Genomic DNA, 83,925 nt, shown 5'->3' on the forward strand with positions numbered 1-83,925 from the left:
CGGCTCCCCGACCTGGCCGACGCGATCGGCGCCCTCACCGAGGCCGCCCGGGCGGGCACCACGACGCCTGCGGACCTGGCTGGCGGGACGATCACGATCACGAACATCGGCGTGCTCGGCGTCGACACCGGCACGCCGATCCTGGTGCCCGGTCAGGCGGCGATCCTGGCCATGGGCGCGGTTCGTCGGCAGCCCTGGGAGTTCCAGGACGCGATCGCGCTGCGGCACGTCATGACGCTGAGCGTCTCGTTCGACCACCGCCTCGTCGACGGCGCCGAGGCGGCCCACTTCCTCACGGACGTCGGCGCGATCCTCGCCCGGCCCGGATCGGTGCTGAGCATGGTCTGAGCGCGGCTACCCGAGCGCGGCCAGCGCCATCTCCTGCAGGAGCGTCCGGGTCCTGGTCGCGCTCACCGATCGCACGCTGTGCGGTGTCGAGTTGAGCAGCCCGAACGTGGCCTGCGCGCGCAGCCGGAGCTCGGCGCGCTCGGTCGACGGGCTGAGCCGGCTGAGCACGTCGACCCAGAGGTCGATGTAGCGACGCTGCAGGTCCCGGACCGACTCGCGGTCCTGCGGGGCGAGCGCGGCCAGGTCGCGGTCCTGCACGCGGATGACGTCGGGCTCGCGCAGGGCGAAGTCGACGTGGAACCGGACGAGGTCGCGCAGGGCCGACGCGTCGTCGTCGGCAGCCTCGACCACGGACCGCCCGCCGACGAGCAGACCCTCGCTGACGCCGACGAGGAGGGCGGCGAGCACGGCCTGCTTGCTGGCGAAGTGCCGGTACACCGCGGGGCCGCTGATCCCGACCGACGATCCGAGGTCCTCGAGGGAGACGCCGTCGAAGCCGCGGGTCGCGAACAGGTGCGCGGCCGACGAGAGGAGGGCGGTGCGGCGCTCGGCCTTGGCGCGACCGCGGGCGGTCGGGACGTCCAGCGTCATGACCCTCCTTCGTGGACAACGGCGTGCGAGAACTGTAGCCTGATTTCAGTTAGTGACCCCTAACTGAGTTGTTCTCCAGCCACCCCTTGGAGATTGCGTCGATGGAGATGCTCAGCACGACGGCCGACCCGAGCTCGGACGGCTACCGGACGAACGACGCGTCCCAGCGCGCCCTCGTCGCGGAGCTGCACGACCGGCTCCGGACTGCCGCCCTCGGCGGCCCCGAACGCTCGCGCGAGCGGCACGTCGCTCGCGGCAAGCTGCTGCCGCGGGAGCGCATCGACGTGCTTCTCGACGAGGGCAGCCCGTTCCTCGAGGTCGCGCCGCTGGCCGCCGACGGTCTCTACGACGGCGAGGCGCCGGGCGCCGGAGTCATCGCCGGCATCGGCCTGGTGCACGGCCGGCACGTCATGGTCCTGTCCAACGACGCGACCGTGAAGGGCGGGACCTACTACCCGCTCACGGTGAAGAAGCACCTGCGGGCGCAGGAGATCGCGCTCGAGAACCGGTTGCCCTGCATCTACCTCGTCGACTCGGGCGGCGCGTTCCTGCCCCGGCAGGACGAGGTCTTCCCCGACCGCGATCACTTCGGCCGCATCTTCTTCAACCAGGCGCGGATGTCCGCCGACGGGATCCCGCAGGTCGCGTGCGTGATGGGCTCCTGCACGGCCGGCGGTGCGTACGTGCCGGCGATGAGCGACGAGACGGTCATCGTGCGTGACCAGGGCACGATCTTCCTGGGTGGTCCGCCGCTGGTGAAGGCGGCGACCGGCGAGGTGGTCACCGCGGAGGACCTCGGCGGCGGCGAGCTGCACGCACGCAGGTCGGGGGTCACGGACCACCTGGCGGAGAACGACGCGCACGCGCTGCAGATCGTCCGGGACATCGTCGCGACCCTGCCCGCGCCCCGGAGCACCGCGTGGGAGATCGAGCCGAGCCGCCCCCCCAAGGTCGACGAGGGCCAGCTGTACGGCGTGGTCCCGACCGACCTGCAGACGCCCTACGACGTGCGCGAGGTCATCGCGCGGCTCGTCGACGGCAGCGAGCTGCACGAGTTCAAGCGCGAGTACGGGACCACCCTGGTGACCGGGTTCGCGCGCCTGCACGGGCACCCCGTGGGCATCGTCGCGAACAACGGGATCCTGTTCAGCGAGTCCGCGCTCAAGGGCGCGCACTTCATCGAGCTGTGCGACCAGCGGGGCATCCCGCTGGTGTTCCTGCAGAACGTGAACGGCTTCATGGTCGGCCGGGACTACGAGGCCGGTGGCATCGCGAAGCACGGCGCCAAGATGGTGACCGCCGTCGCGACCACCCGCGTGCCCAAGCTGACCGTGGTGATCGGCGGCTCGTTCGGGGCGGGCAACTACTCGATGTGCGGGCGGGCCTACTCGCCGCGGTTCCTCTGGATGTGGCCGGCGAGCCGGATCTCGGTCATGGGCGGACCGCAGGCGGCGTCGGTGCTCGCGACGGTCCGCCGCGACCAGCTCGGCGAGTCCTGGTCGGCCGAGGACGAGGAGGCCTTCAAGGCTCCGCTGCGCGAGCAGTACGAGACGCAGGGGAGCCCGTACTACGCGACCGCGCGCCTGTGGGACGACGGGATCATCGACCCGGCCGACACCCGCCGGCTCCTCGGCATGGCCCTCGACGTCTGCGCAGGCGTCCCGCTGGCCGAGCCCCGCCTCGGCCTGTTCCGGATGTGACCGCCATGTTCCGGACCGTGCTCGTGGCCAACCGCGGGGAGATCGCCTGCCGGGTCATCGCGACCCTGCACCGGCTCGGGATCCGCGCCGTCGCCGTGTTCACCGCAGCGGACCACGGTGCGCTGCACGTCGCTCGGGCCGATGACGCCGTGCGGATCGAGAGCTACCTGTCCATCGACGCCGTGGTGCAGGCGGCCCTCCGGACGGGTGCCGAGGCCATCCACCCCGGGTACGGCTTCCTCTCGGAGAACGCGGACCTGGCGCGCGCGTGCGAGTCGGCCGGGCTCGTCTTCGTCGGCCCCGGGGTCAAGGCCCTGGAGGTCATGGGCGACAAGATCCGCGCCAAGGAGCACGTCGCGGCCGCGGGGGTCCCCGTGATCCCGGGTGTGGCGCTCACAGGCGTCGCCGACGAGGACGCCGCGGAGCGGGTCGGGTACCCGTTGCTGGTGAAGCCGTCGGCCGGCGGGGGCGGCAAGGGCATGTCCGTCGTCTCGGACGCGACCGGGCTGGCCGCCGGGCTGGCGAGCTCCCGGCGCGTGGCCGCCGCGGCGTTCGGCGACGACACCCTGCTGCTCGAGCGCCTGGTGCGGACCCCGCGGCACATCGAGGTCCAGCTCCTCGCCGACGACTTCGAGCACGTCATCCACCTCGGCGAGCGCGAGTGCTCCCTGCAGCGTCGGCACCAGAAGGTGATCGAGGAGGCGCCGTCGCCCCTGCTCGACGCGTCGACGAGAGCGCGCATCGGTGCGGCGGCGTGCGAGGTCGCCCGCAGCGTCGGCTACGTGGGCGCCGGGACCGTCGAGTTCCTGGTGTCCGACGAGGCGCCGACGGAGTTCTTCTTCATGGAGATGAACACGCGGCTGCAGGTGGAGCACCCCGTCACCGAGCTGGTCACGGGTCTCGACCTGGTCGAGTGGCAGCTGCGGATCGCGGCCGGGGAGCGGCTGGGTCTGGACCAGGACGACGTGGTCCTGACGGGGCACGCGGTCGAGGCGCGCGTCTACGCGGAGGACCCTGCGCACGAGTTCCTGCCGTCCGCCGGGACCGTGCTCCTGCTCGACGAGCCGATGGGCGAGGGCGTCCGGGTCGACAGCTCCCTGGTCGAGGGGCTCGTGATCGGGTCCGCGTACGACCCGATGCTGGCCAAGGTGATCGCCTGGGCGCCGTCGCGCGACGAGGCGATCGCACGGCTCGACGGGGCGCTCTCGCGGACCACCGTGCTGGGCGTCCGCACGAACATCGCGTTCCTGCGCGCCGTCCTGGCCGACGACGACGTGCGTGCCGGTCGGCTCGACACCGGTCTGCTCGGGCGGCTGATCCCCGGGCTGGAACCGCCGAGGCCCTCGGTGGCCGCCTACGCCGCGGCCGTGTCGTCGCGACGGGGCGCGAGCCCGGACGCGTGGCGCTCCGACGGCTGGCGCCTGGGCGATCCGCGCCCGGTCCGGTACGACGTCGGCGGCGTCGAGGTGTCGGTGCTCGGCGACGCGGTCACCGTCGGCGACGAGCCGCCGGCCGTCCTCGTCGGACCCGGGGCGGTCGAGATCGACGGCGTCGTGCAGCGCGTGCGCCTCGCGTCCGACGGACCCGTGACCTGGGTGGGCGAGGGCGGCTCGGCGTTCGAGCTCCGCGTCCGGAGCCGTCTCGAGCGCCTCGCCGACGACCTCGCCGTGCGCACCCGAGGTCCGCGGACGGTGGACCCGGAGGTCCGTTCCCCGATGCCCGGAACCGTCGTCTCGATCGACGTGGCGACCGGCGACGACGTGGTCGTCGGCCAGGTCCTGCTGACGATCGAGGCCATGAAGATGGAGCACCGGATCATCGCGCCGTGCGACGGCGTCGTCACGCTCTCGGTCCGACCGACCGAGCAGGTGGCCCTCGACAGAGTGGTCGCCACCATCACGGCAGTGCCCGACAACGACCCCCACGAAGGGACCGGGAATGAGCTACGGACTGACTCCTGAGCAGCAGCGACTGAGCGACGAGGTGCGCGACTTCGCCGACACGGTCGTCGCGCCCGCGGCCTACAAGTACGACACGCTGCGGGAGCTGCCCTACGACATCATCGGCCAGATGGGCGAGATGGGTCTGTTCGGCCTGCCCTTCCCCAAGGAGTACGGCGGCCAGGGCCGGGACTACGTCGACCTCTGCCTGGCGGTCGAACAGCTCGCGCGCGTCGACCAGTCCATCGCGGTGACGCTCGAGGCGGGTGTCGGGCTCGGGGCGATGCCCGTGTTCCGCAGCGGGACCGAGGCGCAGAAGCAGGAGTGGCTGCCGATGCTGGCGCAGGGGACCGCGCTCGCGGCCTTCGGGCTGACGGAGGCCGACGCGGGCTCGGACGCGGCGGGGACGAAGACGACGGCGGTCCTCGACGGCGACGACTGGGTCATCAACGGCACCAAGCAGTTCATCACCAACTCCGGCACCAAGATCACGCGGCTGGTGACGATCACGGCGGTGACGGGGGAGAGCATCCGTCCGGACGGCTCGGTGAAGAAGGAGCTCACGGCGATCCTCGTCCCCAGCGGCACGCCCGGCTTCACCGTCCTGCCCGCCTACGACAAGGTCGGCTGGCACACGTCCGACACCCACCCGCTGCGCTTCGAGGACGTCCGCGTGCCGGCGGCGAACCTGCTGGGCGAGCGCGGCCGCGGCTTCGCGTCGTTCATCCAGACCCTCGACGAGGGCCGGGTCGCGTTCGCCGCGCTGTGCACGGGCGCCGCGCAGGGCTGTCTCGACGAGGCGATGCGCTACGCCAAGAGCCGCAACGTGTTCGGCCACGCCATCGGCGAGAACCAGCACATCGCGTTCACGATCGCCCGGATGGAGGCCCGAGTGCACGCCGCGCGCCTGGCCTGGTACGACGCCGCGAACCGGCTCGTCGCGGGCCGGTCGTTCAAGCTCGAGGCGAGCCTGGCCAAGATGATCGGCAGCGAGGCCGCGATGGACAACGCCCGCGATGCGACCCAGATCTTCGGCGGCAACGGCGTCATGAACGAGAACCCCGTGGCGCGGCACTACCGCGACTCGAAGATCCTCGAGATCGGCGAGGGGACGACGGAGGTGCAGCTCATGGTGATCGCGCGCGAGCTGGGGTTCGCCGGGGCGGGCTCGTCGCGATGATCCGGGACGTCGAGCAGCGCGGGCTCTACTACGAGGAGCTCGAGCTGGACACCCGGTACGTGCACCGGCCCGGGCGCACCATGACCGAGGCCGACAACGTCCTGTTCAGCACGCTGACGATGAACGGCCAGGCGCTGCACCTCGACGCCCACTGGGCCGCCGGCCAACCCTTCGGGCAGCGGCTCGTCAACTCGATGATGACGCTGGCCGTCCTCGTGGGCAGCTCGGTCGACCAGCTCACGCAGGGCACGATCGTCGCGAACCTCGGCTTCACCGACGTCCGCTTCCCGCACCCGCTGTTCCACGGGGACACGCTGTACTCGTCGACGGTGGTCCTGGACAAGCGGCTCTCGTCCTCCCGGCCGGGGCAGGGCGTGGTGACCCTGGAGCACACCGGCCGCAACCAGGACGACGTCGTCGTCGCGACCGCCACCCGCACGGTCCTGTTCTGGTGCCACCCGTGACCGGCTTCGCGATGGGTCCGGCCCTGCTCTTCTGCCCCGCCGACCGGCCCGAGCGCTACGAGAAGGCCGCCGCCCGGGCTGACGCAGTGATCCTCGACCTCGAGGACGCGGTGTCGCCCGACGCCAAGGCGTCGGCCCGGCTCAGCCTCGCAGACGTCCCCCTGGACCCGGCCCGCACGATCGTGCGGCTCAACCCCGGCGACGACGACCTCGCCGAGGACCTCCGCGCGCTGGCGGTGACCCCGTACCGGACGGTCATGCTGGCCAAGACCTCGACGGCGTCCGACGTGCTGCCGCTGGCCCGCTACGACGTGATCGCCCTGATCGAGACGGCGGCCGGCGTGGTCAACGTCGCGTCGATCGCCGCCTGGCCGAACGTCGTCGGCCTGATGTGGGGCGCGGAGGACCTTGTCGCGTCCCTCGGGGGCACGTCGAGCCGGGGTCCGTCCGGGTCGTACCGCGACGTCGCCGTGCATGCCCGGTCCGCCGTCCTGCTGGCCGCGGGCGCGTTCGGCAAGGCCGCGATCGACGCGGTCCACCTGGACATCGGCGACGACGACGGCCTCGCCGCCGAGGCCGCCGACGCCGCAGCCAGTGGGTTCGTCGCGACCGCCTGCATCCACCCGTCGCAGGTCCCCGTGGTCCGCGCGGCCTACCGCCCGTCCGACGACGAGGTCCGCTGGGCGCACGACGTGCTCGCGGCCGCGGTCGGGCAGCACGGCGCGTTCCGGTGGGACGGCAAGCTCGTCGACGGCCCGATCCTCAAGCACGCGGAGCACGTGCTGGCGCGGGCCGCGAGCGTCGACCGGCCGCGCTGACCCGCGCGGAGCGACGCGCACCCGCACGCTGCCTTGACGGCCCCGGGTCGGCCTCCTAGGGTTTCGCGCACCAGCGAGCTGGTCAGTTGTTCAACTCGCGGCCCGAACCTCCCCAGGAGCGCAATGATGCGTGCCTCATGACGGCGATCCCCGAGAGCCCGGTCCTCGACGGGGCGACGACGCCGACCACCCGCGTCAGCGCGCGCTGGATCGTGGCGTTCTCCCTGGCCGTCGTGGGAGTCGCCGCCGGATGGTTCGGCCCGATCCAGATCCTGCTCCCGGCCCAGGCGGCCCGGCTCGAGGATCTCGGCCTCGGCAGCAAGGAGGCGATCCTGGCGGTCGTGACCGCGAGCGGCGCGATCGCGTCGATGATCGCGAACCCGCTGTGGGGTGGGATCTCCGACCGCACCCGCTCACGCTGGGGACGCCGGCGGCCGACGATCGTCGTCGGCACGGCCATCGGCGTCGTCGGACTGGTGATCCTCGGCACGGGCGACACGCTCCCGGTGATGATCGGGGGCTGGGTCGCGATCCAGATCGGGCTCAACGGACCGTTCGCCGCGCTCGCCGCGACCATCGCCGACCGGGTTCCGCCGGACCAGCGAGGTCTCGTCGGCGCGCTGTTCGGCATCGGCCAGACCGTCGGTGTCGTGCTCGGCACGGCGATCGCCGTCGTCGCCGGGGAGGGCAGCCTCGGCTACTACGCGGTCGCGGTCGCGGTCCCGGCACTCGTCGTCGCCTTCCTCCTCGTCCACCGCGAACCGTCGACGCGCACGAGCGACGCCCCCACGGCGCAGCCCGAGGCCCAGACCTTCTGGCGTGGCCTGCGCCCCACAGGGGTGTTCGTCTGGGCGTGGACGATCCGGTTCCTGCTCAACTTCGCGAACGCCCTCGTGCTCCTGTACGTGTACTTCTACATCTCGGACGAGGTCGGCGAGAGCGACCCCGGCAGCTGGGTGCTCGTCATCACGCTCGTGGTCGTGCTGGTCGCCGCAGTCACCGCCGGCGTCGGCGGCACGGTCTCGGACCGCTGGGGCCGGCGGGTGCCGTTCATCGTCGCCTCCACCGTCGTCGTCGCCGTCGGTTCGGTGCTGATGGCCTTCTTCCCGACGCTTCCGGTGGTGCTGGGGGCTGCCGCTCTCGTCGGGCTCGGCTGGGGCCTCTACATCAGCGTCGACCTCGCGGTTCTCACAGCGGGCATGCCGAGCGGCGAGACCCATGGCGCGATGCTCGGTATCGGCAACATCGCGAGCGCCCTGCCGCAGGCGCTCGCACCGGTGGTCGCTGCCCCGGTCGTGCTGCACCTCGGTGGCTACACCGGTCTGTATCTCGTCGCCTCGGTGGTGTGCGTCGCCGCACTGCTGTGCGTGCCGGGGCTCCGCGGCATCCGATGACCCTCGACGACAGGACCCGCATGACCCGCCACCCGATCCTGCCAGCCGGCTTCCGCTTCGGGGTCGCCACCGCCGCGACCCAGATCGAGGGGGCTGCCGACGAGGACGGCAAGGGCCCCAGCATCTGGGACACCTTCGCCGCCCGACCCGGGACGATCGTCGACGGCGACACCCCGGCGGTGGCGACCGACCACTACCACCGCTACATCGAGGACGTCGGGCACGTCGCCGACCTCGGAGTCCACGACTACCGGTTCTCGATCGCCTGGCCGCGCATCGTTCCCGGCGGCACCGGGGCGCCCAACGCGAAGGGCCTCGACTTCTACGACCGGCTCGTCGACGTCCTCCTCGCGCGCGGCGTGCGGCCGGTGCCCACGTTGTTCCACTGGGACCTGCCGCAGCCGTTGCAGGACGAGGGCGGCTGGATGTCCCGGAACACCGCCCACGCCTTCGCGGACTACGTGGACGTCGTCGTCGCCCGGCTCGGCGATCGGGTGGCGGACTGGTTCACGCTCAACGAGATGAGCGTGCACACGCTGTACGGGCACGGGCTCACCGACCACGCGCCGGGTCTCGGCCTCGGCCTCGGCGCGCTCCCGGCCGCGCACCATCAGCTGCTCGGTCACGGGCTCGCGGTGCAGCGCCTGCGGGCGGCGGGAGCGCAGCACGTCGGGGTGGTGAACCAGCACTTCCCGGTCCTGCCCGCGTCCGCCGACCCCGTCGACCTGGCGGCCGCCGAGGCGTTCTCGGTCCTCACCAGCTGGACGTTCGCGGATCCCATCCTGCGCGGGCAGTACCCCGCCGACGAGATCATGGGCGGGATCCTGCTCGGCACCGGCATGTCCGAGCAGCAGCTCGGGGAGGACCTGGCGGTGATCTCGGCGCCGCTGGACGTGTACGGCGTCAACTACTACGAGCCCACCATGATCGAGGCCCCGCGCGCGGGGCGGGACTACGCGGGCGTGCTCGAGGTCGACATCCCCGAGGGTCTGCCGTTCGCGCCCGTGCCGATCCCGGACGTCGAACGGACCGACTTCGGCTGGTCGATCGTGCCGTCAGGGCTCACCGACATCCTCCGCACGCTGCACGAGCGCTACCCCGACCTGCCGCCCGTGATCGTCACCGAGTCGGGTGCGTCGTTCCACGACGTCCGGACCGGTGACGGCGCGGTGCACGACGAGCGCCGGATCGCCTTCCTCGACGCCCACCTGCGCGCCGTCGGCGACGCGATCGCCGCCGGCGTGGACGTGCGCGGCTACTACGTGTGGTCGGCGCTCGACAACTTCGAGTGGGCGGCGGGCTACCGGGAGCGCTTCGGCCTCGTTCACGTCGACTTCGACACGCTCGAGCGGACCCGCAAGGACTCGTGGCACTGGTACCGCGGGGTGATCGCGGCGCAGGCGGAGCGGGGATGACCCGCCGCTGACGACGTGCACGGCATGGCGTCGCGACCGCTGGTGCGGGATCCTCGACACGGCAGGAACGCCGCCGAGAGGGGACCGCGATGGAGACCCAGGAAGAGCACGCGGGGAACGACGGGACGCTGCGCGTGCCGACCGTCTACCGCTTCGGGAGCGTCCAGGACCTCGTCGACGGGTGGCAGACGCACGTCGCGGTGCAGTGGCGGATCCACGAGGAGTCGGCGCGCAGCCTGCAGACGTTGCACTACTGGATCGGCGGGACGGCGGCGGTGTTCGCGTCTCTGGCAGGCAGCTCGGCCCTCGTCGCCTGGCAGAGCGACGCGACGAACGTCGGCCTGACGATCGCCACGGCGTTCATCGCCGCCGCCGCGGCCGTGCTGACCGGCATCGCGACGTTCCTCGACCTCGGGGGTCGCGCGGAGCGGCACCGGGCGGCGGCCGCCGAGTACAAGGGCATGCTGCGCCAGCTCGAGGCCGCTCCCGTTCTGCCGGGCGGGCTCTACAGCACGACGAGCACGGAGGTCGAGAGCGCGGTGGTCGAGCTGGAGCAGCGGCTGTCCCGGGTCGACTCCGAGGCGCCGATCCCGCCGTGGGGCCGGGCGAGGTCGGTGCTGAGGCGCGGCAAGGCCAGGCGCACGCAGGTCGAGTTCGGCGGGGTCGACGACCTCAGCGCGCGCCTGCACCCGTGAGACGTCAGCCCAGGTGCTCGGCCCGGAACGTGACGTCGGTGAGCCGTGACACGACGGTCAGCCTCCGACCACGACCGTGTAGCCGCCGACGAGAGTCCCCTCCCGGTCGAGGAGGGCGAACCGGAGCGTGTGCAGCGCGACGGCTGGCCCGCCGAGCCGCTTGGCCATCCCGGCGCCCGTCAGCTCGCCCAGGTCGAGCGCCTTTGCGACGCCTTGGGGGAGCGCCTCGTCCATCGGGGCGTCGGTGACGACCCCGAGCTGCTCCCAGCTGTCGCGGCCGAGTCGGTCGAGGAGCCTGCGCGTGGCGCCGGGCCGCTCGAACGGGTGGGTCTCCTTGCCCTCGGGGGAGATCCCCGCCGCCCTCGCCAGCCGCTCGGACGACACGACCACCGACCGCCCCTCCTCGGAGAAGGCGGTCAGCAGGTGCACGGCGGTGCTCATCCGGACGCCCGCGCGGATCTCGTCGAGCTCGGGCACCACGAGCTTGCGGGGTCGCCGGTCGCCCTTGACCGTGTGCCCGGCGCCGACGGCCTCGAGCATCCCTCGGGCGTTCGGACCCGCGTGCGTCAGCTCCAGCACGAACCCGTCGGGGACCTGCCGGCCGAGCAGCGCGAACATCGGCGCGATCGGAGCCGCTCCGGCGAGCACCTCCAGGTTGCGCTGCCCGACGTGCCGGTCGAGGTTCGAGAGCAGCAGCCCGCCCGCAGGGTCGAGCGGGCAGGAGACCTCCGCGAGCAGGCAGTGGTGGCCGATGTCCGCCGGGTCCGGCTTCCAGTGCTGGTCCAGCTCGACGACGGCGACGCAGCCGGGCCGCGTCCGGTCGGCCAGCTCTGTCCAGGCGCCTCCGATGATGTTCTGCTGGTAGTACGGGTCGTCCTGGTTGCCCGTCCCGAAGAACCCGGGGTTGATCGCCCAGGCCTTCACGTGGACGCCGACCGCCGGCACTAGCCCGAGGTTCCACAGCCGGACGAAGACCCGGTAGGCGCGGCCGGCCGTCGGCGACGCGACGAGGCGCGACGGGTCGAACGGGCCCGACCAGCTCGCGTCGATGAGCAGGATGTCGGGGGACTCCCAGCAGGGCACCGGCGGCCAGGTCGGCCGCTTGGCGCGGTCGCCCGAGGCGAGGGCCCGGATCAGCAGGTAGGGGTAGACGTCCTCGCGGTGCGGACGCTTCTCCTTGCCCAGCTCGCCGATGAGCCCGCGCAGGACGTGGATGCGGTCCGGGTCGGGCTGCCACTTCGGGTCGGGGTCGGGCAGCGGCGGCCGCTTGGGGTCGGTGCCGACGGGGTCGGGCGGGTCCGTGCCGCGCTGGACGCGGTCCTCCTCCGGCGTGATCGGCGGGTGCTCCGGGTCGGGACCCAGCTCGTCGTCCATCAGTGGTCACCGTGCTGTTCGTAGAGCAGGCGCTTCCAGTCGGTCCCGAAGACGAGATCGTGCCCCTGGGGTCGCGTGGCGTCGCACGCGCCGTCACCGAACGGGTCGGGCGGGGGGACGGGCCCGGTCAGGTAGTGCGCGCGCAGGTCGACGCGCGGGTCGTACCGGCGCACACCGAGGTGGTTGCCCGCCGCGTCCACGGGATCCGGGTTGTCGCCGACGGAGAAGAACTGCGGCGGCGTGCAGGCCTGCGCGTAGCGGAAGTTGGTGCCGAAGCCGGGCAGGAACGGAGGCACGCACTCCCAGGTGCCGCGGACGCCCGGGGTCGCGGGGTTCCGGCCGAGGTTGTGCCGGTCCCAGTCCCAGCAGTGCCAGGCGTAGCCGCGGTCGCTGTCGAGGTTGAAGTCGGGCACGCGGAGCTCGGCCAGCGCACGGTCGCGCGACATCCGCCCCACCAGGTACAGCGAGTAGTCCACGGGCCCGCCGAGGTGCTGGTCGGCGGGCAGGTGCAGGTCCAGCGCCGCCGACGTCTCGTCCGGGGTGGAGGCCTTCTCGAGGGCAGCGCGAGCGGTGTCGTCACCGGCGGGCCCGGGCAGCAGGACCGTGGACTGGTCGCCGACGACGTACGGGCCGACGTGCACCGCCGCGCCCTCCTGCGGCACCCCGTCGCCCGCGAGGTTCTTCAACGGGTACCGCCACGGGGCCACCCACTCGCTCGGCTTGAGCTCGTCGGGGCCGTCGCCCTCGTAGACCAGGTCGTGGGTCAGGCCGAGCGCGGAGACGAGGTCGGGCGTGGAGATGGCCGACGGGAGGTCGCGGACGATGTTGCGCGGGTAGGCGGGGTCGAGCGCGTGCTGCGACGTGTTCGTCAGGCGCCCGGACGGCTCGTCGACGACGAGGGCCGTCGCCCCGATCCCCATCGGGTTGTCCAGAAGGTTGGAGATGGAGAACATCCCGGAGGTCCCGAGCGTGGTGAGGCCGAGGTCGACCTCCTCCGGCTTCGGCATCAGGAAGCCCGACATGACCAGCGCCCTGCGGGAGAGCATGTAGAGGTTCCAGGCCGGCACGACGACGGTCCAATAGATGACCTCACGCGCGGGGAACGTGGTGATGTCCACGATGAGCCCCGGCAGCACCGTGACCAGCCAGACCACGACCTCCGCCAGGTAGACCGCCCATGCGAACAGCGCGAGGAGCAGGTCGAGGAGCGTGAAGGAGTCGTCGTCGTCGACGTCCGCGCCGCGCGCCGGGTCGTCGTCGATGCCACTCCCGCCGCCGCCGGGCGGGGTCGGGAACGAGTGGTCGGTGAACACCGTCGGCGGCTGCGGCTTGCGCGGGGAGAGGCCCTCGCGGCCGGTCATCTTCAGGTACGCGTAGACGATCGACCACATCTCGTCCATCGCGTCGGTGTTCGGCCGGCCGTCGGGATCGCCGGCCCCGTCCGTCGCCGACCAGGCCGGGTCCTGCGTGAGGATCTTCGGCCCGTCGGGGTGCACTGCGGCCATCGCGTCGAGCAGCGCGTCGGTCAGGTGCTCGGGCAGGCCGCCGGAGTCGAGATCGAAGAAGTGCGCGCGATCGGCCGCCGGCGTCGGACCGTCGGAGTCGTCGTAGGCGGGGAAGCCCGTGAAGTAGTCGTAGGCGGGTGCGTCGTCGCGACCGTTGTAGGGCGCGTCGTCGCGGTGCCGGAAGGCGATCCGGAAGTGCAGCGCACTGGTCCCGTACTCGGCATACAGGGGCCCCGGGTTCCGGGCGTCGTAGTTCTGCGCGTCCATGTGGTTCTCGACCAGGTGGTGGCGCTGCCAGTGGTCGCGGTACGGGCCGCCGGCCTTGGCGTTGGTGAACGGGTGGCCGGTGACGTCGGTGGCGCAGTGGCTCATCCACCCGACCGCGAAGGCGACGCGCGCCTCGGCGTCCTGTCGCTCGTCGTCGGTGGTCGCGGCGTCGAGCGCGGCCGTGGCCTGCTGGAACAGGACGAACGGGAACTGGTAGGTGCGACGGTAGTGGAAGACGTCCGACCAGTAGAAGGCGTCGTTGCCGAACCCCTGCGGGACGCCGGAGGTGAGGACCCCGAACCAGTCGCCCATCTCGGCGAGCAGACCCTTGAAGGCGTTCACGATCGCGCCGGTGAGCTCGTCGAGGATCTGCGCGAGCTGGGTGGACAGCCCGCCGGTGAGCTGCGACGCGAGCTGCGAGGAGTTGGTGCTGATCGGGCCGATCCACTTCTCCCAGCGGCTGACGAACGTCGCGTCGATCTCCTCCCAGACGTCCAGCGCCCAGCGGACGACCTGTCGGATCACCACCCCGATGCCGTTCTTGAAGTCGGGCAGGAGGTAGAAGAGGTCGGGGCCGAGGGCGCCCACGGCGAGGTAGTTGCGCCAGGTGTGGCAGATTTCGCCCACCTGCGTGGCCTGCGCCGGCGTCATGCCCGAGCCCGACGGGACGGTCCCCGCCCGCAGCTGCTTGGCGGTCTCGGCGGCGGACTCCATGTGCACGTACCAGCCCGGCATGACAGTCCGTTCTGTCGGCGAGGTCCCGCTGGGTGGCGCGGCGCGTGTGCGCGGCCGGGCGAAGGGTCGGCTGCACGCGAGCGCGGGGCCGACCGGGACGAGTGGCGGTGCTCGCATCCTCGTCGCACCCGCGTCGTGTCCACAAGGGGCCGGCGACCCCGGCGACCGCTCAGCGAGGTTCGCGCAGCCCGCTGGCCCGCCGGACCGGGCGGTCGACGGCGGCGCGGATCGCGGACTGGGTGCCGACGACGCGGACGTGCTCGCGGGCGCGGGTGACCGCCGTGTACAGCAGCTCGCGGGTGAGCAGCGGCGACGACTCCGGGGGCAGCAGGAGCGTGACGCGGGCGAACTGGCTGCCCTGGCCGCGGTGGACGGTCATCGCGTGGACGGGCCGGACCGTCGGCAGCTGGTGCGGGCGGACCAGGCGCGGGTTGTCGGGGTCGCCGAACGCCACCGCGACGCCGGAACCGTCGGCGACGACGACGCCCGTGTCGCCGTTGTAGAGGCCGACCGACCGGTTGTTCTCGGTGACCAGGAGCGGGCGGCCCAGCGGCCACGCGCCGGTGCTGGGGACGCCGGTCGCGGCTGCGACCCAGGCCTCGGCGGTCTCGGCCCAGTGCGCGACGCCGAACGGCCCCTCGCGGTGCGCCAGCAGGAGGCGGTGGGCGCCGAGCGCGCGCAGGGCGGTTGCTGCGTCCCCGGCGCGGGCCGCGTCGGTCAGGGCCACGCCGGTCGTCTCGATGTCGGCGCGCAGGGCTGCGACGTCCGCAGGCGACAGCCGCTCGTCGGCCGGCTCCACGAGCGAGCGGTGCTCGTCGCCGGACCGCAGCAGGGCGAGCGTCTCGTCGGCGTCACCCGTGCGGATCGCCTCGGCGAGATCGGCCAGGGCGGTGCCGTACCGGTGGGCGTGCGTCAGCCGGACGACGCCGCGGGGGAGGGCGGCGACGAGGTCGCCCAGGACCGCGCCGGCCTCGACGCTCGCCAGCTGGTCGGGGTCGCCGACGAGGACGAGCCGCGCGGACGGACGCAGGGCGTCGGTCAGCCGCGCCATCAGGGGCAGCGAGACCATCGACGACTCGTCGACGATCACGACGTCGTGCGGCAGGCGGTGCTGCTGGTCGTGCAGGAAGCGGGTGGTCGAGTCCCGGCGGCGGCCGAGCAGGCGGTGGATCGTCATCGCCTGCAGGTCGCCGACGGCTGCGCGGTCCGTCGCCTCGAGGCGGGCGACCTCCGCGTGGACCGACTCCTGCAGGCGGGCGGCGGCCTTGCCCGTGGGGGCAGCGAGGGCGACGCGCAGCCCGGGTCCGGCGGCGGACTGGAGCGCCGCGACCAGGCGGGCGACGGTCGTGGTCTTGCCCGTGCCCGGGCCGCCGGTCAGGACGGTGAGGCGCGAGGTAGCCGCCGTCTCCAGGGCCGCGCGCTGGGCGGCGTCGGCAGGCAGCGGGAAGAGGCGCGCGACGGCGCCCGCCAGGGCCGCGGCGTCGGCCGGGGCCGGGCCGGCATCAGCGACGGCTCGGCGGACCGTCTGCTCGTCGCGCCAGTAGCGGTCGAGGTAGACGCGGCCGTCGACCCAGCGCAGCGGGCGGTCCGCCGGTCCGTCCGGTCCGTCGGCGACCAGAGGGCTGCGCCGCAGCGCCGCGTTCCACTCGTCGAGCGAGACCTGGGCGACGTCCGAGAGGACCACGCAGACCGAGCCGGCCCGCAGCGCGGCGACTGCGAGCGCAGCGGCGAGCAGGACGCGCTCGTCGGTCTCGCCGCCGATCGCGCCGAGCCGCCGTGCCACGTGCACGTCGGCCGACTCCAGCGTCCCGGCCGCCACGTAGGGGGCGAACGTCGCGGGCGCGCGCCACGGGACGGTCGGCGCGACGGTGTCGTCGGACCTCACGGTCACGGTCATGAGCGACCACCGGCGAGGAGGTCCGAGAGGGCCACGACGAGCGCAGCGGGTGGCCGCCAGGACACGACGCCGAACGGCACGCCGTCGGGGGCGACCGGGGTGGTCGGGCCGGCCATGCCGCGCAGGAAGAGGTACAGGCCGCCGCCGAGGTGGACGGCCGGGTCGTAGGACGGAACGCGCCAGCGCAGGTAGCGGTGCAGGGCCGCGGAGTAGAGCAGGAGCTGCAGCGGGTAGTGGGCGTCCATCATCGCGGCGAGGGTTGCCTCGGGGCGGTAGTGCCACAGGGACAGGGGCTCGTCGAACGCGCCCAGGCGGTTGGTCTTGTAGTCGACGACGAGGTAGCGATGGCCTCCCGACTCCGACGGCACCCGCAGGACCGCGTCGATCGATCCCGTGAGGTACCCGCGCAAGGGCGCTGCGGCGAGCGACTCGTCGAACCGGTCGGCGTACGCGGCGAACGGGTCGTCCGCCGGCAGGTGCGCCCGCAGCAGGCCCGCGACGTCGCGGATCGTGCGTGCCGACGAGGGGCCGCGGACGTCCCCGCCGGCCAGCGGCAGCTCGAAGTCGAGCTCGGCGAGGCGGTCGCGGGGGTGCAGGTCGGCGAGGGTGAGGTTCCCGGCCAGCGGGCCCAACGGGGTGCGCAGCGCGGGAAGGAGCGCCTCGGCGAGGTCCGTGGCCCCGTCCGCGCGCAGGGTCAGCTCCGCGGCGAGGTCCGGGGCGGAGGTGTCGACGAGCTCGAGCACCCGGTGCGTGAGCGTGCCGAAGAGCGTTCCGGCCGGGAGGTCGGCCATCGGGGACGCGATCGCGCGCAGCCCCGCCTCGACCGACGGGTCGTACGCGGCGTCGGGGGTCGCGACGACCACGTCCGGCTCGTCCTCGACGCCAGGCACCTCGGGCTCCGACCCCACCCGCTTCGCGTCGTGCGCGGCGGCGGTGAGCGCGGAGTAGGAGGTGCGGCGCCACACCACGTCGGGGCGCCGCCCGAGCACGGCCGCGTGCAGCTCGTCGGCCGAGGAGGCCGGGGGCGACCACGGCACCAGCGCGGTCGCCGAGGTGACCACGTCGAGCGTGAACGCGGTACCGGCCCGGGTGCGCAGGACCGCGGTCGTCTTGGCGTCGGTGGTCGTCTTCACGAGCTCGTCGGGGTTGCCGTTGGCGTCGCGACCGCCCAGCAGGAGCCGGCTGAGCGGGGCGCGGACCGAGTTCCGCGAGGGCGCCCACCACGCGACGACCTGGCTCGTGGCACGGGTCAGGGCGACGTACGCGAGGCGCAGGCCCTCGCCGGCGTCGGCCGCGGCACCGGCCCGCGCGGCCTCGTCGTACCCCGGGCTGCCCTTGCCGCCCACGTGCAGGAAGCGGTGGTCGTCGCGGTCGTAGCCGATCGTCGCCGGCGTCTCGGGGACCCACTGGTCCCACAGGTAGGGCACGAGGACGACCGGGAACTGCAGGCCCTTGCTCGCGTGGATGGTGATGACCTGGACCGCCGCGGCGTCGGTCTCGAGCCGTCGGCTGCGCTCCTCGGTGTAGTCGGTGCCCGCCTCGTCGACCCGGCCGCGCAGCCACTCGAGGAGCGCGGCGGGCCCGAGCCCGTCCTGGGTGGCGGCGACGTGCAGGGCCTCCCCGACGTGGCGGACGTCGGTGAGCCGGCGCTCGCCGTCAGGCACCTGCACGAGCCGCTCCCGCAGGCCCGCGGCCGCGGTCGCCTCGAGCAGCGAGGCGACCCCGTGGTCGTCGAGCACGCGCGACCACGACCGCAGCCGGGCGCTGAGCTGGTCGCGTTCCTCGTCGGACGCCGAGGCGAGCTGCGTCGCGGTCCAGCCGACGAAGGGCGTCAGTGCCGCCGCGGACACGAACCCGGGGACGCCCGGGCGGGCGAGCGCCGAGAGCAGGATCAGCCAGTCGCGGGCGGACGGGGTGTCGAAGACGCTGGACAGCATCGAGATGACGGCGGGAACGCCCACGGCCGTGAGCGCGCGCTGCACCGCGACGGCGTGGGCGTTGACGCGGGTGAGCACGGCGATGTCGCCCGGCCGGACGGGGCGCCAGCCGTCTCCGTCGGCCAGCTGTTCGTCGCGCAGGGTGCTCAGGACCTGCGCGGCGACGTCGGCGTGCACGAAGTCGCGAACGCGCGCGACCGGCGGGGTCTTCGCGTCGTCGGGTGCCTTGAGGGCTTCGCGGGTCACCTGCCGGATGCGGACGGCCGGTCCACCGCTCAGTCGCCGGCCCGTGCGGGCGGGCTCGATCGGCCGCACCGTGATCCGCGGGTCGCCGAGCGCGGTGCCCGACAGGATCGGGGCGAGCCCGTCGAGCACAGCGGGGTCGGCGCGCCAGTTGCGGTGCAGCGTCTGGGTGGACGCATCCGCGCGGGCGCGCAGGTAGGTGTGCACGTCGGCGCCGCGGAACCGGTAGATCGCCTGCTTCGGGTCGCCGATCAGGACGAGCGTGCGGTGCGTGTGGAACGCCGTCCGCAGGATGTCCCACTGCACGGGGTCGGTGTCCTGGAACTCGTCGACCATGACGACGCGGTACCGGGACCGGACCCGTGCGGCGGCGACCGGGCTGTCCGTCACCGCGTCCCTCAGCAGGACCAGCAGGTCGTCGTAGTCGAGCACGTGCTGTGCGCGCTTGCGGCGCAGGAGCTCGGTGCGGGCGGCGGTGGCCAGGCCGAAGGCATCCCGCGCCCGCGACCCGGCGGCGGCGTCGACCGGTTCCAGCACGGCGGCCGAGTCGCTGATCGCCTCGTGGGCGATCTGCCGGGCGTCCGCGACGGTCAGCGTCGGCTCGGCCGTGTCCTTGTACTTGCGCAGGTAGAGATCGTCGACGACCTCCGCCTCCAGGTCGGCGATGTCCGGGACCAGCCGCGCGTCGGGCTCGACGTCGCCGATCGTGCCCAACGACGCCAGCATCTGCTGGCAGAAGCCGTGCGTCGTCGTGATCGTCGCGGCGTCGAACTCGGCCAGCGCGACGGTGAGGCGTGCGGCACGCTCCTCACGCTCGGTCTCGGCGAGCAGCGCGACGACCGGGTCGCCCGCCGGCAGCTCGCCCGTGCGCAGGGCCCGCTCGACCTCGACGAGCCGGTCGCGCACGCGCTCACGCAGCTCCGAGGTGGCCATCCGGCTGAACGTCACCAGGAGCAGCTCCGGCAGCCGGGCCGCACCCTCCGCGACGTACCGCGCCGCGAGCGAGGCGATCGTCGTCGTCTTGCCCGTGCCGGCGCTGGCCTCCAGCACGACGGTGCCCTGCGGGAGCGGGCCGCAGACGTCGAAGGGGTCGAGCTCGCTCATGCGAACGCCACCTCCTCGTGCCTGATGAGGTCCGACCAGAGCGCCACGGAGAGCGCGCCGAGCTCGCTCGCCGGGAGCCGGTCGAAGGTGAAGGGGTCGCCGAACGCGAGCAGGAGGTAGGGGTCCACGGACTCGAACCCGCCGCGCCCGGCGGCCGCGTCCGCGGCGACCCCGAGCTCGGTGCGCGCGGCCTCGAGCGCGTCGGGCTCGTCGCCTCCGCCCACCCGGTGGTGCGCGTAGGCGTAGCTGGTGCCCAGCGGCAGCGGCAGCGGCGTGCACAGGGCCTGGTCGCGCAGGTCGACGAGCCCGGCGAGCATCGCGAGGGCGGCGTCGGGCGCGGGCGCAGCGAGCATCGCGACCCGCGACCGCAGGCCGACGCCCCGGCCGATCGTCGCGGCCGTGAACGTGCGGTCCGGGAACGCCGCGGTCAGCGCGAGCAGCTGGACCCACGCCCGCAGCCGGTGCTTGGGCGCCAGGCGCGAGAACACCGTGCGGACCAGCACGTCGCCGCGCAGCCCGTTGACCGTGCCCGTGACCACCCGCCCGTCCGGCAGGGGGACCGTGACGTCGACGCTGGTCGCGGCCTCGACCAGGTACCGCTGCGAGGCCGCGAGCAGAGGCTCGACCTGCGCCTGGATCGCCTGCAACGCCGAGCCGCCGAGGGTGGCGGGGGGCATGTGCCCGCGACGACGCTCCGCGGCGGCGGCGTCCGCCAGCGGCACTCCGGCGAGCACGGCCTGCAGCAGCCGGTCGCCGATCGGCCAGCGCTCCAGTCCGCCGAGCTCAAGGGGGAGGCGGTCGTCGAGCTGGGAGTCGTCGCCCGGCAGGCTGGCGCCGAGCCGGCCCCGGACGAAGGCGCGGACCGGGTGCTCGAGCGTCGAGGCGAGGGTGTCGAGGTCGATCACGTCGTCGGCCGGCGGCGCGAGCGGCGTCGGGACGAAGGGCTGCACCGAGGCGTGGGTCGCGCGGTGCGCGCGGGCGGCGGCGAGATCGAGCACGTCGAAGCTGAACGCGTCGGGCCGACCGAGCGCCCCGGTGACGAAGTTGCGCTCGTCGACCGTCTGCAGCGGGTGCCGGACGATCCGTGCCCGGGCGTCGCCGTCGACTGCGGCATCGAGGGCGTCCAGCAGCTCGCCGACGGGGACGGCCGGGGGTCGCGGCGCGCCCGTGCGCTCGTCGGCACCCGAGTACACGACGACCAGGTGCTCCTGGGCGCTCGTGACGGCGTCGAGAAAGAGCTGGCGGTCCTCCTGCCGGACGTCGCGCTCACCGATCAAGGGATCGCGCGCCAGGATGTCGTCGCCGTCGCGACCCGACCCGCGGGGGAACGCCCCGTCGTCCATGCCGAGCAGCGCGACCACGCGGTGCGGCACGGCCCGCATCGGGGCCAGCGAGCAGACCGTGAGCGCGCCGGTGCGGAAGCCGGACCGGGTCGGCCGACCGACGAGCTGCGGCTCGAGCAGGGCGACGACGTCGGGCAGCCGGAGCACGGACTCGCCCGCGACGGCACGCGCCTGCGCGAGCGCCCGGGCGGCTTCCGCCTGCTGCCAGCGGTCGGTCGGTGCGACGTCGGTGAGCAGGGTGACCGCGTCGTCGAGCGCGTCGAACCAGTGCCCCGCCGGGTGGGCACCTGCCAGGAGCGCCAGTGTCCCGGTGAGCCGGTCGAGCATCTCGGCGAGGCGTCCGACGAGGTCCACGTCGGTCGAGCCGACGTCGTCGACGGGCAGGACCGTGCCGACGAACCGCTGGTCCTCCTCGGCCATCGCGACCCCGAGCAGGAGCCGGTCGAGGGCGGTGGACCACGTGCCCTGCGGGAGCGAGCCGAGCTGGTAGCGCTCGCGGCGGGCGAGGTCCTCTCCCCAGCGGACGCCCGACTCGACGGCCCACGTGCGGATGCGGTCGAGCGCCTCGTCGTCGAACCCGAACCGGCGGCGCACGGGTGCCTGGCCCGCGAGGTCGACCACCGCCGAGGCGCCGACCCGCGAGTCCGCGAGCTCGAGCAGGGTGGCCACGACCGCGAGCACCGGGTTCGCCCGCGCGGGCGCACGGTCGGCGATCCGGACGCGCAGGGTGCGTCCCGGGTGCTCGGGGGAGTCGTCGTCGGTGCCCGCGGCCGGCCCGAACGCCGCCTCGACGAGGGGGGCGAACGCCTCGACGTCGGGGCACATGACGATGACGTCGCGCGGCTCGAGCGTCGGGTCGTCGGCGAGCAGTCCGACGACGATCTCGCGGAGCACCTCGACCTGGCGCGACCGGCCGTGGCAGGCGTGCACCTGGACCGAGGCGTCCGCCGGGACCCGTGGCCCGTCCGTCCGGTCGTCGGCGATCCGCCGCTTCAGCGCACCCAGGGCGGTGCCGGGCTTCGGGGCGGACGGGAGCACCGTGACCTGGGGCCGCAGGGCCGACACGCGCGTCGCGAGCTCGACGGCGTCGCCGGCCATCGACGCGAGCATCGGGTGGTGCGCGGGCGTCCGCAGCGACGACCGGCGCGGACCCGCGGGACCCAGCAGGTCCCAGAGCGCGAGCGACGGCTGCGGCAGCCAGAGGTGGACCTCGCGGTGCACGGCGAGAGCGTCCAGCACGCGCAGATGGCCGTCGGGCAGCGCGGTGGCGCCGAACACCGACAACCGCGCCGGTAGGTCGACGCTCGACGCGTCGTCGCGCAGCCGCTCCACCACCTCGTCGAGGCGCTCGGCGGGAGCCGGGACACCGACGGCGTCCCGCACGAGTCGCCAGACCTGGGCCTGCCAGGTCAGGTCGTCGGGCAGCGCCTCGCCGAGGCCGTCCTCGTCGCCACCCAGGGCCCAGGCGCGCAGCATGGCCGGGCGCTGCGCGTCGTACGAGCCGAACAGCCGGGCCAGCCGGTGCGCGAGCCGGAACCGGCGGCTGCGCCGGACCTCGTCGGAGCTGTCGCCGAGGTAGCGCCGGACGGTCGCCAGCCAGGCCTCGTCGAGGTGCGCGTCGAGCGTGCCGAGGACGAGCCACGGCAACCGCTCGGGACCCCACGGGTCGGCTTCCGGCGCGCCGGACAGGGCCTGTGCGACCAGCCGCGTCGGCGACGGGAAGAGCACGTTCGCGCAGATGCCGTCGCCCGACCCGGTGCCGAGCCGGTGCGAGAGCCGCTGCGCGACCCACCGCTCGACACCCCGCGTCGGCACGGCGACGACGTCCGGGACGAACGGGTCGGCCGGTGCGTCGGCGAGGATCCCGGCGAGGGCGTCGACCAGCACGTCCGTGCGCTCGGCCACGTGCACCCGCAGACCCGTCACGTCCGGCACTCTAGCCACGCCGTCCGACACGCGAACGGCTCTCTCCCCAGGTCAGGAGGAGATGCGCTCGCGGGCCAGCGTGACCAGCTTGCCGATGTTCACCGTCCAGCCGACGCCGAACACGCGCGGGTTGATGAACCCCGCGTCCGGGTTCCACATCCGCTGCTTGACGCGCTCGAGCGTCGGGAAGCGCAGGTCGTACGGCACGAACCCGACGATGGTCCCGTTCCACGTCCGCTCCTCGGGCGGGGTGCGCAGCTCCTTGACCACGGCGGTCACCGTCAGCGCGAACGCGACCAGCTTCCAGAAGCGGCGGAAGTTCTGGCTCCGACGGGCGCGCTCTTCGGGCGTGGGCATCTCGACTCCTTGGTCCGCGGTGGCTCTGGTCCTCCCGACACCCTGCCTCAGTTCCGTCGACGAGGGAACCGCCTGCCTCAGGACCGGATGAACTCCAGCAGGTCGGCGTTGATCGTGGCGGCCTGCGTGGTCGGCATCCCGTGCGGGAAGCCCGCGTACGTCTTGAGCGTCCCGTTCTGCAGGAGGGCCGCGGACAGCGGGCCGGAGTCCTCGTAGGGCACGATCTGGTCGTCGTCGCCGTGCATGACGAGCGTCGGCACCGTGATCTTCTTCAGGTCCTCGGTGAAGTCCGTCTGCGAGAAGGCGACGATGCCGTCGTAGTGCGCCTTGGCGCCGCCCATCATCCCCTGGCGCCACCAGTTCGCGATGATCGCCTCGACCGGCTCGACGCCGTCGCGGTTGAAGCCGTAGAACGGCCCGGACGGCAGGTCGCGGTAGAAGGCCGAGCGGTTCGTGGCCACCTGCTCCTGGAGCCCGTCGAAGACCTCCTTGGGCAGGCCGCCGGGGTTCGACTCGGTCTTGACCATGATCGGCGGGACGGCGCTGATGAGCGCGGCCTTGGCGACGCGGCTCTCCCCGTGGCGGGCGATGTAGTGCACCACCTCACCGCCGCCGGTCGAGTGGCCGACGTGCACGGCGTCGTGCAGGTCGAGGTGCTCGGTGACGGCGGCCAGGTCGTCGGCGTAGTGGTCCATGTCGTGGCCGTCGGCGGACTGGGTGGACCGGCCGTGGCCGCGCCGGTCGTGGGCGACGACGCGGTAGCCGTTGGCGAGGAAGAACATGAGCTGGGCGTCCCAGTCGTCGCTCGACAGCGGCCAGCCGTGGCTGAACACGATCGGCTGCCCCGAGCCCCAGTCCTTGTAGAAGATCTCGATGCCGTCGGTGGTGGTGATGGTTCCCATGACTGTGCTCCCAACAGGTCGGTCCCTCGACACTATGGTCGGACCGGACGCCTCGCGACCTATCCTGGCGACCGGTCGGTGAACGCTGGACGAAGGGACGACGAGTGACCGCGCAGCCCGTGCTCACGCCGCTGACCAGCAACGCGATCTTCCTCGTGCTCAGCGTGCTGCCCGGCGGCGAGGCCCAGGTCCGTGACGCGCTGACCGAGGTCACCGGGCTGCAGCGTGCGGTCGGTTTCCGCGACCCCGCCGCGGGGCTCGCGGTCGTCACCGGAATCGGCTCCAAGGCGTGGGACCGGCTCTTCGCCGGCAGTCCACGGCCCGCGGGCCTGCATCCCTTCCAGGAGGTCCACGGCGACAAGCACCGTGCCGTGGCGAGCCCGGGTGACCTCATGTTCCATATCCGGGCCACGCGCATGGACTTCTGCTTCGAGCTCGCGACGCACCTCGTCGACCGGCTGCGCGGTGCCGCCGTCGTCGTCGACGAGGTCCACGGCTTCAAGTACTTCGACGAGCGCGACCTGCTCGGGTTCGTCGACGGGACCGAGAACCCCGTGGGTGCTGCGGCGCTGGCGGCCGTCACGGTCGGTTCCGAGGACCCAGGGTTCGAGGACTCCAGCTACGTCATCGTCCAGAAGTACGTGCACGACCTCGACACGTGGAACGCCTTGCCGGTCGAGGTGCAGGAGCACGTGATCGGGAGGACCAAGCTCGCGGACATCGAGCTTCCCGACGACATCAAGCCGACCAACTCGCACGTCGCCCTCACGGTGATCGAGGAGCCCGACGGCACCGAGCGCAAGATCGTGCGCGACAACATGCCGTTCGGCCGGGTGGGCGAGGGGGAGTTCGGCACCTACTTCATCGGGTACGCGAACCACCCCGACGTGATCGAGCTGATGCTCACCAACATGTTCGTCGGCAAGCCGCCGGGCAACTACGACCGCATCCTCGACTTCTCGACCGCGGTCACCGGAAATCTGTTCTTCGTCCCCACGGTTGAGTTCCTCGACGACGGTCCGTCCTCGACGTCCGAGATCGCCCAGGACGAAGCAGCACCACCCACCGACTCCTCGCTGGGGATCGGCAGCCTGAGAAGGAGCGACCCCTGATGAACAACCTGCACCGCGAGCTGGCGCCGATCTCGGACGCGGCCTGGGAGGACCTCGAGGCCGAGGCCCGTCGCACGTTCACGCGGCACGTGGCCGGCCGGCGCGTCGTCGATGTCGTCGGACCCACGGGGGAGTCGCTCGCCGCGGTCGGCACGGGCAAGGTCTCGCCGGTGGCGCCGCCCGCCGACGGGGTCCGCGCGCAGGTGCGCCTGGCCCAGCCCCTCGTCGAGCTGCGCGTGCCCTTCACGGTCGACCGCCAGTCCGTCGACGACGTGGAGCGAGGCCGCAAGGACCCCGACTGGCAGCCCGTCAAGGACGCGGCCAAGCAGATCGCCTTCGCCGAGGACCGCGCGATCTTCGAGGGCTTCGCCGCCGCGGGCATCGAGGGCGTGCGCGCGGGCATCTCGAACGAGCCGGTCGCTCTGCCCACCGAGATCCGCGACTACCCGACTGCCGTCACCCAGGCGCTGACCGAGCTCCGGCTCGCCGGCGTCGACGGACCGATCGCCCTGCTGCTGTCCGCCGACCTGTACACGGCCGTCACCGAGACCTCCGACCACGGCTACCCGATCCGCGAGCACCTCGCCCGCGTCGTCGACGACATCATCTGGGCGCCCGCGATCGACGGCGCGTTCCTGCTGTCCACCCGCGGCGGCGACTACGAGCTGCACCTCGGGCAGGACCTGTCGATCGGCTACCTGTCGCACGACGCGGCGAGCGTCCAGCTCTACTTCCAGGAGTCGCTGACGTTCATCGTGCAGACGAGCGAGGCGGGCGTCGCCCTCACGCAGTAGTGGACGGCCCCAGGGCCAACGGCAGGATCACCGAGTCGATCATCCGGACGATGAAGTCGTCGTCGACCTTCAGCCCGGCGACCATCTTGCGGTAGGAGATCATCGCGGGTGCGACCGCGGACACGATGTCGAGGTCGATGTCGTCGCGCAGCTCGCCGCGCTCCTGGGCCCGGTCGAGGAGCGCGCGCATGAGGGCGACGCGGGTCCTGACGAACTGCTCGTGGAAGACGCTCGCGACCTCGGGGTTCTCGCGGACCGCCGACATCAGGCCGGACATGAGCTCGGTGGTGTCGTCGCTCGGGCGACCGAAGCGGACGGCCATGAGGTCGCCGCGCAGCGTGCCGGTGTCGGGGATGTCGTCGATCGTCACCATGAAGCCGCGTGCGCAGACGACGGCCTCGACCGTGAGCTGCACCTTGGACGGCCAGCGGCGGTAGACCGTGGCCTTGCCGGTGCCCGCGCGCTCGGCGACGGCGTCCATCGTCATGCCGTCGAACCCCTCCTCGGCGAGGAGCTGGCGCGCGGCCTCGAGGATCGCGTCGTCCTTGGACTCGTCGCGTCGTCGGCCCGGCTTGCGCGCCACCGTCGTCGTCTCCACCAGGCCCCTTCCGTCGAGCGCTGCGCCCAAGAACTACATGACAGATGTAACGATACCCGGGGGTTCCGGAACTGGCGAGTTCTGTAATAGAGTCGGTTGCACCGACCACGACGTCTTCCAGGAGCAGAGCCATGTCCACCCCACTCGTAGAGACCAAGCACCGCTGGTGGGTCCTTGCCACCGTGGCGCTCGCACAGCTCATGGTCGTGCTCGACGCGACCATCGTGAACATCGCGATGCCCTCCGCCCAGGCGGACCTCGGGTTCAGCGACAACGACCGCCAGTGGGTGGTCACGGCGTACGCCCTCGCGTTCGGCAGCCTGCTGCTGCTCGGCGGGCGGCTCGCGGACATGTTCGGCCGTCGCCGCATGTTCCTCATCGGCCTCGTCGGCTTCGCGGTCGCGTCGGCCCTCGGCGGTGCGGCGCAGAGCTTCGAGATGCTTGTCGGGGCCCGCGCCCTGCAGGGTGCGTTCGCAGCGGTCCTCGCGCCGGCCGCCCTCTCCGTCCTGACGACGACGTTCACCGAGGCCAAGGAGCGCGCCCGCGCGTTCGGCGTCTTCGGCGCGATCGCCGGCATGGGCGGCGCCATCGGCCTGATGCTCGGCGGGTTCCTCACCGAGAACTTCAACTGGCGCTGGAACCTCTACGTCAACGTGATCATCGCCGTGATCGCGTTCGTCGCCGGCAGCGTGCTGCTGTCCAAGACCGTCGTGCGGCACCACAACCAGCTCGACCTGTCGAGCATCCTGCTCGCGTCCAGCGGTCTGTTCCTGCTGGTCTTCGGCTTCTCGCAGGCCGAGCCCAAGGGCTGGTCCTCGCCCGAGGTCTGGGGCTCACTGGCGGCCAGCGTCGTCCTGCTGGTCGGCTTCGTGATCCGTCAGCGCACGTCCGAGTTCCCGCTCCTGCCGCTCTCGATCGTGCAGGACCGCGATCGCGGGGCGTCGTTCCTCGCGATCCTCGTCGCCGGTTCGGGCATGTTCGGCGTCTTCCTGTTCCTGACGTACTACCTGCAGCTCACGCTCGGGTACTCGCCCGTCCAGACCGGCACGGCGTTCCTGCCGATGATCGTGTTCATCGTCATCACCGCGCAGGTCCAGAACAACATCCTGGTGCCGCGGTTCGGCCCGAAGGTCGTCGTGCCGGTCGGCATGGCGCTCGGCGCGGGCGCGATGCTCGTGTTCACCACGCTCGAGGCGGGCAGCCCCTACTGGCACGTGCTGGTCGGCCTGGTCCTCATGGGCATCGGGATGGGCTCGATCATGCCGCCGTCGTTCCAGGCCGCCACCCTCGGCGTCCCGCGGTCGTCCGCCGGTGCCGCCTCGGCCATGGTCTCGACGAGCCAGCAGGTCGGTGGTGCCATCGGCACGGCCGTCCTGAACACGATCGCCGCGACCGCCGCGGCGGCCTACATCGCCGACAACCAGCCGGCCGGCCCCGAGGTCGTCGCGGCCGGTGCGATCCACTCGTTCTCGGTGGCGTACACCTGGTCCGCGGGGATCTTCCTGTTCGGGGCGATCCTGACCGCGAGCCTGTTCCGCACCCGGGGCGACCGGGCGGCCCGCCTCGCTGCCTCGGAAGCAGCCGCGGCACCGGCCGCACCCGCCGCACCTGCCGACGAGGCGCCTGTGCTCGCGCACTGAGCCCGTCACCACAGAGCGCCCTCGACCGGCTGGACCGGTCGGGGGCGCTCTGTCGTGCATCCGGGTGGGGCCAGACCGGGCCCCCGCACCTGCTGCGACGCGTCGTGGCCGCGGACCAGCGCGACTTGCTGCACGCTCGCTCGCGGCCGCGTCATGCCAACGCTCACGCCGGGGCGAGCAGCTCGACGAGGCGGGCGAGGACGGGTGGCCACGTGTCGTCGGCGCCGTCGTCGCCCTCGAGCTCGTCGATCTCCAGGCGCACGGTGCACCCCTCGTCGCCCGGCGTGACGATCCAGGTGAGGTAGACCGGCGGGTCGTCGGCGGCGCCCTGGAGCACGTACGACAGCCGTTGCCCGGGGCGGCAGCAGAGCACCTGGCCGCGCAGCGCGTGACCGAGCGGGTGGGCGGCGTGGATGGTGGCCTGCTCGGTCCACGACGAGACCAGCGTCAGCCCGTAGAGGTACTGCGGCGTCTGCTCCGGGTCGGTCAGGGCCAACCAGACCCGCGCCGCGCCGGCAGGCGTGCAGCACTCGTACGCGCGGCTGACGAGCTCGTCCATCCCGGCGCCTCTCTTCGGTGAGCGACCTGCCCAGGATCTCCCACGGCGCATGCAACCGGCGGGGTGAACTTCCGTGGCGGACCAGCAAGGACCTTGTGCCCTGGTCGCGCCCAGTCCCCACCGAGCACCCTCGAGACGTGCGTCCTGCGGGTCACGAGCGTTCGACGGTCACGGTGGCGGATCGGTTTCCGCTGCCGGGCCGATGGGCGCTCGGGCTCGCCGGGCTCACGACCGTCGGCGCGCTCGCCGGGGTCCAAGGGTTCCTATCGGGCCAGTTCGACCCCCTCGTCGACCAGCTGGCGGAACCTCTCGAGCTCGTGGAGGGGCCGCAGTGGCCGGCCCTCGCGCTCGGGGTCTGCGTCGGCCTTCCCCAGGCCGTGGCGCTGATCCTGGGACTTCGACGGCACCCTCGTGCCGGCCCGGTGAGTCTCGGCGCGGGAGTCGTGCTCACCGGGTGGGTGCTCGTGCAGCTGCCGTTGATCGGGTGGACGTCCCCGGTGCAGTGGGCATTCTTCGCGATCGGGCTCGGAGAGGTCGCCACGTCGATCCTCTGGCTGCGCAGCGCACGCGCGCGCCGACGATCTGCGTGTGTGGCGCCCGTCCGACGGGCGGCGCCGCACCGTGCAGACGAGCGTCAGTACCGGAGCTCGACGTCGTCGTCCTCGAGCTCGGAGAGGTCGTCCGAGGTCGCCCGCAGGAGGCGGTCGGCCAGCTCGCGCAACGCTCGCGCCGCCGCGAGCTCCTCGCCGATCTCGGGGACGTTCCGGTCGTGGGGCGAGCGACGTGCGCGCCCGTAGCCGTCGAGCGTCGTTCCGCTCGAGGTGTTCAGGACCGCGTGCGCCTTGGTGACGAAGCCGTCGCGCCGGACGTCGTCGGCCTCGAAGAGGTGGATCGTTGCCGTCCACGTGTGGGTCATGGCCGTCCTCCCTCGCGTCGTCGCGGGGTTCGTCGGGCTGGGATGGCTCGCATCCGCCCCGTAGACCCACGGTGCGTCGCCGCGACGACCGGGGGTAGAGCACAAGGTCCCGCCGGTCGTCGCGGGGGAGCGGACCTAGGCGGCCAGACCCTGGTCGGCGCGACGTGCGCGCCGTCTGCCGGGCACCACGGCGCCGTCGTCGACGATCGTGTCCTCCTCGATCCGCGCCCCGACCTCGACCAGGACGCCTGCGCCGAGCCGTGCCCGGCTGCCGATGCGGGCGTGCTCACCCACGCGCGAGCCGCGACCCACGTGCACGTGCGTCCCGACGACCACGTCCGGGCCGACGGAGACGTCGCGGTCGATCCAGCTCCAGGCGCCGATCCGCGTCCCGGCGCCGACGGTCGCGCCGGCCTCCACGTAGGCGGTCCGGGCGATCTCGGCCTCCGCGCTCGCTCGCGCGTCCGGCGAGACCAGCCCGCCTCCGTTCGCGTGCCGGTCGTACCGCACCATCCGGCCGTTGTCGTCCTCGAACTCGACTCGGCCCTTCCTCGTCGACATTGCCACCTCTTCTTCGGAATCGTTCTCGCATGACATAACATCCGCGAGGCCGAGCCGATTCCTTCGGGCAATCAGTCCGGGAGCTGCGGGGCGGCGAAGCCCTCCCCGGTGCGCAGGAGGCTGGCGCGCCGCAGCGCCGACGTGCCGAACCGCGCCGAGACGGTGTCGAGGGCGGCGTCCAGGCCGCTGTGGTCGGGGCCGTCCAGTGGCAGGACCATCTGGTAGAACTCGTCGGACGCGAGGCCGGTGAGCGCGATGCCGACCAGCGTGATCCCACGGGTGCGGATGAGCGCTCCGGCCGCGTCGAGCAGCAGGAGGGCGGTCGTGGCGATGTCCTCGCCCGACGCCGTGGCCTGCGGCATGGACCGCGACCGCGTGGCCTTGGTGTAGTCCTCGAAGCGCAGCCGCAGGACGACGGTGCGGGCGGTGCGGTGGCCCGTACGCATGCGGCGGCAGACCCGGTCCACCAGGCCGAGCAGCGCGGCGCGGACGAACGCGTCCTGGTGGGGACCGTGGCCGATGGCGCGCTGCGCACCGATCGACCCGCGCGGACGGCCGGTGATCACGGTGGCCGGCGTGTGCCCGTGCACGACGGCGTACAGGTGGCGCCCGGCGGCAGGTCCGAGCGTTCCCGTGAGCACGGACTGGGGGAGCGCGGCGACGTCGCCTGCGGTGCGCAGGCCGTACGCGTGCAGCTTGGCCGCGGTGATCTCGCCGACGCCCCAGAGCTGTTCGAGCGGCAGCGGGTACAGGAACGCCTCCTCCCCGTCGGGCGGCACCAGCAGCAGGCCGTCCGGCTTGGCCACCCGGCTGGCGACCTTGGCGAGGAACGGCGTGCGCGCGACGCCGACGGTGATCGGCAGGCCGACCTCGTCGCGGACCCAGTCCCGCAGCCGGGCGCCGATCTGGAGCGGTGCGACGTCGATCCGGTGCAGCCCCGAGACGTCGAGGAACGCCTCGTCGATCGACACGCCCTGGACCTGCGGCGTGGTGCGGCGGAACAGCTCGAACACGGCCTTGCTCGCCTCGACGTACGCGTCGAACCGCGGCCGGACGATGATCAGGTTGGGGCACAGCGCGCGCGCCTGCCGACCGCCCATCGCGGTGCGCACGCCCCGGCGCTTGGCCTCGTAGGACGCCGCGAGCACGACGCCGCCGCCCACGGCGACCGGCCGTCCGCGCAGGCGCGGGTCGTCGCGCTGCTCGACCGACGCGTAGAACGCGTCGAGGTCGGCGTGCAGGATGGTGGATCGGGGTTCGGGCACGAACACATGTTCGACCCAAGGTCTGACATCGGGCTACGCGACACCCCCGACGACCGCGAGCTCACCCACCGCTCCGTCCGCGACCGCCACGATGAGCGACCCGTAGGGACCCCGCCAGGTGCTGTGCTCATAGGGCGCGGCGAGCGGCGCCCGGCACGTCCAGCGGTCGCCGGTGTGCGTCGCCGGCACCGCGACCCCGTCGACCCAGACGCTCGACGCTGCTCGTGCACAGCATGCCCGCTGTGAACAGCTGATGACGTTCCTGCCGAACTCGTTGCTCAGGACGACCGTTCGTGCCAGGTTGAGAAAGTCCGTCTCAAGCCTCGACCAAGGGAACGCCTCATGACCGACAAGCCGACCATCGTCCTGATCCACGGATCGTTCGCCGACGCCTCCGGCTGGGGCGGCGTCATCACCCGGCTCCTCGCCCAGGGGTACTCCGTCTACGCGCCGACGAACGAGCTGCGCGGGCTCGCGTCGGACGCCGACTACGTCCGGGCGTTCCTCGCGACGATCGAGGGCCCGGTCGTCCTGGTCGGACACTCGTACGGCGGCGCAGTGATCACGAACGCCGCGGTCGGGGCGCCGAACGTCCGGGCGCTCGTCTACGTCGCCGCGTTCGCGCTCGACGAGGGCGAGCCGGTGGCCGGCGCGCTCGCACTGGCCGGTGACGCCGTCGACCTCACGTCGATCGTGGACGTCCGCCCGTACGCCGGCGCGCCCGAGGGCGACGCGGACGCGTACCTCAAGCTCGACATCTTCCCGCAGGCCTTCTGCCAGGACCTGCCCGCCGAGCTCGCCGCGATCATGGCCGTGACGCAGCGCCCGGGCACGCTGTCGTCGCTGACCACGCCGTCCGGCCCGCCCGCATGGAAGACGCTCCCCAGCTGGTACCTCGTCGCGTCGTCGGACCGGGTCATCCCGCCGGCCGCCGAGCGGATCATGGCCGAGCGCGCGGGTGCCACGACGGTCGAGGTCGACAGCTCGCACGTCGCGATGATCAGCCACCCCGACGAGGTGACGGACCTGATCCTGGCGGCCGTCGCAGGCTCGTAGTGCCCTAGAGGATCGAGCGCCTGGTCAGCACGCGGAACGCGGCGAAGCCGGGCACGATCGGCAGCCAGAAGGTGCACACGCGGTAGAGCAGGACGGCAGCGAGCGCCGGCCCGGACGGCACGCCGATCCCGGTCAGCGAGGCGAGGAGGACGGCCTCGACGACGCCCACACCACCGGGCGTCGGCGCGGCCGTCGCCACCGCGCCGGCGGTCAGCGAGACGAGCGCGACGGCGACGAAGGTCGTCGAGTCGACCCCCATCGCCCGTACCGAGAAGTAGAGCGCGAACGCGTAGCCCAGCGGCAGCAGCGAGACGCCGAGCAGCAGGGTGACGAGCTTGACCGGGCTGGACACGACGATGCGCATCGCGTCGACGGACGAGCGGAAAGCGGGCACGAGCCACGACCGCAGCAGGCGGCGGACGCGAGGGACGGACAGCGCGATGCCCGCCAGGACCACGACGCCGGCGACGACCGCGAGGACGACCTCGAGGGGTGGGAGCTTGTGCAGCTCGTCGGTCAGGGCGCCCGTCGAGCCCGCGATCACCGCGAACGTCGAGAGCAGGACCAGGTGGACCACGAGGACCGCGGTCTCCTTGGCGGCGCTCGACGAGACGGCCACGGGGGTGGCGAACCCGCGCTTCTGCAGGTACCGGATGTTCAGGCCCACCTGCCCGACGCCGGGCGGGGAGAACGTCGCGACGAACGACGACGCGAGCGCGACGCTCGCGGCCTCGCCCACGGGCACCCGACCGGGGGTGCCGCCGGCGAGGCCGAGCGCGGCGCCGATGTACGTTGCAGCGCTCGCCAGCAGGACGGCGCCCGCCCACCACGGGTCGGCGCCGCCGAGCGCCTCGACCGAGCGCGGGATGTCGGCGAACTGGGGTGCCAGGAAGTAGACGGCGATCGCGAGGAACGCGGCCGCGACCAGCGTCCTGGGCTTGAACCGGGCGACGGCCTGGAAGTCCGGCTCCTCGGCACCCGTGACGCGTCGGACCTCGTCGACGAGCGGGGCGATGCCGCCTGCCGCCTTGACTGCGGCGCGGGTCCGGTTGGACAGGCTCCCGGGCGCGAGCCGGGGCAGCGCGCGCACGAGTGCGTCGTCGCCGAGCGTGCGGCTCGCTGCGGCGACGGCCCGCTCGGCGCCCACGAACGCGAAGGTCGCGGCGAGCAGCGCGGACACGTCCCACGCGAGCAGCGCCGAGGTGGCCGCGGGCTGGCCGTGGTCCAGGTCCACCACCCAGACGTCTGTGGCGTCGTCGATGGCGAGCCGCGTGAGGTCGAGCTCGCGGTGCGCGATCCCCGCGTCGTGCAGCCGGGCCACCTGCGACCACGCCCCGTCGAGCACGTCGTCGGAGAGGTCGTCGAGGTCGCTGAGCAGCACCGCGTCGACGGCGTCCACCGCGAGCAGCGACTCGCCGCGGGGAGCGGTCGCCACGGCCCGCACGGTCGGCACACGGACGTCGCGCGAGGCCGCGAGCAGCAGGGTCATCGCCTCGGTGGTCACCAACCGCAGCGGGTCGGGGTCGACCGTCGCCTCGCCGACGTCGCGCCACCGCAGCCGCCGGTAGGCCTGGTCGAGCCGGGCGGTGCCCCAGCCGTGCTCCTCGAGCACCCGGATGTCGACCGGTCCGTCGTCGGCGCGACCGCGGAACGTCCAGCGGACCTCGTCGCGCTGCTCGGGCACGTCGGCGAGGGTGAGGCCGGACTCGGCGAGCGTCGCGCGTGCACCGTGCGGCGTGAGCTGCCCGGCCGTCCGGCCGAGCGCGATCATGATGGCGGAGCCGACGACGCCGCCGACCCCGATCGCCAGGACCACGTCGATCGGCGCGGACGCGCTGGTCACCACGCGCAGCACGATGAGCAGCCCGAGCAGGAACCAGACCGCCCGCCGCCAGGGTCGTCGCAGGCTCGCCGTCGTCGTCACGGCCAGCGCCGTGCAGCCGGCCAGCACGCCGGTGGGCGGCCAGGACACCTTGGTCAGATCGACGGCGTCCTCGACGTCGACCGCCGACGACGGCACCTGCGGGAGGAGCTGGACCAGCCAGAACGCCAGCGGAGCGAGGGACAGGGCCAGCGCTCCCCGCGCCAGCAGCGCGAACCGCCGCATGATCAGCAGGACGATCGGGGTGACGACGAGCACGGAGATGTAGGTGACCTGGACGAGCACGAGGACCACCTCGAACACCGACCGGGGCAGCCTGCCGATGCCGTGCTGCACGTCGTCGGCGATCCCGCCCGCCGTCGACCCGGCGATCGTCGCGAAGAGGAGGCCCGCGACGAAGACGATGAGCCAGCCGAAGCCCGCGCGCGCGTCGCGGAAGCTGCGCCGGTGCCGCACGTCGACGTAGAGCGGCGGCGCCACGGGGGCGTCGGCCTTCGTCGTGAGCGTCACGCGGGTCACGGTATCCGGACGGGTTGTCCGCGGCGCGCGGTCAGGGCCGGGGTGCCGGGACCTCCGCCACCTCAGGCGGTCAGCTCGCGCGGGTACACGATCACGTCGACCAGCGCGCCGTTGCGCCAGACGGTGATCTCGATCCGCCGGTCGATCGCGTCCTCGACCATGAGCTTCTGCACCGCCGTCGTCGTGACCACGCGGTTCCCGTCCAGCTCGACCACCATGTCGCCGCGGTGCAGCCCGGCCAGCGCCGCCGGGGAGCCGGCCGAGACGCCGGCGACCATCAGACCCTGCGGGGAGCCCAGGCGTTCGGCGAGGTGCGGCGGCAGGGGTGCCTGGGTCCCCGCGATGCCGAGCCACGCCCGCCGGACGCGACCGCGCGTCATGAGCGTCGTGATGATCTCGCGGGTCGTCGCGTTGATCGGCACGGCCAGCCCGACGCCGATCCCCGCGACGGCGGTGTTGACCCCGACCATCCGGCCCGCGCTGTCGGCCAGCACGCCGCCGCTGTTGCCGGGGTTCAGCGCGGCGTCGGTCTGGACGACCTCGTCGATGACGCGCCCCGTCCCTGTCGGCAGCGAGCGTCCGAGCGCGGAGACGATGCCCGCGGTGACGCTCCCCGCCAGGCCGAGCGGGTTGCCGAGCGCGATGACGAGCTGCCCGACGCGCAGGTGTGCGGCGTCCCCGAACGGCACCGGTGGGGGTGTGTCTCCGCGGGCGTGCAGCACGGCGAGGTCGGAGAGCGGGTCGCGGCCGACGACGTCCGCCGTGACCGTGGTCCCGTCGGCGAACGACGCGTCGGCCTTGTCGGCGCCGGCCACGACGTGCGCGCTGGTGAGCAGGTAGCCGTCGGTCGTGATCACGCTCGCGCTGCCGGCGCCACCGCCGCGCGCGGTGCGCACGCTCAGGCTCGCGACGCTCGGCAGCACCTTCTCCGCCACCGAGACGACCGCTCGGGAGTACGCGTCGAGCGCCTCGTCGTCCGTCATGGTTGCTACAGCCCGACGGGGTCCGCGGATATGCCGGTGTTCGCCTTGGGCGTCACTCCTGGGCGGGCGAGCCGGCCCACATCGACGGCCGCAGCTCTGCCGGGCTGCCGGGACCGGCGAACTGGGCAGCGATCTCGACCGCGCGCTCGTGGCTCGCCACGTCGATGTGGAAGAAGCCCGCGAGCTGCTCGGTGGTCTCGACGAACGGCCCCTCCGTCACGGCGGTCCGCCAGCGGAAGATCGTCGAGGTGGTGGGCGCGGCCAGCGCCTCGGCGCCGAGCAGCTCGCCCCGCTCGTGCATGTCGGTGAGCAGGGACTCGAACCGGCGGTCCATGTCGGCGTGCTCCTCGCCGGTCAGCGACCTGCCCTCCGCGGTGAAGTGCGAGGTCGGGTGGTCCCACGGCTCGGGGTTGGCGTGGATGAGGATGACGTACTTCACGGCGGTCTCCTTCGGTCGGTCCGGTGCCCCCATGACGTGCGGGCGAGCCGTCGCTCGACATCCTTCGCCGCATGTCGGAAACGGCGGCGTCATACGGGGCATGCACGATGGCGGACATGCGGCTCCTCGTGCACAACGCGCTCATCATCCCGGTGTCCGACGCCGGCCCGTCGTGGTTCGCGGGCTGGTTCCTCGTCGGCGACGACGGCCGGGTCGCGGCCATCGGTCCCGGCGAGCCCGATGCCTCCCTGCTGGCGCAGAAGGACGGCGGCGGGCTGCGGCTGCTCGACGTCGGCGGTGCTCTCGTGGCGCCCGGGTTCGTGTCCGCGCACAGCCACCTGTTCACCTCGGGCATGCGCGGGATCTCGCCCGGCTCGACCCTCTACCCGTGGGTCATGTCGATGGTCGAGGTGCTCGACAAGTGCGAGCCGGACGACGTCTACTGGTCGACCCTGCACGGCGCCCTGGACTTCCTGGCCAACGGCGTGACGAGCGCCTACAACTTCATGCACCCGCGCGTGACCTGGCGCTACGACCCCGTGACGGCGTCCCCGGTGCTCGGCCGGATCGCGCCCGTGGAGTTCGCGACGAGGCAGATGGACGGCGCCGCCGACGCGGGGCTGCGCGTGATGAACGCGATCCGGCTGAACGACGAGGCCGGCCCCGAGGACGAGGTCGTCGGGGTGTTCGGGGACATGGTGGCGGAGTCCGGTCTGAGGACGCCTGCCGACCAGCACCTCGGTGCGTCCGTCATGGGGGCCGTGCAGTGGGCGTCGGCGCCGCGGTCGGCCGAGCTCGAGGTCGCGATGATGCGCACGCACGGGATCAGCAACCAGGCGCACTTCGTCGAGACCGCCGAGGGCATCGACACGCAGCGCGAGAAGTTCGCCTGGTACGACGACGCCGGCGCGTTCGGTCCCGACTTCCTGTTCGGGCACTTCGTGCACCCGACCGACGAGATGGTCTCCCGGGTCGCCTCGACGGGGTGCGGGGTCGTGTGGCAGGCGACGTCGAACGGGCGGCTCGGGTCCGGGTTCGCCGACGTGGTGCGGTTCCAGAAGGCAGGGATCCCGGTCGGGATGGGTCTCGACGACCAGTCATGCACCGACATCTCGGACCCCTGGGGCAACATGCGGATCGGCCTCTACACGACCCGCGCGATGTACACCGACGCCACCGTGATGATGCCCGCCGACATCCTGCGGCTGCACACGCTCGGGTCCGCCGAGGTGCTCGGGGTCGCCGACCGGATCGGGTCGCTCGAGGTGGGCAAGATGGCGGACTTCGTCGTCGTCGACCACCGCGCGCCCGACACCGGACCGGTCTGGGACGTCCTCGCCACCTACGTCCTGGCGTGCGGGCTGCGGAACCTCAAGCAGGTGTACGTGGGCGGGGTGCTGGTCAGCGAGGAGGGACGCTCCACGTCGCCGCTGGCCGCGAGGGCGTCCGGCGAGCTGCGGTCGCGGATGACCGCCGCCGCGTTCCGCTGGGGTCGCGAGCTGCCACTCACGGCCCTCGAGGCGCGCCTCCAGTGACAGGTGTGTCAGGCGTCCTCGTCGCGACCGTGGTGCAGGTCGCCGCACTCGACCTCGGTGACACCGTGCGTCCTCAGGTACGGGCGCGCACCGCGGTCGCCGGCCAGGGTCTCGCTCAGGGCCTTCCAGTGGGCTCTTCCCACGAGGACGGGGTGGCCGGGGCGGCCCTCGTAGGTCGCCTGGCGGAGGGAGTCCTCGAGGCTCTCGCTCGGGATCAGGCGGCTGACGACGGATCCCGGGGTCCCCGGCAGATCCACGAGCGTGATCAGGACGGCGTCGCCGGTCGCGTGCGCCAGGCCCTCCCTCAGCGACGCGCCCATGCCCTCGGACCAGTCCGTCGCCACGCGGACCTCGACGCGCGCGTCGCTCGGCACCAGGTTCCGGGCCTCGTCGGCACCCGCACCGAGGACGACCACCACGCGCGCACAGCCCGCGTCGAGGAGCAGACGCGTCGCACCGTCCAGCCAGTCGGGTACCAGCGCCTTCGGTCCGCCGTGGCGGGTGCCCGCGCCCGCGGCGAGCACGATCCCGCTGATGACTGGCATGGTGCGTACCGTGCCACGAAGGTGGGGTCATGATCCAGGACGGTCCTGACACGCGCTCCCGGCTCGAGACCGCGCTCCACGTCTCGCGCTGGGTGTCCGAGGTCGCCTCGGGGTGTCCCTACGACTCGCTCCCGGACCTGCTCGGTGTGGCCGACCTGGCCGCGCGGTCGCTGTCCGCCGCGGAGATCGAGGAGGCGCTCGCGTCCCACCCGCGGATCGGGTCTGCGGGGTCGGGGGCCTCCGCCGCGCTCAGCCGGTCGGAGCAGGCCGCCTCAGCCACCGAGGACCCCGTCCTGGTCGGTGCGATGGCGGCCGGCAACGCCGCCTACGAGGAGCGGTTCGGCCGCATCTTCCTCATCCGCGCCGCCGGACGCTCGCGCCCCGAGATCCTTGCCGAGCTGCAGCGGCGGTTGACCCTGTCGCCCGCCGACGAGGAGCGCGTCGTTGCCGACCAGCTCCGCCAGATCGCACTGCTGCGGCTGGAGACCTTGTTCGCCCCGGAGGAGTCCTGATGAGCCAGCTGACCACGCACGTCCTCGACATCGCCCTCGGCCGGCCCGCCGTCGGCGTGCCCGTCGTCCTGTCGGCGCTCGTCTCGGGGGAGTGGACCCTCGTGGGCACGGGCACCACCGACGACGACGGTCGGGCGAAGGGCCTCTCGGCCGACTCGGTGCCGGTCGGCACGTACCGGTTCGTGTTCGACACGGCCGCCTACTTCGCCGCGACCGAGCGCGCGTCGTTCCTGCCGGAGGTGGTGGTCGTGTTCGACGTCGTGGACGACACCCACTACCACGTGCCCCTGCTGCTGAGCCCGTTCGCGTACTCGACCTACCGGGGGAGCTGAGGCGGCCCTAGTACTCGACCTTGGTGGGCCGGGCCAGCCAGGCGTCCATGGGTTCGCTGGTGGTCGGGACACGGTTGCCGATGACCGGCATGGGCCACGTGGCACGGTCGGCGGCGAACAGGTCGTAGAAGACGCTGTCGTCGAAGCCGGCACGGGTGGCGTCGTCGCGGTCGGCGGCGTAGACGACCCGGTCGGCACGCGACCAGAGACAGGCGGCGAGGCACAGGGGGCACGGCTCGCAGGAGGTGTAGATGGTGGCGCCGGCCAGCGAGAAGTCGCCGATCGCCCTGCATGCTGCGCGGATGGCCTGCACCTCGGCGTGGGCGGTGGGGTCGTTGTCGCGCGTGACGCGGTTCTGCCCGGTGCCGATCACGACGCCGTCGCGGACCACGACCGCGCCGAACGGCCCGCCGCCGTCGGCGACGTTCGCGGTCGCCAGGGCGACCGCCTCGGTGAGCCAGCGCTCGTCGTCCGGGGTTGTCATCGAGCACCGACCGAACGCAGGGTGGAGAGCTCGGGCGTGGTCACGGGGCGCCGATCGAGCGCGTCCAGGCGGCCTCGGCGGGGGCGGCGCTCTCGCGGATGATGGCCACTTCGATCAGGCCGTAGGGGCGGTCGGCGGCCCAGAAGACCTCGCCGGGGTTCTCGAGGCCGAACGGGCGCAGGTCCGACAGGAAGTGGTGCTTGTTGGGCGCGGCGAACCGGACCTCGACCACCTCGGGGACCTGCTCGATGACCTGCGTGCCCATGTGCCACAGCGTCTGCTGGAGGGCGAGCGAGTGCAAGGTCGCGAAGGCGGAGAGCATGATCGCGCGGACTTCTGCGTAGGTGGCGTCGAAGTCGAGGTCGGTGCCGGCGTAGCGCCACTGGGCGATCAGGGACGTGGCGAGGATGCGGTCGCTCGTCTCCTGCAGGGTCGTGTACTCGTCCTTGAGGAACCCGGTGAACTCCGAGCCGGTCGACTTCAGGACCGTCAGGTCCTTGAGGCCGGCGATGACCGTCGTGGTGCCGTCGTCGACCGTGACCGACGCGGTCCGGACCTCCTGGCCGCTGCGGACCCAGGTGTGGTCGTGCTCGGCGCCGTCGACGATCGCCCGGACCCACCCGTACTCCTGGACGTCGACCCTGGCCCCGGTGACCGGCGCGATGTCGTGGACGAAGTGCTCGGCGAGCAGGATGCCGAAGCGCTCGGGCGACTCGACCCCGTGCTCCTTGGCGTACGCGAACGCCATGTTCTTCTGCGTGTCGGTCGGCAGGACCGCGGACTGGTCGCCGGTGAGGTACGCGGCCTCGAAGTCGCCGCGCAGCGCGGACGAGACGTTGAGGTCGCGGATCTCGTGCCGAGGCGTGTCGCGAACGATCCGGACGACGCGCGTCTCGGCCTTGCCGTACTGGTGGGACTGCAGTCGGGCCGTCATGTCGGCAGTCTGCCCCGATCAGATGACGGTCGCGTTTCCGCAGGACAACGGGCGTGCGCGCTCACCCGGGCAGCTCGCTACGCGACCAGCCCGAGGCCGTGAGCCGGTACTCGCGACGATGGCTCACCGACTCCGGGTCGCCGGTCCAGAACGTGAGGCTCGTCGGGCGGACCAGGAATCCGACCCAGGTCGGCGGGGCATCGAGCACCGGGTGGATGGTCCCGAAGTCGGCCCACTCGGCACGCCGCTCGTCGGGCGGGAGCTGCGCGACGGCCGCCGTGTTCACCCACGCGAGCCGCTGCAGGTACGGCGACCGGTCGGCGTACGCACGGTCGGTCTCCGCACGGTCGGCCCGCTCGGCGACGCCGCGGACCACGAGCTGGCGCATCGCCTCGGGCCAGCGCAGGACGAGGGCCGCGCCCGGGCGGGAGTCGAGCTGGGCGACCTTGCGCGACGCCGAGTCGGTGTGGAGGTAGAGGCCGTCGCGGTCGTACTCGCTGAGCAGGAGCGAGCGGGCGTCGGGTGCACCGGACTCGTCGACCGTCGCGAGCGTCATCACGGGCCGGTCGGGGTCGTCGTTGTCGGGCAGCCAGTCCTGGAGCAGCTGCCAGGCCTCGTCGGGGACCCGCGGGATCACACGGTCACCGCGCACGTCGGGGTCATGCTCGCGGAAGGTGCGTGAACGACGCGATCTCGGTGAGCACGTCGACGGCGCGACGGACCGAGGCGTCGAAGAGGACCTCGCCGGCCGCGGCCGAGGCGCCGGTCGGGTCGCCGATGACGCCGTCGGGGCCGAAGTCGTTGCTCAGCCAGCCGAACTGCGCGGTCGTGCCGTTGAAGCCGAGGTGGGTCATCCCCGCGATGTGGGTCGGGACGGTGCGGCGCGCCCGGCTCATGTCGACGAGGTCGGGGCGCAGGTGCAGGACGAGCGACGTCTCGCCGTAGCCGGCGTGGATGCCCAGGCCGTGCTCGTCGGGCTCGTCGCCACCGCCGGCGCCGGCGATCTGCATGCCGGCGGGCATCGAGAACGTCAGCAGGCCGTGGAGCCGGCGGATCTCCCGGAGCGCGACCCCGAGCAGCGCCGTGTTGCCGCCGTGGCCGTTGAGGAACACGAGCCGGCGGGCGGGGGTGGCGGCGACCGAGCGGCCGATGTCGGCGAGCGTGGACAGCAGGGTGCTCGCGCTGACCCACATGGTCCCCGACGCCCACGAGTGCTCGTCGGACTTGGTGTAGGTGAGCGTGGGCAGCTGCCAGACGTCGAGACCGGACCCGGCGGCCCGCGCGATCGCGGCCGTGGCGACGCTCTCGGCGATCAGGGAGTCGGTGATCAGGGGCAGGTGGGGGCCGTGGTGCTCCATGGCGCCGGTGGGGACGACGAGGACCGAGTCGGGGCCCAGGACGCGCGCGGTGGCGGGACCGGACAGCTCGGCGAGGAGGCGGCTCACCGGATCGCGCCCTTGCGCGGGCCGGCGTAGGAGGGGTTGAGCTTGCCGGGGTTGAGCAGGCCGGCCGGATCGGTGACGGCGGCGAGGGCGACGGTGCGCTCGACCTCGAAGTCGACGTTCCACTGGTGCGGGTTGTGGACCCCGACGCCGAGCTCTCCGAGCGCGGCGACCACGGCCGCCAGGCGCTCGGGACCCTCGTAGACGCCCGCGAGCATGCCGATCGGGACGGTGTGCCCGGCCTCGAGGTGCAGGAGCCCGCCGGGGATCGTGGCCTGGACCTCGTCGAGCCGGTCGACCAGCGCGTCGCCGGCGACCTCGAGGTGCACGTAGGTGCCGGGGTCGGACTTCTGCAGCCACTCGATGGGGTGGTTGTAGGAGAGCACGGAGAGCTTGAGCGACGCCTGGGGTCCGTCGCGAAGGTCCTCGACGACGCCGCCGGCCTCGGTCACCAGAGCCGTGGCGGCGTCGATGGATGCGGGGTCGAGGATGGCGCGCAGGCTCGCCCGACCGGGCGGCAGGGCGTCGTCGGGCGGGAGCGCCTCGGCGATCGACGGGTGGTCGGCCGAGACCAGGCGCGGTGCGGGGGAGAGCCGGCCGATCTCGCGCAGGACCTGGAACGCGGTGTGCTGGTCGTCGAAGGACGCGTAGAACCCGCGCCAGTCCTGCAGCGGCTCGAGCCGGACGGTGACGCGGGCGAGGATGCCGGCGGTGCCGTAGTTGTGGACGTAAGCCTGGGCGTCAGGACCCTCGACGTGGACGAGCGACGCACCGCCGGAGGGGTGCACCACGTCCAGCGCGACGACGAATCCCTCGTGGTTGGCGCCGTGCACGATGGTGCCGGTGCCGCCCGATCCGCCGGACAGGAACCCGCCGATCGTCGACTGCGCGGTGGACGGGTACATCCACAGCTCCTGGCCGCTCTCGCGGACGGCGGCCTCGATGGCGACCATCGTCGCGCCGGCCTCGGCGGTGACCCAGCCGTCGCCGATCTCCACGATCGCGCGGGCGCGGGTGAGGTCGAGGACGAGCCCGCCGGGCATGGGGATCGCCTGCCCGTAGTTGCCGGTGCCCTTGCCGCGTGGCGTGACCGGCACGCCGTGCGACACGGCGGCCGCGACGCACGAGGCGATCTGGGCCGCGCTCGTCGGGAAGGCCACGACGTCGGCGAGGCCGAGCGGCAGGAGCTCGAGGATGACGGGGGACATCTTGGCGCCGTCGACGCTCGCGCGTTCGCGGACGCGCAGGTCGGTGGTGACGCCGTCGTCGCCGAGGATGCTGCGCAGGTCGGCGGTCAGGGCCTCGAGCGCGGTGGTGGTCTGCACAGGTGGTGCCTCCGAGCGGTGGGAAGAGCGAGACGGGGGGGGGGGGGGGGGGGGGGGGGGGGGGGGGGGCGAGCCCGGACTTCGGGGGTGCACCGGCCTCGGTGTAGATGGGGCTGAGGATGTCGATGACCGACTGGATGCGGGCCTCGTCGATGTCGCCGACGTAGGCGTTGTCGCCGTTGGACGCGATCTCGAGCTTCTTCATCTGCTCGACGGCGAAGTCGGCGACGCCCTGGGAGTAGACCCAGCCGTTGTTGTACTGGTCGACGAGGTCGAGGATCAGCGCGTTCGTCGTGGACGGGTCGTTGATGTAGTCGACGTCGGCCTGCTGCATGACGGGCACCAGCTTCTCGAGGCAGGGCGTCAGGCTCTCGAGGTCGCCGGAGCGGACCGACATGGCCTCCGGGTAGATCGGGAAGCCGGTGTCGTGGATGGTCTCCAGCGTCACGGGCTTGCCCCAGGCCGGGACCTCGTTCTCGTAGATGTACGGCTCGGCGGTGGCGAAGCCCTGCTGGGCGTCCTTGCCGCCGGCGGCGACGAAGTTGGCTGGGGTGCCGTCGTAGCTGCCGTCCGTGACGGACTCGTCGAGGATCCCCGAGCCGATCAGGTAGCTCATGTACGCGGCGCCGTTGAAGTACCGGATCACGCCGCCGGACTCCTTGAGCGCGGCGCCCAGGCTCTTGATGTCGGTGACCTCGGGGTAGGTCTCCGGGTCCCACATGACCATCATCGGAGACTTGTCGTTCTCGGCGAACACCGCCGTCGTGGGGAACTTGTCGGAGAGCTGGACGGCCTCGTCGGTGGAGACGTAGCCGAGGGTGATGTCCTTGTCGGTGTACATCTGGGCCGAGGCCTGCGTGAAGCCGATCGCCGGGCCGCCCGCGCGAACCTCGATCTTGACGCCGGTGGGCTTGCCGCCCGCGACGAGGTCGCCGGTCACGGTCTTCTGGTTGGCGTCGACCGTGTAGCCGGGCCCGACGAGCTCGTAGAGGTGACCGTGGTCGGCCTCCGGGTTCCAGTCGGTCTGCACGACGACGGTGGCCGGACAGACGTCGGACAGGTCGATCCCGCCGGCGGCCGCGGTGGCCGCCGTGGTCGCGTCGCTGTCCCCGGAACCGTCTGCGCACGCGGCGAGCCCGAAGGTAGTCAGCAGGATCCCAGCGGTTGCGGCGACGACGGTGCGGTTCGGTGTGCGCATGGTGCTCTCTTTCGGTTGTCGGTCATGCCAACGGCCGCGGGGGTGGCCGAGACGCGGTTGTACAGAAGGGTCAGGAGAAGTCGTACCAACGGCCGACGACGGCCCTGCCGAGCAGGCCGAAGACGACGAACACCGTCACGCCGAGCAGGGAGGCGACGATGATCGCGGCGTAGAGGTCGGGGCCCTGGAGGCGGTTGGCGTAGAGCTGGATGAGCACCCCGAGGCCTGGGTTGCCGCGCTGGAAGAACTGGTCGCCGACGACGGCACCGACCACCGCGAGCCCGGCGGAGGTACGCAGGCCGACGAAGATCGAGGGCAGCGCCGCGGGGAACTGGAGCTTCATGAGCATCGTCGCGCGGCTCACGCCCTGGAGCTGGAACAGCTCGCGCTGCTGCTTGGCCACCGACTGCAGGCCGAACAGGGTCATCGCGACGAGCGGGAAGAGCGCGATCAGGACCGTGACGATGACGCGGGCCTGGAAGTTGTAGCCGAACAGGATCCCGATCAGGGGGACGAGGGCGAGGATCGGGATGCACTGCAGGACCACCGCGTACGGGAAGAGCGACCGCTCGATCCAGGTGGCCTGCGACATGAGGACGGCCCACGCGACGCCGATGACGATGGCGATCGCCAGGCCGGTCATCGCGACCTCGGTGCTGTGCAGCAGTGCCGTCATGAGCACCTGGAACTCGCCCGGCGCGAACATCGCCTGGACGACCTGGTGCGGGTAGGGCACGAAGTAGGGCAGGCCGCGCTGGGCGTAGTAGTACGCGAGGGCGTACCAGAGTCCGATCATCAGGATGAAGACGACGACCGGTCCCAGCCAGGAGATGGTCGAGCGCTTGCGGCGGCGGGGCGCGACCGGCGTGACCGCACGGGCTCCGGAGGCGACCTCGCTGTCGATCGTGGTGGCAGCCATCAGCTGTGCGCCTCCTTCAGGGCGTGGGAGACCTCGCCGACGACCTCGATGAACTCGGGGGAGTAGCGGATGTCGGGGTCGCGGGGCATGGGGAACGGGATGTCGAACGACTTCACGAGGCGCCCGGGGCGGCCCGACATGACGACGACCTTGGTGGAGAGGTAGACGGCCTCGGCCACCGAGTGCGTGATGAACAGACCCGCGAAGTGCTGCTCGCTGAACAGCTTGAGCAGCTCGTCCTGAAGACGGCCGCGCGTGATCTCGTCGAGCGCGCCGAACGGCTCGTCGAACAGGAACAGCTCGGGGTCGAGCGTGAACGAGCGGGCCAGCGACGCGCGCATCTTCATGCCGCCGGACAGCTGCTTGGGCAGGTGGCTCTCGAAGCCGTCGAGCCCGACGAGGTGGATCGCCTCGCGCGCCTTCTCCCGACGGATCTTGGGCCCGCGGCCCTTCAGCTCGGCGAGCAGCTCGACGTTGCCGAGCACGTTGCGCCAGGGCAGGAGCGTCGCGTCCTGGAAGACGTAGGCGATGTGGTCGGTGGCGAGCGTGACCTTGCCGGCGCTGGCCGTCTCCAGGCCGGAGGCGATCCGCAGCAGCGTGGACTTGCCGCAGCCCGAGGGGCCGACGACGGAGACGAACTCGCCGCGGCCGACCGTGAGGTCCACCCCCGAGAGTGCGACCGTGCCGCCGGGGAACGTCATCGCGACGTCCTCGAACCCGAGGAGGGGCAGCACCTCCGTGGGCGGCGTGTCCAGGGTGGTGGTGGGTGTCGTCGTGGACACGGTCACCTCGCTTCGGGGTAGGTGGGCAGGAGCGCCGGGGCGGCGACCTGGGCGTGCGTCTCGCTGACGGCGACGAGCCGTCCGTCGTGGATGACGTAGCGGTCGAGGTTCGCGGTGGCCACGACCCCGACGAGGTCGGTGCCGCGGACGGCGAGCAGCTCGGCGCGGGCGCCCGGCTCGACGGCCGCGACGGGCAGGCCCATGACGTCGCGCGCGCCGGTGCTGACCGCGGCGTACGCCTCGTCGACCGACAGGTGCCCGGCGACGACCAGGAGCATCGCGGTCTCGAGCGCGTCGCTGCGGCCGAGGGGGTTGAACGGGTCGCGCACGTTGTCGGCGCCGGCCGCGAACCGCACCCCCGCGTCGACCAGGGCGCGCACGGCGGTCAGCCCGCGCGGCGTCGCGACCCCGTCGTCCCAGCCCTGCAGGTAGAGGTTGGTGATCGGGTTGGCGATGATCCCGACGTCCGCGGCGAGCACGTCGGCGATGACCTCGTCGCGACGCGGCCCGTCCAGCGTGCCGAGCCGGACGCAGTGCCCGGCGCTGACCGGCGAGTCCCAGCCGACGACCGCACGTGCGAGCACGTCGAGCGTGACCTCGCAGTCGAGGCTCTCGTCGGTGTGGATGTCGACGCCGACCCCCGCCAGGCGGGCGATCTCCAGCAGCCGCGCCAGCTCGGTGAGCGCGTCCGGCGCGAGGTGCGGTGCCCCGCCGACGAGGTCGATGCCCGCGGCGAGCGCGGCCTCGTGGTCCTGCGTGGGGGTCAGGTAGCCGCCGAGCGTCACGAGCTCGAGGTCGAGCAGCCCGCGCAGCTCCTCGCGGACCCGCAGCAGGGCGTGGACGCCGCGCAGCGGGTCGGGGCCGGGCAGGAGGTCGACGTGGCTGCGGATCGCGGTGGTGCCGTGCGCGAGCATCGTGAGCGCCTGGGCGCGGGCCCGGCCGGCGATCTCGTCGACCGTCATCTGCTCCGAGTGCGCATGCCACGAGTCGATCGCGAGCCGCAGGTCGCCCATCGGCGGCCGGATCGCGTCCCAGGAGAGCGCCTTGTCGAGGTGCGCGTGCGGGTCTGCGGGCGCCGGGAGCAGCAGGAAGCCGTCGAGCTCGAGGGTCGAGTCCGGGTCGCCGGGGCCGAGCGCGCCTCCCGGGACGACCGCCTCGACGACGGCGCCGTCGAGCCGGACGTCCACCACCGAGCCGTCGGCGAGGCGTGCGTGGAGCAGCCTCTCGATGGGGCGGGGCAGGGCGGTGATCGCGGGCCTCCAGTCGGGGAGCGCGTGGCTCACCCGGGCGGGTGCGCCGTCGCGGGGGTCTATATCTACTGCTGGGTACGCACGCTAGGTACCTGCCGTTTCTCGTGTGTAACGAGAGTGGTCCTTCCACGTCACGGTGTTTGCGCTGCTGTTAACACGAGCCTCGTACGGTGACTCGAACGAGATCTGTCGGGTGTGCAGGAGGACCTACGTGAGCGTGTTCAGCGACATCCAGCGGCCGGTGGTGGTGCGTGCCCGGACCGTGCTCGCCGACGGTGTGCTGGCGCTCGACCTGGAGCCGACGAACGGCCGGCCGCTGCCGCCGTGGACGCCCGGCTCGCACATCGACCTGCTGCTGCCCGGGGGTGTGGAGCGGCAGTACTCGCTGTGCGGCGACCCCGCGGACCGGTCGTCCTACCGCGTGGCGGTGCTGCGTGAGGCCGACGGTCGCGGCGGGTCGGCGTACGTGCACGACGAGCTCGCGGTCGGGGACACGCTGCGGCTGCGCGGCCCGCGCAACCACTTCACGTTCGACCCGGTCGCCGACGAGCCGACGGTGTTCGTCGCGGGCGGGATCGGGATCACCCCGCTGCTGTCGATGATCGCCGCCGCCGACGCGGTCGGGGCGGACTGGTCCCTGCACTACGCCGGGCGCTCGCGGGCGACCATGGCATTCCTCGACGACCTCGTCGGGAGCCCGCGGGTGCAGGTGTACCCGGGCGACGAGGGGTCCCGGCTGGCGATCGGCGCGCTGGCGACCGGACCGGCCGGGCGGGTGTTCTGCTGCGGGCCGCGGCGGCTGCTCGATGCCGTCGACGCGGTGTCGACGGACGGCTGGACCGTGCACGCCGAACGGTTCGAGGCCCGCGAGTTCGGGCCGCCCCTGTGGCCCGACCCGTTCGAGATCGAGCTGGCGATCAGCGGGTCGACGCTCACCGTGGAGCCGGGGCAGAGCATCCTCGACGTCGTCGAGGACAGCGGCGCGGTCGTCGTCTCCTCGTGCCGTGTGGGCACGTGCGGCAGCTGCGAGACGCCGGTGCTGGAGGGGGCGGTCGAGCACCGCGACTCCGTGATCGGACCCGGGGGGCCGAGCCAGACCATGATGATCTGCGTCTCGCGCGCCGCCGGGCCGAGCCTGGTGCTCGAGCTGTGAGGCCTGGTTCAGCGTCCGACGCGGCGCCGCAGGTCGGCCACGACCGTCGCCTCGTCGGCGGTCTGCAGCTCGTAGTCGCGGACGACCACACGGCCGCCGACGACGACGTGCCGCGGCCGGCGTCCCGGCGCGGCCCACAGCAGCCCCTCGACGGGATCGGCGACGCCCGCGTCGGCCACCCCGGACACGTCCCACACGCACAGGTCCGCGGCCGCGCCGTCGCGCAGGTGACCGAGCTCGGGGCGCCCGAGCCCCGCGGCGGACCCGGCGCTGGCCATGCCGAGCACCTCGCGCGCGGTCAGCGGCCTGCCGACGAGCGGAGCCACCTGCATCGCCAGGCGAGCGTCGGCCAGCAGGTGGCCGGCGTCGTTGCTGCCGCCCCCGCTGGTGCCCAGACCGACCGCGACGCCGGCGTCCCGCAGGGCGGCGACCGGCGCGATGCCCCAGCCCATCGGCAGGTCGCAGCCGGGCGCGTGGGTGGCCGTCGCGCCGGATGCGGCGATGCGGTCGAGCTCGTCGTCGGTGATCCCGCACAGGTGCGCCAGCGTCACGTCCGGCGCGAGCCAGCCCCACTCGTCGAGCAGGTCCAGGGGGCGCCGGCCGTAGCGCTCGAGCGCGATCGCGACGTCGACCTGCTCGTTCGCCTGGGTCCGCCGGCGCAGGCCGTACCGCTGCGCGACCTCGCCCAGCAGCCGGAACGTCTCGGGGGAGTCGCTGTGCACCCCGGCCGGCCCGACGGCGAGCTGGAGGAGGTCGGTCTGCTCGATGCGCTCCGCGATGAGCGACGCCGAGATCGCCGCCGCCTCCGGGTCGTCGCGGGCGCTGCCCCGCACGAAGACGAGCCGTGCCCCGAGCCGCTGCGCCGCCTGCACGGTGCCGAGCGCGATCTCGAGCGACGTCTGGGGGTCCGCCGGCCACGTGAGGTGGTGGTCGGCCACGGTGGTCACGCCGCTCAGCAGGGCCTCGGCCAGCCCCGCCGCCGCCGCGACGGTGCTCAGCTCGCCGTCGACGCCGGCCTCGGCGTAGGCCGCGGCCATCGTCGGCAGCCATTGCGCCATGCGGACGCCGCGGGTGCCGGGCAGGGTGCGGAACGCCGTCTGGAGCAGGTGGTGGTGCGCGTTCACGAGGCCGGGGGTGACGACGCAGCCGTCGGCGTCGAGGCGTTCGCCGGGTCCGGGGCTCGCGCTCACGACGCCGTCGACGACGTGCAGGTCGCCGCTCGTCTCGGTGGACTCGTCGATCACGATCGCGCGGGCGCCGGTCAGTGTCAGCATGGAGGCCTTGCTAGCACCTGCACGTGTCGGGGAGGTGACCTGGATGCTCGAGATCGCTGACCGGCTGCTGGCCCGCCTCACCGACGGCCACCGCGTGGCCGTCGCGACCGTCATCTCCATGACCGGCAGCGGACCGACCGTCGTCGGCACGTCCATGGCCGTCGACGACACCGGCGCGGCCATCGGGAGCGTCGCCGGCGGGTGCGTCGAGGGTGCCCTGTACGAGCTGTGCGCGTCCGTCCTCGCGGGTTCTGCGCCGGGCGTCCAGGAGTACGGCGTCACCGACGAGGACGCGTTCGCGGCGGGGCTGACCTGCGGCGGCGTGCTCCGGGTGCACGCGCGCGAGCTCGGTCCGGCGGACGTGCCCGCGCTCGCGGCTGCCGCGCGCGGGTCGGCTGCGCGCGTGGTGACACCGCTCGTCGGAGAGCTGCCGACGGACCGCGAGCTGCCCGACCGCACCGGCATCGTGCGGTTCGCGGGACCGGAGGGCGGTGTCGAGGTGTTCGTCGAGGTCGCGTCCGCGCCCGACCGGATGGTGATCTACGGCGCGCTGGAGTTCTCGGCCGCGCTCGCCTCCGCCGCGCGGGCCGTCGGGTACCGCGTGACCGTCTGCGACGCCCGCGCGGTCCTCGCGACCCCCCGTCGGCACCCGGCGGCCGACGAGGTCGTCGTCGACTGGCCCGTCCGGCACCTGGCCTCGCTGACGCTGGGACCACGGGACGTCGTGGCGGTCATGTCCCACGACGACCGCTACGACGCGGAGCTCGTCCTCGCCGCCCTGCGCGGCGGCGCGGGCTACGTGGGCGCGATGGGCTCGCGGCGCACCCAGGACCGGCGGACGGTGGCGCTGGTCGAGCTCGGCGCGACGACCGACGACCTCGCCCGCCTGCACGCCCCGATCGGCCTCGACATCGGCGCCTCGACCCCCGCGGAGACGGCGGTCTCGGTGCTCGCGGAGGTCCTGGCGTCCCGCGCGGGCGCGTCCGGCACCCCGCTGAGCCGCACGGTCGGCCCGATCCACCGCCCGGCCGACTCCCACGCCCCGGAACGGGCACCGGCCGAGTAGCCCACCTGCAGCGTCCGCGCTTGCGGTCGCCATAGCGCTCGCTTACGCGGACGTTGACGGGGTTGAAGGTGCAGCGTCCGCGCTCGTGGTCGCTATAGCGCTCGCTTGCTCGGACGTTGCGGGGACAGCTAGCGCTGCTGGGCGAGGCGCCAGAGGCGGTCGGCGGACATGGGCAGCTCGGTGGGGCGGATGCCGAGGGCGTCGCGGACGGCGTTGGCCAGGGCCGGGGCGACCGGGTTGTAGGGCGCCTCGCTCATGGACTTCGCGCCGAGGGGGCCCAGGTCGTCGGTGGTCTGCGCGAACAGCACCTCGGTGGGCGGAAGGTCGATCATCTGCGGCACGTGGTAGGCGCGGAACGAGGCGGTGGTCACGCGGCCCTCGTCGTCGAGCCGGACCTCCTCGAACAGCGCGGTACCGATGGCCTGGCCGACGCCGCCCTCGACCTGGCCGCGCAGCTGTTCGGGGTGCAGGACGGTGCCCGCGTCGACGGCCTGGACGGAGCGCAGGATGGTCACCGAGCCCGACTCCGGGTCGACGGCCACCCGGAACGCGTGCACGTTGAACGCGACCGACCGCGGGGACCCGTCGTGGTTCCCGCTGCCGGTGAGGCCGGGGACCGCGGCGGCGATCTCGGTCAGCGGCACGCCCTCGGCGGAGTCGACGTCGAGTGCCGACGACCAGCTCCGCGGCTCGTCGGAGGGGTGCTCGCGCAGGGCAGCGGCCGCGGCGAGGACCTTGCCGCGCAGCTGCAGGGCGGCGCGGTGCAGGGCGAGGCCGGCGACGACCGTCCCGGCGGAGGCGAACGCACCGGTGTCGTACCCGGCGACGTCGGTGTCGGACTGCTTGATGACGACGCGGTCGACGGTCGTGCCCAGGGCCGTCGCGACGAGCTGCCCGTGCACCGTCGTCGTCCCGTTGCCGAACTCCGTGGTGCCGACGCGCGCCTCGTAGCGGCCGTCGTCCAGGAGCCGGACCGAGGCCTCGGCGTAGTGGCCGCGCGGAGCGATCGTCGCGATCATCGCGATGGCCATCCCCTCGCCGACCACGGACCCGGGCGGGGCGGGCGGGTCGCCGGACCGGTCGGCGAGCGCGGCCTGCGCGAGATCGAGGCACTGGTCGAGCCCGTACGAGTGCATGTCGAGGTCGTCGACCTCGTCGGGGTCGGTCACCAGCAGGTGGTCGCCGGGCACGACGACGTTGCGCCGCCGCAGCTCGAAGGGGTCGAGACCGACCTCGCGCGCGAGCTCGTCCATCGCTGACTCGATCGCGAACTGGACCTGCCCGAGCCCGTACCCGCGGAACGCTCCGGCCGGCATGGTGTGCGTGTAGACCGACTCCGCGTCGACGCGCTTGTTCGCGCAGCGGTACACCGACACCGACTCGCTGACCCCGTGGAACATGACGCCCGGACCGTGGTTGCCGTACGCGCCGGTGTTCGCGAGCACGTCGACCTGGAGGGCGGTCAGGACGCCGGAGTCGTCGCAGCCCACGTCCACGGTGACGCGGAACGGGTGCCGGCTGGGCACGACCGTGAACTCGTCGGAACGCGTCATCTCGTACTGCACGGGCCGCCCGGTCCGCAGCACCGCGAGCGCGACGAGGTCCTCGGTGAGCAGCTCCTGCTTGCCGCCGAACCCGCCGCCGACGCGTCCGGTCAGCACCCGGACCTGCGAGAGGTCGAGGTCGAAGAGGTGCGCGATCTCCTTGCGCGTCAGGTAGGGCACCTGGGTGCTGGTCCGCAGGACGAGCCGGCCCTCCTCGTCGAGCCAGCCGCGCGTCGCGTGGGTCTCGAGCGACGCGTGCGCGACCCGGCTCGTCCGCCAGGTCCCGTGCACGCGGTGCGCGGCAGCGGCCAGGCCCTCGGCCACGGAGCCCATCTCGTCGTGCTTCTGCGCGACGACGTTGCGCCCCGGCTCGGAGATGCGCGCCTCGGGTCCTTTGTCCCCGTGCACGAGCGGAGCACCGGGCAGGCGCGCCTCCGAGGGGTCGAAGACCGCCGGGAGCACCTCGTACTCGACCTCGATCAGCGCGCGGGCGCGCTCGGCCTCGCGGAGGGTGTCCGCGACGACGACGGCCACCCGCTGCCCGCGGAAGCGGACCACGCGGTCGAGGACGAGGGTGTCGTCGGGGTCGTCGAGCCGGCTCTCGTGCCGCGCCGTCGAGAAGCGGTGCGTCGGGGAGTCTTCGTAGGTGAGCACGGCGAGCACGCCGGATGCCCGCCGGGCCTCGTCGGCCGAGATGGACACGATCCGCGCGTGCGCGTGCGGGCTGCCCAGCACGGCGAGGTGGGCGAGGTCGACGGCCGGCACGTCGAGCGTGTACGCCTCATTCCCGGTGACGATCCGGTGCGCCGCGGGTGCCCGCACCGACCGGCCCGCGTCCTGCCCGGCGAGCGGGTCGACCGTGTTCGACACCCCGCGGACCGCGTCGCAGATCGACCGGTACCCCGTGCACCGGCAGAGGTTCCCCTTGAGGGCACGGGCGGTCTCCTCGGTGACCTCGCCCGACAGCCCCAGGCCCGCGACCGTGGTCACGTAGCCGGCCGTGCAGAATCCGCACTGGAACGCGGCGGCGTCGACGAACGCCTTCTGCACCGGGTGCGGATCCTCGACCGTCCCCAGCCCCGAAGCCGTGGTGACGGACCGGCCCGCGGCGCGGACCGCGGGCACCAGGCAGGAGTGCGTCGGTCGGCCGTCGAGCAGGACGGTGCACGCGCCGCAGTCGCCCGCGTCGCAGCCCTTCTTGACCTCGTTGTGCCCGTGCTCGCGCAGAAGCGTCCGCAGCACCTGCCCGGGTGCGGGGTCGACGTCGAGCGGCTCGCCGTTCACCTCGAGCCTCATGCGAGGTCCTCCCGCACCTGCGCGGCGAGGCGCAACGTCTGTGCCCGGCGCCAGTCCGGGGCGCCGTGCGGGTCGTCGTACCAGTCGTCGATCGTGTCGATCGCCTCGGCCAGCTCGCCGGGAGACGGGTACGACGAGAAGGCGAACCGCCGCGGTCGGGGCACGCCACCGGTGATCGTCGCGACGAGGCCGTCGCCGGACCGTCGCCCGACGACGATCGCTCCGGTCCGCCCGTGCCGCGTGAGGGCGGCGCGGGCGAACGACGCGGGAGAGGTGAGGACGTCGGGGGCGATCGAGATCGAGCGCAGGACCTCACCGGGTGCCAACAACGTCGACCGCACGCCGGTCACCAGGTCGAGCACGGCGACCTCGGAGGTGCCCGTCGCCGTCCACACCGATGCCGTCGCGTCGAGCGCGACGGCCAACGTGGTCAGGGAGCCGGCGGGCAGCGCGAGGCAGATGTTGCCGCCCACCGTCGCCAGGTCCCAGATCTTCTCCGACATGACGAGCGACAGGAGGCAGTCCTGCACCAGGTGCTGCGAGCGCCAACCCGGCACCGGCGGCAGGTCCGCCAGCTGCCGCAGGGTGCACGTCGCGGCGATCGTGAGCCCGTCGCCCACCTCGAACGGCGGCCACCCCAGCGTCGTCAGGTCCACGAGCTCGCGCAGGTCGGGCTGCGGCTCCGAGAACAGCCAGGTGCCCCCGGCCAACGGCGCGCTGCCGGGGCCGAGCACCAGGTCAGCGCGGGTGCGCGGCGAGCGGATGTGGTCCAGCGACGTCAGGTCCATGTGGCTCCCGAGTGTGGCCTACCTCGATGACACGGACGTTACGCGCGGTAACCCCGCGGCGCGCCGACCCTCAGAAGGTGGCCGCTATGGCGTCGGCGATCTCGGTCGGAAAGCTCAGCGCCGCGAGGTGACCACCGGGTACGACGACCGGCTCGCGGCCCACGCGCTCGCGCGCGACGCGCTGCTGCAGCTCGAGCGGGAAGAGCCGGTCGTCACGGCCGGCGATGACCGTGACCCGCTCGGGCCAGGACGTGAACGTGCACGCGTCGCCGAAGATCGTCTGCGTCTCGGGGGACGGGTGCTCGTTCATGTACGCGACGAGGTCGGCGGGGACGTCATGGTTGAAGTACACGTCGTCGTCGAACTCCGTGGTGTAGCCGCGCTCCTCGGCCGCCTTCACGAGGGCCTCGTGCGAGCCCACGTCGTCCCACCAGTCACCCGCGGTCTCGCCGGGGAGCGGGATCATCGCGTTGACGAACACGACTCCGCGGGTGGGCACGCGCTGCGAGACGAGCGGGGCGGTGAAGCCGCCCATCGACTGCGCGACGAGCGTGACGTCGGTCCGGTCGCCGATCGCCGCGACGACGGTGTCGGCGTACGCCGGCAGGCCGCTGTCCTCGTCGGCCGCGGGCAGGTCGATCGCGAAGGCGTCGAACCCTCGGGCGCGCAGGTCGGCCTCGACGAGGTGCCAGAGCCAGCCCTGGCCGCCTGCGCCGGGGATCAGGGCGATGGCGTCGCTCACGCCGTCCACGGTAGGGGAGGGCCTACCAGGGCGCGACCCCCAGGTGCTCGTCCCACTGCCCGCCCGGGCCGCAGCCGCCGGTGTACCCCTCGGGCATCTGCGGATAGACCTCGACCCAGTACCGACGGGCGAGGACCTGCGCCTGCGCGGGGGTAGCGCCGAGGGCCTGCGCCATCCGGGCGTCCCGCTGCATGGCGGCGCACTCGGCCTGCGCCTCGTTGGTGATCCCGATCATGTGCATCGTCTCGTGGGTGAGCACGTGCACGGCGACGACCTGGTCCGGGCGTGGGATCTTCTTGTCCGACGAGAGCCAGGACCGCAGGTCGGCGCAGACGCCGTACTTGATCAGGGTCGTGCGCTCGGGGACGCCGCCCGGCCCCCACTTCACGTAGCCGAGCTCGGTGCCCAGGTCGGTCCACGTCTCGCCGGAGGTCTGGCAGTGCACGCCGACCGGTCCGCCGGCGACCTGCGACGCGGCGCCCTCGAGCGTGCTCTCGAGCCGTGCGTGCAGCACGAGCGGCACCGCGCACCCGATCGCGACGGCGACGCAGAGCCCCACGCTGATCTTCGGGAACGGCGCGATGCGGCCCAGCGCATCCACCCGGGTCAGCACCCAGCGCACGGACACCCCGGCCGCGAGGACGAGGAACCCGATCAGCACCGCGGTGAGGAACACACCTGGTGCATCGGCGCGTCAGGGCCGAACCTTCAGAGGTCGAGCACGGTCAGCCGGACGTGCAGCACGTCGCCGACGTCGGCCTCGTTGGCGGTGCGGACGGCCTTCTTCACCGGGAGCGCGTACCCGGAGTCGCCGGGGAAGATCGACGTGCGCCAGACGGTGGGCCCGATCTCCGCCTCGACGCGCAGCGAGCCGAACCCGCGGGTGGCCGGACCGGCGACGTCAAGGATCTCGTCGGAGATCTCCGCTGGGACGCTGACGAACGTCCACGTCTGCGTGCGGGCGGACCACTGCCACAGCGGGGCGTCGAACTCGAAGGTCACGCGCTCAGCCTAGGGACGGGCACCGACGGCGGCCGCAAGCTCCGTGCGAGAGCGCACCCCGAGCTTCAGGTAGACGTTGCGCAGGTGGTACTCGATCGTCTTCGGGCTGAGGAACAGGGCGGCGGCGGCCTCGCGCGTCGTCCGTCCGCCGCCGAGCATCCGGGCGACCTGCAGCTCTTGCGGGGTGAGGTGGTCGAGGCCCGTGGTGCTGCGTCGCTGGGCGGTCTCGCCAGTCGCGCGCAGCTCGAGGGCGGCCCGGTCGGCCCACGGCGCCGCACCCAGCGCCTCGAACGTGGTGAACGCCGCGCGCAGGGGGGCCCGGGCGTCGACCCGCCGCTTGAGCCGCCTCAGACGGGCGCCGTAGGCCAGCTGCGTCCGCGCCGTCTCGAAGGTGTCCGGCGTGTGCTGGTGGTAGGCGAGCGCGACCGCGAAGCACACGTCGACGTCGTCGTCGGGGCAGGTCAGCCCCGCGGCTCGTGCCGCCCGCGCGAGCGACCACGGCTGTCCCTTGACCTCGGCGTGTCGGGTCAGGTCGGCCGCGATCGCGGAGGCCTCGTCGACCTGGCCGAGCTGCACGAGCGCCTCCACCATCTCCGGCGCGGGGGACAGGTCGACGTCGTGCAGGCCCAGCTCGGCCAGGTGCGCGTCGAGCTCACGCAACCGCTCCAGGGCGCTCTCGGTGCGGCCCAGCCCGAGGTCGAGCTCCGCGAGCGCGGTCATGGCCCAGGCCTGGAAGAAGCCGAGGTGGTGCGCGCGCGTGATCTGGAGGGCCTCGGTCGCGTGCGCGACGCACGCGTCGGCGGCTCCCTGCCGGGCCTCGAGCCAGGCGAGCCCCGCGAGGCAGGCCGCGAGGTCGGTGGCGTGCCCCGCCTCGCGCGCCAGCACGACCCCCTCGGTGTAGCCGGCGACGGCGTCGTCCCAGCGGTCGTCGGTGGTGGCCTGGTCACGCGAGACGTAGAACAGCAGGAGGGGCAGGCCCCCGATGTCCGCGCGGCTGCGGGTGTGGGCGACGACCGCGGGGATGACGTCGCGGCCGACCGCGCTCTCGCGCAGGAACAGGGGACCGAAGACGAGCCACGGTGCGAGCTGCGGGTCCTCGAGGAAGGCGTCGGCCTCGGCCATGGCCGCACGCAGCAGGTCGGGCCCGCCGCGACCCGCGAGGACCCCGGCGACGGCGACCGCCATCGTGCCCACCCAGCGGGCGCGTCCGGTGCGCGGCTCGAGCCGTTCGATCAGGGCGGCGGCGCGCGCGCCCGTGGCCGTGTCCCCGGCGAACAAGCTGGCTTCCACCCCGTCCGCCAGCAGCAGGACGGCCGCGTCCGGGTCCTCGTCGGCGACCTGCGATCCGGCCGCGACGAGCACGTCCCGCGCGCGCTCGACCGACCCCGTCCGCAGCGCGACGGCGCCGTCGAGTGCGGCGGCCCGGATCCGCAGGTCGGACGTCTGCGGCAGACCGGCGGCCCGGCCCAGCAGGTCGGTCGCCGAGTCGGGCGCGCCCGCGCGCCAGGCGCTCTCCGCGGCAGACACCAGCCGCCCGACGCGCTCGGCCGGGTCGGGTGTCAGGCCGGCGGCGCGCTCGAACCCCGCAGCCGCGACCGCGTGGGCCCCCCGCGCCCGCGCACGGGTCGCGGCTTGGTCGAGCACCGCGGCGACCGAGGCGTCGGGGCTGGCGGTCGCCTCGCCCAGGTGCCACGCCCGCCGGTCCACGTCGTCGTACGGGACCGCCTGCGCGAGCGCCGCGTGGACCGCGCGCCGGGTCGCGGGCGACGCCTCGGCGTAGATGCCCGAACGGACGAGGTCGTGCCGGAACGTCACGTGGGACGGGCCGACGGTGAGCAGCTGCGCCCGCTCGGCCTCGTCGAGGTCGGCGACGCTGACGGCGAGCAGCGCGCACGCCCGCTCGACGACGGCGAGGTCGCCGCCGGCCGCCGCGGCGACGATCACCGCCGTCCGCGACGTCGCGGATAGCGCGTCCGCGCGGCGCGCGAACGTCCGGGCGAGCGAGGCGGGCACCGGCACCGGGGCGCCGGGGGGCAGGGCGTCGACGCCGTCGTCGGAGAGCTCGAGCAGCGCGAGCGGGTTGCCGCCCGTCGACGCGAGCAGCCGCACCCGGGCGTCGTCGGACAGCCTGCTGCCCAGCGACCCCGCGAGCTGTGCTGCGTCCGCCGCATCGAGACCCACCACGGGGAGCATCGGCAGCCCGGCAGAGCCGACCACCGACGGGGCCTCGTCGCGGACGGCCAGGAGGATCACCACGGGGTCGGCGGTGAGCCGGCGGGCGGCGAAGCACAGGGCCTGCGCCGACGGCGGGTCCAGCAGGTGCGCGTCGTCGACGAGCACCGCCACGGGCCTGTCCTCGGCCGCCCGGCTCAGCAGGCTGAGCACCGCGGCGCCCACCGCGAACCGCTCGCCGCCGGAGCCGGGCGTCAGGGCGAGGGCCGAGCCGAGCGCCTCGGCCTGGGGTGCGGGGATGGCGTCGAGGTGCTGGAGGACGGGCCGCAGAAGCTGCAGGAGGCCGCCGAACGGCACCTCGCGCTCGGCGTCGATTCCGTCGGCGCGCAGCACGCGCATCCCGGCGTCGGCGACCGCGGTCGCGGCGTCCTCGAGCAGCGCGCTCTTGCCGATCCCGGCCTCGCCGGTGAGCACGAGCGTGCCGCTCTCGCCCACGCGCGCGGCAGCCACCAGGGTCGCGATGACCTGGCGCTCGCGCTCGCGGCCGACCAGCACCTTCCGAGTCTAGGGAGCGGACCAGGGGGGTCCCCTGATTCGACGGAGGCACCGGCTCCGCGAGTGTCGAACACGACAAACCCGACACACCGAGGAGCTGCATCACCATGACCGAGACATCCGTCCAGGCCCTGACCCAGCGGGCCATCGACCCCGACAAGCTCATGTCGTTCGTGTTCCGCGCGGTCGATGAGGTCGGCGCGACCCTGAACACGGCGCTCGTCGTGATGGGCGACAAGCTGGGCTACTACACGGCGATGGCGGACGGCCGGCCGATCACGCCGGCGGAGCTGGCCGAGCAGACCGGCACCTACGAGCCGTACGCCCGCGAGTGGCTGAACAACCAGGCGGCCGGCGGCTATGTCGACTACGACGCCGAGGCCCGCCGCTACACCCTGCCCGCCGAGCACGCCGTCGCGCTGGCCGACCCGACCAGTCCCGCCTACCTGGCGGGTTTCTTCCAGCTCGCGCTCGGCACCGTCCGGGACGCTCCCGACATCTACTCGGCCGCTCGTGACGGCGACGGGCTCGGGTGGCACGCGCACAACGGCGACGTGCACCACGGGTGCGAGCGGTTCTTCCGGACGATGTACAACGGCCACCTGCTCACCGAGTGGATCCCGGCGCTCGAGGGCGTCTCGGCCAAGCTCGAGGCGGGCGGCAAGGTGGCCGACGTCGGCTGTGGGCACGGCGCGTCGACGATCCTGCTGGCCAAGGCGTTCCCGAACGCCACGTTCGTCGGGTCCGACTACCACGCCGGGTCGATCGAGGTGGCGCGCGAGCGTGCCAAGGCGGCGGGCGTCGAGGACCGCGTGACGTTCGAGGTCGCCTCGGCCACCGCCTTCACGGGCACGGGCTACGACCTGATCGCGATGTTCGACTGCCTGCACGACATGGGTGACCCCGTCGGTGCCGCGCGGCACGTGCGCAGCGCGATCGCCGACGACGGCACGTGGATGGTCGTCGAGCCGATGGCGGGCGACCACGTCGAGGACAACCTCAACACCGTCGGCCGCGCGTACTACGGCTTCTCGACGCTGCTGTGCACGCCCGCGTCGCTGAGCCAGGACGTCGGCCTCGCGCTGGGCACGCAGGCGGGCCCGGCCAAGATCCGCGACGTCTCGACCGCCGCCGGTTTCCGCGCGTTCCGGACCGCGGCGACCACCCCGTTCAACAACGTGTTCGAGGTCCGACCGTGACGACGGACGTCCGTGAGGCGGACACTGCTCGGGTGAGCGATCACCCGAGCAGGTCCGCTGTCCCCGACGCGGCCGGGACCGCGGTGCGGGACGGGGTCCATCTGGCCTACGAGGTGTATGAGAACCCGGGCCGGCCCACCGTGCTGCTGGTGCCCACGTGGTCGATCGTCCCGTCGCGGTTCTGGAAGGCGCAGATCGGCTTCCTGGCCCGGCACTATCGCGTGATCACCTTCGACGGCCGCGGCAGCGGCGCCTCCAGCCGTCCGGCCGGCGCGGCCGCCTACACGGACGGCGAGTACGCCGACGACATCGTCGCGGTGCTCGACGCCACCGGCACCGAGTCCGCGGTGATGGTCACCGAGTCGTGCGGGGCGTCCTACGTGGTGCACGTCGCCGCCAAGCACCCGTCGCGGGTCGAGGGCATGTTCGCGATCGCGCCCTCGTGCGGCCTCGACGTCGCGACCCCGGGCCGCGACCACGTCCCGTTCGACGAGCCCGTCGACAGCACCGAGGGCTGGGCCAAGTACAACTTGCACTACTGGCTCGGCGACGGCTACGACGACTTCGTCGACTTCTTCTTCGCGAAGATGTTCTCCGAGCCGCACTCGACCAAGCAGATCGAGGACTGCATCGGCTGGGCGCACGAGATCAGCCCACAGACGCTCGTCGACACGACCGCCGGCCGGATCGGCTGCGAGGGCGCGGTGTGCGAGCCGATCGCCCCGCTCGCGCGGCGGGTGCGGTGCCCGGTCGTCGTGCTGCACGGCACCGACGACCGCATCCGGCCGCAGGCGTTCGGCGAGATGCTGGCCGAGCTGACCGGCGGCGACCTGGTGCTGCTCGAGCACGCCGGTCACGGCCCGTCCGCGCGCGACCCGGTGAAGGTCAACCACCTGATCGCGCAGTTCGTCGACACGATCCACCCCCGCCCGACGAAGCCGCGGTGGACCCGCGCGTCGGCGCGACCGAAGAGGGCGCTCTACCTCTCGTCGCCCATCGGCCTGGGCCACGCCCAGCGCGACGTCGCGATCGCGGCCGAGCTGCGCCTGAAGCAGCCCGACCTGCAGATCGACTGGCTCGCGCAGCACCCGGTGACGCGCGTGCTCGGCCAGCACGGCGAGCGGGTGCACCCGGCGTCCGCGTGGCTGCGCAACGAGTCCGGGCACATCGAGCACGAGTCCGGCGAGCACGACCTGCACGCGTTCCAGACGATCCGCCGGATGGACGAGATCCTCGTGCACAACTTCATGGTGTTCGACGAGGTCGTCGCGGACGGGGACTACGACCTGGTGATCGGCGACGAGGCCTGGGACGTCGACTACTTCCTGCACGAGAACCCCGAGCTCAAGCGCTTCTCGTTCGCGTGGATGACGGACTTCGTCGGCTGGCTCCCGATGCCCGACGGCGGACCCCGCGAGGCCGCGCTGACCGCCGACTACAACGCGGAGATGATCGAGCAGAGGGCGCGGTTCGCGCGCGTGCGGGACCGGTCGGTGTTCGTCGGCGACCCCGACGACATCGTCGAGGACGACTTCGGCCCGGGGCTGCCCAACATCCGTACCTGGACCGAGGAGAACTTCGACTTCGCCGGCTACGTCACCGGCTTCGACCCGGCCGCGCTGCAGGACACGCAGCGCGTGCGCGAGTCGCTGGGCGTCGCGCCGGGGGAGAAGCTCTGCCTGGTCACGGTCGGCGGCTCCGGCGTCGGGACGTCGCTCCTGCGTCGGGTCATGGACGTCGTCCCGCTGGTCCGTCGGCTCGCGCCGGAGGTGCGGTTCGCGTTCGTCACGGGCCCGCGGATCGACCCGGCGTCGTTGCCGGCGTACGAGGGCTCCACCGTGCTCGGCTACGTCCCGGACCTGTTCCGGCACCTGGCGGCGTGCGACGTGGCCGTGGTGCAGGGCGGCCTGACGACCACGATGGAGCTGACCGCTCTGAACAAGCCGTTCGTGTACGTCCCGCTGCGGCACCACTTCGAGCAGAACCTCCACGTGCGGGCGCGCCTCGACCGCTACGAGGCGGGTCGGCACCTGCCCTACGAGGAGGCGCTGGACCAAGACGCGCTCGCGGAGGCGATCGTCAAGGAGGTCGGCCGCGACGTTCGCTACCGCCCGGTCGCGACGGACGGCGCGGCCCGCGCGGCCGCGATGCTGGCGGATCTGCTCTAGGCCGCGCGCAGCCAGGACCTGTCGGTCCCTGCTCGCGCGGCGACGGCCGCTTGCCCCTACGGTCGTGAGCGCGGCGAGGGGCGCCGCGGGAGGGCAGGGGCCGCATGGATGTCACCGAGCTGCTGGTCGAGTCGCACGGACGGGTCGGTGGGGTGCTGCACCGCGCCGTGGGCGGGCTGGACGTGGTCCAGCTGACGTGGCGGGCCGGCCCGCAGGCGAACACGATCGCGTGGCTGGCCTGGCACGCTGCCCGCGGGGAGGACGCGCAGATCGCCGACGTCACGGGGACCGACCAGGTGTGGTCGCAGTGGGCCGACCGGTTCGCGCTCCCGTTCGGCGACGAGGAGACGGGGTACGGGCAGAGCAGCACCGAGGTCGGCCAGGTCGAGGCGAGCGCGGAGCTGCTGCTCGGCTACTACGACGCGACCGCGGCGCGCACGGCCGCGTACCTGCGGACCCTGTCCGACGCCGCGCTCGACCGGGTGGTGGACGTCCGGTGGGATCCGCCCGTGACGCTCGGGGTCCGGCTCGTGAGCATCATCGGCGACAGCCTCCAGCACGCGGGGCAGGCGTCCTTCGTGCGGGGGCTGTTGGAGCGCGCGACGTAGGCTCGCCCGTATGCGCTGCGCCTACTTCGATGCCGAGGTCTGCCGCTCGTGCACGTGGATGGGCCGGCCGTACGACGCCCAGCTGGCGGCGAAGCAGGAGCACGTCGAGTCCCTCCTGGGCACCGACCTGCAGTGGCTGTCTCCGTTCCCGAGCGCCGAGTCCGGGTACCGGAACAAGGCGAAGATGGTGGTCACCGGGACTGCCGACGAGCCCACGCTCGGCATCCTCGACGCGGCCGGCCACGGCGTGGACCTGCAGTCGTGCGGGCTCTACCCCGACTCGTTGCAGGCCGTGTTCCCGGTGCTCGCGGCGTTCGTCGCGCACGCGAACCTCACGCCGTACGACATCGCCGCACGCACCGGCGAGCTGAAGAACCTGCTGGTCACGCAGTCACCCGACGGCGAGCTCATGGTCCGGTTCGTGCTGCGCTCGCAGGAGCCCGTGGCGCGGATCCGCAAGCACCTGCCCGCGCTCCTCGACGCCCTGCCGGCGCTACGGGTCGCGTCGGTGAACCTGCTGCCCGACCACAAGGCGGTGCTCGAGGGGGAGCGGGAGATCCTGCTGACGCCGCACGAGACCCTGCGGATGCGCGTCAACGACATCGACCTGCACCTGCGCCCGCAGAGCTTCTTCCAGACGAACACCGACGTCGCCGCGGCCCTGTACCGGCAGGCGACGTCCTGGATCGGCTCCGTGGGACCGACCTCGGTCTGGGACCTGTACTGCGGGGTCGGCGGGTTCGCGCTGCACGTGGCCGGCGGCGACCGGGACGTCGTCGGGATCGAGACGAGCGTCGAGGCCGTCGCGAGCGCCCGCCTCTCGGCGGCGGACCTCCGACTGGACCGGGTGCGGTTCGAGGCCGATGACGCCACCGCGTTCGCCGTCACGCACGAGGCGCCCGAGCTGGTGGTCGTGAACCCGCCGCGCCGCGGCATCGGGGCGCAGCTCGCGGCCTACCTCGAGGCGTCGTCGGCGACCCACGTCGTCTACTCCAGCTGCAACGCGGAGTCGCTGGCCCGGGACCTGGCGGCGATGCCGTCGCTGCTGCCGGTGCGCGGGCAGCTGCTCGACATGTTCCCGCAGACCACGCACTACGAGGTCCTGACCCTGCTGGAACGGGTCTAGCGGGCGCCGAGCAGCGCGAGGACCTCGGCGGTCGTCCCGGTCTCGCCGAGGCGCGGGAAGATCCGGCCGACGCTGTTGTCGTGCGCGTCCGCGTTCATGTCCGTCATGGCGTCGACGGCGAGCGTGACGTTGTAGCCCCGCTCGTGGGCGCCGCGGGCGGTCGACTCGACGCCGATGCTCGTCGAGATGCCGGCGACGACGACCTGGGTGACGCCGAGGTCGCGCAGGTCCCCGTCCAGGGAGGTCCCGTGGAACGCGCCCCACGTGCGCTTGGTGACCGTGAGGTCGGACGGCTGCAGGCCCAGCTCGGGCACGAGGTCGGCCCAGTCGGCGGGGCGGTCGCCGCCGCGGGGAGGGGCCTGCGTGCGACCCGGTGCGCCGCCCGTGACGTTGACGAGCACGACCGGGAGGCCGCGCCGGCGGAACGCGTCGGCGAGGGCGGCGGCGTTCCGGACGACGTCGGCCGAGGGGTGTGCCGTCGGCTGGCCGACGATGCCCTTCTGCAGGTCGATGACGACCAGGGCGGTGACGGGGTCGAGCGCGGTGAGGCTCATGCGGTCTCCAGGGTGGTGCGTGACAGGGAACGGTCGAGGACGGTGACGACGAGCAGGACGAGGGCGCAGCCGACCATCACCCAGGTCAGGTGGTGCAGGCCGGCGGTGGTGGCGCCGTGGCTGAACGAGGCGGCCAGGACGGCGGACGCCGCCATCGCGCCGAGGTAGGTGAACGTGCGTAGCAGCCCCGCCGACGAGCCCATGCGGGCGGGCTCGGCCTGCCGGTAGAGCGCGTTCTGGTTGGCCAGCCCGTTCAGGCCCTGCGAGACGCCGATCAGCATCGCGACACCGACGAGCACCCACAGCGCGGTGCTGGTGTGCACCTCGAGCAGCGCGACCGTCCCGGCGACCAGCGCGATCCCGCCGACGACGAGCTTCCCGCGCAGCTGCGGGCGTCGTCCGGAGATCGCCGACGCGCACAGCGCCGCGGCCGACGTCGGCAGGAGCAGCAGTCCGGCCGACGAGGCGCTCAGCCCGCGCCCGGCCTCGAGCCACTGCACGTACCCGTACATGAACGCGTACGTGACGGTCGACTGCAGGATCTGGCGCAGGTAGGTGGCCAGCAGCGGCACGTTCCCGCCCAGGATCCGCAGGTCGAGGAAGGGTGCCCGCTGTCCCAGCTCGCGCACGACGAGCGCGATCGCGGCGACGACGGCGACGACCGGGAGGTACCACTCGTCCGCGGCCGGCTCCGTCAGGAAGAGCATGAGCGTGGTGAGCATCGTCGCGAACAGGACCATGCCCGGGACGTCGAGGCCGCGGGTCTCGGTGGTGGGCACGGTGCGCGGCAGGCGACGCGAGCCCAGGACCAGGCAGGCGATCGCGAGGGGGATGTTGACCGTGAAGATCGTCCGCCAGCCGCCGACCCCGATGAGCAGGCCGCCCAGGGTGGGCCCGATGATCGCGACGGTCTGGTTGGCGACGGCCAGCGCGGTCAGGACGAACGCCGGGCTCTTCACGCCCGTGCGCTCCTGCTCGCTGCGCAGCAGATACATCGCGGCGGGGTAGGCGGCGCAGGTGCCGAAGCCCAGCAGGACCCGCGCGCCGACGAGGAGACCGAGGCTCGGGGCGAGCGCGCCGAGCACGCCCGCGACGCCGACCAGCCCCGTGCCCAGAAGGTAGAGCCGGCGCGGTCCGAACAGCTCCACGAGCCGGCCGACCACCGGCTGACCGACCGCGGTGGCCAGGTACAGCGCGCTGACCAGCCAGATCGTCTGGGCCGGGGGAGCGCCGAACGCGATCCCGATGGGGATCAACGAGACGGCGATCATCGAGGAGTTGATCGGGTTGAGCACAGACCCGAGGACGAGCGGTGCGGTCAGGCGGCGGTCGAACCCGACGGCCTGGGTGCGTTCGACGGTCGCGGTCACGGTTCCGCGAGCCGGTCGAGCAGGGCGAGCGCGGCCATGAGCGTGTGCCGCTCGTCGTCTGAGAACCGATCCTCGATGGCACGGGCGAGCCACTCCTGGCGGGCCTGCCGGTCGCCGGACAGCCGTTCCACGCCCGCGTCGCTCAACGTGATCAGGTGGCGGCGGCCGTCGTTCGGGTCGGGGTGCCGCTCGATCAGCCCGAGCTCGTCGAGCGCAGCCAGCTGGGCGGCGACGGACTGGGGCCGGACGCGTTCGGCGGCGGCGAGGTCGCTGGCGGACGCCGCGCCGTCGCGGTCGAGGCGGCTCAGCAGCGACGTCTGCGACGGGGTCAGGTCGCCGGTCGCGCTCACCTCGCGCAGCTGCCGACGCAGCCGGCCGACGACGACCCGCAGCTCGTGTGCCGCGCGGACGGAGTCGTCGTTCATGCCTCCGACGGTAACTCCGTCAGTGCAAACTGTCCAGTTGAAACTGTTGATCTCGCGCCGCGCAGCCGATCGCGCCTGCCGTGCGGTAGGAATGCGCATGGCCGTCGACCCTGTCCTCGTCGTCGGTGGTGGCCCCGCGGGGCTGGCCGCCGCCGCCGCACTGCACCGCCGTGGCATCCCCGCCCTCGTGCTCGAGAGGTCCGACGCCGTCGGCGCCTCCTGGCGGCGGCACTACGAGCGTCTCCACCTGCACACCACGCGGAACCTGTCGCACCTGGGTGGGTTGCGGATCCCGCGGCGGTTCGGCCGGTGGGTGGCGCGCGACGACGTGGTCGCCTACCTCGAGCAGTACGTCGAGCACCATCACCTGCGCGTGCAGACGGGGGTCGAGGTCACGCGCATCTCGCAGGGCGACGACGGCCGGTGGCTGCTCGAGACGAGCCAGGGGGTGATGAGCGGCCGCGAGGTGGTCGTCGCGACGGGGATCAACCACACCCCGGTCCCGCCGCGCTGGCCGGGCACGTTCGACGGCGAGGTCGTTTACGCCGCGGAGTACCGGAACGCGGCGCCGTACGTCGGCCGGGACGTGCTCGTCGTGGGCGTCGGGAACACGGGCGCCGAGATCGCCGTCGACCTCACCGAGGGCGGCGCGTCGCGCGTCCGGCTCGCCGTGCGGACCCCGCCGCACATCGTCCGGCGCTCCAACTTCGGCTGGCCCGCGCAGGGCACCGGGATCGTCGTGCGCCGGATGCCGGTGCGGATGGTCGACGCCGTCGCCGCGCTGATCGCGCGCGTCGAGGTGCCCGACCTGTCGCCGTACGGTCTGCCCCGGCCGACCACCGGCTTGTACACGCGCGTGATCGAGGGGGCGCTGCCGCTGCAGGACGTCGGGCTCATCGCGGCCGTGCAGGCGGGGACCGTCGAGCCGGTGCCGACCGTGACGGCGTTCGACGGCCCGGCCGTCGTGCTCGCCGACGGGAGCCGCATCGAGCCGGAGATCGTGCTCCTGGCCACCGGGTACCGCCCGGGCCTGGACGCGGTGGTCGGTGACCTGGGCGTGCTCGACGACCACGGCGTGCCGGCGCGGACCTTGCCCGGGCTCTACTTCGCGGGGTTCACGCACCCGATCAGCGGCATGCTCCGCGAGCTGCGCCTGGACGCCCGCCGGATCGCCCGCGCCGTCTCGCGGCGGCGCTCGGGCTGAGGACCTCACGGACGACGCGCGACCCGGAACGTCACGTGCGTGGCCGCATCCGTCGCGACGAGGCCCGTGCGCACGAGCTCGGTCTGCTCGTCGCCGGTGTCGTCCAGGAGCCGCACACCGCGGTGCAGCAGGACCGGGACCACGTTGAGCTCCAGCTCGTCGACCAGCCCCGCGGCCAGGTACTGCTGCTGGACGCTCGCGCCGCCCATGACCAGCACGTCCCGGTCTCCGGCGGCCGCACGCGCCTGGTCGAGTGCGCTGCCGATGCCGTCGGCGACGAACGTGAAGACGTCGCTGCGCATGGGTCGCGGCTCGTGCGGGCGGCTGGTCACGACGAACGTCGGCACGGGGAACGGCACGTCACCCCAGAGGTCCACGCCGATGTCGTAGGTGAGACGGCCCACGATCACGGCGCCGGTGCGAGCGAACTGCGTCGCCGCGACCTCGGCGTCCTGCCCAGTCGGCGTCGCCCCGTCGGCCGGGACGTCACGGTCGGCATCCGGCTCGGGGAACAGCCAGCGGTGCAGGCGCTCGCCGCCGACGCCCAGGGGGTGCTCGGTGGAGGTGTCCGGCCCGGCGCTGAAGCCGTCGAGCGACACGGACGCGCTCACTCTCACGATTCCCATGCCTCACCGTAGGACGCGGCTGGACCCCCGGTAAGGACCACGTCTGTGCCCGTCGAGTGGTCCAGCTCGCCTGGTGCTCGGCTCGGGAACGTGCGCACGTCGGTCCTCCCGGATGCGATCGCGCAGGTGGCGGGGCCTACTCGGGTGAGCGCAACGACCGGCGAAGGGCGACCACGACCACCAGCGGCCACAACGCCTGCGCCCCGGCGAGCGCGCGCTCGGTGAGCCCGATCGCATCGCCGCCGCGCGCCAGCTCGGCACCGAACGTGGCCAGCAGACCGACCAGCGCGGCCGACGCGGTAATCGAGACGGCCGGTCGTAGGACGCCCGGTCCGCGTCGGGCCGCCAGGGCAGGCCACAGGGCGAGCGCGCCGAAGCCGACCGTCGCGGCGATCCCGTGCGCCCGGGGTGCGACGTCGGACGGCAGGAGCGCCACGGCGAGCGTCGCTGCTCCGCCGAGGGCGAGCAGCGCGCGGCCCGCGCGGGGGACCGGTCCCAGCCCGGCCGCCGTGACCAGGTGCGCGACGCCGGTCAGGGCCAGCCCGGCGGTCATCACCCAGGCGTCGGTGGCGGTCGTCGCGGCCAGCGCGCTGATCGTCTCGGTGGTCGGGTCGAACGACGGCTGACGGGCGGCGGCCAGCGTCCAGCCGCCGATCATCCCGACGGGGGCGGCGATCGCGGACGCGAGCGCCCAGCCGGGGACGGTGCGCATGGGTCTCATCTCGTGCTGGTGCGGGACATCCGGACGACACTGGGTTCGTGGCCGACGGTACGCACGGATGGGTCGTCGACGACTTCGACGCACCCGACCTCGACCGCGGGCTGTGGTTCCCGCACTACCTGCCCGCGTGGAGCTCCCGTGCGCAGACGGCCGCCACGTACGCGATCCGGGACTCGTGCCTGCACGTGTCGATCCCGCCGTCGCAGGGCCCGTGGTGCGCCGAGGACCACCGACCGCCCACCCGCGTCTCGGGTCTGCAGACGGGCAACCGCTCCGGTCCGGTCGGCAGCACCGACGGTCAGCAGCCGTACCGTCCCGGGCTCGTCGTGCGTGAGCAGCAGGAGCCGTTCGACGGCTGGACGCCGTCGGGCGGCCGCGTCGAGATGCGGGCGCGGGCCGTGATCACGCCGCGATCGATGGTCGCGCTGTGGATGGTCGGCCTCGAGGACCGCCCCGAGCGGTGCGCGGAGATCTGCGTGATGGAGGTGTTCGGCGACGCGGTCGTCGCGGGGTCGTCGGCGGCCGTGGGGATGGGTCTGCACGCGTTCCGCGACCCCGACGTGTCCGAGGACTTCGCCGCACCGCGGGTACCCGTCGACGTCGCGGACTTCCACACGTACGCGGTCGAGTGGTCGGCCGACGAGGCGTCGTTCTTCGTCGACGAGACGCTCGTGCGGTCGTGTCCGCGGCCGCCGACGTACCCGGTGCAGCTGATGCTCGCCGTGTTCGACTTCCCCGACCGCTCGGTCGGGGGTGACGACGACGCGGTCCCGGAGCTCGTCGTGGACCGGATCGCCGGAGGTCCGCGTCGATCCAGCGCGTCCTGACGCGGGTGCGGGGCAGGCGCACCGCTGACCGGGGGCGGGGKGTGGCCGCCCCCGGTCGTCGGTCCTACAGGCCCGGGTTCGCGTTGTGGACGAGCTCGAGAGCCATCTGCGGGAACCAGTCACCCGCTGCCGGGTCGGCGTAGCCGCGGACGGGGTCGATCCCGCCGTCCGGTGCCCACCGGGTGCACTGGCCGTCGGACTCGCCCGGGATCTTGACCCACAGGTAGGCGTCCACGTACGGGTTGCCGGTGCTCAGGGTCGGCTTCAGGCCGAGCCCACGGCCCGGCGGGTTGCACCAGACCTGCGGGTCACCGGCGGGGCTGCCGGCCGGTGCGGTCCACGGGCCCTGGCCGTTGCGGCTGGTGTCGATCACCGCGTGCGCCAGGACGTCCGGCCCGGCCGGCGGGTTGGCGGCGTTGGTCACGTTGTCGAGGTACCACTGGTCGGTGAGGCCCCACGTGCTGAAGTCGCTCGACGTGGCGGGGTAGTACTGGCTCCCGCAGTAGTCGAAGTGCCCGACGCGCCAGCCGCCCTCAGCGGTGTTGGTGCCATACCAGAGGCACTGCGAGATCCAGGACGCGTACTTCGCCTGACGCTCGCTCGTCTCGTAGTTGGACACGTTCAGGAAGAACCCGTCGGCCTTCTCGACGCCGGCCCTGTGCAGGCGGTCGGCGATGTCGCCGGTGCCCAGCCAGCCACTGTGGGTGCCGTCGAGGTAGAGCGACGTGTTCGGCAGCGCCGAGATCCGGTCGACCGCGCCGTTGACCTGGGCGAACCGGTCGGAGGCCGCCGTCGCCGGGTCGAGCTCGGCGGGCTGGCACCACTCGTGGTCGCCGTTGATCGTCGTGTACCAGGGGATGATGCCCAGGCCGTCGGGCTCGAGCAGGACGATCGCCTGTCCGGTGCCGACGCCCGCCGCGAACGCGTCGATCCACGCCAGGTAGCTCGCCGTGTCGGCCGCCCCACCCGCCGAGTACTGAGCGCAGTCGCGGAACGGCAGGTTGTAGGCGACGAGTACCGGGATCGTGTGCGTCAGCTTCGCCTGGAGCATCGTCTTCTGGACCGATTTCTTGACCTCGGCCGGCGTGCCCTTGGTGAACCAGACGGCCTGCGGAGTCGTCGCCATCTTGGTGAGCGCCAGGGCGTCGGACCACTGGTGCGTCTTGGCCAGTTGGGCGATCTGCTGGACCGCGCCCTTGTCCGGCGGCGGTGTGAACAGGCGAGTCGCGGGCGCGGGGTGGTGGTTGTCGTGGGCGGCCGCCGGGGCGGCGACGCCGAGTGAGAGCGCTACCACGGCGACGGCCGTCAGCACTCTCGAGCGCGTGGGAACCAGGGGATGGGGCACGGAAGTCTCCTACGTCGTTGTCGGATGACCGTTCTCGTGACGGGCAGGGGAGCGCTCCCACTGCCACCTCCAGAGCATGCCGTCACTCACCCGCCGCCGCAAGGTGTACCGGTAAGGAAAGAACGGCCGCACGCGGCGTCGCGTGCGACTCGCCCGCAACGCTTCCTCGGTCGTCGGCTCAGGAAGGGCCGCATGCGGCCTCGCGTGCGGCTCGCCACCGACGCGTCCTCGGCGCTCGTCGGCTCAAGAAAGGCCGCACGCAGCGTCGCGTGCGGCCTTTCCAGCCCGGTTCGTCGGCCCCGTGCCGGCCTCAGAACACCCGGTTGGCGATCTCCGCGGGCGCGAGCAGCAACTGCTTGATCTCGTCGTCGAGCTGGACCAGCGTGAGCGACGCGCCGGCCATGTCCAGCGACGTGCAGTACTCGCCGACGTAGCTGCGACCGACCGTGATGCCCTGGGCGGCGAGCTTCTCGTGCGCGGCGCCGTAGAGCAGGTAGAGCTCGCTGATGGGCGTCCCCCCGAGGCCGTTGATCATGAGCGCGACCTCGTCGCCGCTGTTGTACGGCAGGTCCGGCACGACCGCGCCGAGCAGCTCGTCGACGATCTCGTCGGCACTCACGAGCTTGGCGCGACGACGACCGGGCTCGCCGTGGATCCCGACGCCGATCTCCATCTCGTCGTCGCCGAGCTCGAACAACGGGGAGCCCTTGGCGGGCGGCGTGCACGCGGTCAGGGCGATGCCCATGGTTCGCGTCACGGAGTTGACCTTCTCGCCGATGCGCACCAGCTCGTCGAGCGACGCCCCGGCCTCGGCCGCCGCACCGACGGCCTTCATGACGAAGAAGTTGCCGGCCACACCGCGGCGGCCCACGGTCCAGGTGGAGTCCTTGACGGCCACGTCGTCGTTGATGAACAGCGTCTTGACGTTCAGGCCCTCGGCCTCGGCCAGCTCGGCCGCCATCTCGAACGCCATCTTGTCGCCCGTGTAGTTGTTCACCAGCAGCAGGACGCCCTTGTCGGACGCGAGCAGCTTGGCGGTCTCGAGCACGTACTCCATGGGCGGCGCCGCGAACACGTCACCGGGACAGGCGCCGTCGAGCATCCCCTTGCCCACGACCATGACGTGCGCGGGCTCGTGGCCGGAGCCCGATCCCTGGATGATCGAGACCTTGTCGTGGCTGGGGGCGTCGGCCCGCATGATCAGGTTGTACTCGGGGACGTAGCGCAGCGTGTCGGGGTTGGCCAGTGCGATCCCCTTGAGCATCTCCGGGACGAAGTTCTTGGGGTCGTTCACGAACTTCTTCATCAGTACTGCCTCCACACATCGTCGTGTCGGACTGTCTCTTGTCGCCGCGTCGCCCCCGGAGCGCGGACGTCTGTGTCACCAGGTCGCGGCAACCTTCTCCGCGAGAACGGCCACAGCGATCGCGCCCGGGTCCACCGAGCCGATGCTGCGTTCGCCGGTGTAGGAGGCACGGCCGCGACGGGCCTGCATGGTCACGGTCGCCTCGGCGGCCTCGCGGGCGGTCTCGGCAGCGCGCTTCGCGATGTCCTTCGGGTCCGCGCCGAGGTTCGCCTCGATCGTGTCGGTCATGGGTGCGAGCGCGTCGAGCAGCGTCTTCTCGCCGAGGTCCGCACCCCCGCGCGCCTTGATGCCCTCGATGGCGGCACGCAGCATCGCGACGACGTCCTCGCCGGAGGCGTCGGGCTTGCCCTTGACCACGGCGGCCGCGCGCAGGAACGCCGTCCCCCAGATGGGGCCGGACGTGCCGCCGATCCGCCCGGTCATGACGATGGCGACCTTCTGCAGGAACGTGCCGACGTCGGTGCGGTCGAACGAGTCCCACTGGGCGATCACGTTCTCGAACCCGCGGGCCAGCGAGAACCCGAAGTCGCCGTCGCCCACCACCGAGTCGAGGTCCCCGAAGTACTTCTCGTTCTCGACGCAGGTGTCGGCGATCGTGCGGACGACGAGCTCGACGCGGGGGACGTCAGGGGACACGGGACTGCTCGCTCTCGTTGAGGAGTTGCTCGAGGTGGCTGAGGTGGACCTCGCCGACGGGTCGCAGGTCGCGGGGGTCGGACAGGACGGTCGCGGGGTCGTCGGGCAGGTCGCCCAGCGACGTGACGACGAGGGACGCACCCGTGAAGTCCTCGTCGGCGGTGTAGCTGCTCACCGTGACGACCGTGTGCAGGCCCGCGCCGAGTGCCGCCTGCAGGCCGTTCGCGCTGTCCTCGACGACGACCGCGTCCTGCGGACCGAGCCCCAGCTCGCGCATGGCCAGCAGGTAGATGTCGGGCGCGGGCTTCTTGGCGGGCACCACGTCTCCGGCGAACACCGCGAAGTCCCGCGCACGCTCCACCCCGACCGCGTGCTCGAGGACCGCGCGCACGGACGCCTCGGCACTCGTCGACGCGACCGCCAGCCGCCAGCCGCGCGCCGCGGCCTCCTCGACGATCCGCGCGATCCCCGGGCGGGCGGGCATGACACCGGCCGCGACCATCGCCGTGTAGTGCGCGGTCTTGGTCTTGTGCCAGGCGGCGACGAGCTCCTTCTGCTCCTGCGGGTCGGTGGGCAGCCTCGCGGTCTCGACGAACACCGGCGTGAACACCGTCGCGAGCCGCTCCTTGCCGCCGCCGATCGCCAGCAGGTGCCCGTACTCCTCCTGCGACCAGTGGATCGGCACGCCGGCGTCCGCGAACGTCAGGTTGAACGCCGGCAGGTGTCCGTCACGCTCGGTGTCGGCCAGCACGCCGTCGCAGTCGAAGATCAGGGCCGGCGTCATGCGCGTCCCGCCGAGCCGAACTCGTCGATGCACTCGGCGATGGCCGAGGTCACCGCGTCGGAGATGTCGCGGAACATGCTCGGCGGGTCCCACTTGTTCTTCTCGCGCGCGCCGGCGAGGTGCGTCTCGGCGGAGCGCATGTAGGCGACCTTCACGGCGGTCGAGATGTTGATCTTGGAGACGCCGGCGTCGATGAACGTCTGGAAGTCCTCCCGCGACAGGCCGGTCCCGCCGTGCAGGACGATCGGCCGGTCGGTCAGGGACGCCAGCTCCCGGACCCGGTCGGGCCGCAGGACGGGCTTGGCCTTGTACTCGCCGTGGGCTGTGCCGAGCTGCGGCGCGAGCAGGTCGACGCCGGTCCGGCCCGCGACGGCGGCCAGCGTCCCGATGTCGTAGGCGTGCAGCGCGACGTCGGAGCCCACGCCGTCCTCGACGCCGACGATGTTCTCGATCTCGGACTCCACGTCGACGCCGTTCGCGTGCGCCTCCGCCACGACCTCGGCGGTCTCCCGCTCGGCGTCCTCCAGCGAGCGGTCCGACGCGTCGAAGAGCACCGACGACCAGCCGGCCCGCACGACGTCGCTGATCACCGCGCGGTCGGGGCAGTGGTCCAGGTGCAGCGCGATCGGGACGTCAGTGTTGCTCGCGGCCGACCGGAACATCGTCGTCATGAGGTCCGTGCCGATGGAGCGGACGGTCTTCACGGACACCTGGACGATCAGGGGGGACCGTGCGGCCACCGCCGCCGCGACCACGGCGCGCAGGCTCAGGTCGTCGAGGATGTTGACCGCCGGTACCGCGTAGCCGCGCGCTCGGGCGTCGAGTGTCATCGTCAGCGTCGACGCGATCATGCCCAGCCTCCGACCGATGTGTCCGATCCTTCGGCAGTCTAGACAGGTCTACTCATGCACGACCAGCGGAGGGTGATCCGTGAAAGTCTGTGCCTCATGACCGACGTGCTGGAGCGCGACTCCGCCACCCCGCTGTACGTCCAGCTCGAGCAGATCCTGCACGAGCGGATCGTCAGCGGTCAGTGGGCGCCGGGGCAGCGGATCCCGTCGGAGAACGAGCTCAACAAGATGTTCGGGCTCAGCCGGATGACGGTGCGCGGCGTCCTGACCAAGCTGGTCGGCGACGGGCTCCTGGTGCGCGTCCCCGGCAAGGGCACGTACGTCGCGACGCCCAAGATCAGCACCGTGTCACCGGCCTACCGCGGCGTGCGCGAGCAGCTGGAGTCGCAGGGCTACGAGACCTCGACCCGGCTCATCTCGCTCACCCTCGAGACCCCGTCGTCGGGTGTCCGGGAGCGGCTCGCTCTCGCCGACGACGAGGAGACGTACGTCGTGGTCCGCGTGCGGTCGGTCGGCGGCGAGCCCATCTCCCTGCACCGCTCCTACGTCCCGGCCCGCCTCGCGCCCGGGCTCGACGGCCACGACGTCGTCGCCAACCAGCTCTGCGTCGTGCTCGAGGAGCACTACGGCCTGCCCATGAGGCGTGTGCACGAGGACCTCGAGGCTGTCGCCGTCACGATCGCCGAGGCCCGTCACCTGGGCATGCGTCGCGGGGAGCCCGCCCTGCAGCTGCAGGACGTGATCTTCGACGCCCTCTCGCGTCCGTTCGAGTACAGCTCGATCGTGTTCCGCGGCGACCGCATGCGGCTGCGCTTCGACTACGACCGCTGACCGGGCTGCGGTCCTCGGCTACTTGAGCAGCCCGCCACCCACCCACTCCCGGATCGCGGCGACGTCGCCGTTGCTCAGCTCCATGCGCGCGCCGCGGCACAGTCCCACCACGTTGTCCGCCCACGCGCCGGCAAGGTCGGCGGCGGTGGTCTTGGACGTCAGCTCCTGGCCCCCGTAGAGGGTGCCGGAGATGACGAAGTTGACGGTCGACCTCCCGACGGCCGCGCCGGCCTCTTGGCACGCCTTGCGCACCCGCCGTGACGTCTCGGCGCGGTCGAACGGGTGCGACGCCAGGTCGGCGGCGAGCGCGGTCAGCAGCACCCGGTAGTTCGACCGGCTCAGGCCGGGGGTGTCGGTGACGGCGGTGACCTGGCGCTGCAGGGCGCTCGGGTCGGTGTCGGGCTCGGCGACCGCGCCCGGCAGGTCGGCCTCGCCGAACCGCTTCGGGTCCCAGACGTAGCCCGGAGGACGCGGCGACGAGGCGACCTCGGGCACGTTGCGGGCGAGCCACTGCAGGAACCCGCCGGCGCCTCCCCAGCTGGACCCGCTCAGGGTGGGGTCGGCCTTCTGGGCGGCGCCCGCGACGGCCCCGAGCGTGACGGGCCGGTCCGCGGTCCGGACCCGCTGCAGGATCGCCCTGCGGGCGGCCTCGCTCGCCACCGCCTCCGTCGCGATCGCCTCGGCACCGACGGCGGGCGCAGCGGCGGCCGGCTCCTTCTCGGCCTGCTCGACCTTGCCCGTCTGCTTCGCGCGGCCTCTCGTCGGTGCCGGGGTCCGCGGTGCCTCCACGTTGAGCGTCGACGCCGTGCTGGTGACGAGCTCGGCGAGGTCGTCGGCGGTGATGACGTGGTCGGCGACCGCGCGGTACGCGGCGGCGGCGGGGCTCGCGGTCATGATCGTGACGCGGCGGTCGGCGGCCCGGCAGCGCAGCGCCAGGGGAGTGAAGTCGGCGTCGGCGGAGACGATGACGAACTCCTCGTAGCGCGTGGGGGCGGCGAGCGCGTCCACGGCGTCCAGGACCAGGTTGATGTCGGCGCTGCTCTTGCCCTGCTGGGTCAGCGACGGGCAGTCGACCACCTGGAACCCGGCGCGCGTGAAGTTGGGCCGGAACTGCGCGAAGCGCGACGGGTTGAGGTAGCAGGCGCGGATGAGGAACTTGCGCGTGAAGTCGCCCTCCGAGTCGGTCCCGTTCTCCAGCTCGCTGAGCCAGTGCGCCGGGTCCGTCGCGAACGCCTCGGCGGCGACCGGGTCCAGCCGCTGCAGGCCGATGTAGACGTTGTCGAAGTCGACGAACAGGGCGGTCCGGAAGCGGCGGCCGGTCTCGGGGCGGTCGGCGGAGGTCACGCTCGATGTGCTCACCCGTCGCATCATCCTCGGTCGAGGCCCCGGACGGCGCCTCGACCCACAGCCACCCCGCGTGACATGCCCCTCGTTCGTCGTCGCGACCAGGCCAGTCCTGACCCGCGCGACGAGTCGTTGGCCGCTCCTTCGCCCGGCTAAGTACCGCTCGCCACTCGTCGAGCCCGTTCGTCCCCCGACGAGCCGTTCGCCGCCTGTCGGAGCGCACGATCGCCCGCTCCGGCGTCCTGACCGCGCCGATCTAGCGGCGTGAGTGACGGAAGTGACGCGTGGGACTGGTGAGGTACCTCAGGGCCCCCACCGGTCCCACGCGTCCCAAGCGGCGCCAGGTCCGCACCGGGGGGCCTAGCGAGCGCCGAGGGCCCGTTGGCCCGCGGGGGGCCGGACTGTGGGAAGCAGCGTGCGGGCAGCGCTCAGGCGTCAGCCGGCGGCCGGGACGCGACGAACTCGTCGACCCCCGCCTTGGTGACGCCCAGCGACGAGAGCGGACCGTCCCCGTTCTCCCCCTCGAGCAGCGCCAGCAGCACGTGCTCGGTGCCCACGTGCTCGGCGCCGAGCCGGACCGCCTCGCGGAAGGTCAGCTCGAGCGCCTTCTTGGCGGTCGCGTCGTAGGGGATCAGCGCCGGCACCTCGGCGACAGCGGGCGGCAGCGTGACGGCCGCACGGACGGCCTGCGGGGTCACGGCCGCGGCGTCCAGCGCGCCGGCGCCGAGGTCGGTGGGCTCGGCGAGCAGCCCCAGCACCAGGTGCGCCGCGGTCGTCTGGTCGTTGCCGGCGGCACGCGCCTCCTCCTGCGCCGCGACGACGACGTTCCCGGCGGCCGCGGTGAACCGCGCGAACCCCTGCTGGGCGTCGAGGTCGGGCTCCTTGGCGACGAACCGCTTCTGGGCGGCCTGCTTGGTGACGCCCATGCTGGAGCCGATCTCGGTCCACGACGCCCCGGACCTGCGGGCCTGGTCGACGAAGTGGCCGATGAGGTGGTCGGCGATCCCGTCGAGGTGCTGCGCGGTCAGCACGGCGGTCTGCAGCCGCGCGAGGACGTCGTCCTCGTGGGTGGTGATCGCGTCGATCAGGTCGTCGAGGCGGACGGTGCTGGGGAGGCGTGTGGTCGTCATGCGTCAACGGTAGGTTGACGATCGGCGCTCGTCAACCCTGAGTTGACGCCTGCCTTCACGTGCGCTGGGTGCCGCCGACCGCGCGGCTGGCGGCACCCGATCGCGACCGAACGGCTCATGACACGAGTGCTGCGTCGCCGACGCAGACCGCCCGCCCGATCGCCGCGCAGAGCTCGGGACCGTCGGGAGCCGTCGACCACTGCGCGACGGGATGTCCGTCGGGCCGCACGAGGACCGCGCCGGACGTCCCGAGGTGCAACGCCTCGGCGGCCGCCGGGTCGAGCTGGTGCTGACGCACCGGCACGCCGCCGGAGCCGTCGGGCCAGGGCTCGCCGGCGGCCGCCGTCAGGAGCGTGAGCCCGTCGCCGAGCAGATCGAGGGTCGAGGTGCACCCGTCCGCCAGCCAGTGGTGCCGGATCCGGTGTACGACGTCGTCCAGGTAGTCCTGGGAGACGTCCCGGTGCGCCGACTCGACGGCGGAGCGGTACATGTTGCGCAGCCCGACCGGCCGCCGCTCGTCCTCATAGGTGTCGAGCAGCGCCTCGTCGGCCCATCCCCGCAGGGTCCAGGCGAGCTTCCAGCCGAGGTCGTAGCCGTCCTGGATCGCGGTGTTCATGCCCGTCGCGCCGCGCGGGGTGGTGCGGTGCGCCGCATCACCGACGACGAAGACGCGACTCGCGCGGTAGTGGTCGACGATCTGCGCCGTGAACGTGAAGTCGCCGCTCCAGATGATCTCGGGGTCGAGGTCAGGGGCGCCGGCGCCGGCACGGATCAGCTCGACGAGCCGCTCGCGGGGGTAGTCGGTGAGCGATTCTCGCGTGGGGTCCCACGTCATGGAGAACACCCAGCGGTCCCGGTTGTCGGTCGGCAGGAACACCCACGGCGGACCCTGCCGCTCGATCATGTAGAGCCCGTGCCGACGCTCGCCGACGACGTCGGCGACCGGCCCGCGGAACAGGACCGCGAGGTAGGCGCCCAGGGTGCCGGGACCGGTCATGGTGAGCCCGACGCACTGGCGGACGCCGCTGTGCGCCCCATCGGCGCCGATGACGTACTGCGACCGCACGGTGGTCGTGGTGCCGTCCTGTCGTAGGGCCACGGTCACGCCGTCGTCGTCCTGGGTGAGGCCGACGAGCTCCGTGCCGAGCCGAACCTCGACGCCTTCGAGCGTGCACAGATGGCGCAGGAGCACGGGTTCGAGGTGGTCCTGCGGGGCGATGACGGGCGTCGTCGGGCTGATCGCGGCTGCGAGCTCGGGCGACGGGAACCCCATGGACGTGGCCGTCCCGTCGGGCGATGCCAGGGTCCGACCGATCCAGCCGGTCGTGCTCACGTCGATCGCGCCCTCGCGGACGGCGTCCTCGAGGCCCCAGGCCCGCAGGAGCTCCATCGTGCGGAGGTTGATCCCGGTGGCGCGCGGGAAGTCGGACAGCTCCGTGCGGCGCTCGACGACGAGCGTGCGGACGCCGTGCCGGGCGAGCGTGATGGCGGCGGTCAGGCCCGCGGGGCCCGCCCCGACGACGATCACGGTGGGGGAGGTGCTGGTGGTCATGGTGGTTCGCTTCCTGGTTCGAGTTTCATCGGACATACTGTCTTTCACGAGACAGAGTGTCTTTTGTCGGACTCCGTGTCAAGTGAAAGTAGGATGTCGGTCGTGACGACGCGGAAGTACACCCAGCAGGCACGCGCAGCGGCCGCCGACGAGACCCGTCGGCGGATCCTCGATGCGACACGCGACCGCCTGCGCGCCGCACCCACCGAGCCGCTGAGCATCGACAGGGTCGCCCAGGCGGCCGGCGTCGCCCGTTCGACCGTCTACCTCGTCTTCGGGGACAAGGCGGGTCTCTTCGAGGCACTCGGCCAGGACATGCTCGTGCGGACCGGGTTCCAGCGGATCGTGGACGCGGTCGCGCTCCCGGACGCGCGCGAGGCGGTCCTCGAGGCCCTGCGGGCGGCGGCGTCGGTGTACGCGGCGGAACGGGACGTGTCCCGCACGATCTACTCGATGTGGTCGCTCGACCCCGAGTCCGTGCGGCGCGCGTTCGAGGTGGTCGAGCGCGGCCGCGCCGAGGGCCAGCGCCGGCTCGCGGAGCGCCTCGCCGAGGAGGGGTACCTGGCGCCGGGGGTCTCGGTCGAGGAAGCGGCCGACGTGCTGTGGGTGCTCGGCGGTTTCGAGGCGTTCGACCAGCTCTTCACCGGCCGCGGGCTCACTGAGGCGGAGACGGCTCGGCGCCTCGGGCTGATGGCCGAACGGAGCCTCTGGGCCCGATAGGACGGACCACCGCACAGATGCCGCACAGCCCGGGCATCCCGCGCGGACAGACCCGCTCCGTAGACACGGGTGCATGAAGAAGCGCACCTCCGCATCGCCGGGGGTCCTCAGGATTTCGCTGACGTGCGTGGCTACCCGGCCGGTCTGCTCGACTGGCTGCAGAGCGTGCCAGGCGACCGGTTCGAGTACGAGCTGGACCTCCTGCTGCGGGCGTCGCGGGACGGGGACGGAGTCGAGGCGGTCCCCATCGAGACCGTCTATCTCGAGGGGAACGCGTCTTCGCACCTCCGCACGGTCAACTTCGCGGTCAACCGCTGCCTGGTCTTCGCGCGGGGCGGGAGAAGCCGCTACGCGCAGCTGCCGCTCAGTACTGGACCTGGGCAGCCACAAGCCTCGCCGCCAGCTACGGCCTTCTCGCCGCGATGACCGGCCTCGGGGTCTCGCTCCTGCCCGCCAAGGTCCTCACCGAGCTCGCCGCGTTCGCCGCCGGCTACCAGCTCCAGCGCACGGTCGTCTTCGCGAAGCCGGTACAGCATCGACTCCCGCACGACGATCGCGCTCAGTCCGACACGGTGGCGGCGATGACGCTCACCTCGATGAGCGCACCCGGCACGCCGAGGCCCGCCACGAGCGCGGCGGTGACGAGCGGAGGCGCGCCGGGCCCGGCGAGCAGCGGCGCGATCGCGCCGTAGGCCGCGCGCAGGTCGGCGTCCTCGTGGATGAGGACGGTCCACTGCACGACGTCGGCCAGCGAGGCGCCGACCGCCTCGAGAGCGGTCCGCACGTTCTCGACGGCGCGGACCGACTGCTCGGCGGCGTCTGCCGAGACGACGGCTCCGGTGTCGTCGACGCCGTTCTGGCCGCCGACGTAGATGGTCGTCGCGCCCGCGGGCACGACGGCGACGTGGCTGAACGCCGGGCTCACGACGAGACCGGCCGGTTGCAGACGGGTGATCTCCATGGATCCACCGTCCCACCGACCACTGACACGCACCCCCCGCGAGCGCGGCGTGCTCGGACCGGCAGGGTCAGCGCGCGTGGGCCATGTCGCCGACGGCCAGCCGACGCAGGACCTCCAGGACGACGGCGGCCGAGCGGTCGGCGGCGTCGTCGACGTGGGTCAGGAAGTCCTCGCCGGCGACGGGGCCGCACAGGTCGGAGATGCCCCGCACCGACAGGAACGGCACGCCGTACAGGTGCGACGTGTGGGCGAGGGCCGCGGACTCCATGTCGATCGCGACGGCGGTCGGGAACGCGGCCCGGATCCGCTCGACGCGGCTGGCGTCGATGAACGCATCGCCCGAGAGCACGGTGCCGGTGAGCACCCGCAGGTCGACTGCCGCGCCGATGGCCGCGTCGTGCAGCACCTGCTCGGCCTCGTACACCTCGGGCATGCCCGGCACCTGGCCGAGCTCGTACCCGAAGGCGCGGGCGTCGGCGCCGGAGTAGACGTACTCGGAGCCGACGACGACGTCGCCGACCCGCACGTCGAGCCCGACCCCGCCCGCGCTGCCGGCGCTGATCACGGCCCGCGGGTGGGTGCCCTGGATGGCGACGGCCGCGGCGGTCGCCGAGTTGACCAGGCCGATCCCGCACTGCACGAGGAGCACCTGGCGACCGCCGACGGTCAGCAGCCGGTGCTCGGCGTGCCCCATCTGGGTCGGGTCGCCGACGACGTCCGCGCGCGCCATGAACGGCGCGGACTCGTCGGCCATGGCGGTCACGACGACCGCGTCGACGGCGATCATGCGGTGACGGTCGCCCACTCGTCGCGGGCCGCGAGGAACGTCCGCGCGGCGTCCTGGGCGCCCTCGAGCGTGTGGTTGGCGCCCCAGCCGCACTGCACCTCGTTCGCGGCGGGCACCTCGGTCGCGGTGAGGATGTCCTCGAGCGTCGACTGCACCAGGTCCAGCACCTCGTCGTACGTCCACACGCCCTGCAGGATCAGGTAGAACCCGGTCTGGCAGCCCATCGGCGAGAAGTCGACGACGCGCTCGGAGTGGTTGCGCGAGTGCTCGGCGAAGAGGTGCTCGAGCGAGTGGACGGTCGGCATCTCCAGGTGGGCGACGTTCGGCTGAGTGAACCGGATGTCGTACTTGGTCAGCTCATCGCCGGCCGGCAGGCGCTTCGTGTCCGCGAGCCGGACGTAGGGCGCGACGACGGTGCGGTGGTCGAGGTTGAACGACTCGACGTTCATGCGGGGCTGGTTCACGGCTGATGTCCTTCGGTGAGCTCGGGAACGACCATTGTCTCGCGATTCGCCAGGTCGACGAACTTCGTAGGATCGGCGGATGGCCATCCCCTCCTTCGTCGTCGACCTGCGCGCCGCCGTCGGTCACCACCCGCTCTGGCTGTCCGGCGTCACCGCCGTCGTGCTGCGGGAGGTCAGGGGCGTCGAGGAGGTCCTGCTGGTGCGGCGCGCCGACACCGGCGCATGGACACCCGTCACGGGAATCATCGACCCGGGCGAGCAGCCGGCCGTCGCGGCCGCGCGCGAGGTGCTCGAGGAGGCGTCCGTCGTCGCGGTGCCGGAGCGTCTGGCGTGGGTCAACACGCTCGCGCCGATGCGGTACGACAACGGCGACCAGGCGCAGTACCTGGACCTCACGTTCCGGTTCCGCTGGGTCTCCGGCGAGCCGACGCCGGGCGACGACGAGAACACCGAGGCCGCGTTCTTCGCGCTCGACGCGCTGCCGTCGGTGTCGTCGCAGATGCGCGCCCGGATCGAGAGCGCGCTACGGCCCGACGGGCCGGCCGACTTCGAGTTCTGACGGCGTCATCTGCTGCGTGCCGAGCACCCGTAGCAGCGCGAGCGCCTCCGCCTCCGGCGACCCGGGCTCGGCCGAGTAGACGATCACCTTCTGGTCGCAGTCCAGGACGTGCAGCGAGTCGCAGTCGAGCGTGATCGGCCCGAGGCTCGGGTGCTCGATCGTCTTGCGGGCCATCCGCCAGGTGCCCGTCGCGCCCGCGCGCCACAGCTCGTCGAACGCCGGGCTGTCCCGGCGCAGCTCGCTGACCAGCGAGCGGACGCTCGGGTCGTCGGGGTAGCGGGCAGCGGTCGCGCGCAGGCTGGCCACCGACTGGGCGGCCGTCTCGGCGTGCTCCTCCGGCGACATGGCCACGCGGCTCATCCGTGGGTCGGGCGTGCCGAGGAACCGCTGCCAGATGATGTTGCGCTGCCGACGAGGCACGGCCGACCAGTCACCGAGCAGCGCGGCAGCCATCGCGT

78 protein-coding genes (1 of these 78 cut by a window edge) are annotated in these 83,925 nt (G+C 72.9%); 28 read left to right on the forward strand and 50 right to left on the reverse strand.

Annotated features, from left to right (window positions below; translation table 11 throughout):
- Positions 1 to 348, forward strand: the end of a protein-coding gene (locus tag AC1DUE_RS07365; RefSeq protein ID WP_477038750.1) for a dihydrolipoamide acetyltransferase family protein. It extends 1,068 nt beyond the left edge of the window; 348 of the gene's 1,416 nt are visible here — the last part of the coding sequence; the start codon falls outside the window, past its left edge; the stop codon is at positions 346 to 348.
- A gap of 6 nt (positions 349 to 354) precedes the next feature.
- Here AC1DUE_RS07365 and AC1DUE_RS07370 read toward each other — a convergent pair whose 3' ends face one another.
- On the reverse strand, positions 355 to 939 hold the full coding sequence (locus AC1DUE_RS07370) for an SACE_7040 family transcriptional regulator (RefSeq protein WP_477038751.1): 585 nt from the start codon (positions 937 to 939) through the stop codon (positions 355 to 357).
- 101 nt (positions 940 to 1,040) lie between these two features.
- Between AC1DUE_RS07370 and AC1DUE_RS07375 the strand changes: the two genes are divergently transcribed.
- From AC1DUE_RS07375 to AC1DUE_RS07410, 8 genes are all read left to right on the forward strand, one after another.
- A complete protein-coding gene (locus AC1DUE_RS07375; RefSeq protein ID WP_477038752.1) occupies positions 1,041 to 2,639 on the forward strand; it encodes a carboxyl transferase domain-containing protein in 1,599 nt (532 codons plus the stop codon).
- Between the two features lie 5 nt (positions 2,640 to 2,644).
- On the forward strand, positions 2,645 to 4,600 hold the full coding sequence (locus AC1DUE_RS07380) for an acetyl/propionyl/methylcrotonyl-CoA carboxylase subunit alpha (RefSeq protein WP_477038753.1): 1,956 nt from the start codon (positions 2,645 to 2,647) through the stop codon (positions 4,598 to 4,600).
- Positions 4,578 to 5,759, forward strand: coding sequence for an acyl-CoA dehydrogenase family protein (locus AC1DUE_RS07385; RefSeq protein ID WP_477038754.1), 1,182 nt, complete (start codon positions 4,578 to 4,580; stop codon positions 5,757 to 5,759). Before AC1DUE_RS07380 ends, AC1DUE_RS07385 begins: the two co-directional genes overlap by 23 nt.
- Positions 5,756 to 6,223: a MaoC family dehydratase gene (locus tag AC1DUE_RS07390; protein ID WP_477038755.1), complete on the forward strand. Its 468-nt coding sequence runs from the start codon at positions 5,756 to 5,758 to the stop codon at positions 6,221 to 6,223. The genes AC1DUE_RS07385 and AC1DUE_RS07390 overlap by 4 nt, the downstream gene beginning before the upstream one ends.
- Positions 6,224 to 6,234: 11 nt before the next feature.
- Positions 6,235 to 7,041, forward strand: a complete 807-nt coding sequence (locus tag AC1DUE_RS07395; RefSeq protein WP_477038832.1) for an HpcH/HpaI aldolase/citrate lyase family protein — start codon at positions 6,235 to 6,237, stop codon at positions 7,039 to 7,041.
- 137 nt (positions 7,042 to 7,178) lie between these two features.
- Complete coding sequence (locus tag AC1DUE_RS07400; RefSeq protein WP_477038756.1) at positions 7,179 to 8,435, forward strand: MFS transporter; 1,257 nt, start codon at positions 7,179 to 7,181, stop codon at positions 8,433 to 8,435.
- Between the two features lie 20 nt (positions 8,436 to 8,455).
- On the forward strand, positions 8,456 to 9,850 hold the full coding sequence (locus AC1DUE_RS07405; protein WP_477038757.1) for a GH1 family beta-glucosidase: 1,395 nt from the start codon (positions 8,456 to 8,458) through the stop codon (positions 9,848 to 9,850).
- Between the two features lie 89 nt (positions 9,851 to 9,939).
- Positions 9,940 to 10,545 (forward strand): SLATT domain-containing protein, encoded by a 606-nt coding sequence (locus AC1DUE_RS07410; RefSeq protein WP_477038758.1) that lies wholly within the window; start codon positions 9,940 to 9,942, stop codon positions 10,543 to 10,545.
- 57 nt (positions 10,546 to 10,602) lie between these two features.
- Here the strand turns inward: AC1DUE_RS07410 and AC1DUE_RS07415 are convergent, their stop codons facing one another.
- From AC1DUE_RS07415 to AC1DUE_RS07445, 7 genes are all read right to left on the reverse strand, one after another.
- A complete protein-coding gene (locus AC1DUE_RS07415; protein WP_477038759.1) occupies positions 10,603 to 11,919 on the reverse strand; it encodes a hypothetical protein in 1,317 nt (438 codons plus the stop codon).
- Positions 11,919 to 14,426, reverse strand: coding sequence for a zinc dependent phospholipase C family protein (locus AC1DUE_RS07420; protein WP_477038760.1), 2,508 nt, complete (start codon positions 14,424 to 14,426; stop codon positions 11,919 to 11,921). The genes AC1DUE_RS07415 and AC1DUE_RS07420 overlap by 1 nt, the downstream gene beginning before the upstream one ends.
- A gap of 169 nt (positions 14,427 to 14,595) precedes the next feature.
- Positions 14,596 to 16,323 carry an exodeoxyribonuclease V subunit alpha gene (gene recD / locus AC1DUE_RS07425; RefSeq protein WP_477038761.1) on the reverse strand — a complete coding sequence of 576 codons (1,728 nt, stop codon included), beginning with the start codon at positions 16,321 to 16,323 and terminating at the stop codon, positions 14,596 to 14,598.
- On the reverse strand, positions 16,320 to 19,607 hold the full coding sequence (locus tag AC1DUE_RS07430; RefSeq protein WP_477038762.1) for a UvrD-helicase domain-containing protein: 3,288 nt from the start codon (positions 19,605 to 19,607) through the stop codon (positions 16,320 to 16,322). The genes recD and AC1DUE_RS07430 overlap by 4 nt, the downstream gene beginning before the upstream one ends.
- Positions 19,604 to 22,876 (reverse strand): exodeoxyribonuclease V subunit gamma, encoded by a 3,273-nt coding sequence (gene recC / locus AC1DUE_RS07435; protein WP_477038763.1) that lies wholly within the window; start codon positions 22,874 to 22,876, stop codon positions 19,604 to 19,606. The genes AC1DUE_RS07430 and recC overlap by 4 nt, the downstream gene beginning before the upstream one ends.
- A gap of 51 nt (positions 22,877 to 22,927) precedes the next feature.
- The gene (locus AC1DUE_RS07440; protein ID WP_477038764.1) at positions 22,928 to 23,233 is read right to left on the reverse strand and encodes a DUF5808 domain-containing protein; all 306 of its coding nucleotides are present in this window, start codon (positions 23,231 to 23,233) and stop codon (positions 22,928 to 22,930) included.
- A gap of 77 nt (positions 23,234 to 23,310) precedes the next feature.
- The gene (locus AC1DUE_RS07445; RefSeq protein ID WP_477038765.1) at positions 23,311 to 24,135 is read right to left on the reverse strand and encodes an alpha/beta fold hydrolase; all 825 of its coding nucleotides are present in this window, start codon (positions 24,133 to 24,135) and stop codon (positions 23,311 to 23,313) included.
- Positions 24,136 to 24,239: 104 nt separating this feature from the next.
- Here AC1DUE_RS07445 and AC1DUE_RS07450 point away from each other — a divergent pair, with 104 nt between their 5' ends.
- Positions 24,240 to 25,247, forward strand: coding sequence for a Dyp-type peroxidase (locus tag AC1DUE_RS07450; protein ID WP_477038766.1), 1,008 nt, complete (start codon positions 24,240 to 24,242; stop codon positions 25,245 to 25,247).
- Positions 25,247 to 26,041: a family 1 encapsulin nanocompartment shell protein gene (locus tag AC1DUE_RS07455; protein WP_477038767.1), complete on the forward strand. Its 795-nt coding sequence runs from the start codon at positions 25,247 to 25,249 to the stop codon at positions 26,039 to 26,041. The genes AC1DUE_RS07450 and AC1DUE_RS07455 overlap by 1 nt, the downstream gene beginning before the upstream one ends.
- Here AC1DUE_RS07455 and AC1DUE_RS07460 read toward each other — a convergent pair.
- Entirely contained in the window at positions 26,031 to 26,639 is a 609-nt protein-coding gene (locus AC1DUE_RS07460; RefSeq protein ID WP_477038768.1) for a TetR/AcrR family transcriptional regulator, read from the reverse strand. The two genes, AC1DUE_RS07455 and AC1DUE_RS07460, sit on opposite strands and share 11 nt — an antisense overlap.
- A gap of 131 nt (positions 26,640 to 26,770) precedes the next feature.
- On the opposite strand from AC1DUE_RS07460, the gene AC1DUE_RS07465 reads away from it, so the two are divergent.
- Positions 26,771 to 28,279: an MFS transporter gene (locus AC1DUE_RS07465; protein ID WP_477038769.1), complete on the forward strand. Its 1,509-nt coding sequence runs from the start codon at positions 26,771 to 26,773 to the stop codon at positions 28,277 to 28,279.
- Positions 28,280 to 28,442: 163 nt separating this feature from the next.
- Here the strand turns inward: AC1DUE_RS07465 and AC1DUE_RS07470 are convergent, their stop codons facing one another.
- The 5 genes from AC1DUE_RS07470 to AC1DUE_RS07490 form a co-directional block, all read right to left on the reverse strand.
- Positions 28,443 to 28,838: an SRPBCC domain-containing protein gene (locus AC1DUE_RS07470; RefSeq protein WP_477038770.1), complete on the reverse strand. Its 396-nt coding sequence runs from the start codon at positions 28,836 to 28,838 to the stop codon at positions 28,443 to 28,445.
- Between the two features lie 634 nt (positions 28,839 to 29,472).
- Entirely contained in the window at positions 29,473 to 29,754 is a 282-nt protein-coding gene (locus tag AC1DUE_RS07475; RefSeq protein ID WP_477038771.1) for a dsRBD fold-containing protein, read from the reverse strand.
- Positions 29,755 to 29,889: 135 nt separating this feature from the next.
- Positions 29,890 to 30,315 carry a transferase gene (locus AC1DUE_RS07480; protein ID WP_477038772.1) on the reverse strand — a complete coding sequence of 142 codons (426 nt, stop codon included), beginning with the start codon at positions 30,313 to 30,315 and terminating at the stop codon, positions 29,890 to 29,892.
- A gap of 71 nt (positions 30,316 to 30,386) precedes the next feature.
- Positions 30,387 to 31,580 carry a DNA polymerase IV gene (gene dinB / locus AC1DUE_RS07485; protein ID WP_477038773.1) on the reverse strand — a complete coding sequence of 398 codons (1,194 nt, stop codon included), beginning with the start codon at positions 31,578 to 31,580 and terminating at the stop codon, positions 30,387 to 30,389.
- 33 nt (positions 31,581 to 31,613) lie between these two features.
- Entirely contained in the window at positions 31,614 to 31,769 is a 156-nt protein-coding gene (locus AC1DUE_RS07490) for a hypothetical protein (RefSeq protein WP_477038774.1), read from the reverse strand.
- Between the two features lie 153 nt (positions 31,770 to 31,922).
- Between AC1DUE_RS07490 and AC1DUE_RS07495 the strand changes: the two genes are divergently transcribed.
- Entirely contained in the window at positions 31,923 to 32,636 is a 714-nt protein-coding gene (locus AC1DUE_RS07495; RefSeq protein WP_477038775.1) for an alpha/beta fold hydrolase, read from the forward strand.
- 4 nt (positions 32,637 to 32,640) lie between these two features.
- Here AC1DUE_RS07495 and AC1DUE_RS07500 read toward each other — a convergent pair whose 3' ends face one another.
- The 3 genes from AC1DUE_RS07500 to AC1DUE_RS07510 form a co-directional block, all read right to left on the reverse strand.
- Positions 32,641 to 35,028 carry a lysylphosphatidylglycerol synthase domain-containing protein gene (locus tag AC1DUE_RS07500; RefSeq protein WP_477038776.1) on the reverse strand — a complete coding sequence of 796 codons (2,388 nt, stop codon included), beginning with the start codon at positions 35,026 to 35,028 and terminating at the stop codon, positions 32,641 to 32,643.
- Positions 35,029 to 35,099: 71 nt separating this feature from the next.
- Positions 35,100 to 36,020 carry a S1C family serine protease gene (locus tag AC1DUE_RS07505; RefSeq protein ID WP_477038777.1) on the reverse strand — a complete coding sequence of 307 codons (921 nt, stop codon included), beginning with the start codon at positions 36,018 to 36,020 and terminating at the stop codon, positions 35,100 to 35,102.
- Between the two features lie 52 nt (positions 36,021 to 36,072).
- Positions 36,073 to 36,459 carry a YciI family protein gene (locus AC1DUE_RS07510; RefSeq protein WP_477038778.1) on the reverse strand — a complete coding sequence of 129 codons (387 nt, stop codon included), beginning with the start codon at positions 36,457 to 36,459 and terminating at the stop codon, positions 36,073 to 36,075.
- A 116-nt stretch (positions 36,460 to 36,575) separates the two neighbouring features.
- Between AC1DUE_RS07510 and AC1DUE_RS07515 the strand changes: the two genes are divergently transcribed.
- Entirely contained in the window at positions 36,576 to 37,994 is a 1,419-nt protein-coding gene (locus AC1DUE_RS07515; protein ID WP_477038779.1) for an amidohydrolase family protein, read from the forward strand.
- A gap of 8 nt (positions 37,995 to 38,002) precedes the next feature.
- On the opposite strand, the gene AC1DUE_RS07520 is transcribed toward AC1DUE_RS07515, so the two are convergent.
- Positions 38,003 to 38,539, reverse strand: coding sequence for a nucleotidyltransferase family protein (locus tag AC1DUE_RS07520; protein ID WP_477038780.1), 537 nt, complete (start codon positions 38,537 to 38,539; stop codon positions 38,003 to 38,005).
- Positions 38,540 to 38,568: 29 nt separating this feature from the next.
- Here AC1DUE_RS07520 and uraD point away from each other — a divergent pair, with 29 nt between their 5' ends.
- Together uraD and uraH are read left to right on the forward strand one after the other, a co-directional pair.
- Positions 38,569 to 39,051: a 2-oxo-4-hydroxy-4-carboxy-5-ureidoimidazoline decarboxylase gene (gene uraD / locus AC1DUE_RS07525; RefSeq protein WP_477038781.1), complete on the forward strand. Its 483-nt coding sequence runs from the start codon at positions 38,569 to 38,571 to the stop codon at positions 39,049 to 39,051.
- The gene (uraH, locus tag AC1DUE_RS07530) at positions 39,051 to 39,383 is read left to right on the forward strand and encodes a hydroxyisourate hydrolase (RefSeq protein ID WP_477038782.1); all 333 of its coding nucleotides are present in this window, start codon (positions 39,051 to 39,053) and stop codon (positions 39,381 to 39,383) included. Before uraD ends, uraH begins: the two co-directional genes overlap by 1 nt.
- A 7-nt stretch (positions 39,384 to 39,390) precedes the next feature.
- Here uraH and AC1DUE_RS07535 read toward each other — a convergent pair whose 3' ends face one another.
- From AC1DUE_RS07535 to AC1DUE_RS07570, 8 genes are all read right to left on the reverse strand, one after another.
- Positions 39,391 to 39,867 carry a nucleoside deaminase gene (locus tag AC1DUE_RS07535; protein ID WP_477038783.1) on the reverse strand — a complete coding sequence of 159 codons (477 nt, stop codon included), beginning with the start codon at positions 39,865 to 39,867 and terminating at the stop codon, positions 39,391 to 39,393.
- A gap of 40 nt (positions 39,868 to 39,907) precedes the next feature.
- Positions 39,908 to 40,801, reverse strand: a complete 894-nt coding sequence (gene pucL, locus AC1DUE_RS07540; RefSeq protein ID WP_477038784.1) for a factor-independent urate hydroxylase — start codon at positions 40,799 to 40,801, stop codon at positions 39,908 to 39,910.
- A 61-nt stretch (positions 40,802 to 40,862) separates the two neighbouring features.
- Complete coding sequence (locus AC1DUE_RS07545; protein WP_477038785.1) at positions 40,863 to 41,438, reverse strand: pyridoxine/pyridoxamine 5'-phosphate oxidase; 576 nt, start codon at positions 41,436 to 41,438, stop codon at positions 40,863 to 40,865.
- Positions 41,439 to 41,460: 22 nt separating this feature from the next.
- On the reverse strand, positions 41,461 to 42,246 hold the full coding sequence (locus AC1DUE_RS07550; protein ID WP_477038786.1) for a creatininase family protein: 786 nt from the start codon (positions 42,244 to 42,246) through the stop codon (positions 41,461 to 41,463).
- Entirely contained in the window at positions 42,243 to 43,568 is a 1,326-nt protein-coding gene (locus tag AC1DUE_RS07555) for an FAD-binding oxidoreductase (protein WP_477038787.1), read from the reverse strand. The genes AC1DUE_RS07550 and AC1DUE_RS07555 overlap by 4 nt, the downstream gene beginning before the upstream one ends.
- Positions 43,569 to 44,836: 1,268 nt before the next feature.
- On the reverse strand, positions 44,837 to 45,685 hold the full coding sequence (locus AC1DUE_RS07560; RefSeq protein ID WP_477038788.1) for an ABC transporter permease: 849 nt from the start codon (positions 45,683 to 45,685) through the stop codon (positions 44,837 to 44,839).
- Positions 45,685 to 46,467 (reverse strand): ABC transporter ATP-binding protein, encoded by a 783-nt coding sequence (locus tag AC1DUE_RS07565; RefSeq protein ID WP_477038789.1) that lies wholly within the window; start codon positions 46,465 to 46,467, stop codon positions 45,685 to 45,687. The genes AC1DUE_RS07560 and AC1DUE_RS07565 overlap by 1 nt, the downstream gene beginning before the upstream one ends.
- 2 nt (positions 46,468 to 46,469) lie before the next feature.
- Positions 46,470 to 47,750: an amidohydrolase family protein gene (locus AC1DUE_RS07570; RefSeq protein WP_477038790.1), complete on the reverse strand. Its 1,281-nt coding sequence runs from the start codon at positions 47,748 to 47,750 to the stop codon at positions 46,470 to 46,472.
- Between the two features lie 178 nt (positions 47,751 to 47,928).
- Here AC1DUE_RS07570 and AC1DUE_RS07575 point away from each other — a divergent pair, with 178 nt between their 5' ends.
- On the forward strand, positions 47,929 to 48,870 hold the full coding sequence (locus AC1DUE_RS07575) for a PDR/VanB family oxidoreductase (protein ID WP_477038791.1): 942 nt from the start codon (positions 47,929 to 47,931) through the stop codon (positions 48,868 to 48,870).
- 8 nt (positions 48,871 to 48,878) lie between these two features.
- Here AC1DUE_RS07575 and AC1DUE_RS07580 read toward each other — a convergent pair whose 3' ends face one another.
- Entirely contained in the window at positions 48,879 to 50,144 is a 1,266-nt protein-coding gene (locus AC1DUE_RS07580; protein ID WP_477038792.1) for an amidohydrolase family protein, read from the reverse strand.
- 43 nt (positions 50,145 to 50,187) lie between these two features.
- Here AC1DUE_RS07580 and AC1DUE_RS07585 point away from each other — a divergent pair, with 43 nt between their 5' ends.
- Positions 50,188 to 51,210 carry an XdhC family protein gene (locus AC1DUE_RS07585; RefSeq protein ID WP_477038793.1) on the forward strand — a complete coding sequence of 341 codons (1,023 nt, stop codon included), beginning with the start codon at positions 50,188 to 50,190 and terminating at the stop codon, positions 51,208 to 51,210.
- Between the two features lie 128 nt (positions 51,211 to 51,338).
- On the opposite strand, the gene AC1DUE_RS07590 is transcribed toward AC1DUE_RS07585, so the two are convergent.
- From AC1DUE_RS07590 to AC1DUE_RS07615, 6 genes are all read right to left on the reverse strand, one after another.
- Positions 51,339 to 54,050, reverse strand: coding sequence for a molybdopterin-dependent oxidoreductase (locus AC1DUE_RS07590; protein ID WP_477038794.1), 2,712 nt, complete (start codon positions 54,048 to 54,050; stop codon positions 51,339 to 51,341).
- A complete protein-coding gene (locus AC1DUE_RS07595; protein WP_477038795.1) occupies positions 54,047 to 54,838 on the reverse strand; it encodes an FAD binding domain-containing protein in 792 nt (263 codons plus the stop codon). Before AC1DUE_RS07595 ends, AC1DUE_RS07590 begins: the two co-directional genes overlap by 4 nt.
- Before the next feature lie 70 nt (positions 54,839 to 54,908).
- Positions 54,909 to 55,580 (reverse strand): alpha/beta fold hydrolase, encoded by a 672-nt coding sequence (locus AC1DUE_RS07600; protein WP_477038796.1) that lies wholly within the window; start codon positions 55,578 to 55,580, stop codon positions 54,909 to 54,911.
- Positions 55,581 to 55,602: 22 nt separating this feature from the next.
- The gene (locus tag AC1DUE_RS07605) at positions 55,603 to 56,256 is read right to left on the reverse strand and encodes a hypothetical protein (RefSeq protein ID WP_477038797.1); all 654 of its coding nucleotides are present in this window, start codon (positions 56,254 to 56,256) and stop codon (positions 55,603 to 55,605) included.
- A 32-nt stretch (positions 56,257 to 56,288) separates the two neighbouring features.
- On the reverse strand, positions 56,289 to 56,582 hold the full coding sequence (locus AC1DUE_RS07610; protein WP_477038798.1) for a DUF1905 domain-containing protein: 294 nt from the start codon (positions 56,580 to 56,582) through the stop codon (positions 56,289 to 56,291).
- 9 nt (positions 56,583 to 56,591) lie between these two features.
- A complete protein-coding gene (locus tag AC1DUE_RS07615; RefSeq protein ID WP_477038799.1) occupies positions 56,592 to 59,309 on the reverse strand; it encodes an AAA family ATPase in 2,718 nt (905 codons plus the stop codon).
- Between the two features lie 107 nt (positions 59,310 to 59,416).
- Between AC1DUE_RS07615 and AC1DUE_RS07620 the strand changes: the two genes are divergently transcribed.
- The 4 genes from AC1DUE_RS07620 to rlmC all read left to right on the forward strand — a co-directional run bounded on the left by AC1DUE_RS07620 (position 59,417) and on the right by rlmC (position 64,410).
- Positions 59,417 to 60,508, forward strand: a complete 1,092-nt coding sequence (locus AC1DUE_RS07620) for a class I SAM-dependent methyltransferase (protein ID WP_477038800.1) — start codon at positions 59,417 to 59,419, stop codon at positions 60,506 to 60,508.
- A 32-nt stretch (positions 60,509 to 60,540) separates the two neighbouring features.
- The gene (locus tag AC1DUE_RS07625) at positions 60,541 to 62,676 is read left to right on the forward strand and encodes an alpha/beta fold hydrolase (RefSeq protein WP_477038801.1); all 2,136 of its coding nucleotides are present in this window, start codon (positions 60,541 to 60,543) and stop codon (positions 62,674 to 62,676) included.
- A 104-nt stretch (positions 62,677 to 62,780) separates the two neighbouring features.
- On the forward strand, positions 62,781 to 63,284 hold the full coding sequence (locus tag AC1DUE_RS07630; RefSeq protein WP_477038802.1) for a mycothiol transferase: 504 nt from the start codon (positions 62,781 to 62,783) through the stop codon (positions 63,282 to 63,284).
- 10 nt (positions 63,285 to 63,294) lie between these two features.
- On the forward strand, positions 63,295 to 64,410 hold the full coding sequence (gene rlmC / locus AC1DUE_RS07635) for a 23S rRNA (uracil(747)-C(5))-methyltransferase RlmC (RefSeq protein ID WP_477038803.1): 1,116 nt from the start codon (positions 63,295 to 63,297) through the stop codon (positions 64,408 to 64,410).
- Here rlmC and AC1DUE_RS07640 read toward each other — a convergent pair.
- From AC1DUE_RS07640 to AC1DUE_RS07650, 3 genes are read right to left on the reverse strand one after another with little or no spacing between them, the layout of a single operon-like run.
- A complete protein-coding gene (locus tag AC1DUE_RS07640) occupies positions 64,407 to 64,964 on the reverse strand; it encodes an isochorismatase family protein (RefSeq protein WP_477038804.1) in 558 nt (185 codons plus the stop codon). The genes rlmC and AC1DUE_RS07640 overlap by 4 nt on opposite strands.
- Positions 64,961 to 66,334 carry an MFS transporter gene (locus tag AC1DUE_RS07645; RefSeq protein ID WP_477038805.1) on the reverse strand — a complete coding sequence of 458 codons (1,374 nt, stop codon included), beginning with the start codon at positions 66,332 to 66,334 and terminating at the stop codon, positions 64,961 to 64,963. The genes AC1DUE_RS07640 and AC1DUE_RS07645 overlap by 4 nt, the downstream gene beginning before the upstream one ends.
- Entirely contained in the window at positions 66,331 to 66,759 is a 429-nt protein-coding gene (locus tag AC1DUE_RS07650) for a MarR family winged helix-turn-helix transcriptional regulator (protein WP_477038806.1), read from the reverse strand. The genes AC1DUE_RS07645 and AC1DUE_RS07650 overlap by 4 nt, the downstream gene beginning before the upstream one ends.
- 97 nt (positions 66,760 to 66,856) lie before the next feature.
- Between AC1DUE_RS07650 and AC1DUE_RS07655 the strand changes: the two genes are divergently transcribed.
- Positions 66,857 to 67,963, forward strand: coding sequence for a flavin-containing monooxygenase (locus AC1DUE_RS07655; RefSeq protein WP_477038807.1), 1,107 nt, complete (start codon positions 66,857 to 66,859; stop codon positions 67,961 to 67,963).
- 5 nt (positions 67,964 to 67,968) lie between these two features.
- Here the strand turns inward: AC1DUE_RS07655 and AC1DUE_RS07660 are convergent, their stop codons facing one another.
- Positions 67,969 to 68,589: a dihydrofolate reductase family protein gene (locus AC1DUE_RS07660; RefSeq protein WP_477038808.1), complete on the reverse strand. Its 621-nt coding sequence runs from the start codon at positions 68,587 to 68,589 to the stop codon at positions 67,969 to 67,971.
- A 136-nt stretch (positions 68,590 to 68,725) separates the two neighbouring features.
- Entirely contained in the window at positions 68,726 to 69,301 is a 576-nt protein-coding gene (locus tag AC1DUE_RS07665) for a DUF998 domain-containing protein (RefSeq protein ID WP_477038809.1), read from the reverse strand.
- A 47-nt stretch (positions 69,302 to 69,348) separates the two neighbouring features.
- Here AC1DUE_RS07665 and AC1DUE_RS07670 point away from each other — a divergent pair, with 47 nt between their 5' ends.
- Positions 69,349 to 70,137 carry a glycoside hydrolase family 16 protein gene (locus tag AC1DUE_RS07670; protein ID WP_477038810.1) on the forward strand — a complete coding sequence of 263 codons (789 nt, stop codon included), beginning with the start codon at positions 69,349 to 69,351 and terminating at the stop codon, positions 70,135 to 70,137.
- 64 nt (positions 70,138 to 70,201) lie between these two features.
- Here the strand turns inward: AC1DUE_RS07670 and AC1DUE_RS07675 are convergent, their stop codons facing one another.
- The 5 genes from AC1DUE_RS07675 to AC1DUE_RS07695 all read right to left on the reverse strand — a co-directional run bounded on the left by AC1DUE_RS07675 (position 70,202) and on the right by AC1DUE_RS07695 (position 75,119).
- Positions 70,202 to 71,482 (reverse strand): glycoside hydrolase family 6 protein, encoded by a 1,281-nt coding sequence (locus tag AC1DUE_RS07675; RefSeq protein ID WP_477038811.1) that lies wholly within the window; start codon positions 71,480 to 71,482, stop codon positions 70,202 to 70,204.
- A 310-nt stretch (positions 71,483 to 71,792) separates the two neighbouring features.
- A complete protein-coding gene (gene dhaK, locus AC1DUE_RS07680) occupies positions 71,793 to 72,788 on the reverse strand; it encodes a dihydroxyacetone kinase subunit DhaK (RefSeq protein WP_477038812.1) in 996 nt (331 codons plus the stop codon).
- 75 nt (positions 72,789 to 72,863) lie between these two features.
- Positions 72,864 to 73,484 carry a dihydroxyacetone kinase subunit DhaL gene (gene dhaL / locus AC1DUE_RS07685; protein ID WP_477038813.1) on the reverse strand — a complete coding sequence of 207 codons (621 nt, stop codon included), beginning with the start codon at positions 73,482 to 73,484 and terminating at the stop codon, positions 72,864 to 72,866.
- The gene (locus AC1DUE_RS07690; RefSeq protein WP_477038814.1) at positions 73,474 to 74,268 is read right to left on the reverse strand and encodes an HAD-IA family hydrolase; all 795 of its coding nucleotides are present in this window, start codon (positions 74,266 to 74,268) and stop codon (positions 73,474 to 73,476) included. The genes dhaL and AC1DUE_RS07690 overlap by 11 nt, the downstream gene beginning before the upstream one ends.
- Entirely contained in the window at positions 74,265 to 75,119 is an 855-nt protein-coding gene (locus AC1DUE_RS07695; RefSeq protein WP_477038815.1) for a class II fructose-bisphosphate aldolase, read from the reverse strand. The genes AC1DUE_RS07690 and AC1DUE_RS07695 overlap by 4 nt, the downstream gene beginning before the upstream one ends.
- A 96-nt stretch (positions 75,120 to 75,215) precedes the next feature.
- Here AC1DUE_RS07695 and AC1DUE_RS07700 point away from each other — a divergent pair, with 96 nt between their 5' ends.
- Positions 75,216 to 75,950, forward strand: a complete 735-nt coding sequence (locus tag AC1DUE_RS07700) for a GntR family transcriptional regulator (RefSeq protein WP_477038816.1) — start codon at positions 75,216 to 75,218, stop codon at positions 75,948 to 75,950.
- Positions 75,951 to 75,968: 18 nt separating this feature from the next.
- On the opposite strand, the gene AC1DUE_RS07705 is transcribed toward AC1DUE_RS07700, so the two are convergent.
- From AC1DUE_RS07705 to AC1DUE_RS07715, 3 genes are all read right to left on the reverse strand, one after another.
- On the reverse strand, positions 75,969 to 77,309 hold the full coding sequence (locus AC1DUE_RS07705; protein WP_477038817.1) for an NYN domain-containing protein: 1,341 nt from the start codon (positions 77,307 to 77,309) through the stop codon (positions 75,969 to 75,971).
- 413 nt (positions 77,310 to 77,722) lie between these two features.
- Positions 77,723 to 78,424, reverse strand: a complete 702-nt coding sequence (locus AC1DUE_RS07710) for a Clp protease N-terminal domain-containing protein (RefSeq protein WP_477038818.1) — start codon at positions 78,422 to 78,424, stop codon at positions 77,723 to 77,725.
- Positions 78,425 to 78,539: 115 nt separating this feature from the next.
- Positions 78,540 to 79,976, reverse strand: coding sequence for an FAD-dependent monooxygenase (locus AC1DUE_RS07715; protein WP_477038819.1), 1,437 nt, complete (start codon positions 79,974 to 79,976; stop codon positions 78,540 to 78,542).
- Between the two features lie 102 nt (positions 79,977 to 80,078).
- Here AC1DUE_RS07715 and AC1DUE_RS07720 point away from each other — a divergent pair, with 102 nt between their 5' ends.
- Both AC1DUE_RS07720 and AC1DUE_RS07725 read left to right on the forward strand, forming a co-directional pair.
- On the forward strand, positions 80,079 to 80,696 hold the full coding sequence (locus AC1DUE_RS07720; RefSeq protein ID WP_477038820.1) for a TetR/AcrR family transcriptional regulator: 618 nt from the start codon (positions 80,079 to 80,081) through the stop codon (positions 80,694 to 80,696).
- 123 nt (positions 80,697 to 80,819) lie between these two features.
- Positions 80,820 to 81,122, forward strand: a complete 303-nt coding sequence (locus tag AC1DUE_RS07725) for a hypothetical protein (protein ID WP_477038821.1) — start codon at positions 80,820 to 80,822, stop codon at positions 81,120 to 81,122.
- Between the two features lie 133 nt (positions 81,123 to 81,255).
- On the opposite strand, the gene AC1DUE_RS07730 is transcribed toward AC1DUE_RS07725, so the two are convergent.
- From AC1DUE_RS07730 to AC1DUE_RS07740, 3 genes are all read right to left on the reverse strand, one after another.
- On the reverse strand, positions 81,256 to 81,657 hold the full coding sequence (locus AC1DUE_RS07730; RefSeq protein ID WP_477038822.1) for a RidA family protein: 402 nt from the start codon (positions 81,655 to 81,657) through the stop codon (positions 81,256 to 81,258).
- Between the two features lie 67 nt (positions 81,658 to 81,724).
- Positions 81,725 to 82,444 carry a 5'-methylthioadenosine/adenosylhomocysteine nucleosidase gene (locus tag AC1DUE_RS07735; protein ID WP_477038823.1) on the reverse strand — a complete coding sequence of 240 codons (720 nt, stop codon included), beginning with the start codon at positions 82,442 to 82,444 and terminating at the stop codon, positions 81,725 to 81,727.
- Positions 82,441 to 82,893, reverse strand: a complete 453-nt coding sequence (locus tag AC1DUE_RS07740; RefSeq protein ID WP_477038833.1) for an S-ribosylhomocysteine lyase — start codon at positions 82,891 to 82,893, stop codon at positions 82,441 to 82,443. Before AC1DUE_RS07740 ends, AC1DUE_RS07735 begins: the two co-directional genes overlap by 4 nt.
- A gap of 94 nt (positions 82,894 to 82,987) precedes the next feature.
- On the opposite strand from AC1DUE_RS07740, the gene AC1DUE_RS07745 reads away from it, so the two are divergent.
- Complete coding sequence (locus tag AC1DUE_RS07745; RefSeq protein WP_477038824.1) at positions 82,988 to 83,467, forward strand: NUDIX hydrolase; 480 nt, start codon at positions 82,988 to 82,990, stop codon at positions 83,465 to 83,467.
- Here AC1DUE_RS07745 and AC1DUE_RS07750 read toward each other — a convergent pair.
- A partial coding sequence (locus tag AC1DUE_RS07750; protein WP_477038825.1) for an MmyB family transcriptional regulator occupies positions 83,432 to 83,925 on the reverse strand: 494 nt, incomplete at its 5' end. The genes AC1DUE_RS07745 and AC1DUE_RS07750 overlap by 36 nt on opposite strands.

This window comes from Cellulomonas sp. P4_A2 (genome assembly GCF_056402515.1).

Coding starts and splice junctions, on each gene's coding strand:
- AC1DUE_RS07370 (WP_477038751.1), bottom strand. CDS start 939: ATGACGCTGGACGTCCCGACCGCCCGCGGTCGCGCCAAGGCCGAGCGC.
- AC1DUE_RS07375 (WP_477038752.1), top strand. CDS start 1,041: ATGGAGATGCTCAGCACGACGGCCGACCCGAGCTCGGACGGCTACCGG.
- AC1DUE_RS07380 (WP_477038753.1), top strand. CDS start 2,645: ATGTTCCGGACCGTGCTCGTGGCCAACCGCGGGGAGATCGCCTGCCGG.
- AC1DUE_RS07385 (WP_477038754.1), top strand. CDS start 4,578: ATGAGCTACGGACTGACTCCTGAGCAGCAGCGACTGAGCGACGAGGTG.
- AC1DUE_RS07390 (WP_477038755.1), top strand. CDS start 5,756: ATGATCCGGGACGTCGAGCAGCGCGGGCTCTACTACGAGGAGCTCGAG.
- AC1DUE_RS07395 (WP_477038832.1), top strand. CDS start 6,235: ATGGGTCCGGCCCTGCTCTTCTGCCCCGCCGACCGGCCCGAGCGCTAC.
- AC1DUE_RS07400 (WP_477038756.1), top strand. CDS start 7,179: ATGACGGCGATCCCCGAGAGCCCGGTCCTCGACGGGGCGACGACGCCG.
- AC1DUE_RS07405 (WP_477038757.1), top strand. CDS start 8,456: ATGACCCGCCACCCGATCCTGCCAGCCGGCTTCCGCTTCGGGGTCGCC.
- AC1DUE_RS07410 (WP_477038758.1), top strand. CDS start 9,940: ATGGAGACCCAGGAAGAGCACGCGGGGAACGACGGGACGCTGCGCGTG.
- AC1DUE_RS07415 (WP_477038759.1), bottom strand. CDS start 11,919: ATGGACGACGAGCTGGGTCCCGACCCGGAGCACCCGCCGATCACGCCG.
- AC1DUE_RS07420 (WP_477038760.1), bottom strand. CDS start 14,426: ATGCCGGGCTGGTACGTGCACATGGAGTCCGCCGCCGAGACCGCCAAG.
- recD (WP_477038761.1), bottom strand. CDS start 16,323: ATGACCGTGACCGTGAGGTCCGACGACACCGTCGCGCCGACCGTCCCG.
- AC1DUE_RS07430 (WP_477038762.1), bottom strand. CDS start 19,607: ATGAGCGAGCTCGACCCCTTCGACGTCTGCGGCCCGCTCCCGCAGGGC.
- AC1DUE_RS07440 (WP_477038764.1), bottom strand. CDS start 23,233: ATGCCCACGCCCGAAGAGCGCGCCCGTCGGAGCCAGAACTTCCGCCGC.
- AC1DUE_RS07445 (WP_477038765.1), bottom strand. CDS start 24,135: ATGGGAACCATCACCACCACCGACGGCATCGAGATCTTCTACAAGGAC.
- AC1DUE_RS07455 (WP_477038767.1), top strand. CDS start 25,247: ATGAACAACCTGCACCGCGAGCTGGCGCCGATCTCGGACGCGGCCTGG.
- AC1DUE_RS07465 (WP_477038769.1), top strand. CDS start 26,771: ATGTCCACCCCACTCGTAGAGACCAAGCACCGCTGGTGGGTCCTTGCC.
- AC1DUE_RS07470 (WP_477038770.1), bottom strand. CDS start 28,838: ATGGACGAGCTCGTCAGCCGCGCGTACGAGTGCTGCACGCCTGCCGGC.
- AC1DUE_RS07475 (WP_477038771.1), bottom strand. CDS start 29,754: ATGACCCACACGTGGACGGCAACGATCCACCTCTTCGAGGCCGACGAC.
- AC1DUE_RS07480 (WP_477038772.1), bottom strand. CDS start 30,315: ATGTCGACGAGGAAGGGCCGAGTCGAGTTCGAGGACGACAACGGCCGG.
- AC1DUE_RS07495 (WP_477038775.1), top strand. CDS start 31,923: ATGACCGACAAGCCGACCATCGTCCTGATCCACGGATCGTTCGCCGAC.
- AC1DUE_RS07505 (WP_477038777.1), bottom strand. CDS start 36,020: ATGACGGACGACGAGGCGCTCGACGCGTACTCCCGAGCGGTCGTCTCG.
- AC1DUE_RS07515 (WP_477038779.1), top strand. CDS start 36,576: ATGCGGCTCCTCGTGCACAACGCGCTCATCATCCCGGTGTCCGACGCC.
- AC1DUE_RS07520 (WP_477038780.1), bottom strand. CDS start 38,539: ATGCCAGTCATCAGCGGGATCGTGCTCGCCGCGGGCGCGGGCACCCGC.
- uraD (WP_477038781.1), top strand. CDS start 38,569: ATGATCCAGGACGGTCCTGACACGCGCTCCCGGCTCGAGACCGCGCTC.
- uraH (WP_477038782.1), top strand. CDS start 39,051: ATGAGCCAGCTGACCACGCACGTCCTCGACATCGCCCTCGGCCGGCCC.
- AC1DUE_RS07535 (WP_477038783.1), bottom strand. CDS start 39,867: ATGACAACCCCGGACGACGAGCGCTGGCTCACCGAGGCGGTCGCCCTG.
- pucL (WP_477038784.1), bottom strand. CDS start 40,801: ATGACGGCCCGACTGCAGTCCCACCAGTACGGCAAGGCCGAGACGCGC.
- AC1DUE_RS07560 (WP_477038788.1), bottom strand. CDS start 45,685: ATGGCTGCCACCACGATCGACAGCGAGGTCGCCTCCGGAGCCCGTGCG.
- AC1DUE_RS07580 (WP_477038792.1), bottom strand. CDS start 50,144: ATGCTGACACTGACCGGCGCCCGCGCGATCGTGATCGACGAGTCCACC.
- AC1DUE_RS07585 (WP_477038793.1), top strand. CDS start 50,188: ATGCTCGAGATCGCTGACCGGCTGCTGGCCCGCCTCACCGACGGCCAC.
- AC1DUE_RS07590 (WP_477038794.1), bottom strand. CDS start 54,050: ATGAGGCTCGAGGTGAACGGCGAGCCGCTCGACGTCGACCCCGCACCC.
- AC1DUE_RS07595 (WP_477038795.1), bottom strand. CDS start 54,838: ATGGACCTGACGTCGCTGGACCACATCCGCTCGCCGCGCACCCGCGCT.
- AC1DUE_RS07620 (WP_477038800.1), top strand. CDS start 59,417: ATGACCGAGACATCCGTCCAGGCCCTGACCCAGCGGGCCATCGACCCC.
- AC1DUE_RS07630 (WP_477038802.1), top strand. CDS start 62,781: ATGGATGTCACCGAGCTGCTGGTCGAGTCGCACGGACGGGTCGGTGGG.
- rlmC (WP_477038803.1), top strand. CDS start 63,295: ATGCGCTGCGCCTACTTCGATGCCGAGGTCTGCCGCTCGTGCACGTGG.
- AC1DUE_RS07640 (WP_477038804.1), bottom strand. CDS start 64,964: ATGAGCCTCACCGCGCTCGACCCCGTCACCGCCCTGGTCGTCATCGAC.
- AC1DUE_RS07650 (WP_477038806.1), bottom strand. CDS start 66,759: ATGAACGACGACTCCGTCCGCGCGGCACACGAGCTGCGGGTCGTCGTC.
- AC1DUE_RS07655 (WP_477038807.1), top strand. CDS start 66,857: ATGGCCGTCGACCCTGTCCTCGTCGTCGGTGGTGGCCCCGCGGGGCTG.
- AC1DUE_RS07660 (WP_477038808.1), bottom strand. CDS start 68,589: ATGGGAATCGTGAGAGTGAGCGCGTCCGTGTCGCTCGACGGCTTCAGC.
- AC1DUE_RS07665 (WP_477038809.1), bottom strand. CDS start 69,301: ATGCGCACCGTCCCCGGCTGGGCGCTCGCGTCCGCGATCGCCGCCCCC.
- dhaK (WP_477038812.1), bottom strand. CDS start 72,788: ATGAAGAAGTTCGTGAACGACCCCAAGAACTTCGTCCCGGAGATGCTC.
- AC1DUE_RS07690 (WP_477038814.1), bottom strand. CDS start 74,268: ATGACGCCGGCCCTGATCTTCGACTGCGACGGCGTGCTGGCCGACACC.
- AC1DUE_RS07695 (WP_477038815.1), bottom strand. CDS start 75,119: ATGATCGCGTCGACGCTGACGATGACACTCGACGCCCGAGCGCGCGGC.
- AC1DUE_RS07700 (WP_477038816.1), top strand. CDS start 75,216: ATGACCGACGTGCTGGAGCGCGACTCCGCCACCCCGCTGTACGTCCAG.
- AC1DUE_RS07710 (WP_477038818.1), bottom strand. CDS start 78,424: ATGACGACCACACGCCTCCCCAGCACCGTCCGCCTCGACGACCTGATC.
- AC1DUE_RS07715 (WP_477038819.1), bottom strand. CDS start 79,976: ATGACCACCAGCACCTCCCCCACCGTGATCGTCGTCGGGGCGGGCCCC.
- AC1DUE_RS07730 (WP_477038822.1), bottom strand. CDS start 81,657: ATGGAGATCACCCGTCTGCAACCGGCCGGTCTCGTCGTGAGCCCGGCG.
- AC1DUE_RS07735 (WP_477038823.1), bottom strand. CDS start 82,444: ATGATCGCCGTCGACGCGGTCGTCGTGACCGCCATGGCCGACGAGTCC.
- AC1DUE_RS07740 (WP_477038833.1), bottom strand. CDS start 82,893: ATGAACGTCGAGTCGTTCAACCTCGACCACCGCACCGTCGTCGCGCCC.
- AC1DUE_RS07745 (WP_477038824.1), top strand. CDS start 82,988: ATGGCCATCCCCTCCTTCGTCGTCGACCTGCGCGCCGCCGTCGGTCAC.